Raw genomic sequence first — 85183 nt, forward strand, 5'->3', positions numbered from 1 at the left:
GTGCTGCGACGCAGCACCGGCCCCCACTTGTTTCACGCGCCACCATTGGCACGCACATACGACAAAGCACGCCGAACCGAATGCGCCTGTCGGCGCGAAGGCCGCTCGTAGCGGCAGAGTTTGGAGCCCGGGGCATACCGGTCCGGCGTGCCCCTAAACTTTACGGCCGCACCCGCGGGGCCGCATCCCGTGGCGGCGTGCATCAACCCACACAGGGCATCCGCCACAGCGCGCATCCCGTCGCCGTCGCCGAGGCCGTGGCTGGCCCATGCGGTGCCGTGCCCCCGCCCCGCACGCGCGAGAGCCGACCCGCGCGGGCGGCCCCTGCCTCGTCGGGCGCGCACATGTGGGACCATGGGAGCGTGATGACTTCGACCCCGCCCACGCGATCCCGAACCCGCCCGAACCGCGGGCGTCGCCGCGAGACCCTGGCGACCCGGCACGTGCCCAACGGAATCGGTACCCTCACCGTCACCCTGCTGGCCGTGGCGACCATCGTCGCCTGGTGGCTGCCCGGATCGCGTTGGAGCGTCGGTCCCGTCGCCGCCATCGCTTCGTTCCTGCTGGCCCTCGGCTGGCCGACGCTCGCGCGCCTGCACATGCCGTGGCTCGCGCAGGCGGTCCTCGCCCTGGGTGGGGCGCTGACCCCGATGGCCGTCGCCTACTGGAAGAACCTCGACATCGCCGTACCCCTGACGGGCATCACCCTGGTCGCCCTGGTCGCCGCCACGATCCTGGACGCGCCCGCGCCCCGCGACCACTCCGTGGGCCACACGAGCGAGCACTGGGGCTCCACCTCGCTGACTGCCGCCCTCGCCTCGTCGGTGACCGGCCTCCTCATCGTCACCTCCGGGTCCATGTGGGTCTCCCTCACCGTCCACGAGCGCTGGTCCGTCATCGTCCCCATGGCCGCCCTCATCGCGATTATCGCGGCGGCGTCGGCGCGCTCGGGACGCAGCGCGAAGGCGGGCGTCGTCTACGCGATGCTCACCGGCATCGTCGCTGGCCTCGTCGCCGCGTCAATCGCGTGGATCCTCGGACAGACGTCGGACCTGCTGCCCGTCGTCTTCCCCTTCATCGCCAAGCGTTTCGGCGAATTCGTCGCTTTCCTGACCCTCGGCGGCGTCACCGGCTTCGGCGTCGGCTTCGCCGTCTCCGTCGTCGACGCGCTGCTGGGCGAGCGCGCCGCCTCCGCGCAGCTCGCCAACGTTTTGGGCCGAGGCGCCGCGAAGTTCCTCGTCGCAGCCCTGCCCGTCTACGCGATGATCCGCATCGGCGGAATCTGAGCAGCTGCATCCGATGACCCGCGGCGTCCGCGGTCGCACCCGGGTCAGGTTCTCGCGCGGTCAGGCCCCGGCCTCGTCCGTGTTCGCTCCAAGCTGGGTGCGGCCCGGCTCGCGCGCCCACGCCCACCCGAGGCGTTAGGCTGGAGCCATGATGGTGATACCTGCTGACCTGCCCGCACTCGTCGCTCCCGTCGCGTGGATGCTCGGAACCTGGGAGGGCTGGGGCATGCACGCACAGCCCGCCGCCCCCGGCCAGGACGCTTCCGCCGAGGCCCCCGCGGATTCGCCCGTCATCGAGGAGATCCGCGGCGACGTCGTCGGCGCGCAGATGCGCCTGGTCACGCGCGTGTACGCGGGCGAAGCCTCGGCTCCGATCGACCCCACGTGGGACGCCGCGCAGGGCTTGGCCGCCATCCAGAAGGGCGACCTGATCAGCGAAGAGACCCTGTACGTGTCCGTCGCCCCCTCCGACGCGCCGCTGCCGCCTCCCGGTCAGTACAACCCGCGCGAGTTCACGGCGACCTCCGCCTCCACCGAGGGCCACAGCGCCGTGTGGGACGGCGTGAGCGTCGGCCCGCGCGTGCAGATGGTCTCCGACGCGATCGCGCTCGGCGCGGACGCCACCCGCGTCACGCACCTGGGCCGCATGTTCGGCCTGGTCGCGGGCGAGCTCATGTGGACGCAGGAGCGCACGCTCGACGGCGAGGATGAGGCCGACGTCGAGATCTCCGGTCGCCTGCACCGCACCGAGCAGGCCTCGACCGAGTCCGGCGAGGTCATCGAAGGCATCGACGACTCCCAGGACGGCTTCCTTGTCTGAGCCTGCGCTAGATTCAGAGTTCGTCGACGAGGCCGTGGCCTCCTTCGGCGCGACCCCGCACTTCGGGGACCCGTCGGGGGAGCAGTGGGCCCTCGAGGGTGGTCGCGCGCTGGTGCGTCGCCCGGACCTGGCGGTCATCTCTGTGTCGGGGACCGATCGGCTCACCTGGCTGACGTCGCTCGCCTCCCAGATCGTCACCGACCTCGTCCCCGGCGTGAGCCGCGAGCTGCTGATCCTCTCGCCCGAGGGACGCGTCGAGCACTGGGCGGGCGCGAGCGACGACGGGGAGACGCTGCACCTGATCGTGGAGCGCGCTGATCTTTCGGGGTTTGTGGCGTTCCTTGATTCGATGCGTTTCGCGCTGCGCGTCGCTGTTTCTGAGAGCGACGTCGTCGTGTTCTCCTCGGTCCGCGCGGGCGCGAACATGCCCGACGCCGTGGCCGACCTGCCCGGACTCCTGTGGACCTGGGAGGACCCGTGGCCCGGCGTCGTGGAGGGCGGGGCCGCCTATTTCCAGGGCGAGCGCCACCCGGGCGCGCGCACGCCCATGATGTTTCACGCTGTTTCACGCGAGGCCGCGGACGAGTTCGAGGCCGCGTGGCTGGCTGCTTCGCCGGAGGCTGGCTCTCGTCGCCGCGGCGGATACCTGGCGTGGGAGGCCATGCGCATCGCCGCGTGGAAGCCGCGCCTTGGCCGCGAGACCGACGCCCGCGCGATCCCGCCCGAGGTGGACTGGCTGCGCACCGCCGTCCACACGTCGAAGGGCTGCTACCGCGGCCAGGAAACCATCGCGCGCGTCCTCAACCTCGGCCGCCCCCCGCGCCGCCTGACGTACCTGCAGCTGGACGGCTCGCGCGGCGACCTGCCCGCGCCCGGCACGCCCATCGAGGTGGGAGGCCGCCAGGTTGGCGTCATCACCTCCTCGGCGCGTCACGCGGACGAGGGCCCGATCGCCCTCGCGCTGATCGCCCGCGCCGTGCCTGTGACGACGGTCTTCGACATCGACGGCGTCGCCGCCGCCCAGGAGGAAATCGTGCCCGTCCACGGCAAGTCCTCCGTGTCCCCGGAAACCCGCCCGGGCGCCGACCTCTCCCGCGAGGCCGGCCAGCGCGGCGGTTCCACGGGCTTCGGTGGCCTCGGCTCGGCCCTGGGGTCGCGCTGATGCGCGCCGTCATCCAGCGCGCCACCTCCGGCGAGGTGCGTGTCGGCGGCGAGGTCGTCGGCCGCCTTGCTCTTTCTGGTGGTTCTGCCGGTTCTGCTGGCTCTGCTGGCTCTGCTGGTGACGAGGCGGGGGAGGGTGCCGGCGGAGCGCGCCAGGGCCTCGTCGTCCTCCTGGGCGTCCAGCGTGGTGACGGCCTTGAGCAGGTTGCCACGGTCGCCCGCAAGATCGCCGAGCTGCGCATCCTTGACGACGAACGTTCCGCCCTCGACGCGGGTGCTCCGATCCTTGTGATCTCGCAGTTCACCCTGTACGGGGACACGCGCAAGGGGCGCCGACCCTCGTGGGCGCATGCCGCGCCCGGGGATGAGGCTGAGCCCCTCGTCGACGCGGTCGTTGCGGATCTGCGCGGCCGGGGCCTGCACGTCGAGACTGGCCAGTTCGGGGCGATGATGGAGGTCTCGCTGGTCAACGACGGCCCGTTCACGGTCCTCGTCGAGGCGTAGTTCCCCCACAATGTCGCACGTAATTTCCCTATCAACTTTTCATGTTTTGAAATGCTGTCGTTGCAATTGCAACGTTTGTGGGGCCTGTTGAAAACTGACCGAGGGAAATTACGTGCGACTTTTGGGTGAGGCTCCCAGAGGTACCTGCCGATAGTTCGTGCCCCGGCCTCGGCCTCGTCAGTGCCTCGTCAGTGCTGGCGCGCCTGCCGCGCCTCAAGCTAAGGGGCGTGCGCGGATCCGCACTCACACTTATTCCCGATGAGGTGTTACACCTGATCGGTAAGGTTCAACCCCTTCTGATCGGGTTGAATCTTCCCGATAGGGTTGAATCCTTTCGACAGCTCCGCGTTTGTGCTTGTTGCGATGGGGCCGTGCACCCGATCAGTAGGCATTACACCCGTTCTGATCGGGTGTAGCGCCGCGTAACGGGTGCAGTGCCCCTCAACGGGTGTAGTGCCCCTCAACGGGTGTAGTGCTCCCTAACTGGTGCATTGCTGCGCGCAGTCGCATGCAGCGTTTCTTGTGGGGCTAGTCGTTTCTTGTGGGGCTAGCTGCTTGGATTGTGGGTGTGGCCCCATCGCGTAGTTTCCCCACAACGTCGCACGTAATTTCCCTATCAACTTTTCATGTCTTGAAGTGCTGTCGTTGCAATTGCAACGTTTGTGGGGTCTGTCAAAAACTGACCGAGGGAAATTACGTGCGACTTTTGGGTGAAGCTCCCAGAGATACCTGCCGATAGTTCGTGCCCTGGCCTCGGCCTCGCGCCCGGATGCGTGCCCCGGCCCAGCGCCGCACCGTGATCCCCTCCGTTCCCCGGCCCGGCGCCGCTCTGTGGCCCGCCCCGGCCTCGGCCCTGCGCCGAGGGCGAAAGCGCGCGCACGTCGCCCGCGCTTTTCGTAGTCTGTAACCAGTCAACTGGGACGGGTGTACGCCGAGCTCGGCGAAGTGCCCGTCCTGCACAATGAGGAGAGGCATGTTCGAACGCTTTACCGACCGCGCTCGCCGGGTCGTCGTGCTCGCGCAGGACGAGGCTCGCGGTCTCAAGCACAACTACATCGGCACGGAGCACCTGCTGCTCGGCCTGATCTCCGAGGGTGAGGGCGTCGCCGCCAAGGCCCTGGAGACGATGGGCATCAAGGGCGAGGCCGTTCGCGCCTCGGTCATTGAGATCATCGGCGAGGGCGAGAAGCCGGTCGAGGGCCACATTCCCTTCACCCCGCGCGCCAAGCGCGTCTTCGAGCTGAGCCTGCGTGAGGCCCTGCAGCTGGGCCACAACTACATCGGCACGGAGCACCTGCTGCTCGGCCTCCTCAAGGAGGGCGAGGGTGTGGCCGCCCAGGTGCTGACCAAGCAGGGCGCGGACCTGGCGCAGGTGCGCCAGACTGTCATCCAGATGCTCAGCGGCTACCAGCGCGGCGACGACGAGGGCCGCGAGTCCGTGGGTGCGGGCGTGGGCGGATCGGGTGGTCCGGAGCGCTCCAACTCCGCGATCCTCGAGCAGTTCGGCCGCAACCTGACGCAGGCCGCGCGCGAGAACAAGCTGGACCCCGTCATCGGCCGCCGCGTCGAGATGGAGCGCGTCATGCAGGTCCTGTCGCGCCGCACGAAGAACAACCCGGTCCTGATCGGTGAGCCCGGCGTCGGTAAGACGGCGGTCGTCGAGGGCCTGGCCCAGGCGATCGTGCACGGCGACGTGCCCGAGACCATCAAGGACAAGCAGATTTACAGCCTCGACATGGGTTCGCTGGTCGCTGGCTCGCGCTACCGCGGCGACTTCGAGGAGCGCCTGAAGAAGGTCCTCAAGGAGATCCGCACGCGCGGCGACATCATCCTGTTCATCGACGAGATCCACACCCTCGTGGGTGCGGGCGCCGCCGAGGGCTCGATCGACGCCGCTCAGATGCTCAAGCCCATGCTGGCGCGCGGCGAGCTCCAGACGATCGGCGCCACCACGAACGACGAGTACCGCAAGTACATCGAGAAGGATGCGGCCCTCGAGCGCCGCTTCCAGCCGGTGAAGGTCGAGGAACCCAGCGTCGACGAGACGGTGGAGATCCTCAAGGGCCTGCGCGACCGCTACGAGGCGCACCACCGTGTCATCATCACGGATGCCGCGATTCAGGCGGCCGCCGAGTTGGCGGACCGCTACATCTCGGATCGTTTCCTCCCCGATAAGGCCATCGACCTGGTCGACGAGGCCGGTGCGCGCCTGCGCATCCGCCGCATGACCGCGCCGCCCGAGCTGCGCGAGCTGGACGAGAAGATCGCCGAGGTGCGCCGCAACAAGGAGGCGGCCATCGACGATCAGGACTTCGAGAAGGCCGCGTCGCTGCGCGACGAGGAGTCGAAGCTGGCCGAGGAGCGCAAGGCGAAGGAAGAGGCGTGGAAGGGCGGCGAGTCCGACGAGATCGCCGAGGTCGGGGATCAGGAGATCGCCGAGGTCCTGGCCATGTCGACCGGTATCCCGGTCGTGCGCCTCACTCAGACGGAGACCGCGAAGCTGCTCAAGATGGAAGACGAGCTGCATAAGCGCGTCATCGGCCAGGACGAGGCCGTCAAGGCTCTCGCCCAGTCGATCCGTCGTACGCGCTCGGGTCTGAAGGATCCGAACCGTCCCGGTGGCTCGTTCATCTTCGCCGGCCCGACCGGTGTGGGTAAGACCGAGCTGGCGAAGGCCCTCGCCGAGTTCCTCTTCGGCGACGAGGATGCTCTCATTCAGCTGGATATGTCCGAGTTCTCCGAGAAGCACACGGCCTCGCGCCTCTTCGGTGCTCCTCCCGGCTACGTCGGCTACGACGAGGGCGGCCAGCTCACGGAGAAGGTGCGCCGCAAGCCGTTCTCGGTCGTCCTCTTCGACGAGGTCGAGAAGGCTCACCCGGACATCTTCAACTCGCTGCTCCAGATTCTGGAGGAGGGCCGCCTGACGGACTCTCAGGGTCGCAAGGTGGACTTCAAGAACACCGTCATCATCATGACGACGAACCTGGGTACTCGCGACATCAACAAGGGTGTCCTCACGGGCTTCCAGACCGCGGACAACTCGACGCACGACTACGGTCGCATGAAGTCGAAGGTCGCGGAGGAGCTCAAGCAGCACTTCCGTCCCGAGTTCCTCAACCGTGTTGATGACACGATCGTGTTCCCGCCGCTGACCAAGCCGGAGATTGCGCGCATCGTCGACCTGATGATCGCGAAGCTGGCTAAGCGCATGGAGGCTCAGGATATGCGCCTGCAGCTGACGGATGAGGCTCGCGAGCTGCTCGCGGACGTGGGCTTCGATCCGGTTCTCGGTGCGCGTCCGCTGCGTCGTGCGATCCAGCGTGAGATCGAGGACGCGCTGTCTGAGCGCATCCTGTTCGGAGAACTGCAATCCGGTCAGGTTGTTACCGTTGGCGTCTCTGGGGAAGGTAAGGACCGTAAGTTCACCTTCAATGGAGAGTGATTTACTCGCCAATTGTTCGCGGCTGACAAACCGGACACTTGAGAGGGCGGCCCGTCGTACTGCGACGGGCCGCCCTCTAGTTGTCAAGTAAGTGCTCATCTGATAGATTCTCGTTAACTATTAGCGTGCGGTGTAGTCGTGCCACACTATTGAGTGGAGACTGCTCAGCAATCGGGAGAGGGTCAATGAGCGCGCAATTGCGACGAAAAGTAACCAGTACAAGGCGACGCCTACCGGCGTTTGTCCTGGTGCTGGTCGTTGCTGCGCTGTGCATCGCAGGCGTTATCTACAAGGGTGCTGAAGTCACGCAGGTCAACGTCAACGACGGTGGCATCTGGGTGACGAACAAGTCCAAGCAGATGGTCGGCCACCTCGACTACGAGGCCCGCATCCTCGACGGCGCCCTGCGCACTGAGGCCACCAACTTCGACGTCGGCCAGGCTGGCGAGACCGTCACCGTCTCCGACCTCACCTCGCTGACCGTCGCTCCCGTCAATGTCACCCAGGTGTCCCTCGGCTCCCCGACGGCTCTGCCCTCCGGCTCGAGCGCCATGCAGGGCGGCGACGTCCTCGGCGTCCTCAACCCCACCGACGGTACCCTGTGGACCACCTCGGCCACCGCGCCCAGCCCCGCGAACCTTTCCGAAGGCGCGGCCCTGTCCTCGAACATGGGCACGAGCGCGTTCGTGACCGGACTCGACGGCTCCGTGTACTCCCTGGCCGCCTCGGGCACGCTGACGACCGTCAAGCGCCAGGGGACCGTCGACCAGGCCGCGACCAGCCGGATCGAAGGCATCCCAGAGGACGCCCAGCTGAGCATCACTGTCGTCGGCGACCAGGTCGTCGCCCTCGACTCGCAATCCAACACCCTCTTCCTCCCGGGCGGCAAGAAGCTCGACCTGGGCGCCGCCGGAGTCGAGGAGGGCGGCATCCTGCAGCTGGCCGGACCGAAGGCGGATTCCGTCCTCCTCGCCACGCCCTCGGCCCTCGTGTCGATTCCGCTGGCGGGTGGCACCCCGACGATCACGCGCGCCACCGAGAGCGGCGCCAGCGGCAATCCCGCGGCCCCCGTTCGCCACGAAGGCTGCGCGTACGGCGCGTGGAGCGTGTCGGGCGCCTACATGCGTGCGTGCGACGACCCCTCCGCGAACAAGCAGATGGTCGTCGATACGCTCACGACCGCTCGCGACATCGTCTTCCGCACGAACCGCAAGGCCATCGTCCTCAACGACGTCGCGCAGGGCAGCGTGTGGCTGCCCGACTCGAACATGGTCCTCATGGACAACTGGGACGAGGTCGAGAACCAGCTCGAGGAAACCGAGGAAGAGCAGGATAGCCCCGAGCTCACGAACGAGGTCGCCGATCCTCAGCAGCGCGAGCAGAACACCCCGCCCGAGGCCGTGGATGACGAGTTCGGCATCCGCCCGGGACGCTCGACCGTCCTGCCCGTCCTCGACAACGACTCCGACCTCGACGGAGACGTGCTGACCGCGGCCCCGACGAGCGCGCCCGAGTGGGGGACCATTTCCATCGCGCGCGGCGGTCGTGCCCTGCAGATCTCCGGCGTCGATGCAAACCAGACCGGCTCGACGTCCTTCTCCTACGAGGCCTCCGACGGGCAGGCCTCGGCGTCCGCCCGCGTGCAGGTGACGATTCACCCCTACAGCCAGAACGCGGCGCCGAACCAGCTGCGCGCATCGACCGTGAAGATCGGCGCGAATGCGCAGATTCAGTACCAGGCGCTGAGCGACTGGCGAGACCCCGATGGCGACCCGATCTACCTCAAGAATGCGGAGGCGCCCGAGGGCCTGAGTGTGTCCTTCAGCGAGGATGGTTCCCTGACGATCACCGATGAGGGCAGCGCGCCCGGCCCGAAGTCCATCGTCCTGACGGTCGCGGACGACCAGGGGGCCGAGACGCGTGGCGAGCTCATCGCGACGGTTCAGGAGGCCGGAAACCTGCCTCCGTCGGCGAACGGCGACCTGTTCCAGGCGCACCCGGGTGAGACGGTCACCCTCGACCCGCTCAAGAACGACACTGATCCCAACGGCGACCCGCTGAGCCTCGCCGCTGTCTCGGGTGCACCCGCGGGCGCGACCATCTCGCCGGACCTGGACCGCGGCACGATCGACTTCCGCGCCACCGCGCCAGGCTCCTACTCCTTTGCCTACACGGTGTCTGACGGCATCGCGACGACGCTGGGCATTATCCGCGTCGAGGTCGTCGAGGCCACCGCTCTGCCGCCGGTTGCCGAGAACGACACGGCGGTCCTCCCGCTGGGCGGATCCGTGCTGGTCGCGCCCCTCAACAACGACTACGACCCGTCGGGCGGCCTGCTGTCTATCACCTCGGTCGACGCCTCGAACGTTCCCGGCCTCGAGGTGGCTCTCATCGACCGCCACCTGCTGCGCGTGACCGCGCCATCGGGCCTGACCCAGACCGCGAGCTTCTCGTACACGGTCTCGAACGGCCAGGGCGAGGCCACCGCGGACGTCATGGTGATTCCCGGCGCGGCTGACCGCTCCGACCTGCCGCCCGTCCTCAAGCCCGACCGCGCCAAGGTGCGCGTCGGCGACGTGGGTACCGTGTCGGTCCTGTCGAACGACCGCTCCCCGGCGGGCCTGAACCTGCAGGTCGAGTCGACGCTCGCCTACGACCCGACGAACGCGCTGGGAACCCCCTTCGTGACCGGTAACCAGGTGCGTCTCGAGGCCGGTGCCAACCCCGGCATCATGGACGTCACCTACTCGGTCATCGACTCCGCGGGCAACCGCGCGTCGAGCACGGTCACCTTCGAGGTCGTCGGCGCGTCCGACCAGAACCAGCCTCCGCGCCCCCGCGACATCAGCGCGTGGGCGGCCGCGGGGCAGACGACGCGCATCCCCGTGACCCTCGATGGCATCGACCCGGACGGCGACTCCGTGAGCCTGACGGGCCTCGACTCCTCGCCGCAGCAGGGCAGCGCCACCGCGCAGTCGACGTGGATCGACTACACGCCGAACCAGAACGCTTCGGGCACGGATTCCTTCACCTACACGGTTACCGACCGTCAGGGCGCACGGGCCTCCGCTCGCGTGCGCGTCGCGATCTCCGCGGCTCCCTCGCTCAACCAGAACCCGGTGGCCGTGCCCGACACGGTGCTCACGCGCCCGGACCGCATGGTGACCGTCAACGTCCTCTCGAATGACGTTGACCCCGACGGCGACCCCCTCACGCTGGAGGAAGACGGCCTCGAGACGGCGACGCCCGAGCTCGATCCGCAGGTCCGCTCCTCCTCGACCCTGCAGGTCCACACGCCTTCGCAGGTCGGCACCTACCTGGTGTCCTACACGGTCAGCGACGGTCGCGGCGGCTCCGCGCGTGGCACCGTGACGGTGTACGTGCAGGACGACGCGCCCCTCAAGGCGCCGATCGCCCGCGATGACTACGTGTCCTACGAGGACCTGCCCACCGATGGTTCCGCCGTGCGCGTGAAGGTCCTCGAAAACGACGAGGACCCCGACGGCAGCATCGATGAGCTGACCGTGACGAGCGCCGAATCCGGCGTTACGGTTGACGGAACCGACCTGCTGATCCCGGTCACCGACACCCTGCGCCTGGTCGTCTACACGATCACGGACCGCGATGGCCTGACGAACTCCGCCGTCGTGACCGTGCCCGGACGCGACTCCACCGCGCCCTTCCTGAACGCCGCGGCCCTGCCCATCGAGATGGACGCGGGAACATCGCGCACGATCAACCTGTCGGATTACGTCGTGACCCGCTCGGGCCGCAGCCCCCGCCTCGTCGATGGGACCTCCCCGGTGCCCCAGACCGGCCTGGACTCCGTGGTGGCGGACTCCTCGACGCAGCTGACGCTGACGGCGACCGCGACCTTCGGCGGTAACTCCGCCTTCCTCATCCAGGTCGCGGACGGCGGCGCCGACGACGCTGGCGCGCTGAGCGCGTCGCTGTCGCTGCCCGTGCGCATCAAGGCGACCACGAACCAGCCGCCCACCTTCGCCCCGACCGCGATCCGCGTCGAGGCCGGGGGTGCTGCCGTCACGCAGAACCTCGCGCTCGCCGTGCGCGACCCCGAGGGGACGGACGCCTCAACCTTCACCTACGCGATGGGCTCCGCGCCCAGCGCCGTGTCGGCCTCGCTGTCCGGCACCGTCCTGACGGTCTCCGCCCCCGAGGGCGCGACCCCCGGATCCGCCGGCTCCATCCCCGTCAGCGTCACCGACGAGCAGGGCAACACCGTCAACGCTTCGATCCCCGTCGAGATCGTGTCGACGACGAAGCCGCGCATCCAGGTGCCCCCGTACACCGTGAACGCGAAGGTCGGGGATACGGTGATCGTTGACGTTGCCTCGCGCGCCACCAACCCCTTCCCCGACACGCCGATTTCCCTCGTCGGAACCGCGGTGTCCCTGGGTAACGCGGACATCGCCTCCTCCGGCACGTCGGTCATGGTCACGCCCCGCGCCACGGGCACGATCTCGGTGGGCTTCCAGGTCAACGACAAGCTGGGTGACCCCTCGCGCGTCGTGCAGGGCACCATCACGGTGACCGTCACCGACAAGCCCGGCGCGCCCACGAACGTGGTCGCCGAGGCCGTGGGTGCCACCGGCGCGAAGGTGACCTTCGACGCCCCCGCGTCGAACGGCTCGCCCATCACCGGCTACCGTCTCTACGACTCCAACGGCGCGAAGATCGCCGACTGCCCGAACACCGTGTGCGAAGTGAACGGCCTGCGAACGGGACAGAGCTACCGCTTCTCGGTGAGTGCGGTGAACGAGCAGGGCGAATCCGCTCGCACCGCATCCAACGAGATCACGCCCACCGGCGTCCCGGATCGCCCGGGCGGACCGAGTGTTACCCCCGGCGATGGCGAACTGACGATGACATGGGACGCCCCCAACAACAACGGGTCCCCCATCACGGGCTACACCGTGTATGCGACCGCTGCTTCCGGTTCGCGCACCTGCACGACGAACGGGGAGCGCACGTGCACGATCAGCGGCCTCGTGAATGACCAGAACTATACCGTCACGGTCGTCGCGACGAACGCGAACGGTAACTCCCAGGCCTCCCCGGGCGTGAGTGGCACCCCGAAGGCGACGCGACGCGGCCCCGATCAGCCGGTCATCACGAGCGGCTCCGCGGTCCAGCAGCGCGACGGAAACGGCGCTCTGGCGACCATCACCTGGTCCCTGGGTAGCTCCGGCACCGCTCGATGGGGTCAGACGATTGTGTCGGTCAACGGCATCACCAAGACCGTCTCGGGCGGAACCACCAGCACCCAGATGACGGTTCCCTACGGCGTGGCCCTCACCGTGTACGTGACCGTCAGTAACACGAACGGTGACACGGCGACCTCTCCTGGCTACGTCATTCCGGCGGTCGTCCACGAGGATCCCACTCCTCCCAAGACGACGCCGCTGGCCCCCGACGCGCCGCGCCTGGGTCCGCCCTCGGATAACGCCCTCGGCAAGCTTCGCGTCGCCGACGCCCGCCTGAAGGAAGGCAACGGCTACAAGGCCGCCGACCTCGAGCTCTTCTACGCGGACAGCGCGGCGGGGTGTACGGCACCCGGCAACCCCCTTCGTCTCAACAACGGCGATCGCGGCGACTTTAATATCGGTCCGCTCACCCCGGGTGCGACGATGACCTTCTACTTCTGCCAGCGCGGCAAGAAGGACGACGGGTCGTACGTCTGGAGTCCGGTGACGGCGGCTACCGGTACGGTCGGTAACGGCCAGCGCGACGGTGGTGGCGGTGACGATGACGAACAGATCCCGCCCTTCGAGGTTCACGCGACCGCCGGTGCAGACTCGGCGAGCGCAAGCTGGACCATCCCCAGCGGGGTGACGATCACCGAGACCAAGGTGTGGATCGAGGGCATGGAAGCGTCGACCGGGCAGACCATCAGGGGTCCGCTCACCCAGTGGTGGGCTGATGACCTGCAGCCCGTCCACGAGTACACGATCATCGTCCAGCTCACCGGCAGCGGCGGCCAGCACCGAGAGGTGAGGACCACCGTGAGGACCGGGGAACTGACCGATAATATTGCTGTGACTTTAGACGGGAAGATGAGCTGTCCGAACGGAGAGGAGTGCGGCTCGATGACGCTGCGCGCCGTCAACGCCCAGAAGTTCCAGTCCGGCCTCACCCTCGTGTGCAGCGTCAAGACGGGACGTCCCGCGTCGATCACCGAGTTCCGCTTCTCGCGGGATACCCCCCAAATTACGGGTATCCTGACCGAGGTCACGATGGCAAAAGAGTTCCTCGCGAAGCCTCCCGTCACCTCCTGTCACGTCGAATAGACCACTCCGCCACACAACAAAAGGTAGAAACATGACCCTATCCATTGAGGATGCAACCAGGTTCGCCCAGGTCTTCAAGGGCCTCGTCGACGGCGTGTCCGTGGCGGTTCTGGACAAGCGCCAGGCCGTGCGACTCGCTCTGACGACGATGTTTGCGGGCGGCCACCTCCTGCTCGAGGACGCCCCCGGTACCGGCAAGACCGCCCTGGCTCGCGCGATCAGCGCCGTCATCGACGGTACGCACTCGCGTATCCAGTTCACCCCCGACCTGCTGCCCTCCGACATCACCGGCGTGAACATGTTCAACCAGAAGACGGGCGAGTGGGTCTTCCACGCCGGCCCCGTCTTCGCGGAGATCGTCCTCGCCGACGAGATCAACCGTGCGTCGCCCAAGACGCAGTCCGCCCTCCTCGAGGTCATGGAAGAAGCCCAGGTGACGGTCGACGGCGTGCGCCGCCCCGCCCCCCAGCCCTTCATGGTCATCGCGACCCAGAACCCCGTCGAGCAGGCCGGCACCTACCCGCTGCCCGAGGCCCAGCTCGACCGCTTCCTCATGAAGACCTCGATCGGCTACCCCTCGCGTAGCGCCATGATCGACGTCCTCGACGGCTCGGCCTCCCCGGACCGCTCGAAGAACCTGCGTCCCCTCGTGACCGGTCAGGACATCGTCGCCTGGGCCGCCCTGGCCTCGGCGAACCACACGGACCGCGCAGTCCTCGACTACGTGGCCGCGCTGGCGGAAGCCACCCGCGAGGACGAGTCCTCGCTGCTGGGCGTGTCGACCCGTGGCGCCATCGGCATGGTGCGCTGCGCCCGCGTGTGGGCCGCCGCGCAGGGCCGTAACTTCGTCCTGCCCGACGACATCAAGGCCCTCGCCGTGCCCGTGTGGGCACACCGCGTCATCGTCGACCCCGACGCCGCATTCTCCGGCGCGACCGCCGAAGGCGTCATTCAGCGTGCCCTGACCTCCGTGCCCGCCCCCGCGGTCGGCGCGTAAGGAACCGACCGGACACGATGATGCAAGGGAAGCGCACGGACACCCCCACGATGGTCTCGCCCCGCAGGGCGAAGGCCGGTCCTTCGCAACCCCTGAAAGCCCTCGCCTCGGCGGTCACGCCGATCGGCTGGGCGGTCATCATCTTCATCATTGCGGGCCTGGCAATCGCGGTCACGCTCGAATGGGTCGAGGCCCTCGCCTGCGCGCTCGCGGGCGCCGTCGCGCTGTTGATCGCGGCTCTGCGCGTCGCCTGGCGGCCCCCGCACCTCGTGTCGATCCGCGTGCCAAACGAGCGCATCGTCGCCGGTCAGACGGCCGTCGGCGAGATCTCGGTGCGTAACGAGCGCTCTCGGTCCGTGCGTTCGGGCATCATCGAACTGCCGATTGGCTCGGGCACCGGCGAATTCGTCGTGCCCCCGCTGGGCGCCCACGAGACCTGGGACGAGATGTTCCTGATCTCCTCGCGTCACCGCGGCCTCATCAGCATCGGCCCCGCCCGCGCTGTGCGTTCGGACGCGCTGGGCCTGCTGCGCCGCGTGCGCATGTGGGACGAGCCGGTCGTCCTGCACGTGCACCCTCGCACCGTGCGCGTGCCCTTCGACGCGACCGGCTTCCAGCTGGACGTCGAGGGTGTGTCCACCGGTAAGCTCTCGAGCTCCGACGTGTCTTTCCACGCCCTGCGCGATTACGAGCCGGGCGACGACCGGCGCGCCGTGCACTGGCAGTCGACCGCGCGCATGGGCAAGCTCATCGTGCGCCAGTACGAGGAGACGCACCGCTCCCACCACGTCATCGTCCTGGACACGTCGCGCGACGCGTGGGACTACGAGTCCTTCGAGACCGCGGTGTCGGTCGCGGGCTCGCTGGGCCTGGCGAACCTGCGCGAGTCACGTCCCGTCTCGCTGACGACGACGGAGACCTGGCTGCCGTCCGGGCACGCCATGCGGATGCTGGACGCGCTGTCCGAGGTGTCGGCGCGCTCCTTCGGGGATTTCCCCCTGCGCGTGCGCGAGGCCGTGGCCCAGCGCCCCGGCGTCTCCGCGCTGACGCTCATCGTCGGCCCGCAGGTGAGCGATAGCGACGCGGCGCACCTGGCCCGCCTGGCGCCCATCGACGTGCCCGTCTCCATCATCCGTATCGGTGCCGAGAACGAGCGCGCCCGCCGCGACCTCGGCCGAGGTGTCCTGCTGGATTGCTCCACGCTGGATGATCTGCCGCGCATCATCGTTGCCGGAGGCCTGGCATGAGCAGCAACGTCAACACCAAGCCGCGCGCTCAGCGCATCGAGTCGCAGGCCCAGCCCGAGGCAAACGAGACGCACGTTCGTGCGGTGGGAGAGATCCCTGATGCGACAGAGAGGCGCGACCGTGGCGCGGGCGAGCAGTCATCGGATGCCCCCAAGCCCAAGACGACGCGTAACCGCCTGCTGACGATCACGCAGCGTTTCGCGACCTACCGCACGCGCCTGCCGATCTGGTCGCTCCTGATCCTCGGTTTCCTGTTCGTCGGCCCCGTCGCCGCCTTCGAGCCCGTCTTCGGCGGGGGAGTAGGCGCAATCGCCGCGGGCGCGGGCGTCATCTGCGGCCTCGCACTGTCCGCCGCCTCGACGCGCTGGCGCTGGGACGGCGTCACGAGCGTGCTCAGCGTCGTGGTCACCTACTTCCTGCTCGGAAGCGCGGCCGCGTTGCGCTCCGAGGCCCTCTTCGGTGTCCTGCCGACCGGCAAGACGCTGCAGGTCATGGTCCTGGGCTCCTTCCGCGCGTGGAAGGACCTCCTGACGCTGACCGCCCCCGTGTCGGTCTACTCCGGCCCCGCCCTCGTGCCGTGGATGAGCGGCCTGGTCCTGGCATTCCTCGCCGGTATCATCACCGCGCGCTTTGGCCGTGCGGTCCTGGGCTCCATCCCCCTCGTCCTGATGGGCGTCATCTCCGTTTTCTTCGGACTGTCGCACCACACGCTGCCCCTGTGGGCGGTGCTGACCTGGTGGGCGCTCCTGGCAGCCTGGTGGGCGGCAACCGCGCAATATCAGCGCATCACGCTGGGACAGGACGTCCTCGTGGGTCGCTCGAGCGCACCCGGCGCGGACAACACCCTCGGGCGCCAGTCCCGCTCGACCGTCTACGTGTGGACCCGAGTCATGGGTGCGCTTGCGGTGCTCGCGGTGTCCGTGGGTATCGCGCTGCCCGCAGCGTCCTACTTGGGGTCCTCGGGGACGCGCATCGTCGGCCGTGACCTCGTCCAGCCGCCCCTGGACATTCAGGCCTATCCCTCGCCGATGGCCTCGTTCCGCCACTACACGACGGACCTGAAGGACCAGACCCTCCTGACCGTGTCCGATCTGCCCGAGAACCAGCGCGTGCGCATCGCCGCCATGGACGTCTACGACGGCACGACCTTCGGTATGACGAACAAGCGCGACGACGAGCACACCGGCTACATTCCGGTCGAGACGACGATCCCAGGGCGCCCCGAGGGCACCTCCATCGCGACGGTGGAGACCACCGGCATGTCCGGTCCGTGGGTGCCCGTCCTGGGTGAGCCCTCGCAGATCACCTTCTCGGGCGCGTCCGCGACCGCCCAGAAGGAGGGTCTGTTCGTCGACACGTGGTCGAATGCCGCGCTGACGACTGGCCCCGCGGGGACGATGAGCTACTCCGTGACGACCACCTTCACGGCTCCCGTGCGCGACGAGGACGTGGCAACCCTGGCGGTCGCGCCCTTCACGATGGCGGATACCAACGTTCCCGAGGCCGTCGCGACGAAGGCAGCCGAAATCACGCAGAACGCGTCCACCGCGCTGGCGGCCGCGCGCGCGATTGAGCACTACCTGTCGACGAACGGCTTCTATCTCAACGAGAACACGCAGTTCTCGCGCCCCGGCGTGCGCGCAGACCGCCTCGAGCGCATGCTCTCCGACGACAACAACCTCATCGGTGACGACCAGCAGTACACCGCGCTGATGGCGCTGATGCTGCACCAGCTGGGCATTAACGCGCGCGTGGTCATGGGTGCCTACCCGGAGGGCGGCTCCCAGGGAGGTGCTGCGACGCTGCGTGGTTCCGACATTCGCGCGTGGGTCGAGGTCGAGTTCGCGGGTGGTCACTGGGTCGTCTTCGATCCGACGCCGCCGCGTGACCACACGCCGCAGACGCAGGTTCCCAAGCCTCGGTCCGTGCCGCGCCCGCAGGTCCTGCAGCCGCCGGAGCCCCCGGAGGCTCCCGCCGAGCTGCCGCCGACGACGCGCGACCAGAACGCTGATCCGATGGCTCCTCCGGCCGACCCGTTCCCGTGGGGTGTCGTCGCCGGCATCGCGGGTGGCTTCCTGCTCGTGTTGCTCCCGCCGCTGCTCGTCCTGCTCTACAAGGCGGGCCGCCGGAGGCGTCGCCGCCGCGCTGCGGCCGCCCAGGCGCTCGTTGGCTCGTGGGATGAGGTCGTCGACCTCGCCGCGGACTCGGGCCTGCGTATCGACGTGGGACGCACCAGGCAGGAGACCGCATGGTCGCTGGCCTCGCAGTGGGACCTCGGCGAGGATCCGGGCGACCCCTTCACCCTGGTGACGGGCGAGGTGCGCCACGGTGACGACGGGTCGACGGACTCCGTGGAAATCGACGAGGCCGAGGCCGGCAAGGGCCGCTACGTGATCGACGGCTGGAGCCGCTTCGGTGACGACGTGCCTGCCCCCGTCGTGATCGCGCGCTACGCGGACGTCGCGAACTTCGCATCCAACGGCGCCTCCCGTGACCGCGCGCGCGACGCGTGGGAGCAGGTGGGTGCCCTGCGCGCCCAGGTGAGCAAGCGCGCCGGATTCTTCGCGCGTATTCGCCGCGCGCTGTCACTGCGCAGCCTGCGCATGCGCCGTAAGCTGCGCCTGAGCGCGTCCATCGCGCGCACGATGAACGAGGAGGAGGATCGTTGACGCCCCCGGTTGCGGGCCTGAAGGGCCCTGATATTCCCGGCTTCCGATGGGTGCGCCCACTGGGTCAGGGCGGCTTCGCCGACGTCTTCCTCTACCGTCAAGAGCTGCCGAGCCGTGACGTGGCCATCAAGGTCGTGCGCACGCTGGGCGATGAGCGCGGCACGAAGGAACTACACCGCGAGGCCGACGCGATGACGCTGCTCGCCGGGCACCCCTCGGTCGTGGAGCTGCACGGCGTGGGGACGACGAGCGACGGTCGCGCGTACCTGATCATGGAGTATTGCCCGGTGGCGGACCTGCTCACGCAGGTGCGTGCGCGCCCGATGCCGCTCGATAAGGCCCTCGAGACCATGATCAAGATCAGTGGCGGCGTGGAGATGTTCCACCGCCAGGGCTACGTGCATCGTGACATTAAGCCGTCGAACATCATGCTGGACTCCTACGGGAAGCCGGTGCTTGCGGACTTCGGCGTGGCCTCGAAGGTGGGACAGCTGGAGGTTGGCGCCTTCGACGGCTTCTCGGTGCTGTGGGCGCCCCCGGAGCAGCAGGACGTGAATTCCCCGGCCTCGCCCCTGCAGGACGTGTGGGCGCTGGCTGCGACGACGTGGACCTTCGTGACGGGGCGCAGCCCCTTCGAGGATCCGATCGGCGACAACTCGGCGGCGTCGATCGCGAACCGCGTGCAGCGCGGACGCATGCGTGGCCTCGGGCGTGCGGATGCTCCGGCGGAGCTGGAGCGCGTGCTGCGTGCCGCGATGACGATCGACCCGGCCGAGCGCACGCCTTCGGCGATGGAATTCGGCCAGGGCCTGCAACGCGTCCAGAAGGAACTGGGTCTGCCGCGCACCGAGATGGAGATCAAGGAGAAGCGTTCCAAGGCATCGGCTACCGCCGCGGGCGACCAGAAGACGCGCCTGCGCGGCGCTCCCGTCATCGATCCGGATAAGACGCGCCTGCGTTCGAACTCGTACTCCTTCGAGGGTGGGGCCGGCTCGGGTGGCGTCGAGGCGGTTGCGGACTCGTGGAAGATCGAACGATCTGCGGATGCGGACGAGGTGTCGGCCCGTCGCGTCGTCGAGGATCCCTCGGCGGCCAAAAAGGGGATGTCCCCGGTCGCTGGCGTGCTCCTCGCGCTGCTGGCTGCGGTGATCGCGGCCGGCCTCATCGTGGGAATGTTGCGCGGCCAGGGTTCTTTTACGCGCATTTCTCCCGCACCCGAGACGACGAGCGCTTCCTCGGCTCCCGGTGACGCGCTGGGCGCGGCTCCCCCGCAGGTGTCGGGCTTGGTCGGGCAGTACTCCGACGGAATGGTGACCTGGACGTGGACCGCCCCCGACGGCCCCGCACCGCAGGACATCCTGTACGCCTACGAGGGTTCGGGAGCTGCCGGCACGTCGCGCGGTCGCGTGGAGTCGACGAGCGTGACGGTCGATGGTGCGAGCGGGCAGAATTGCATCGAGATCACGACCGTGTCGCGCTCGTCCGGTCGCATGTCCGACCCGGTGCAGGCCTGCGTGGAGGCCCCGTGACGCACAACGATCAATCGGTTTGCTTTTTTCGTCCGCTCTCTGCTCTTGTCGGACGAGACCCTGGTCACGCCGGGTGTAAAATGGTCAGTATCGCGCGCAGTCCCTCGCGCTCAACGCAGCTAAAGGATGAAGGCTCATGTCTCTAGAGGAACACGCGGAACGGCCCGCAGTTCGATGGGGCGCCTCGACCGATATTGGTCCGGTCCGCTCCGAGAACGAGGACTCCTGGCTGGCGGTTCCCCCGGTCTTCGCCGTCGCCGATGGGATGGGTGGCCACCTGGGTGGTGCCCAGGCCTCGTCGAAGGCCGTTATTACCCTGCAGGAGTTTCTGAGCTCGGACCGCCTCGGGAATCGCCCCGTTGACCTGGTGGATCTGTCCGTCGCGATCGACGCGGCAGCCAACGCGGTTGCGTCGCTGGCGCCCGCCGACAATCCGATGAGCGCTCCCGGCACCACGCTGTCGGGGCTCATGGTGCTGCGCACCGCCGAGGGGCCCTACTGGCTCTCCTTTAACGTGGGTGACTCGCGCGCCTATGTCGTGGGCGGCGGGGGCATCCGACAGCTCACGCACGATCACTCGGCGCTGCAGGAGGCGCGCGACCTCGCGGCCACCTCCGGGGCGCCCCGTGTGATCCCTCCCGCGAATGTTGTGACGAAGGCCCTGGGCGCCGGACAGACCGGAAGTGTGAAAGCCGACTACACAATCATGCCGCTGGAAGAAGGCGATCGGGCTGTCATCTGTACAGATGGGGTGCACGGCGTCCTGAGCGATTCGCAGATTCATGCGGTTGTTGCAGCTGGCGACGGTCCGCAGGGGACGGCCGACAGACTCGTGCGCGCCTCGCTGGAGACGGGAACACGGGACAATACGACCGCCGTTGTAGTTTACGCAGGAACCAAATCACGAGTAACATTGACATCGAATGTCATGAATCGGATGATTCAACCAGTACGTCCGGCGTCGATTGAGACCGCTCGCCGGGTCCCTCGTAGAGAAGGCAGTAACTGATGCTTCAGATTGGACGCTTCCTGTGCCGCGGGCAGGGCGCGATGCTCGTCACGGGTCCCCTCGGCGCGGCGCTGGTTCCGCTCGACTTCGCGGACTCCGCGGCCGACGTGGTGTGGGGACGCGCCGACACCCAGGCGTGGCTGTCCCACGTCCAGGCTGAGAAGGGCGACGCCCTCCTGCTGGACTGCGCGGGCGAGCAGCCCTACCTGACGGTCCTCGGCAACATTCAGCTGCGCATGCGCGCCGCCGGCCAGATCACCGAGCAGGTCTGGACCGACCCGATCTGGGCGTGGCCCTTCAACCCCGGCGAGTGGCAGACCTTCGAGGCCACCATCATTGACGGCGACGAGGTCACGTGGATGGTGCCCGCCGCCGACCGCGTCGAGGCTGGCGAGATCCGCATCGGTCGCGCGCTCGACGAGGTCGAGGCCCTCGCCTCGATGCCCGTCGACACGATGGGCTTCCTCATCAACCCCGACATTCCGGACCACGAGCGCCGCGCGCGTCGCGACGCCCGCGAGGAGCTGCCGGAACCCTCCACACGTACGTCGTCCGTGGACCTGGCCGCCGTCGAGGCCCAGTTCCTCGCCGCGACCAGCAACGGCCCGGTCTCGCTGAGCTCGGCCTCGCGCACCCCCGACGCCGAGGAGGTTCCCGAGGCCACCGCCGAGCACGTCGAGGAGCCCCCCGAGGAGGCGCCCGCGAAGGAAGCCGAGCAGCCCTCCGGTGAGCTCTACGTCGTCGCCGACGCCGAGGAGCCGCCGGTCGATACGGCCGAGTCCGCCGAGCGCCAGGGCGGTTTCGGCGAGTCCGGAACCCCGGCCTCGTCCGAGGTTGTTGCCGAGCCTCCCGTCGCTGAGCCTCCCGCCATCCCCGAGGCCATGAGCGCCGAGGGCCTGGCTGGCCTGGGCGCCGAGACCGACACCGAGGCGACCATCCTGCGCCTCGCCCCCGCGAACTCCGGCCCCGCTGCCCCCGTCGCCTTCCTGATTCACGGCGGCACCGTGCCCGTCGAGGTCTCCCGCGACGTCGTCATCGGTCGCGACCCCGATGCTCGCGCGCTGACCGGCCGCCCCGTGGCCACGGTCCTGCGCGTGCCCAGCCCCGAGACCGAGATTTCCCGTTCGCACTGCGCCGTCATGATGACGACGCCCGGCTCCTGGGCCCTCATGGACCTGGGCAGCGCCAACGGCACCGTCCTGCGTCACGCCGACGGCTCGTTCCAGGACGTCACCCCCATGGTGACGATCGCTCTGAACGACGGCGACCTCATCGATGTGGGTGAGGGAACCACGATCGAGTTCCGCGTGCGCTGACATCGCTTATCGATGCTGGTGGGGTGGGCCTGGCGGCCTGCCCCACCAGTATTTTTCTGTGTTTTCTGCGGGGGAGTGGGGAGCGAGTGGCTGCCCCGGCCTCGTCTGTGTTGCGCATATGTCAGAACAATCATACGCCGGGGTGTCTCGAAGTGACCTAGGTCCCTTGAAGCGTGTATCCTTACCCCTGGTAGCGGCCCATCGATGGGCCGGACATCGCAAACACGGAAGTTGAGGACCACGATGGTCAAGTATGTATACGACTTCTCCGAGGGCGACAAGTCCATGAAGGACCTGCTCGGAGGAAAGGGAGCCAACCTTGCCGAAATGACGAAGCTCGGCCTGCCCGTTCCCCCCGGCTTCACGATCACCACCGAGGCATGCCGTGCATACCTCAAGGACTCCACGGTTCCCGAGTCGTTGGCCACCGAGGTTACCCGCGCTCTGCGCGGCGTCGAAGACAAGATGGGCCGCCGCCTGGGCGATCCCTCCGACCCGCTCCTCGTCTCCGTGCGAAGCGGCGCCAAGTTCTCCATGCCCGGCATGATGGAAACCGTCCTGAACATCGGCCTGAACGATGAGTCGGTCCTCGGCCTCGCGGCCGTTAGCGGTAACGAGCGCTTCGCGTGGGACTCCTACCGCCGCCTCATCCAGATGTTCGGCAAGACCGTCCTCGACATCGACGGCGACCTCTTCTCCGACGCCCTCGACGCCCTCAAGGCCGAGCGTGGCGTGAAGGGCGACACCGAGCTGAACGCCGAGGACCTCAAGGGCCTCGTCGAAACCTTCAAGGGTATCGTCAAGGAACAGACCGGCAACGACTTCCCGCAGGACCCCCGCACCCAGATGGACATGGGCATCGAAGCCGTGTTCCGTTCCTGGAACACCGAGCGTGCCCGCATCTACCGCCGCCGCGAGCGCATCCCCCACGACCTGGGCACCGCCGTCAACATCTGCACCATGGTATTCGGCAACATGGGTGAAAACTCCGGCACCGGCGTGTGCTTCACCCGCGACCCCTCCTCCGGCCACTCCGGCGTCTACGGCGACTACCTGGAGAACGCGCAGGGCGAGGACGTCGTCGCCGGCATCCGTAACACGCTGGCCCTGTCCGACCTCGAGCGCATCAACAAGCCCGTCTACGACGAACTGCGCGCCATCATGCGCAAGCTCGAGACCCACTACCGCGACATGTGTGACATCGAGTTCACGATCGAGCGCGGCAAGCTGTGGATGCTCCAGACCCGCGTCGGCAAGCGCACCGCCGCCGCCGCGTTCCGTATCGCCACCCAGCTCCTCGGCGAAAAGCTCATCACCCGCGACGAGGCCCTGGGCCGCGTCACCGGCGACCAGCTCACCCAGCTGATGTTCCCGCAGTTCGACGCGAAGGCCGACAAGGATCTCATCGCTCGCGGCATGGCCGCCTCCCCGGGCGCCGCCGTCGGCAAGATCGCCTTCAACAACGCTCAGGCCATCGAAGCCGCCGAAAAGGGCGTCAAGACCGTCCTCGTGCGCCGCGAGACCAACCCCGACGACCTGCCCGGCATGGTCGCCGCCGAAGGTGTCCTCACCGCGCGCGGCGGTAAGACCTCGCACGCCGCCGTCGTCGCCCGCGGCATGGGCAAGACCTGCGTGTGTGGCGCCGAGTCCCTCGTCATCGACGAGGCTGCCGGCACCGTCACCATCGGTGACCTCGTCCTGACTGCCGACGACACCATCGCCATCGACGGCCAGACCGGTGAAATCTTCCGCGGCGAGGTCCCCGTGACCGACTCGCCCGTCACCACCTACCTCGCCGAAGGCCTCGAGGCCGGCCTCGCAGCCGCCGGCGAAGACGAGGGCACCCGCGAGCTCGTCGAAGCCGTCGACAAGCTCCTGTCCCACGCCGACAAGGTCCGCCGCCTGCGCGTGCGCGCCAACGCCGACACCCCCCTCGACTCCAAGCGCGCCATCGAGTTCGGTGCCGAGGGCATCGGCCTGTGCCGCACCGAGCACATGTTCCTGGGTGAGCGCCGCCCGCTCGTCGAGCGCGCCATCCTCTCCGCCCCCGAGTCCGAGGAGCGCCAGGCCGCCTTCAACGAGCTCGAGAAGCTGCAGAAGCAGGACTTCCTCGAGATGCTCGAGGTCATGGACGGCAAGTCGATGACCGTGCGCCTCATCGACCCGCCGCTCCACGAGTTCATGCCCGCCCTCATCGAGCTGGAGACCAAGGTCGCCGTCGGCAAGGCCACCGGCACCCTCGACCCCGCCGACGAGGCCATGCTCGTCGAGGTTCGCCGCATGCACGAGCAGAACCCCATGCTCGGCCTGCGCGGCGTGCGCCTGGGCATCTACCTGCCCGGCCTGTTCGCCCTGCAGATGCGCGCCCTGTGCGAGGCAGCCGCCGAACTCGTGGGCCGCGGCCTCGACCCGCGCCCCGAGATCATGGTTCCGCTCGTCGGCTCCGTGCGTGAGCTCCAGCTCGTGCGCGAAGAGGCCGAAGGCATCATCGCCTCCGTCGCCTCCTCCCGCGGCGTCGACCTGTCCGGCGTCTCCATCGGCGCCATGATCGAGCTGCCCCGCGCCGCCATGACGGCCGAGGACCTCGCCGAGGAAGCCGACTTCTTCTCCTTCGGCACCAACGACCTGACGCAGACCGTGTGGGGCTTCTCGCGCGACGACGTCGAAGGCGTGTTCTTCCCGCAGTACATCGAGGCCGGCATCTTCGGCGTCTCCCCCTTCGAGTCCATCGACGTCCACGGCGTGGGCACCCTGGTCTCCGAAGGCGTGCGCCGCGCCCGCTCCACCAAGCCGAACATCAAGCTCGGCGTGTGTGGCGAGCACGGTGGCGACCCGCAGTCGATCCACTTCTTCCACAACGTGGGCCTGGACTACGTGTCCTGCTCCCCGTTCCGCGTCCCCGTCGCCCGCCTTGAGGCTGGCCGCGCCGCGGTCGAGGACCACGTGGACATGACCGCCTGATCGCTGGCGCTATTCCGCGCGGTGCCGTCTTTCTGAGCGGCGCTGACTGAGTGGCGAGGCCGTGGCCGGGAAACCGGTCGCGGCCTCGCTACGTTGTTGGTGCCGGTGGTGTTGTGGCCCCACGGGTGTTCCGGGCGCCCTGCCGGGCTGGGTTGCCCTGTGTGTCCTGCCGGGCCGGGTTGCCCTGTGTGCCCTGCCGGGCCGGGCTGCTTGATGTGCCCGTGGGCGGCGGCCCGTCCGCACAGTAATTCCGCATGCAATTCCCCGGAGTGTATTTCAAGTATTGAAATCTAATCGTTGATATTCTGCGGTTTTTGAGCGTGCATCGATTGGTGTCCTGGGGGAATTGCATGCGAAATTTGTCTGGCGGTGGTGTTGCCGTCACCTGCGGGTGCCGCGGCCAGGCCTGTGTCTCGCAGCTTCCGCGTTTGTTCTTGTGACTGGGTGTGCTGCACCCGATCCGTAGGCAGTGCACCCCTTCTGATCGGGTGTCGTGCCCCGTAACGGGTGCAGTGGCCCTTAACGGGTGTAGCGGCCCACGCCATAGCAATTTCGCACGTAATTCCCCAGCAGCTTGTTCAAACATTGAATGTGCGTCGTTGGGATTGCAACGTTTTCGGGTGGTCTCGAAAAGTGACCGTGGGAAATTATGTGCGACTTTTGCTGAGGTGGTTATCGCCGTCACTCTCGACCCTCTACTGGCGACCCTCTACCGGTCGCGGGCGCTGTGGTCATGCCCCGCCGCGACGGAGCAATTTCGCATGCAATTCCCCTGAGTGTATTTCAAATGTTGAAATCTGATCGTTGATATTCTGCGGCTTTTGAGCGTGCATCGATTCGTGTCGTGGGGGAATTGCATGCGAAATTTGTCTGGCGGTGGCCCCGCCAACCCGTGCTGGCCCTACCAACCGGCCGAAGCCCGCACCGTGGCCTGGCCCTCCGTGCCACCGGCGTTCTCCGGACCGGGGCCGGTGGGGGTTTTCGCTACACGAAGCCTTCTTGCGGCGTGTCGCCGGCGTGTCGAACCCTCGTGTAGTGCAATTCCCCCCGATTGGCGGCGGGGCGGCCATATCCGGCGTGCGTACAGCAGCGCCCCGCCCGAGGCCGGGCGGGGCGCTACCGCAACCATCAATCAGACGTTCTGCAAAGCTCCCTGCATGGCGAACATGAGGATCACCATGATCGAGTTGTTCAGTGCGTGGAACAGCCATGAGTAGGCCACGTTCTTCCCGGACTTCACGTACACGAGCGTCAGGACGATCGAGAGCGGCAGGTATGAGAAGAAGTCCTGCCACTGGTGAGAGTGCATGTACGCAAACAGCGCCGCTGAGATCGACGCGACGAGCCATGTGGGCGCGTAGGCACTGAGCTTGCCGATGAGAATGTGGCGGTAGAAGATTTCCTCCACCACCGGCACGCCAACGGTCACGAAGAAGGAGAACGCCAGGCCAAGGGCCCCGTCATGCAGGGCGTTGATAACCTGCTGCTGGTTTTCGGCAACTTGCGGGTTGCCTCCGTAGAGCGCGAAACGGACGGAGGCCTGAACGATGACGACCAGGAACCATAGGCCGAAGAGGAGCGCGATCTTGCGCACGGGGCGCGTGCGCAGGTAGGTGAAAGCGGGGAAGAACTCGCGCCCGAAGAATGCGAGCGCCATGATCAGCAAGATGGTGTCGAGCCCGATGTTGATGGCGGTCAGGCTCCACGATGCGGGGAAGATCCATGTCGGCACTCCCACCAGGAAGAACACAGCGTAGGGGATCCCGAAGATCGCGATGCGCACCCACTCGGCGCGGGTCGGGCGCTTCGGGGACGAGGCCGGGGCCGCCTCGCTCTCCACGGCTGCGTCGGGCAGGGGGAGGGGAGTGGTGGCCGCGGGGCCCTGCGGGCTTGCGTCGACCACGGGGGATGCTGGCGTCGCGCTCGCGGGGGTGGCCTGTGGGTCGGTTGTCATGGGTGGCTTCCTCTTCCTGTTGAAAATTAGACCGCCCAAATATTTTGCCAGATCTTGACCTGTAGGGGTGCGTGTCTGGTTGAACTGTGAGACATGAGTAATCCCAGGTATTGCGCCATTTTTATGGCATCGCGTCAGTAAGCGACAATCTTGGGCCCTTAGTCCCCCGATGGGGATAACTCCCCGCGCTAGGCATCATCACGGCATGGTCACAATTTAGGACGACCTAAACGGACTACTTTTCACCTGGGCGAGATGTGGCTACGCTCAACGCTTAGGAATTCCATCATCCCGGCGTTATCTAATCGCCGGATCGTCAGGAGGCAAGTGGTGGCAGTGCTTCGCGCTCACGCACTCAGTATTCGCGCTCACGCACTCAGTGTTGGTCAGCGACTCAGTCGCGTTCTGATTGTCGCCGTGATGGCGGCTCTGGCCGTGGCGATGTTCGCCTCGCCCTCGCGCGCCGCTGATCAGACGTGGAGCGATGTGTCGACCACGATCAATGGCCTGATCGACGAAGGCGTGTCCACGTTCAAGGCGGGCGACGCTAAGGGCGGCAAGGACAAGATCAACGACGCCTACTACAAGCACTACGAGATCACCGGCATGGAGAAGCAGGTCATGGCCCGCATCTCCGGCTCGCGCGTCTCGCAGGTGGAGATGGAGTTTTCGCTCCTCAAGAAGGCCATGAGTGACGCCGACAGTGCGGGCGTTGACAGCCACGCCACGACTCTCAAGCAGTACATGGTTGAGGACGGCGCCTCCCTGGACGGCGTGGCCCCCGGATCGGCAGCCCAGGCCTCGTCGGATGATTACAGCCCCGGCGCGTGGGGTGAGGTCGCCAAGACGATCAACGGCATCCTCGAGGATGGCGCCAACGCCTACAAGGGCGGCGATGCCAAGGCCGGTAAGGACAAGGTCAACGAGGCCTACTACAAGCACTACGAGATCACCGGCATGGAGAAGCAGGTCATGAGCCGCATCTCCGGCTCGCGCGTCTCCCAGGTGGAGATGGAGTTCTCGCTCCTGAAGAAGGCAATGACCGACGACGATTCGGCCGCGGTCGACCAGCACCTCTCGACGCTGACGAACTACATCCGCGAGGACGCCAATACCCTTGACGGCTACACCGGCAAGGCTGCCGACAAGACCGCCGACAGCTCGGGCGCCTCCCCGTGGATCGCCCAGTTCCTGCCCTCCCTCCTCGTGATCCTGCGTGAGGGCATGGAGGCGATCCTCGTCGTCGCCGCGGTCCTCGCCTACCTGGCCAAGGCCGGCCACAAGAACAAGGCCCCGATCGTGTGGGGCGGCGTGGCACTCGCCTTCGGCCTGTCCATCGGCCTGGCCTTCCTCTTCAGCTACGTCACCTCCCTGGCGGGCGCGAACCAGGAGCTCCTGGAGGGCTTCGCGGCGCTCTTCGCGGTCGTCATGCTGATCTGGGTCTCCAACTGGATGATCAACAAGTCCTCCAACAAGGCCTGGGACGAGTACATCAAGAAGCAGACGGACGCCTCGCTGAGCAGCGGCTCCCTGCTGGGCCTGGCCTTCATCTCCTTCCTCGCGGTCCTGCGCGAGGGCGCCGAGACGATCCTCTTCTACGTCCCGATCGTCGCCGCCGCGGGCGACAAGGTCCACTACGTGTGGATCGGCCTGGCGGTCGGCCTCGTGGCCCTCGTTGTCATCTACCTGCTCATCCAGTTCGCGGCGGTGCGCATCCCGCTGCGCCCGTTCTTCACCATTACCTCGCTGCTGATGGCCTTCATGGCCTTCACGTTCACGGGTTCTGGTATCGGGGAACTCCAGGAGGCGGACGTCGTGTCCCTGACGCCCATCTCCGGCTTCCCCACCATTGACCTCTTGGGGATCTACCCCCGAGTGGAGAACCTGGCCGCGCAAGCCATCGTTCTCGCCATCATCGTCGGTCTCTACTTCTTCGGAAAAGCTCGCCTCGCCCGCGAGGCCGCCGCCCAGTCGCGGGCCGAGGAATGACATCAGTCGAGCGACACCGACTTTTCACCCAACCAACACGCACAGGAGATCATCACATGAAGCGTTCTCTGTTCCGCGTCGGCGCGGCCCTGGCCACGCTGGCCCTCGCAGGCACTCTGGCGGCCTGCTCCAACAACTCCTCCTCGTCCTCCAGCGAGAAGCCCGCGGCCTCGTCCTCGGCTTCGGCTGACTCCTCGAACGCCCCCGCTCCCGGCGAGGACGCTGGCTTCGAAGAGCAGCCCCTCGGTGACGACGTTCACGTCGGCCCGCTCGTCGTGGGTGGCGTCTACTTCCAGCCCGTCGAGATGGAGCCCGCCGTGGGCACCCCGGCCGCCGAGTCCTCGATGCACATTGAGGCCGACATCTCCGCCGCCGCCGACAACAAGCTCGGCTTCGGTGCTGGCGACTTCATCCCCGGCCTGACCGTCGACTACACGATCAAGGACAAGTCCGGCACGACCGTCCAGGAGGGCACGCTCATGCCGATGAACGCCTCCGACGGCCCGCACTACGGCCTGAACCTGCCCAAGCTCGACGCTGGCACCTACGACGTGACCTTCTCGATCAAGCCTCCCACGGGCTGGCTGCTGCACACCGACAAGACCACGGGTGTTGAGGGCCGCTTCTGGACCGAGCCGCTCGTCGCCGAGTTCCCGGATTGGCAGTGGGATCCCACGGCCGTTTCCTGGTGATCGATGCTCACGCTTCGCGGGGCCGAGGCAGTGGTCCCTTTCTGGGACTGCTGGCCTCGGCCCTCGCCCCGTGAGGGGACTAGACTCGACACCGTAGCTACGACTTCGGTGAACCTTTATTTCGGGAGGAAAGCCAATGCTTCAGCAGATGAGCGAAGCAACCCTAACGTTGCTGTTGACGATGCTTGCTGTCGGTGCCGTCATCCGCTTTATGCCGGCCGCCGGGCACGGCCGTCGCGGTAAGAAAGCGCGGTCGGCGGCGGTGTGGGCCGGTATCGGCCTGGGCATGATCTCCTCCCTGGTCCTGACGGTGATCAACGTCGAAGCCCCCAAGGCCGTGAACCGTCAGACTGTCGGCTTGTTCACGCTCCCCGCCACGGTTGTTCTCGCGCTGGTCTTCCTCGCGCTGGTCGCGCTGCGTTCGCGCCGCGTGCGCGCGCTCCTGCCCGGCGACGGTGACGACGAGGCCCGGGCGGCCTCGTCAATGGAGGCCGTGGTTGCCGGCGATACCCTCGTGCGCATCGTTGGTGCCCTCTACATTGCGGCCGTCCTGTTCCGCGCCGTTCCCACCGCCATGAACCAGGCCGTCATGATGCTCTCGGGCGGCGTTGAAATCTACTCCAGCCAGGTTGTCCTCGCGATCCTCGGATATACGCTGGCGTGGCTGCTCGTCAGCTTCGTCGCCTGGGTGTCCTACCGCCTGTGCGCGTGGAATAACCGCGTGTGGCCCGCGGCCTTCATCATGGTCGCCCTGCTGGCCAACCACTCCCTGATGATCGTGCGCATCCTCAAGGCCAAGCGCTGGATCTCGATCCCCAAGGGCGCGTGGAACACCATCTCCTGGTTCATTAACCACGAGGCCGTCTTCACGCTTGCCGCGGGCCTGGCCCTGTGCGCCGTCGTGGTGCTCACGTGGCTGGCCTCGCGCTCCATCCCGACCGTGGGAGCCAACCCGGCCGAGGGGCGCCTGGGCCGCGCACGCTCGCGCCTCTACAAGTCCATGGCGGGCACCGCCGCCCTCGGTTACCTGTGCGGCGCGCTGCTCATCACCGTCGGCGTCGCCTACGGCAGCCAGGAGGTCGAGCTGTCCGCGCCCGAGTCGTTCAGCGTCGTCGACGACCAGGTGAGCGTCAACCTCGCCGACATTTCCGACGGCCACCTGCACCGCTACGAGTACACGACCTCGGGCGGCGTGAAGGTGCGCTTCATCGTCATCCAGAAGTCCGGCTCCTCCTTCGGCGTGGGCCTGGACGCGTGCGATATCTGCGGCCCCACCGGCTACTACGAGAAGGACGGCAAGGTCATCTGCAAGCTGTGTGAAGTGGCGATGAACATCGCGACCATCGGCTTTAAGGGCGGCTGCAACCCGATCCCCATCGACTACAAGGTCTCCAACGGCACGCTGACCGTGCCGATCTCGGCCCTCGAGGCCTCGGCCTCCATCTTCGCGAAGTAAGGGGATCGCGTGTTCTTCCGAATGCTGCGCGGCGCCCTCACGAGGCGCGGTAACCGCCACCTGATGATCGCCCTGACCGTGGCGCTGGGTGCCTGCGTCGCCACGTCCATGCTCTCCGTCATGTTCAACGTGGGCGACAAGGTCAACCAGGAACTCAAGTCCTACGGCGCCAACATCGTCGTGCGCCCCCAGGGTGCAGCCGTCCTCGACGACCTGTACTCCACGGGCGAGACCACCGAGTCCCGTTCCTACCTGCGCGAGGACGAGCTCGGCAACATCAAGACGATCTTCTGGACCTACAACATCCTCGACTTCGCGCCTCTGCTGAGCGTGTCCGCCACGGACGCGAGCGGCGAGCACGTGCCCACGACCGGCACCTGGTTCAGCCACCACCTCGAGCTGGCCACCGGTGAGAGCGTCGAAACCGGCCTCGACAAGCTGCGCGGCTGGTGGGGCATCGAAGGCTCGTGGCCCGCGGACGACGACGAGAACGGCGCCCTCGTCGGCGCCACCTACGCGGCCGCCCACGGCCTCGGCGTCGGTGACACCTTCACGCTCACCCGCGAGGGGATCACGCGCGAGTTCATGGTGCGCGGCATCCTCACCAGCGGCGACGATGCCGACCGCGGCGTGTACATTCAGCTGGCGCAAGCCCAAGAGCTCCTCGAGCGCGAGAACGTCGTCGGCAGCGTCGAGGTCTCCGCCCTGACCACGCCCGACAACGACCTCGCGCGCAAGGCCGCGAAAAACCCGAACTCGCTGAGCGTGTCCGAGAAGGAAACCTGGTACTGCACCGCCTACGTCTCCTCGATCGCCTACCAGATCGAGGAAGTCATGACGGACTCCGTGGCACGCCCGGTCCGCCAGGTCGCCGAGTCCGAAGGCACGATCCTCGAGAAGACCCAGCTGCTCATGGTCCTCGTGACCGTCCTGGCGCTCATCGCCTCGGCCCTGGCCATCGCGAACCTGGTCACCGCGGGCGTCATGGAGCGCTCCAGCGAAATCGGCCTCATGAAGGCCGTGGGCGCGAAAGATAAACAGATCATCTCGCTGTTCCTGACGGAGACGATCATCGTCGGCCTGGCCGGCGGGGTCCTCGGCTACGGCGGAGGCATCGTGCTCGCCCAGGCGATCGGCTACATGGTGTTCCATTCCTCGATCGCGTTCGTGCCCGTCGTCGTCGGCCTCGTCGCCGTCCTCGTGATCCTCGTCGTCCTGGGAGCCTCCATCCCGGCGATCCGCTACCTGCTGCGCCTCAACGCGGCTGAAGTCCTGCACGGAAGGTGATGCCCATGTCCAGACGAGCAATGTTCTGGCGGATGGTTATCTCCTCCATCCTGCGCCGACGCTCCCGCGTCCTCATCGCGATCCTCGCCGTCGCCATCGGAGCGACCACGCTGTCCGGCCTCGTGACGATCGCGGTCGACGTGCCCGCGCAGATGGCCCGAGAGATCCGCTCCTACGGCGCCAACCTCGTCGTCACCCCCGCCGGGGACGTGCCCATGACCGACGAGGCCGTGGCCGCCGTGACCGCCCAGGTGCCCGCGAGCGCTCTGGTCGGATCCGCGTCCTTTGACTACGAGACGGTCACGATTAACGACCAGCCGTACGTCGCTGGCGGCGCGGACCTGAATGCGGTGCACGCCATGAACCCGTACTGGTACGTGGACGGGGAGTGGCCCGCTGCGACGGGGCAGATCCTCGTCGGTGAGCAGATCGCCTCGACGATCGACGTGAAGGCCGGTAACACGATCACGGTGAGCCAGCTGGACGCGAGCGCCTCGTCGAAGGCCGCCGCGCAGTCCGGGGCGCAGGCCTCGGCCCTCAAGGTCGATCCGCGTACCGTCACCCTGACCGTGTCCGGCATCCTCAAGACCGGCGGCAACGAAGACGGCTACGTGTACATGACCAGCCAGGACATGAGTGCCCTGACCGGGCAGTCCGACGCCGTGTCGCTCGCCGAGTACTCCATCGCCCTGGAAGGCGACCAACTCAGCGCCATCGCGGACGCGATGAACGCCGCGAACCCCGATATCCACGCCCAGACCGTGCGTCGCCTCGCCCAGTCCGACACGGGCGTGCTGGCGATGCTGCGCTCCCTGCTCATCGTCATCACCGTCATCGTGCTCGCGCTGACCATGATCGGCGTGTCCACCACGATGATCGCCGTCGTCACCGAGCGCCGCAACGAGATCGGCCTGCGCAAGGCCCTGGGCGCGACCGGGCGCTCCATCACCCGCGAGTTCATGGGTGAGGGCGTCATGCTCGGGTTCATCGGAGGCGTCCTGGGGGCCGGGGCTGGCTACGGCCTCGCCGTCCTCATCTCCACCTCCGTGTTCCACCGATCGATCTCGCTGCACCCCGTGATCCTCCTCGGCACGGTCGCCTGCTCGATCCTTATCGCCGTCCTCGCCTGTCTCCCGCCCGTGCGCCGCGCACTGGCCGTCGACCCCGCGCTCGTCCTGCGCGGAGAATGAGAGTCACCATGACCACCTCCACCGCCACCCAGGCCTCATCGGCCACCACGGACGCGCTGCTCACCCTCGACGGCGTTTCCAAGATCTACGGCGACCTGCACGCGCTCGACAACGTCTCCCTCGAGATCCCGCGCGGCCAGTGGGTCTCCATCGTCGGCCCTTCCGGTTCCGGCAAGACGACCCTCATGAACATCGTCGGCGCCATGGACACCGCGACCAAGGGCACCGTCATGCTCGATGGGCACGACATCTCCGATCTGACTGCCGACGAGCTCACCGAGGTGCGCTGCCGCACGATTGGCCTCGTGTTCCAGCAGTTCCACCTCATCGGCCACCTCACGGCCCTTGAGAACATCATGGTCGCGCAGTACTACCACTCGATGCCTGACGAGAAGGAAGCCCTCGAGGCCCTCGACCGCGTTGGCCTCGCCGACCGCGCCACGCACCTGCCGCGCCAGCTCTCCGGCGGCGAGCAGCAGCGCGTGTGCGTGGCCCGCGCCCTCATCAACTACCCCAAGCTGGTCCTCGCCGACGAGCCCACGGGCAACCTGGATGAAACCAACGAGGAAATCGTCCTCGACCTGTTCAACCAGCTCCACAAGGAGGGCACGACCCTCATGGTCGTCACCCACGACGCGCTCGTCGCCGAGCAGGGCCAGCGCGAGATCCGACTCGACCACGGCAAGGTCGTGAAGGAAACGTGGCACGACCACGACTTCGAAGAACGCTCCTCCGGGCTGTCCGTTCCGCGCGACGGCGATGCCCGCAGCGGAAAGGACAAGGTACGATGACCACGCCTATCACCCGATCTGGCTGGGTTGCCCCGGCCTCGTACGCGGTCCTCGGGGCCCTCGGCGCGACGATCCTGGCCGCGTGCGCGCCCTCCACCGGCCTCGACATGACCAAGCCCATGAGCGATGGCACGTGGACCGCCCAGTCCAACGCCGACGACCAGGGCTCCATCGGCACCATCACCATCACCGTCGAGGACGGGCGCATCACCTCCACGTCCTACGAGACGACGCTCGCCGACGGCACCGACAAGGGCGCCAACTACGGCAAGAACTCCGCCGGCGAAGTCTTCAACGAGGACTACTACAAGAAGGCCCAGGCCGCCGTCGCCTCCTACCAGGAGTACTCCGACAACCTCACCAAGGTCGGCGACCCCGCCAAGGTCGACGTCATCACCGGCGCCACCGTCGCTCACCAGCAGTTCGTCCAGGCCGCCATCCGAGCCATCGCTGCCGCGCAGGGCGTCTCTCCCGACGGTGCCGACGACATCAACATCCCCGGCCTGAACGACTCCACCAAGGACGGCGACGTCGACGGCTCCGACAGCTGAGCCCGTGGCCACGTGGCGTTCCTCGTTTCCCGCGATGGGCACCCGCGTCGACATCATCGGCTGGGGTGGGGACGGCATGGCGATCGTCAACGCCATCGTCGAGGTCGTGGTGCGCCACGAGGACCTGTGGAGCGTTTTCCGGGTTTCTTCCGAGGTGTCGCGGCTGAATGCTGTTGGTGTGTCGGCTGGGGGCGGCGACGGTGTTTCCCGCGACGTAGCTGATTCCGCGGAGGCCAGCCCCGGCCTCGTCGTGAGTGAGGACACCGACCGGCTGCTGCGTGATGCGCTGGCGCTCGCGGAGGCGACCGGGGGAGCGTTCAACCCAATGATCGGGCCGCTTGTTGCCGCATGGGACGTCAAGGCGATGCGGGCGGCGTACGTCGCGGGCAGGCCCTTGCCGCCTGCGCCGTCTGGTTGTGTTGTGGAGGCGGCGTTGCGCGCGTCGTCCTTGGGGCTGTTGTCGCGCGTCGGCGAGCGGCGCTGGGCGGTGGGTGTTCCCGCCGAGTCCGTCGGTGGTGCGGAGGTGCCCAGCCCGCGCCTCGACCTGGGTGGCATCGCGAAGGGATACACCGCTGATGCGTGCCGCGACCTGGCGGTGTCCATGGGAGCGCGCGGCGTATTGGTGTCAGTGGGGACGTCGTCGGTGTCGGTGAGTGGTACTCGCGCCGACGGTTCGCCGTGGCGCGCAGGCCTGCGTGACCCTCACGGCGCGCCCACGGCGATTGCCGGCGTCGTGGAGTTGCCTGCGGGCGGCATGGCGTCGCTGTCGACGTCAGGGGACAACCTGGGGCCGCTGGGTGGTGTGCGTGCGGTTTGTGCCGGGCGTGCGGCCGATCTGCCCACGCGTGAAACATCGCGTGAAACACCCGGTGAGGGTGCTGCATCTCCTCGCAACGAAGGCCATCCTGATAAGGCCGCTGGTGGTGGTGCATCTCTGAATTCCGGCCTTGTGGTGTCGAACGGACATGTGACTGGCATGGGGTACTCTCACGCTGATGCGCCTGGTCACGCCTATGTACCTGGTGATGCCCATGCGGCTGCCAACTCCGATGTTCCTAGCCAGGCCGCGCGCCTGCTGGACCACCACATCATCGACCCGCGTACGGGATACCCCGCGCGTTCGGGCGTGCGGCAGGTCAGCGTCGTGGCTTCGTCGGGTGTGCTGGCGGAGGCACTGTCCACCGCGCTGCTCGTCGATCCGTCCATCGATGTTTCGGACGTCGCGGCCCGCTGGGCCCGCGCAACGGGCGCCCCGGCCTCGGCGAAGGTTGTAGGCTTGGTGCGTGCAGGGTAGGGGTGAGGCCCAGGCGTGATGTGACGCTGCCGAGACTCGCAATTGAATGCTCGAACGGCGTGTTCGTTCCCTGTTGCTCCGTTGATGGCTGCCATGCGGTGGAAGCTATGAGCGCTGGTGTCAACCGTGTGTTGTCCGATGCCCCTGTGATCGTTCACCCGTCACGGAAGTACTGAGGCACCTGTGATGACCGTCAGCTGGGCGGTGTGAGGCGCGGGATCGTTGTTGAAGTCGGCCTCGAGAATTGCCGACGTGCTTCAGGAGTACCGCCGCGTTATCACCGTTGCGCGTGGACTGGTGTGCAGGGGATGAGCCACTGGCGCTGCACCCGTTATGTCGCGCTGCACCCGTTACGTCGCGCTGCACCTGAACAGAAGGGGTGTAATGCCTACGGTTCAGGTGCACTGCCCCTCATAACAAGTGAAAGTGTGGTCGGTGTGCGCAGAGGTGACTGCGTCGCACAGAGAGCTGGGCTGCCGCGCACAGAGGGTTGGACTACCTCGCACCCTATCCACAGCCCATTGTTCGTGTCGCTGGTTATCCACAGGGGTTGATTGTCTTGATGATCTCAACTCGTGGGGCTGCGAGAATCCACATATGAGCAGCCACCAATTGACGGTCATTCGTTCCTCGGCAGCGTGTCGCATGGCCCATGAGGAAAAAGAATCGGGCGCTTTCTTGCACGTGATGCGAGGGTGCTACGTTCGAGTCGAAGACACGCGTCTTCTTGACACTCCGTGGCGCACGTGGATAACAGTGGCGCGAGCTCGTCTCCTTGCCGTTCATGCGTTGGGGAGCGGGGATCGAGTATTCGTTGGTGCGAGTTCGCTTGCTTCTCGAGGTATTCCTCTGTGGGAGGCGAATCCGGACGTATACGTCTGGGCTCGTACTCGGCGTGGGAGTAAGCCTCTCCGCGCAGTTCGCGCAGCAGGGATCCTCGTACCCGGGGTTTCGGTGCGATGGTCTGTTGTTTCACCTCTTGACAGAGAGCTGCAGACTGTTGGTGGCGTCCTGGCTGAAGGTCTCATTGATGCGGCGGTGCGAATGGCTTGTTGGTCTGAGCCCTTGAGCGCATTTGTAGGGATCTGTATGGTGCTGAATAGGCAGTCGTCCTTTGACCTCTTTTCGCAGGAAGAGTGTCGTGATCGGGCACGTGAGATTCGGTCAGAGATGCTCGTCAGGCTCACGGAGTGGCGCGAACATAACGACAACATACCGGCGCGCCGAGCAGAAGCCCTCATTCGAGCCGCTGACCCGGGTTGCGAGAACCCTGCCGAGGCTGCATTGCTGTGGGTCCTCAAGTCGGTGAGTGCCTTCGAGGTCGTGACCCAGTTCGAAATCATCGTCAACGGGCGCCGCTACTTTGCGGACATCGCGATTCCGGGACTCATGATCATCTTCGAGTTCGATGGGATTGGAAAGCTTGGAAAGAACGAAGCTGACTTTGCTCGGGCGAAGCGTGAATGGATCCAGCGAGAAAATGATCTGCGTGGTGCTGGCTGGACCATCTATCGATTCTCGTGGCCAGATTATGAGGATCTGGCGCAACTGAGAGCCTGGGTGACTGAGTTGTTAGCGCCGTACCAAGCATCGATCCCCGCATTGGCACAGCGCTTGTGGGCGGTTCCAACGCAGGCCTGCGACGGCCCGAATCGGCGGTTTCACGTAGGTACATCCCGACGGTGGTCGTAAGGGTCATGAACATGATCGGAGGCGCTGCACCTGTTACGTGGCGCTACACCCGTTACGTGGCGCTGCACCCGAACAGAAGGGGTGTAATGCCTACGGATCGGGTGTAGCGCATGCTTTAACAAGTAGATTCGCGACCTGACCGCGCGCGTCGTCAAGATATGCATAGCCACGATCTGTCAGCGGTGGAGGGCCCTGCCGCGGTGCCGGTGGGCGGTGGCAGGGCCTGGCCGGGCTTCGAGCCGACGCGCCGAGCGAAGCTCGCGGCGCGGACGGCTCGCGGGCGGGCCGCCGCCCACGGGCACACGCAGCGGCCGGGCCCGGTGGTGCCCGGAACGCCAGTGGCACCACACAGCAATGCCAGAAACCATGCGGGGCCTGGTCGCGGCGCACGTTGGCGGCAGCGACACCTGTCTCAGACAAATCTCGCACGTAATTTAAGTCGGTCATTTTTTAAGTGCGTCTGAAAACGTTGCAATTCCAACGACCTATGTTCTCAGTTTGAAATACCCGCAAGGGAATTACGTGCGAAATTGCCGAGCACGACGCGCAAGGTACGACAGTGGCCGGAACAGGAGCAGCACCCGGAAAACCCGTGGAACGCCGCAGCACCGGCATTCAGTCAGCGCGTCCCGCCAGCAGCGTCGCCAGGTGGACGCCCCCGCGGCCCGCGAGCTGGGCGGCCTGGGTGCGGCACGAGAAGCCGTCCGCCAGATACACCGCGTCCGGCTGCGCCGACAGGGACGGCAGCAGGGAATGCGACGCGACCGCGACCGACAGGTCGTAGTGGCCAGCCTCCATGCCGAAATTACCGGCCAGGCCGCAGCAGCCCTCGAGCCTCGTCACGCGCGCGCCCAGCGACTCGAGCAGCGCCTGATCGGTGTCCCACCCCATGATGGAATAGTGGTGGCAGTGCGGCTGCGCGACGATCTCGACGCCCGCCAGGCTCGGCAGGCGGCGCTCGGCCGCGGGCACCGCCGACAGCACCTCGGCGAGGGTGCGCGTCGCACCCGACACGAGCATTGAGCGCGGATCCTCGGGCAACAGGTCCAGCAGGTCGTCGCGCAGCACCGCCGTACATGACGGCTCGACCCCGACGATCGGGATCCCCGACGCCGCGAAAGGCGCGAGCACGCCGAGCAGCGACGACAGGTGCTTCTTAGCCCCCGTCAGCTGACCCGTCGTAATCCACGTGAGGCCGCAGCACGCGTCCGGCGCGACGATCGGCGCAAACCCGTTCGCCTCCAGCACGTCGACGACCGCGCGCGCACCCGCATCGTCGAGGGTCTGGCTAAACGAGTCCGCCCACACGAGCGCGTACGGCCGCCCGCTGGGATCGCGCGGCCCGGAAAGGATTGGGGAGGCTGTCATCGACGAGGCCGGGGTTGACGAGGCGGGGACGCCGCCGCGCTCGCGGGTGGGGCCAGGCGAGGCCGGGGTTGACGAGGCGGGGACGCCGCCGCGCTCGCGGGCCTCAGAAACGGGATTGGAAGCGCCAGAAATGGGACCGGAAGCAACGGAAATGGAATCTGAAGCGCCAGAAACGGGATCCGATGAAGCAGAAGCAGGAACACCGCCCGCCAGCAGGGAGCGGCGGCGAGCCCACGCGGTGAAGGTGCCGGACTGGAGGGCGGGCATGCCTCGGCGAGGATCCAGGCCGATGACGCGGAAGGCCAGCGAGCGCAGGGGAGCGACCGACATGACGGCGTTTGCCACGCGTGCCAGGCCGGGCACGCGCGCGGTGACGCGGGTCAGGCGCGGCAGCCAGCCGAGCGTGTAGTGGCTGAGGGGGCGCAGCCGTCCCCGGTAGGTGCGGAACAGCGCTTCGGAGCGGTAGCGGGCCATGTCGACCCCGGCGGGACAGTCGGCTGAGCAGGCCTTGCAGGCCAGGCACAGGTCGAGGGCCCCGAGGACCTCGGGGGAGTCGATGGCCTTGACGAGCTGTGAGTTTGCGGCCTCCTGGAGGATGCGGGCGCGCCCTCGGGTCACGTCCTTTTCGTCGCGCGTGGCCAGGTAGGAGGGACACATGAAGGTGCCGGACACTCCCGCGCGGCACTTGCCGACGCCGGTGCAGCGGTGGACAGCGGCCGTGAAGTCACCGCCGTCGTGGGTGAAGGCGAAGCCTCCGTCGGCGGGCATAGGGCGCGCGGCGACGCGGCGCAGGTTGGCATCGAGGGGGTCGACGCCGGGCTGGAGCTCGAGCGTGCCATCGGTAGGGGCGAGGCCGGAACCGCTAGCAATGCCAGACGCGTCGGATGGCAGTGTGGAGGGGCGCGCGAGGTTTGCGGCGGCCGCATCGACATGATCGGCGAGGGCAGTGGTGGGTCCGCCGTTTGCCGCCAGCCCGTCAACAACCCCGCCGCGCGCCGCACGTGCCCGCGCCCGAGCGCGCGAGGCGGCCTCGGCCTCGTCCATGGGGGAGGCGAGCACCCCGGGATTGAGGAGGTTGTCCGGGTCGAAGACGTGCTTGACGCGCGCGAACAGGTCGAGCATCTCGGGGGAGTACATGAAGCGCAGGAGCTCGCCGCGGGCGCGCCCGTCGCCGTGCTCGCCGGAGACGGAGCCGCCGTGGGCGGCGCAGATGCGGGCCGCGGACTGCAGGAAGGCGCGCGAGTGGGCGACGCCCTCGGGGGTTTCGAGCGGCATGGCGAGGCGCACGTGCACGCAGCCGTCGCCGAAGTGCCCGTACAGGAGGCCGTCGATGTCGAACTCCTCCATGAGGGCGGTGAAGTCGCGCAGGTACGCGCCGAGGTTCTCGGGCGGGACGGCCGCGTCCTCGAAGCCGGGCCACGCCTGTTGGTCGCCGCCGCCCGCGCCGTCCGGAGGGGTGCGTCCGCCCAGGCCCGCACCGTCGGCGCGGATCCTCCACAGGGCCGAGGCCTGGGCCCCCGGCGGGTACACGACCGTGTCGATGGCGGCTGAGTCGGCGCACAGGGCGCGTGCGCGCTCCAGGGAGGCGGTGACGTCTTCGCCGGGGGCGCCGACTTCGACGAGGAGCCAGCCTTCGCCCTCGGGGAGGGCGGGGACGGCGCCCGGGCCCTTGTGGGCGCGCACGACGTCGACGAGGCGACGGTCCATGCCCTCCACCGCGAGGGGTGAGTGGGCGAGCAGTGCGGGCACGTCGTCGGCGGCCTCGATCATGGAGCGGTAGCCGAGGGCCGCGAGCACGGGCGCGTCGGGCAGCGGCACGAGGCGCACGGTGATGGACAGGATGAGGACGAGGGTGCCCTCCGTGCCCGCGAGCATGGCGGCGAGGTTACGCCCGCCCTCGGGGGTCAGGTGCTCGAGGGAGTAGCCGGAGACCTGTCGCTTGAAGCGCCCGAGCTGCGTGCGGATGGGCGCCAGGTGGGAGTCGATGAGGGAGGCGAGCCCCGGCATGTCGCGCAGCGCCGAGTCGTGGCTGGTTGTGGCCGTGAAGCGCCGCCCGCGCCCGTCCACGCAGTCGAGGGAGACGATGTTGTCGGAGGTGCGCCCCCAGGCGGTCGCGTGCGGCCCGCACGCGTTGTTGGCGACCATGCCGGCGATCGTCGCGCGGTTCTGGGAGGACGGGTCGGGGCCGAAGCGCAGGCCGTACTCGGCCGCCGCCGCCTGGAGGGTGGAGCCGACGCAGCCGGGTTCGACCGTGGCGGTGCGGGCCTCGGGGTCGATGGAGACGACGCGGTTCATGTGCCGCGAGAAATCGAGGACGAGGCCGGGGCCGATCGCGTTGGACGCGCACGAGGTGCCGCCGCCTCGGGCGGTGAGGGGGACGCCGTGGGCGCGGGCGAGGTCGAAGGCCGCGATCGCCTGCTCGGGAGTGCGCGGGAAGGCGACGGCCAGGGGCGGGATGCGCGTGAGGCCGGCATCGGAGGAGTAGCGCGCACGCGTACCGGTCGAGGAATCGACGTCAATGAGTGCGCGCAGGTCCGTCAGGAAGCTCTCGCTCATGGTGACAGTGTGTCACGCGGGCGCGCGTCGGGAGGCGGGTATCCGGTGTGCGGATGGTCGCGCGAGGCCGTGGCCGGTTGGGGCGGGCGTGGCGATTACGCGGGTTCCGGGTCGTCGCGGAACAGCTTGGGGAAAGGTGTCACGGGGACGGGCATGCGCTCGATGGGGGGCAAGTGTGGGCTGACCACCTGTTCAGACTGCGGGTACAGTCGGGGCGATGAGTCGGCGCGCAGGCGGTATGGAGAGAGTTCGCGGCGCGTTTCCTCGGACGCGGGAACCTGCGGCTCCGGCGCCGAGTATTCAACGATGCGCAGCTTATCTCTGCCCATTGAATGCCACCCTGTTCTGTCTCAAGTATTCTGCCGCGCAGTAGTCTAACCGGATGGAAGATGCCGTGCCATCCGGATTCTGAGCGACATGTGCCATCGTACACGACATTGGTCCCACGCTGGCGGGGTATGGCTCATAGTTGCTCGGCATGTGTCAGTGGGATGCGTTGGGTGCTGTATGTGCGTGGCGGCGCGCTCCGCGTAGTCGCCCGTGTCGTGGGCCTGTTAGAACGGCGAGACGTTGTCCATGGTTGTCCGAGCCTGGGTGAGGTGACGCAGTGGCGGGATGTGCGTGCCATCATTCGCGCAGAATTCGCGCGGACGCCGAAAAAGTTTCGAGGCCTGTCTCGCCGATGTTGGGGCTGAGCGTCGGTGTCCTGTCCCGGGGTTAAAAGAAGCTGTCCTTGCTCACTATTCTACCGATGTGAAGGACTGTGGGCGCGTGGTGGGTCGTACCCGAGGTCCCTTGTCGGCGGGCGATCAACAGGCAGATGCTTACGTGGTATCCATCCCATTGTCCCTGTGTCATCCTTGTTTCTTTTGGAACGTATGAAACAATGGCCCCGAGCGCCCCATACACGTGAAGGAAAGAGCGATGGCCCTGTTTGAGTTCGAGGATGGACACCTCGTCCCCGCTCAATTCGGATATCCGGTTGCGCAGGATCTGGGTCCCGAACTGGTTGACGCTATCTGCCAGCAGGTCCTGCAGATCGTGTCGCGCCCGCTGTTCCCCGTGACCTGGCGTGATATGACGGGTCAGGGCGACGAGGAGACGCCGCGCCTGACAGCTCTCGACGTCTCGGGCCAGATTGTGTCCGTCGAAATTCTGAAAGAACTCGACTCCGAGACCCTCATTACCTCCCTGTCGCGACTGGCTGAGGTCGCCTCGATCTCGTGGTCCGACTTGGCCGGCGAATACCCTTCGGGTCCCGAGGGTTTCCGGGCCGGTTGGGCGCAGTTCCGTGACTCGATGCCCCCGGCCGTGGGTCCGGGCCCGCGACTCATCATCGTCGCCGGCGAGATCGACCCCTCGGTGCGCCCCGCCCTGTCTATCCTGGCGACGTCGGGCGTCGAGGTGCACCTCATGAACCTGCGCCAGATGTCGAACGGCCGTCTGTTCCTCGACGTGAACGCGGTGGGTCCGCGCCTGTACGGCCATGCGCCGCAGCTCCTGGCCTCCGCATCGGCGGCTCCTGAGATCGTGGCGCCCGCGCAGGAGGACGTCGACGAGGCCGACACCGACCCCTCCGTCGAGTCTGACTCTGAGACCCCGACGACGCGCCCCACGCCGAAGGTCGCGCCCCACCTGCGCGACGTGTTCACCTACCCGATCGACGAGGAACCCCCGGCGCCCTGGCGTCCCGCCTCCGAGGAGGATGGACAGGACGAGGCCGAGTCTGCCGATGCGCTCGAGTCTGTCGACACTGCGGAGCAGGGTGAGGACCGCGAGCGTGATGACGTAGCCGAGGACCGCGAGCGTGATGACGTAGCCGAGGAAGGCGTGGACGCCCCCGCGGATGAATGGGCCCCGGTCGACGAGGCCCGCGCTCAGGACGAGCACGAGGCTACCGAGCCTGACGCTGGCGACGATCACATCGAGACCGACGAGCGCGTCGACGGCGATGCGGTTGCTGAGGATGGCAACGAGTACGCGCCCGAATCTGTCGAAGCGGACCGCGCTGAGGACGCGGATGATGCTGAGAATGCCGAGGCCGACGCTCAGGATGCCGACGAGCGCGACGCCGACGCGCACGCCGAGGACGTTCCCGAGTCCGACCTTCCCGAGTCCGCTGAGGCTGCCGCGACGCAGCACAGCGAGAACGAGGACACGGGCGAGCTCCCCGACCATGAGGAGCCCCGCGCGGAGGAAAGCGCTGAGTCCGACGAGGATCGGGCGGCCGACAACCACGCCGACGATCAGGCCGCCGAGCATGTCGGCGATCAACCTGCCGATCACGCGGAAACAGAAACGGAACCGGACGAGGAAGGCGACGACGTGCCAGAACACGCCGACGAGCAGGAAAACGCCGAGAGCGACGCGCCCCGCTGGGAGCCTCCCGCCCACATGAGCCGCCGCGCCACGCGCCGCGCCCGCGAGGAGTCGAGCGAACTCAACGATGGCGGAGCCACGGAGGCGGCCACGGCCTCGTCCGTCGACCGCGCCGACGAATCCCCCGAGGTCGTTCAAGCCCGCGCGGAGGGTCTGCCCGTCCTCGGCCGCGACGAGTCCGGCCTGCGTACCCTCGCCCAGATCCTCGGTGAGGACACGCCCCTGGTTGCCCGCGGTGAGCTCGGTCTGCCCGTTGACCTCGTGCTCGCGGCCAGCGGAGCGGTGTCCGGCGCCGGCCTGACCTACCCCTCGCTCGACACGCTCCTGACCGCGCGCGGCCTGGGCCACATCGACGTCTGGGGGCAGGTGCGCATCGGCGACCGGCTGGGCCCGACCCTGGCCGAAGCGCTCGACGAGGTCAACCGCGAGATCGTGCGCGAATACGCGCAGGCGCCGCGCGGCCACCGCTCCGCCAAGCACTAACGCGCGACGACGAAGCGCCCACACGGCGCGACGCGAGAAAGCGACGAGAGGCCCGGGATCACGCGATCCCGGGCCTCTTTACGGCAGGGCGGTCACCGCACGAAAGCGTCCAGCCACCCGCGCATCGTCGCGTACACGGCCTCGCGCACGGGCGCATCCGACAAGGCCAGATCGTGCTTGCCGGGGAAACGCGCGATCGTCACCAGGTCCGATAGGCCCAGGCTGCGCTGGGCGATGACGGTCGGATCCAGCACCGTGTCGGAGGTGAAAACGCGCTCGGACCACTCCTCGTCGAAATAGGAGGACGTCGACACCATCGACAGGACCGGACACTCCAGGTGCACGTCCTTCTCGATCGTTTCGTGCCCGGCCATGATCGCCTCCAGCCACGAGGCCGGGATCGGGTAGGACTCGGGGCGCTTCCACTCGTGGATGATCGGCCAGCCCGCGACCGACGGGTCGTCGGGGCTCAGGCCCTCGGGGATCGGCAACTCCGAGGAGGCGCGCCCCGCGAGTGAACGGCCGTAGTGTCCCGCACCTCCCGAGGGCACTTCCCACATGGGGTTACGCGACGCGATGCGTCCGATGACGGGGGTCATTGCCCCGCGCCAGGCAGCCATCGACTGCATCTCCAGCCACGCCGAATTGAGAATCAGGCCAGCGAGAACACCCTGGTGTCGGTGCGCCCAGAGCGTCGCGACGAGGCCGCCCGTCGAATGGCCCATGAGGACGATCGGCTCGTCCTCGCGCTCGGAGCGGATGATTTCGATGGCCTCGCCGATCTCCTCGTCGTAGACGGACAGGTCGTCCGTGTAGCCGATCGTCTGGTGGGGGCGCAGGGAACGGCCGTACTTGCGCATGTCCAGCGCGTAGAACGCCGCGCCCGCCTCGCTCAGGCGCTGGGCCATCTCGGTCTGGAAGAAGTAGTCGTTGCGCCCGTGCAGGTACAGGACCGTCATGCGGGCGCTCGCGGGCGGGCGTGCGCGCACGAGGGTCGCCACGCAAGGCCCCTCCGCGTCGTCGAGGAGCTCAATCGTGCGCGACTCGTAGCCCTCCCCCAGAATGTCGGAGCGCCACTGGGGTCCGGGAGGCCCGGCCTCGCCCCACGGGGCCATGACGTCGCGCTCGGGGATCGCCCCATCCGCCGAGGCCTCGGCCCCCACCCCGGACAGGTCGGGAAGCCCGCTCGTGTCCGGCATCTGCTCGCCGTCGGGCGTGGGATTGCTAGTAACGCTCATGGGGTCAGCATAACGCGCGAGGCCACCGGCGCCTCGTTGATGAGGAGGAGGTACCGGTGGCCTCGGCGAGAATCGAGCGTTATCAGGCGAAGGAGGACGCTCGCGAGGGGATGCGCTCGTTGAGGAACTCATCGAGGAGGGCCGTGAGTTGGTCGTGCTCGATGAGGAAGCCGTCGTGCCCGTGGTCGGAGTGGATCTCGCGGTAGAACGCGCCCGAGATGCCGGCCGCCATCTGCCAGACCTGCTCGGGGAAGAAGAGTCGATCTGAATCGACGGCGACGACCAGCGTGCGCGCGGTGACCGCCTTGAGGGCTTCGGTGACGCCGCCGCGGTCGCGGCCCACGTCGTGGGAGAGCATCGTGCGACACAGCGTCACGTAGGAACCCGCATCGAAGCGGCGCACGATCTTCTCGCCGTGGTAGTCCAGGTAGGACTCGACCGCCAGGCGTCCGCCGTGCAGCGGATCCTCGTCGTTCTGGGGAATGCGGCCGAAACGCTCGTCCAGCTCCGAGGGGGAGCGGTAGGTCGTGTGCGCGATCTGGCGGGCGAGCGCTAGCCCGGCGGTGGGGCCGGGGCCCGCGTAGTAGTCGCCGCCGCGCCACGCCGGATCCAGCTCGATCGCGCGGATCTGTGTGTGCGTCCACGCCGCCTGGTCGGCGGTCGTCTGCGCGCCCGAGGCCACGACTACGAGGCGGCGCACGCGCTCCGGGTAGCTGACCGCCCACTCGATCGCGCGCTGGCCACCCAGCGACGCGCCCACGACGATGCTCCACTCGTCAATGCCGAGCAGGTCGGCCAGGCGTGACTCCGCGTACACCTGGTCGCGCGTGGAAATCACGGGGAAACGCGAGCCCCACGGCGCGCCGTCCGGAGCGAGGGACGCCGGGCCCGTAGAGCCCTGACAGCCACCCAGCACGTTCGCGGCCACCACAAAATAGCGGTCCGTGTCGATGATGCGCCCCGGGCCCACGATCTGCTCCCACCAGCCGGGGGTCGGCTGGCCGGGCGCGGCCTCGCCGCACACGTGCGCGTCGCCGGTCAGTGCGTGCAGGATGAGGACCGCGTTCGACGAGGCCTCGTCCAGTTCACCCCACGTCTCGTACGCGAGCGTCACGGAGGGCAGGATCTCGCCGTTTTCCAGGCGCTGGGCGCCCAGATTCGCGAACTTGCGGAACGCGACCGGGTCGCCCTCGCGCCACGCGCCGGACGTGGGTGCGGGAGGCAGGTTGGAGCGGCTCATGGGGTCCTTCTTTCGCTGTGGCGGTTCGCTGTCACGCGAGACGGGGAGGGGCAGCGGCGGCCTCGGAGCCTCAGGAGTGTGTGTATCCCCGAGGCCGCCGACGGGTCTATCAGGCCGTGGCCGCGCGGGCCGCGTCGAAGCCGAGCTGCAGGTCGGCCAGGATGTCCTTGATGTTCTCCAGGCCGATCGACAGGCGCACCGTGCCGGGCGCTACGCCGGCCTTGGCCAGCTCCTCCTCGGTCAGCTGCGAGTGCGTCGTCGAGGCCGGGTGGATGACGAGGGACTTCGCGTCGCCGATGTTGGCGACCACCGGCAGGAGCTTCACGCCGTCCGCGAAAGCCCGGCCGGCCTCGTACCCGCCCTTAATGACGAAGGAGAGCAGGCCGCCCGTGCCCAGCGGCGCGTACTTCTTGCCCAGCTCGTAGTAGGGGGAGGACTCCAGGCCCGCGTAGTTGACCGACTCGACGTCCGGGTGGGCCTCCAGGAAGCGGGCGACGGCCAGCGCGTTGGAGACGTGACGCTCGATGCGCAGCGACAGGGTCTCGATGCCCTGCGAGATGAGGAACGCGTTGAAGGGGGAGGTGACGGCGCCGAGGTCGCGGTTGATGAGCGTCTGGATGCGCAGCAGGAACGCCAGGTTCGCGCCCAGCGCGCCGCCCACGCCCAGATCACGGGCGTAGACGAGGCCGTGGTAGGACTCGTCCGGCGTGTTGTAGAGGGGGAAGCGCTCGGGCTGGGAGGCGAAGTCGAAGTTGCCCGAGTCGACGATCGCGCCCGCGATCGACGTGCCGTGGCCGCCCAGGTACTTGGTGGCCGAGTGGACGACGATGTCGGCGCCCCACTCGATCGGGCGCACCAGGTAGGGGGTGGCGACCGTGTTGTCGACGATGAGGGGCACGCCAACCTCGTGGGCGACCTTGGCGATCGGCTCGATGTCGAGGATGTCGCCCTGCGGGTTGGGGATGGTCTCGCCGTAGAAGGCGACCGTCTTGTCGTCGGCGAGCGCACGCCAGGCCTCGGGATCGAGCGGGTTCGCGACGAAGCGCGCCTCGATGCCCAGGCGTCCCAGCGTGTTCTTCAGCAGGGTGACGCTGCCGCCGTACAGGGAGGGGGAGGCGACCACGTTGTTGCCGGCCACGGCCAGGGCGAGGATCGACAGGGCGGTCGCGGACTGGCCGGAGGAGACGAGGAGGCCGCCGACGCCGCCCTCGAGGGCAGCGATGCGGGCGGCGACACCGTCGGTCGTCGGGTTGGTCAGGCGCGTGTAGATGGGGCCGAGCTCCTGCAGCGCGAAGCGGCTCGCCGCCTGCGCGGTGTCCTCGAAGGCGTAGGAGGAGGTCTGGTAGATGGGCAGGGCGGTCGCGCCCGTGGCGGGGTCGAGGTTGTATCCGGCGTGAATCTGCTTGGTTTCGAAGGACCAGTCGTTGGCGGTCATTGTGCGGTTCCTTTGGTGAGGGGTGGGTCGTCTCTGATTCCCCTCCGGCGGGCCGCAGATGCGGTGAAGTGAACATGCGTCGAGGCGCGTCCCGCTGTCGGGGGACTGCGCGGCAGTCGCTGGTGCTGACGCGCAGTCAGCGGCACATTCGACGGTTCATGGCTCCTATTGTTTGTCATCGACGAGGCCGGGGCGCGATGGTCCCGGATGGTGGACTTTTGTGACGGGTGAGGCGCGAGGGCTGAGTGTGTGAGCAGGCTCGCACTGATGGTTGAAAGTGTGATAAAAACGCAGGTATTTGCGCGGTAATCATGATGCTGATGTTACGAATGTTGCGATTGTTGTATGTGTGAAAATTGAGTTTTGTGGTGTGTTTGTTGCCAAGCGTGACGAAAGTGGTTAGGCTTTTTCCCAGTACGCGCCCGCCGGCGCACGTAAACAGACGAGATGAGACAAACGATGAGACGACGCGGAACCATTCGCACGGGCCTGACGGCAATCGCCGCCTGCGCCCTCCTCGTGCTGCCCCAGATGGCGCAAGCCGCCCCCTCTGAGGAAGAGATCGCAGCCGCCCAGGCTGCCGAAGAGGCCGCGAAGATGAGCGTCGCCCAGATTGAGGTCAAGCTCGCCGAGGTCAGCGCCAGCGCCGCAACCGCGACGCAGAACGCCCAGATCGCAGGCGAAAACCTCAACGAGGCGAACATCGCGCTGGCCGAAGCGACCGCGACTGCCAACCAGGCCTCGGCCGAGGCCGACGCCGCCGAAGCTGCCTTCCAGGAAGGCAAGCAGCAGATCGCCTCCGTCGCCCAGGCCGCCTATCGCAACGGTGGCGGCACGCTCGATTCGCTCGCCCCCTACCTCGACTCCGACGGCCTGCGCAGCGTCGAAACCAAGCAGGCCGGCATCAACTCCTTCTCCTCCTCCGCCGAGGCGAAGATGCAGAATGTTGCCGCCCTCGAGCAGGTCGCCAAGGTGACCCGCGACGCAGCGAACACCGCGCTCGCGAGCCAGCAGGCCGCCACCAACGAGGTCCAGGCTCGCACCGACGCCGCCAACCAGGCCGCTGCCGCCGCCCAGAACGAGGCCGCGATCGTCGCCGCCCAGCGCAGCGCCTACGTGCAGGAGCTCGCCACCAAGCAGAACACGACCGTCGACCTCATCAACCAGCGCGAAGCCGCCCTCGAAGCCGAGCGCCAGGAAGCCGCGCGCATCGCCGCCGAGCAGGCCGCTGCCGCCGCGGAAGCCCAGCGTCAGGCCGACGCCGCAGCCGCCGCCGAACGCCAGGCCGCAGCCGACGCTGCCGCCGCGGCCCAGGCCTCGTCCTCTTCGTCGTCCTCCGACGATGAGGATGATGACGACGACTACTCGTACTCCGCGCCCTCCTACTCCTACGAGGAGCCCTCGTACTCGGCGCCCTCCTACTCGGGTGGCGGCGGTGCCTCCACCGCCATCGCAACCGCGCAGAGCTACCTGGGCGTGCCCTACGTGTGGGGCGGCGAATCCTACGGCGGCGTGGACTGCTCCGGCCTGACCATGCTCGCGTGGGGCAGCGCTGGCGTCGACCTGCCGCACCTCTCGCGCGCCCAGTACAGCTACGGCACGCACGTGCCGATCGGCTCCATGGAGGCCGGCGACCTGATCTTCTGGTCCTCCAATGGCACCCAGTCCGGCATCTACCACGTCGCCATCTACCTGGGCGGCGGCCAGATGATCGAGGCTCCCACCTTCGGCGTGCCCGTGCGCATCACCGGCGTGTACAGCTGGGGCTCGATCATGCCCTACGCCGTGAGGCTCTGAGCCGCATCGTTGCTTGATGGCCCGGGGGCCGCGCAGACTGTGTGTCTGCGCGGCCCCCGGCGTTTGTGTGCGTGCTTGTGTGGGGGTTTGCTAGGGGAGTTTTGTGCCGGTGTGTGTGCCCTGTGCGGCTGGTGAGTGGTGGTTTGCGGTAAAAAGTTCTCCCTGCTCGCGCCAAATGGTCTGAAATGGGCGTTTTTCGCCGTGCTGGGAGAGTTTTGTACCGGTGTGGCCTTGAGGTGGGGGTTGCCGGGAGAGTTTTGTACCGGTTTGGCCTTGCATGCCGTGTGCCCGGAGAGTTTTGTACCGGGGCGTGTGCGCTGCGTGGCTAGTGGGTGGTGGTCTGCGGGAAAAAGTTCTCCCTGCTTCGGTTGTTTGCGTCTGGACCGGGATAATTTTTTCCCTGCTCGCGCCAAATGGTCTGAAATGGGCGTTTTTCGCCGTGCTGGGAGAGTTTTGTACCGGTTTGGCCTTGAGGCGTGGGTTGCAGGGAGAGTTTTGTACCGGCGGGTGCCTGTGCGGGGGTGCCAGCGCTCCACTAGGTGGGTTTACGTGCGCAGGTTAACCCTTTCGTGCGCAGGTTAACCCTTGAGGTGGCAGTGTGGGCGGCTTGCCCATGCCACCACCTATAGGGTTTACGTGCGCATTGAAGGGCCGAGGTGGCCACCAGGTGGGCTACCGATGCCGCTAAACAGTGGGTAGGTGCGCGTCGACCCCTTGACGCGCACCTAAACCCGTCGTTGCGCAGGTTAACCCTTTCGTGCGCAGGTTAACCCGTGAGGTGGCAGTGTGGGCAGCCCGCCCATGCCACCATCTGTAGGGTTTACGTGCGCATTGAAGGGTCGAGGTGGCCACCTGAGGGGCTGCGATGGCTACTCGGTGGGCCGCGAGTCTTACCTGGTGCTGCCGCCATGAGGCCACAAGTGCCGGATGGCGCGGCCGGTGTCGAAGAGCGCCCCGACGGGGAACCCGCGAGCGCGCTTGTGGAGTCATGTGGCTAGCATGAACGGCATGAGTGCCCCTACCGCCGATACGAACACTCACCAGATCGGTGCCACCTCCACGGTCCCGCAGGTCGTCAAGCCGTGGCCTGCGTACGCGCGCACCCTGTTCCTCTTGTTCTGCGTGGCGTTTCCGGCGTGGTCCCTCATTGGGATTCTGACGGGGGATCACTGGACGCAGTGGGCATTCCACTTGAGCCAGGCGCGAGTGATCATCGCGGCCATCGCCGTCCTCGCGTTCCTCCCCATCGTCCGGGCGGCGTTCGGTCGTTTCATCCTCGACCTGATCCGCAGGATCAAGCCGATGCGCAGCGGCAAGCACGCGACGGAGGCCCACCCCGGCACCGCGTTCCTGGGTGTTGTGGCTGCGCTCGTGGTGTTTGGAGTGGTCGGGATGACCGCGTGGGACCTCGGCGGGCAGGCTGCCCTCGACTGGCGGGATGGACCCGTGACCCGCGAGGGCGTCACGTGCACCGCCATGAATCCCGAAGAGCGCGACGACGGCCTCTTCGTGCACATCGAGCTGACTGACACCGAAGGGATCGTGCGCGCCTACGACTTGCGCCAATACGAGCTCGATCGCCACGCCGAGAAGGGGACGCCCCTCTACAACACGATCGTCGAGGCCTGCCAGACCCCCGGCACGCAGATCGGAATCTCCATCTACGAGCGCACGGGCATCATCGTCGACGCGTGGAAGAAATAGTGCGAATCGGCGTGAGGCCGGAACACGCGGAGATCGGCTAAGGACGAGGCCGACACGCTACTGACGGACCGAGGCCTCGGCGATGATGCCGGTCCTGGGGTAGATCGACGCGTCGAGGGTCATGGTCGGGATCCTGCAGGCCGTGAGGACTGTCGTGTAGGGGTGGCCCAGACGGGTGGAAACCGCCCGTAGGTCGGAGCGGGCGATCTTGAAAGACCACATGACGCCGTTGGAATCAACGAGCTCAAAGGTGCTGAAGACTCGGCGTCGACTCACGCTTTTCTCGTCCAGGTTCTGGCAGGTCAGGCCCTCGTAGTGCGTGGGCCCCTCCCACCAGTCTTGAAGTGCTGGGAGGTACCCCGCCCCGAGATCTGCGTAGGCGAATGCGAACGCCGAGGCGGAGAGTACGAAGGCGGCAGTGGCGACCCCGGGATGCGGAGCGCGCGCGTGGCGCCCACGGGCAGGCAACAGGAAACGGCGAAGGATGTCGCGGACCATCCAACGCAGGGACGCCCACACGATCGGCACCCACCCGATGCACAGCAGTGCGAACAGGGGAAGCGTCGCCAACTTGGCGCGCATTGTGAGCGGGCCGAGCAGCGGCTTGCCGACGAAAACCCAGCTGAAAACGCCGATAAGAATCAGGACGGTAACGACGATGAGGCGCGCGAGGCGTCGCTCCCAGGGTTTCAGTGCTGGCCCTCGTGCTCCTTCAGGCGCTCGTAGGAGCGGCGAATTTCGGCCTCGGCCTCTTCGCGGCCCACCCAGTGGGCGCCCTCGACGCTCTTGCCGGGCTCGAGGTCCTTGTAGACCTCGAAGAAGTGCTGGATTTCCAGGCGGTGGAACTCCGACACGTCGTCGATTTCGGTGCGCCACGAGGCACGCTGGTCGGAGGCGGGCACACACAGGACCTTGTCGTCGCCGCCCTTTTCGTCGCGCATGCGGAACATGCCGAGCGCGCGGCAGCGGATCACGCAGCCGGGGAACGTGGGCTCTTCGAGGAGGACGAGGGCGTCCAGCGGGTCACCGTCCTCGCCCAGGGTGTCGTCGATGAAACCGTAGTCGTCCGGGTAGCGGGTCGAGGTGAAGAGCATGCGGTCGAGGCGGATGCGACCCGTCTCGTGGTCAATCTCGTACTTGTTTCGGTTCCCCTTGGGGATCTCGATGGTCACGTCAAATTCCATGGCCGCGCCTTCCGCTTCAGCCCCGAAACTCGGGGGTCCAGTTGGTTGTGTGGGCACATGGACAGGTAGTGTAGTTACCGAAATAACCACGAAGGGACATCCATGCATCGCACGTCTATGGGGGCAATTGTAAGCGCTAGCGCCGCGCTCGTGGCGACGGCGGCGCTGGTGGGTTCCGGCTGCTCCCCGCAAGCGGCTACTCCGGCGGACGCTCCCACGGCCTCGACCCTTGAAGCGGCACCGGTTTCGGGCGACGCGAAGGGCGCGGGCAATCCGGTGAGCGCCGCAGACGTGGAGGCGCTGTGGGCGCCGGTGGCGGCCGCCGCGGCCCAGGGCGGCTACACGGCGTGGGGCACGGTCGTGGACGCGCAGACCGGCGAGGTGCTGCTGGACGCCGATGCGTCGACGGCTCACACGCCGGCCTCGACGACGAAGACGCTCACGGCTTTCACCGCGCTGGCGAACCTGGACCCGACGGCGACGCTGACGACGAGCGCGCTCCTCGGCGCCGACAACCAGACTCTCTACCTGGATTCCGAGGGCGACCTGCTCCTGGGCATCGGTACCTCCGACGAGGTCGAGGTGTCGGGGCGCGCAGGCCTGCAGACCCTCGCGAACGATGCGGCGGCTGCCCTGAAGCAGCGCGGCATCACCTCGGTGACCCTGAACTGGCGCGGCACGCTCTTCGACGGGGCCTCGCACCTGGCGTCCTGGGACGCGCAGGAGGTCGGCTCCTACGAGGGGCACGTCGGACCGATGGCGATCGACGCGGGGCGCACCTATGAGGGCGCTAACGCCTTCTACTCGGATGCTCCGGGTCGCGTCGCCGAGGTTTTCTCGCAGGCGCTGGGTGCCGCCGGCATCACGGCGACGCTCGGCGAGGCCGGGGACGGCCCGGCGGGTGCGGCCACTATCGCGTCGGTGAGCTCGGCGACGATGGGGGAGCAGCTGCGCTGGATGCTCGCCCACTCGGATAACACTCTCGCGGATCAGTACTGCCGTTTCGCCGCGCGCGCCGCCGGAGCCCCTTCCACCTACGAGGGCGCGACCGAGACGGTTCGCAAGGCCCTGACGCAGGCCGGTGTCCCCACGGACGGGCTGACCCTCGAGGATTGCTCGGGCCTGTCGAGCAACGACAAGATCAGCGCCAACACGCTGGTCGGCGTCCTCAAGGCCTCGTACGCGGGCAGCGGGACCGGCGCGGACACGATGCGTCTGCTGCCGTGGGCGGGCCTGGTGGGTACGCTCTCCCAGCGCATGACCGAGGCCCCGGCCGCGGGAAACGTGCAGGCCAAGACGGGTTCGCTCCAGGAGGTCACCTCCCTGTCGGGCTCTGTCCTGACCAAGAGTGGGCGCGTCCTCCTCGTCTCGATCGGGAATGACCACGTCACCGAGGGTGCCTACGCCACGCGCGGTTACCTGGACGCCTTCGAGGAGGGCCTGGCCGGGCTAGACTAGGGCCATGGATATGCCGTTTGGCCCGCGCGACGTCGCGGGAGTTCTCGCCTCGCTGTCGTATGCGGGTCCGTCGGCCTCCCGCGTGGGTGCCTCCGCCGTGGTGGCGCGCCTGCGTCGTTCGGTGGCCTGGTCGGACCGCAGGCTCGCCGAGCTGTCGACCCTGCCCGAGGCCTCCGCGCAGGTTGCCGCTTCCTCGACGATCGTCGTGGATCGGCGCGGGCTGATCCGCTCGGTGGGCTCGCTCTTGGAAGACTTCGAGGACACGCGCACGCCCCTCGTCTTGGCTGCCGAGGCCATCATCCTGCGTGCTCTCGCCAAGGGTGCGACGGGTATTTGGGACGTGCGCACGGGCCGTCGGATCCTCGTTGCCCCTAACGTGCTCGCGGACGCGCAGCGCTACGCCCTGGATCAGACGGACTGGTGCCGGTGGGTGTCCCTGTGTACGGGTCTGCGCGGCGTCCACCTGACGCACGCCCCCTACCTCGTCCCCTACATCGCTGACCTGATGCGCGCGCTGCCTGAGCGCAGCGACGAACTCGTGCGCATCGTCCTGCTTCTGGACGCGCTGCCCACGGCCGAGATGGAGGTCCTCACGCCCCGCGACCTGCCGTCGATCCAGTGGCTGCGCACCCACCGTGCGCACGCCGGCGGGGTGGCGCTGGTGCGTGCGTGCGCGGCGGCTGGCATGCCGCTGGCCGGCGTCGAGGCGCTGCAGGCGCAGACCGAGGGTTTCGCGCGCACCGTCGTGCGTGAGGGCGAGATCGCCCGCCTCCTGTCGGGCGTCGAGGCGCTGCCGACCGCGAGCGAGTACGCGGATCCCTCCGCGTGGCTGGCGCGTGTGCGCTGACGCCTCGAGCCGTGTGGGGGCGAACCCGCGCGGCCCCCTGCGCGCCTGCTCCCTCGCGGTGCGCTCGTCTCTGACCTCCTTCATCGACGAGGCCGGGGCCCCTCCCGCTCTCGTCGTCGGCCTGTCGGGTGGCGCGGATTCGTTGGCGTTGACGTTGACGACGATTGATGTGGCGGCGCGCGTGGGGATCCCGGTGATCACGGTGACGGTCGATCACGGGCTGCGCGAGGGCAGCGACGAGGAGGCTCGCCGCGTCGCGGATCTGGCGGCATCCTTGGGGGCGCGCGCCGTTGTCGAAACAGTGACGGTGGACGGCCCGGGAGGCCCCGAGGGTGCGGCCCGCGACGCGCGGCGCGCCGCTCTGCGTGCGGTTGGTGTGCGCGAGGGCGCCCCGATCCTCCTCGGCCACACGATGGACGACCAAGCCGAGACGGTCCTGCTGCGCCTGGCGCGCGGCTCGGGCCCCTCCTCACTACGGGCCATCGCCCCTCTCTCGCGCGAGGCGGACGGGGTGACGTGGCTGCGCCCGCTCCTGACGCTGCGGCGAAGCGACACCGAGGGGGCGTGCGCCCAGGCGGGCCTTGCCCCGGTGCACGACCCGACGAACGACGTCGATGGCCCATGGCGGGCCGCCGACGGGAGCCCGCTGCGGCGCTCGGCCCTGCGGCATGAGGCGATCCCGGCCCTGGCCTCGGCCCTGGGTGTCGATCCCGTTCCCGCGCTGGCGCGCACGGCCGCCCTGTGCGCCGAGGATGACGATGCCCTCAGTGACCGAGCGCGCGAACTCACCGCCGCCGCGAGAGTCGCTGCCGCGAGAGTCGCCGCCGCGCGCGTCGCCGACGACACAGACCCCGGCGACGGGGGAGGTCCCGTGGCGCTCGCGGTCGCGTCCCTGTGCGGCGCTCCCCGGGCGGTGCGTACGCGGGCTCTGCGTGAGGGGGCGCAAGCGGCGGGAATTCGCGCGCTGTCCAGCACGCACGTGGACGCCATCGACGACCTCGTGGTCGCGTGGCGGGGGCAGGGGCCCATCCACCTGCCCGGGGGCCTGGCCTTCCGCGTTGGACGCGGAGCCCACGCGCGCATCGCTTTCGTCGCGCGCGGGAGAGGCGACCCGACGGGACGAGACTGCCCGTAACGGGTGGATATGAGCCGCGAGAGACGCCCCCGAGAGTGGCCCGGCACCGACTGCGCGATCACAGGATGTTGCGCTGACAGTGAGAATCTCATCCTTCCTGGTACAGGCGAGCGTTTGTGTGGCACGCTTATAGTGGAATCGCTCGCGTAGCATCGATACGAAAAGAGGACACGGTGGACGCCACCGATATGGGTAACGACCTGAAGGAAATCCTGGTCACCGCCGAGGATATGGACCGTCGGCTCGCCGAAATGGCTGAGCAGATCGACCGCGACTACGCGGGTGAAGACCTGCTGCTCGTCGGCGTTCTGCGCGGCGCCGTCATGGTGATGGCGGATCTGTCGCGCAAGCTGCACACCCCCCTCGAGATGGACTGGATGGCCGTGTCCTCCTACGGGTCGGGCACCAAGACCTCGGGCGTCGTGCGTATCCTGAAGGACCTCGACCAGGACGTCGCTGGACGCCACGTGCTGATCGTCGAGGACATCATCGATTCGGGCCTGACCCTGTCGTGGCTGCAGGCCAACCTCCTCGGACGCGGCGCCGCCTCCGTCAAGATCGCGACCGCCCTGCGTAAGCCGGAGGCCGCCAAGGTCGACGTGGACATCGCCTACGTGGGCTTCGATATTCCTGACGAGTTCGTCGTCGGTTACGGCCTCGACTACGCCGAGAAGTACCGCAACATGCCCTTCGTCGGCACGCTGCAGCCGCACGTCTACACCAACTGAGAACGCCTACCTGTAAGGGATGCCCGTGAACGAGAAGATCAAGAACAAACGCCCCAGCCTGGGGTGGGTGCTGGTTCCGCTCATCGTGCTGCTGGTGGGCGGCTGGTTCCTCTGGCAGACGAATCAACCGCGCTCGGTGACGACGTCGGAGGGCCTGGCGCTCATCTCGGGTGACACGGTGGAGCAGGTCGTCCTCAACGAGGGCACCCAGCAGGTGAATCTGACGCTCACGGAGAACTACGTCCACCAGTCCACCGGCGGCGACGACAAGACCGTCGATCTGGGTAAGCGCGTGTACTTCACGTACTCCTACGTGCAGACCAAGGACATCCTGGATACGGTGGCTGCCAAGGCTCCCGCCAAGGGGTGGAATGCGGTGCGCCCGCAGTCCGGCGCCCTCGGCGCGATTATTCAGCTGCTGATTCCGCTGCTGATCCTCATGGGCGCGTTCTACTTCGTGATGCGTTCCATGTCGGGGTCGCGCATGATGGGCGGCTTTACTCAGTCGCGCGCCAAGGAATTCAACCAGGAGCGTCCGGACGTCACGTTCGCGGACGTGGCCGGTGAGGACGAGGCCGTGGAGGAGCTCGAGGAGATCCGCGAGTTCCTGGCGTCCCCGGACAAGTTCCACAAGGTGGGTGCGCGCATCCCGCGCGGCGTCCTGCTGTACGGTCCTCCCGGAACCGGTAAGACCCTCCTCGCCAAGGCCGTCGCCGGCGAGGCGAATGCTCCCTTCTTCTCGATCTCCGGTTCGGAGTTCATGGAGCTGTACGTGGGCGTGGGTGCCTCGCGCGTGCGTGAGCTTTTTGAGCGCGCGAAGAAGAACGCACCGGCCATCATCTTCGTCGACGAGATCGACGCCGTGGGTCGCCACCGCGGCAGCGGCATTGGCGGCGGTAACGACGAGCGCGAGCAGACGCTCAACCAGCTCCTCGTGGAGATGGACGGCTTCGATGAGCGCGCCAACATCATCCTGATCGCGGCGACCAACCGCCCCGACATCCTCGATCCGGCGCTGCTGCGCCCGGGGCGTTTCGACCGTCAGATCGCCGTCGAGGCCCCCGACCTGAAGGGCCGCGAGGCCATCTTGAAGGTCCACGCGCAGGGCAAGCCGCTCACCGCGCAGGTGGACCTGCGTCAGATCGCCAAGCGCACGCCCGGCTTCACGGGCGCGGACCTGGCGAACGTCCTCAACGAGGCCGCACTGCTCACCGCGCGCTCGAACATGCAGTTCATCGACGAGCGCGCCATCGACGAGGCCATCGACCGCGTGATCGCGGGCCCGCAGAAGCGCACCCGCGTCATGAACGACCACGACAAGGCCGTGACCGCGTACCACGAGGCGGGCCACGCCCTGGCCGCCGCCGCGCTGAACTACACGGATCCGGTGACGAAGGTGACGATCCTGCCGCGCGGCCGCGCGCTGGGCTACACGATGGTCATGCCCACCGAGGACCGCTTCAACAAGACCCGCAACCAGCTCCTCGACGACCTGGTCTACGGCATGGGTGGTCGCGTCGCCGAAGAGATCGTGTTCCGCGATCCGTCGACCGGCCCCGCGAATGACATTCAGCAGGCCACGAAGACGGCCCGCGCGATGGTCACCGACTACGGCATGAGCGACCGCATCGGCATGGTCAAGCTCGGCGACGCCGACACCGAGGCCTTTGGCCACGGGTCCGGCGAGGCTCCGCGTTCCTTCTCCGACGAGACCGCCGCAATCATCGACGAGGAGGTGCGTCGCCTCCTCGACAACGCGATGCGCGAGGCGTGGCGCATCCTGTCGGAAAACCGTGGTGTTCTCGACACGCTGGCTTCCCGCCTGCTCGAGGAGGAGACCCTCGACGAGGCGCAGCTGCGCGAGATTTTCAAGGACGTCATCAAGGCCCCCGAGCGTCCCGTGTGGAACTACCAGTCCGACGCGGCCGTTCCGGGCGTGGTCTTGGGCCACCCGGTCGGTATCAAGGCCGAGGACGAGTGGACGTCCGTTCCCGTGCAGGGTATCGACGTGTCGCCGATTGACGTCATCGGCGCCTCGGGCGTGGAAGAGGAGCAGGAGTGACCTACGATCCCGCTGGCGTCGAGAAGGCGTCGCGCGACCTGCTCGTCGCGATCGGTGAGGACCCCGAGCGCGAGGGCCTGGTCGGCACGCCCGACCGCATGGCGCGCGCGTGGCGCGAGATGTGCAAGGGTCTGACCGAGGACCCGCGCGAGCACCTGCGCACCCAGTTCCACGCGGGCACCGACGAGCTGGTCCTGGTCCGCGACATCACCTTCTTCTCGGTGTGCGAGCACCACCTGCTGCCCTTCTACGGCCGCGCCCACGTGGGCTACATCCCGCGCGGCGGCGTCGTGACGGGCCTGTCCAAGCTGGCGCGCGTCGTCGAGGGCTACGCGCGCCGCCCCCAGGTCCAGGAGCGCTTGACCGCCCAGGTGGCCGACGCGATCGACGAGATCCTGGACCCTCAGGGCGTCATCGTCGTCATCGAGGCCGAGCACATGTGCATGTCGATGCGCGGTATCTCCAAGCCGGGCTCGTCGACCGTGACCAGCGCGTTGCGCGGCATCATGAGCGACGGGGCGACCCGCGCCGAAATGATGGCCCTCGTCCTGTCTGGGAGCCGATGACATGAGTGCCCTGCCCCTGCCCGCCGCCCCGGCCTCGTTCCCGGTCCCGTCCCTGGCACTGCCGGGCGGGCTGGCCCTGCCCGGCGGGCGCACGGCGGTCATGGGCATCCTCAACGTCACCCCCGATTCCTTCTCGGATGGGGGACGCTACGCGGACGTGGCCGCGGCGCTGCGCCATGCGCGCGAGATGGTGGCCGCGGGCGCGGACCTGATCGACGTCGGCGGGGAGTCGACGCGGCCGAATTCGACGCGTATCGGAGCGGACGAGGAGTGGGCGCGCATCGGCGCGGTCGTCGAGGCCTTGGCTGCCGAGGGCGTCGTCGTGTCCGTGGATACGTTGCACGCGGCGACTGCCCGCGAGGCCGCGCGCGCCGGTGCGGCGATTATCAACGATGTGAGCGGCGGGCGCTGGGATCCCGAGATGAATGCGGCGGTCGCCGCCTCGGGCTGCGCGTACGTCGTTCAGCACTATCGCGCGCTGCCGGGTATGCCGGGGGAACACTTCGACTACGGGGAGGACCTCGTGGGCACGCTCATCGAGCGCGTGGGGTCCCAGGTTCAAGACGCTATTGATGCTGGTGTGACAGCTGATAAAATTGTCATCGACCCGGGCCTCGGCTTCTCGCTGACGGGCGACCAGTGCTGGCAGATCCTGCGCGAACTGCCGCGCTTCCTGGAGGGCGGTTATCCCGTCCTCGTCGGCGCTTCTCGCAAGCGTTTCGTCAAGGCCCTCGGGGGCGACGTGGACGCCGACAGCGCGGCCATCGCCGCCTACTGCGCGGCATCAGGCGCGTGGGCCGTGCGGGTCCACGACGTAGCCGCCACCGTGGCAGCCATCGCCCGAAAGGAGAACGACGTTGACTAACCGACGCGTCATCATCGCCCTCAAAGGACTGGGGGCGATGGCCAATCACGGCGTCTACGACTTCGAGCGCGCCCGCGACCAGCGCTTCAGCGCAGACATCGTCATGTGGGTCGAGACCGCGGGTGCCACCGATGACATCGCCGCCACCGTCTCCTACGCGGATATCGCCGACGAGGCCATGGCGGTTCTCACCGGCACCGCCGTTGACCTGATTGAAACCCTCGCTGAGACCATCGCCGCGCGCGTCATGAGCCACGAGGGCGTCGTCGGCACTGAGGTGACCGTCCACAAGCCCGACGCCCCCATCGACCACCCCTTCGCGGACGTGTCGGTGACCGTGCGCGCGGGTGAGACTGACGCGATGCCGCTGTCGCTGTCCCTCAAGGGCATCTACGAGGCCGAGGATGGCTCGGTCCTCACCGGCGAGATCGAGGCCTATGGCCGCGCTCAGGCGCCCAGCCCCGCGCAGCAGGAGCACCGCGAGGCGCTCCCGTCGCGCCGCGCCGTGCACGCCGCCGAGGCAGCGCGCGAGGAGGACACCTCCCGACCGGCGCACCTGCGCTCGCGTCGCGTGGTCCTGGCGATCGGCGGCAACCTCGGGGACGTGCCCGTCACGCTCATGCACACGGTCGAGGCCCTGTCCTACATGGAGGGCTTCCAGATCGAGGACGTCTCGCCGATCATGCGCACGAAGCCGGTGCTCGCGCCCGGTCAGGCCCCCCAGCCGGACTATTGGAACGCCGTCGTCATCGGCTCCGCGATCGCGAGCCCCGACGAGCTCTTCGCTCAGACCAGCCGCATCGAGCGCGAGCTGGGGCGCGAACGCCACGAGCGCTGGGGCGCGCGCACCGTCGACATCGACATCATTCAGATCGAGGGTCTGGCCTCCGCCGACCCGGTCCTCACCCTGCCGCACCCGCGCGCCAAGGAACGCGCCTTCGTCCTGGCGCCCTGGCTCCTGTGCGACCCCGACGCGATTCTCGAGGGCGTGGGCCGCGTGTCCGACCTGCTGGCCCACACCCCCGACCGCGAGGGCATCATCGACGCCGTCGACGACTGGCTCGAAGATCCGGCGGCCGTCATGGCCGACTCGGACCAGCTCCTGGCCCAGCGCGCCGAGCAGGCCAGCGCCGACATGCGCGAGCTCATCGAGGCCCTGACCGGCGAAATCAGCCAGGTCGACAACCTCGTGACCCGCCCGGGTGTGCCCGCGGCCGATGCCCCCTTCTCCGGCGCGATCGAGGCCTCGGTCCCGCCCGCGCCGACGCCTGCGCCCGCTCCTCACACTGTGTCGGCTCCCGCAGGTGCGCCGTCGCCCGAGGCCGCGGCCCCGCACGCGGCGTGGGCCCCCGAGGCTGTGCCTGCGCCCGAGGTTGTGCCTGCGCCCGAGGCAACGCCAGCTCCGGAGGAAACGAGCAGCGAGGAAGCGGTTGCGCTCGACGCTGCGCCGATCCCACAGCCGCAGACCCCCGCCCAGCTTGCGGCCGAGCAGGCGGCAGACCCCGCCCGGTCCGCCGCCAGCACATCGCGCTTCGCCCCCGCCGAGGAGGAGGCAGCGGCCGCGCAGACACCCGTCGCGCCCTCACAGGAAAACGAGCCCTCACAGGAAAACGCACCCGCCCAGGAAGCGTCCCCCCAGGAGGCTCCGCCCCAGCGCGAACGCCGTCACCGCGCAGATCGCGCCTCGTCGCGACCCTCCTGGCATCCGGTCTCCTCCGTGCCCGCGGATTCTGCGGCCGGGCGCATGACCCGCAAGATCGGCACGGGCACCTACAAGCCGAGCGGCACCGAAAAACCCCGCTGGGTCCCCGTCTTTGAGCCCAAGCGGGAGGAAACGCGTTCGGCGATCGCCCTGCCGGACTGGAACTTCTCCGTCAGCTCCGCACACGACGTGCGCGTCGTTGACGACCGCTCCGGCCTCGGCCACGACGACGAGCCCCCCAAGGCCACCGTCCACGCTGATGGGCGCTCGACGATCCTCGCCCCCGGGCTGCCCGACAACACTCCCGTCGGCCCGATCCCCGAGGACGAGGCTACACAGACCGGCATCCTGCGTCGCGTTGTCGTGCGGCCCACGATGACCGGAGCGATCCCGATCGTCAAGAGGCGCTAATGAAACCCGTGTCGATCCTGTGGGTGGTGGCGGTGGGCCTCGTGGCCGCCGGCCTGAGCTTCCTCGGCTTCCTCGCGCACATGCGCCAGGGCGGCACCCCGATGATCGTCACCCCTGGACCCGCGGTCATCTTTGCGATTGCCACGGCCTGCCTCATCTGGTCCGGCCTGGCGGTGCGTCGCCTGCGCGCGGGCAAGGACACGTGGATCGACGCGATCGGGGCGATGCGCGTCGCAGTCTTCGCGCGCACGAGCGCGCTCGTCGGCTCCGGCCTGACCGGAATTCTCATCGGCGTCATGGCGGTGTCTCTCATGCAGCTCGAAGCGCCCGTGATGCTGGCCAACGCGATCGGGTCGGGCCTGTCCGGCCTCGTCGGCCTCGTCTGGACGATCATCGCGGTCGTTATCGAACGCTGGTGCGTCATCAACCCCGATGACGAGGGATCGACGTCCTCCAAGCGCAGCGCGGCCGCCTGATCGCCCGCGGCGCAGTGCGTTGCGGCGGCCGCCTCGTGTGAAAGTCGCCCCCGTCCCGAGCGTTAGCCGCTGCCTGCGCCCCGCGCCCGGTATCGTGGATGCGTGGCTGACCAGCGTAAGAATTCCCCCAGGCGACCCACCTCCAGGCGTAGCGCGCCGGGAGGCACTTCCGGTCGCGCCGGCGATCGCGCGTCCCGCGCCGCAGCTGGCAGCCGCGTTTCCGCTGCTCGTCCGGCCGCCTCGAAGGCCTCCGCATCCACGAAAAAGGGGAGCGCTGGCTCGGCGCAGCGCTCCGCTAGCGCGAAGGCACCCCGTCAGAAGAAGTCGTCGGGCGGTGGCCGTCCGCCCGTCAACCTGTGGCCGCGGCGCATCATCACGGGCCTCGGGCTGATCCTCATCCTCGCCCTCATTGTGTGGGGCATCGTCGCTGGGGTCCGCGCGATCGTCGGAGCCGTCAGCGCCGATCCCGCGCCGCAGTCCAGCCCCCAATCCGCCGTTCAATCCGGCGCGGTGGACGCGTCCGGCTACACCCTCAAGGGCGGCCAGGAGGCCACGGCCGACGGCCTGCTCACCGACGGGACGACAATCGATATTCCCACCTGCCTGGATCGCGACATCACGGCCACCGCGAAAGCGTCGGCGACCTCGTCGGGGTCGGCGATGCCCGTGACCCTCACGCTCGAAAACCGGGGTTCCGTCGCCTGCTCGACGTCCCTGTCCCGCTTCGGGCTGCAGATTTCGACGGGCGACCTGCAGGTCTACAACTCGACGAAGTGCGGCGAGGACCAGCAGTCGTCGACGACCCTGCTGCTGCGCCCGGGCGCCACGTGGACCGGCGCCCTGCGCTGGGATGGCTACGTGTATACGAACGGTTGCACGACGCCCGCGGGTGGAGCGAGCGCCGCGTCCGCCGGTACCTACAAGGTCGCGGTCACAATGGGTACGCGCGAGGTCGGCTCGACCGTCGTCGACGTGACTCCCGCGCCCACGCCCGCCCCGCAATCGGGAGCTCAGCCCGGCCCGCAGTCGGGAACCCAGTCGGGCCGCTAGGGTCTACCAGCCGACGAGGCCGGAACTGACCGCCTGCGCCTGGTGCGCCAGGTTCTCGGTGATGAGCTTGGCACGGTAGGGGCCGATGCCCTCAATGGCTTCCAGCTCCTCGGTGGTGGCGGCGCGCAGTGCCGGCAGCGTCGTGATGTGCGCGGAGACCTCCTTGATGGCTCCCCACGACAGGTGCGGGACCAGGGAGAGGGCGCGCACGCCGCGCGGCGTGATCTCGCGGTCCAGGTCCGCGACCTCGTACACGTCCAGCCCGAGGATGTTCGCGATCGCGGTGAGGTCCACGATGCGCTCCGACCCGAGGGAGGACAGTTCGGCCTCGACGCGTGCGACGTCGTCGGGGTTGCGGATGTAGTCGCGCATGACGAGAGCCCGCTCGGACGCGGAGCCGCGCACGAGGTCCTCGACTTGCAGGGCCAGCAGGCGCCCCTCGGAGCCGAGCTCCTCCAGGTATTCCGTGATTTCGGAGGTGATGCGCCGGATCATCTCCATGCGCTGCATGACGGTGGCGACGTCGCGCACGGTCGCGCTGTCGCGCATCTCGAGGATGGTGAGGGTCTGCAGGACCTCGTCGAGGCGCTGACTGTAGCGGTCGAGCGTATCCACCGCGAGGTTGGCGCGCGAGAGCAGGGCCTCGGGCTCCTCCACCAGGCGATGCTCGGTGCCCACGTAGATGGAAATCATGCGCATCGACGCGGACAGGGACAGGACCGGCAGGTGGGTCTGACGGGCGGTGCGCTGCGCGGTGCGGTGGCGCATGCCGGACTCGTCGGTGGGAATCGTGGGGTCCGGGAAGAGCTGCACGTTGGCCTTGCGGATGCGCCACAGGTCGGGATCGATGATGACGGCACCGTCCATCTTGCACAGCTCACGCAGGCGCGCGGCCGTGAAAGCGACGTCGAGGTCGAAGCCGCCCGAGCAGATGGCCTGCACGTCGGGGGTGTATCCCAGGACGATGAGGGCGCCCGTGTGGGAGCGCTGGATTCGTTCCAGTCCTTCTCGCAATGGCGTACCGGGCGCGACTGCGCGCAGTGCCTCGCGAAGGATCGCTGCATCGGACGTCAATGTGATTCCCTCCCAGAAGAGTAGGTTTGGTACCTATTATTGCGAGTCTGCCGGGAAAGCGACACGAATAGCCGTCGCCAGATCCGACACAGTAAAGACGGTGATGCCGTCGACGCCTGCGAGATCCTCGCTGCCCTGAGCGGGAACGATCGCCGAGGAGAAGCCCAGGCGTGCGGCCTCAGCGAGGCGACGTTGAGTGCCCGTGCACGCCCGGACCTCGCCCGTCAGGGAGATCTCTCCGACCGCCACGAGGTCGGCGCGAGGGGGAACGCCCTTGAGCGAGGACACGATCGAGATGGCCATCGCGAGGTCGATCGCCGGCTCAACCGTGCGGGCACCGCCGACCGTGGAGACGTAGACGTCCGCCCCCGACGTGTCCGCGCCGATGCGGGCCTGCAGGACCGCCAGGATCATGGCGACGCGCGCGTGGTCGACGCCCGAGGTCGTGCGCCGCGGCGAGCCACCCGACGAGGGTGCGACGAGCGACTGGATCTCCGTGGGCAGTGGGCGGCGCCCTTCCAGGGAGACGGCCGCGCACGTGCCGGGCACGCCGCGCGTCGTGCGCGACAGGAAGAGCCCGGAGGGGTCAGCGAGGCCGTAGATCCCCGAGTCCGTCAGCTCGAAGCAGCCCACCTCGTCGGTGGGACCGTAACGGTTTTTCACCGCGCGCAGCAGACGCAGGCGCGAATGGCGGTCGCCCTCAAACTGGCAGACGACGTCCACGAGGTGCTCGAGCACGCGCGGGCCCGCGATGCCGCCGTCCTTCGTCACGTGGCCGACGAGCAGGGTGGGCAGGTCGGACTCCTTAGCGACACGGATGAGGGATGCCGCGACCGCGCGCACCTGCGCGACCCCGCCCGCCCCGCCCTCGACCTGGGAGGAGGAGATGGTCTGCACGGAGTCGACGATCAGCAGGGAGGGGGAGACCTCCTGGACGTGCCCGAGGACGACGCCGAGTTCCGTCTCATCCGCGATGAGGAGGTTCGGCTCGAGCGCGCCGATGCGTTCCGCGCGCCCGCGCACCTGGGCCGCCGATTCCTCGCCCGTCACGTAGAGGACGGGGCCGCGCCCGCCCGCCGCGGCCGTGCGCGCGGCCTTCGCGGCCACGTCCAGCAGCAGTGTCGACTTACCGACGCCGGGCTCACCGGCCAGGAGGATGACCGCGCCCGGAACGATGCCGCCGCCGAGGACCCGGTCCAGCTCGCCCACGCCCGTCGAGCGCGACGAGGCCCGCTCCCCGTCGACCTCGCCGATAGGCAGCGCGGGACGCCGCGGTGTGGTGGCGGTGGTGCGCGCGCCTCCCGTGACCTCGCCGGCCTGGTCGACCGTGCCCCACGCCCCGCACTCGCGGCACTGGCCCACCCACTTGGGGGAGGTCCAGCCGCAGTCGGAGCAGCGGTACGTGATCTTCTCTTTCGCCATGCACTCACCGTAACCCGACCCACCCTCATCTGCGGTTCGCGCGCGCGAAGAAGGCCGCAGGTGTGTGGGCCGAGAGGCGCAACGACGTGCGTCGAGCGCGTCGGGCCCGTGCGCGTAGGGCCCGTGGAGGGAAAGGGCCTGGCTCCGGCCTCGTCGAACGAGAATGAGTATCCAAATACGTCACTGTGGTCAGGTTCTCGCAGGCCTGGGAAGCGCGGGAACACCGCGCGAACGAGTCACCACGCACGTGCGCTTATTCAGTACCTGTTGTTGTCTCGGGCGTTTATCCATAGGGTTGGTCGATGTGTATCCTTGGAATGGCTCACCATGGCCACACGGATACAGATACCGCCCCACAACAGTGCGCACATGAAGACTGAGGAAGCGACATGAACAAGGCGCGTCAATCGCGAAACAGCTGGTCGAAGCGGATGCCCGCAATCGCCGTCCTGCTGGTGTCCGCGATGCTCTGCGTCCTCGCCGTGGTCTACCGCGGCGTCGAGGTCACCCAGGTCAGCGTCGATGACGGTGGCATTTGGGTGACGAACCAGGATCGTAAGCTCCTGGGCCACCTCAACTACGACGCGCTCATGCTCGACGGCACCGTTTCCGTCAAGTCCGCGTCCTTCGACATCGGTCAGGCCGGCGGCGACGTGACGCTGGGGGAGACGGTCACGCGCACGGTGTCGCCCGTGAAACCCACCTCCTTCTCGATCGGCCAGGCCGTCACCCTGCCCGAGGGCGCCACCCAGGTGCAGGGCGGCTCCGTCCTCGCGGTCCTCGATCCGGCCGCCGGTCTCCTGTGGGTCGGTAACGCGGGAGAGCCCGCCACCATGTCGTTTGCCAACGAGGACGCGGTCGCCAAGGACCTGAGCGACGGCATCGTCACGGTGTCGCCGTCGGGCACGGTGTTCGCCTACTCTCCCGGTTCTTCGTCTCTGGTCACGGTCGTGAAGGAAGGCCAGACGTGGCGCGCGAAGAGCACGACACTCAAGGGATTCCAGCCCTCCGGCGCCCTGTCGATCACGGCGGTCGGCGACAAGCCGGTCATCTACGACCAGGCCGGCAACACCCTCGTCATGCCCGACGGGAAGGTCCGCGACCTCGCCGAGGAGCATGTGACCGGTGCTGTCCTACAGGCCCCCGGCGACGACGCGGCCTCGGTGCTCCTCGCGACGGATTCCGAGCTCGTGGCCGTCTCCCTGAACGGCAAGTCGGTGGACCGCCAGCCCGCCTCGGACGCGGGCACGAAGGGCAACCCGGCTGCCCCCGTTTTCCATAACGGCTGCTCCTACGGCGCGTGGGCGGGCTCGGGCGCATTTGTGCGCACGTGCACGGATAAGTCGCGCAATCAGGCGCAGACGGTTCCCACGCTCGCCGAGGCCTCCTCCGCGGTCTTCCGCACGAACCGCACGCGTATCGTCCTCAACGACGTGTCGACGGGCACGCTGTGGTTGCCGGATAAGAACATGGTCCTCGTCAACAACTGGGATCAGATCCCCACCGAGGAGCAGGAGGAAGAGGACACCCCGACCCCGGACCAGCGCGAGCAGGTCTCGGAGCCGGAGCACAACGACAAGAACACGCCGCCCGAGGCCGTGGATGACGACTTCGGCATCCGCCCGGGTCGTTCGACGCTGCTGCCGGTCCTCGACAATGACTCGGATGATGACGGCGACGTGCTGACGGCGCGCGCCGTGACGAACCCGGAGTTCGGCACGGTCGTGCGCACGAGGGGTGGGCGCGCCCTGCAGATCACGGACGTTCCGGAGAATCTGACGAGCGGGTCGACGTCCTTCACGTACGAGGCCTCGGATGGCCTCGCGGGCGCCACCGCGACCGTGCACGTGACGATCCACCCGTGGACGCAGAACGAGGGGCCGCGCCAGATGAAGCGCCCGGTCATCAAGGTCGGCGCGAATGCGCAGGTGGAGTACAACCTGCTGTCGGACTGGATTGATCCGGATGGTGACCAGTTCTTCCTGAAGTCCGTGGAGGCTCCCGATGGCATCGCCGTGCAGTTCACGGAGGATGGAACGGTGCAGATCCACGACCTCGGCTCAGGAGCGGGGGTCAAGGTGCTGAGCGTGACCCTCTCGGACGGGCACGCGGAGACGACGGGCGAGCTGCAGGTGAGCGTCCAGGAGGCGGGTAACGTCCCACCGGTGGCGCGCGCTGACTTCTACGTGGCACGCGTGGGCGAGGCCCTCGCCCTCGACCCGATTGCGAACGACACGGATCCGAACGGCGACGCGCTGACCCTGGTCGCGTCGGGTACGGCCCCGGCGGGTACGTCCGTGTCCGCGGATCTGTCGCGAGGCATCTTGACGTTCACGGGGTCGGTGCCGGGCTCGTTCCAGTTCACGTACACGGTGTCGGATGGGCCCTCCACGACGGTGGGCGTCATCCGCGTTGACGTGGTCGCGGACGACACGAACGCGGTCCCGATTGCCGAGGACGACCTGGCGGTGCTGCCCAGCGGCGGTGCGACGCTGATCGCCCCGTTGGCTAACGACACGGATCCGTCGGGCGGCGTGCTGGTCGTCCAGTCGATCGACGTGCCCGCGAGCTCGGGCCTCGAGGTGACTCTCATTGAGCGCCACCTGCTGCGCATTACTGCGCCCGCGGGTCTGTCCGACGTGACGTCCTTTACGTACACGGTGTCCAACGGCGCGGGGTCGGCGACCGCTCAGGTGAGCGTCATCCCGACGGACGCGCAGAGCGAGGAGACGCCGCCCGAGGCCACGCCGGACACCGCGAAGGTGCGTGCTGACGACATCGGTTCGGTGAACGTGCTGGCGAACGATCGTTCGCCGATTGGCCTGTCGCTGAGCCTGGACCCCGACGTCACTGTCCTGTCGGGTGCGGAGCTGGGCACGGTGTTCGTCACCGGCAACCAGGTGCGCCTCTCGGCCGGCTCGGAGGCCGGCGTCGTGCGCGTGGCGTACACGGTCGTCGATTCTGTGGGTAACCGTGCGACGTCGACCGTGACGTTCGAGGTCGTGGCGGCCTCCGCCGCGAACAGTGCCCCCGTTCCCAAGGCACTGAGCGCGTGGGCCGTGCAGGGCCAGATGACGCGTATTCCCGTGCCGCTGACGGGCATCGACCCGGACGGCGACTCGGTGGCCCTCGTCGGTATCGATCAGCCGCCCGCCAAGGGCAGCGTCGTGCTGGGCACGGAGTGGCTGGAGTACACGCCTTCCGATGACGCGACCGGGACGGATACGTTCTCCTACATCGTCGAGGATCGCCTCGGCGTGCAGGGCCGTGCGCGCGTGCGCGTCGGCATCGCGCCTCCCGGCGCGCAGAACCACAACCCGACGGCCGTCCCGGATTCGGTGACGGTGCGGCCGGGCCGCGAGGTCAGCGTCAACGTCCTGAGCAACGACCTGGATGCGGACGGCGATGCTCTCTCCGTCGATACGGATCCGGCGACCGTGTCGGTCTCGGATGCCTCGGCGACCGTGTCGGTGGCCGAGGATGCGGTCACCGTCAAGGCCCCCCAGACGAACGGCGTGTTCGTCGTCGCCTACCAGATTCAAGATGGGCGAGGAGGTCGTGCCCAGGGGCAGTTGACCGTGACGGTCGATGCCGATGCGCCGCTGCGCGCACCGATTGCCCGCGACGACGTCGTGTCCGTGGCCGATCTGCCCGCCGACTCGAAGCCTGTGAGCGTCCCCGTTCTCGCGAACGACGAGGACCCGGATGGCACGACGGCTGCACTGACGGTCTCGGCGGAGGGCTCGGGCGTGAGCGTGTCCGGCCAGAACCTGTCGATCAGCCCCGAGGCCCGCCGACGCCTCGTCGTCTACACGGTGACGGACCCCGACGGGCTCAAGGCGAGCGCCGTCGTGACGGTCCCGGGTACGGACCTGCTGGCCCCGCGCCTCGATATGACGCGCATCCCGGTGGCGATGCGCGCGGGGTCCTCACTGACCCTCGACATCAACGACTACGTCCTCGTGCGCGATCACTCGCGTTCCCCGATCATCACCGACGCGGCGACCGTGAAGTCCAGCGGCGGCATCGACTCGGTGGCGCTGCAGGATTCCTCGCACATCGTGTTGACGGCCCCTGACACGGCCTCGGGCCGCGCGTCGGTGTCGTTCACGGTGCGTGACGGCGCGGCGGACGACGCCTCGGCCCTGTCCTCGACGCTGACGATCCCGATCACGATTCAGCCCGCGAGGAACATGCCCCCGCGCCTGACCCCGACCCCGATTCTCGTGGGCCAGGGCGAGAACGTGACCGTGGACCTCACGCAGATGGTCGACGACCCGGACGACCAGGCGAAGAGCTCCTTCGACTACCGCGTGGCGAAGGTCCCCGGTGGCATCGACGTGTCCCTGGACGGCTACACGCTGACCGTTGCGGGCAAGAAGGACCAGCCCAAGGGGCCGGTCGGCGCGATCACGGTGAGCGTGGACGACGGCTCGGGCGCGGTCACCGCGGATATTCCGGTGACGATCGTGAAGTCCTCGAAGCCCCTCGTGACGACGACGGACGCGCGCATCAAGGTCAACGCCGGTCAGACGGCGACCGTGAACCTGTCGGAGTACACGACGAATCCGTTCCCGGATCCGCTCGTGGTCCTGGACGCGTCCGTGCACGTGGGTCAGGGCAGCGCGGCCGGCGACCGTAACGTGCTGACGGTGACCCCCAAGGCGGGCTTCCACGGCGACATGATCGTCGTCTACCGCGTCATGGACGCGACGAACGACCCGGATCGCATCGTGCAGGGCCGCGTCATCGTCAAGGTCCTGGACCGCCCCGATCCCCCACAGAACGTGACCGCGACCGCGACGGGCCCGGGCAGTGCGTTCGTGTCCTTCCAGGAGCCCGCTGCCAACGGTGGGACCATTTCGGGCTACACGATCATCGACTCGGTGGACGGGCATTCGCAAAATACGCGTAACCCCGGCATGGAAGTGACGGGCCTGCAAAACGGCGTCGAACACTCCTTTACGGTCATCGCCCACAACGAGGCCGGAGATTCGGATCCGTCGTCGGCGTCCGCGCCGGTGCTGGTGGACGCTGTGCCCGAGCAGATGGCGGCGCCCACGGTCCAGGGCACGGACGGCGGCCTGATCGTCTCGTGGACGCCTGCGGTCACCAGGGGATCGGCGGTTCACACCTACACGGTGTTCGTCGCGCCGCTGGCGGGCGGTCAGCCGATCGCGCAGTCGGTGTCCGGTTCGGAGACCTCGACGACTGTTCGCGGCCTGCGTAACGGCGCCAGCTACTTGGTGTCCATCCAGGCGCAGAACAACGCGAAGACCCCCTCGCCGGTATCCAGTTCGACGCAGGCCAGCCCGCACGGCCCGCCGGACACGCCGGGTGACGTCTCCGCCTACCCGTCGGGTATCGGCGCCGACGCGTCGCGTGCGAACGTGATGGTGTCCTGGTCGCTCGGTAGCCCGAATGGAAGCGGCTGGGGCCGCACGGAGGTCACGGTGGGTGGCGTGCCAGCCACCGCGAACCCGGGTGCGACCAGCGTTGAGGTTCCCAACGTGCCGACGGGTCCCAACTTGCCCGTGACGGTGGTGGCGTTCAACGCCGAGGGTGACCAGTCGGCCGCTGCGACCACGACGCTGAACGTCGCGACGGTTCCCGCGCCGATCGCGGCCCCGACGCTGTCCGGTATCGGCGAGGCGGGCAAGGTGCGCGTCGACAGTCTGGCGCCCGTTCCGGGCCGAGGCTTTGACGCGTCGAACCTGACGCTGCGCTACGCCGAATCGCCGGGTGCGTGTGCCAGCGGGCCGCAGGTCTCTAACGGTGACATTCTGCTGGTCAGTGGCTGGCAGCCGACCACGTTCTACTTCTGCCAGACGGGCACGGGCTTGAACAATCGTCCCGTAGCCTCCGACGCGGTGGCCGCGGTCGGCCAGGCGACGGGTGCCCCGTCGCAGGTGAACGTGGTGTTCACGAGCGTGACCTCCTCGAGCGTGACTGTGCACTGGGACCCGGTGGGCGCTAACCCCGCCGTCAGCGAGATTCGCGTGTCCGTGGGCGGTCAGACGCAGACCGTGGGCGCTGGAACCACCGAAGCGACCTTCACGGGTCTGGCTCAGGGCGCTCGCTACGACGCGTCGGTCGTGGCTGTCAACGCCATGGGTTCGACGCCGATGAATGCGCGCCCGATTACGACGACGAAGCTCGACGTGAGTGCGCAGTGGGTGGAGACCTGTAGCGGTAACGAGCGCGGGTACTTTGTGGGGCCCTGCCACACGTTTACGCTCAGCGCCCCGGGCTGGGATGGCGGCGCGTCGATCCCGCACATCTGTACGGTGCGTTCGGATCGTGATAACAGCACGGCCACGGTGCGCGTGGACGGGGCTGGCCCGATTCCGTCGCGCGTGGTGACGCTCGCGGATTCCGCGGACGTGTTCAACCGAGGCCAGTACATCCTCGGCGAGTGTAAGCCGGAGAGGTAGGCACGTGAAGAAACTCCGTCGAATCCTCAAGGCTGCGTGGCGCAACGCCCGCACTCGCCTGGAGGCGGTTCCCGCCGTCGTGTGGCTGGCGCGCTGGCTCGGCGCGCTCACGCCGGTCGGTTGGTCGGTGAGCGTCGCGCTCATCGCGGGTGCGATCGCCGCGGGTGCCTTCGGTTGGATCGAGGGCTTCGTGGTGGCCGTCATGGGCCTGGTGGCCCTGGTGGTGGCGATCGCCTCGGTGGCCTCGCCGTCGCCGCTGTCGGTGTCGCTGCGCATGAAGAATGACCGCATCGTCGCCGGCCAGGTGGCGGTGGGCCGGGTGCGCGTCGTCAACGAGTCGGCTCGCCGGTCGGGTTCGACCCTCGTGGAGGTGACGATCGGACGAGGCAGTGGCGAGTTCCTGGTTCCTCCGATTAGCGGGAACGGGACGTGGAACGAGGCATTCTCGGTGATGACGAAGCGCCGCGGCGTCATCAACGTGGGCCCTGCGCGCACGGTGCGTATGGATGGCCTGGGCCTGCTGCGCCGCGTGCGTTCGTGGGATGAGCCGATCCTCGTGCACGTGCATCCGCCGACGGTGCGTTTTTCTTTCGACGCGACGGGTATGCAGATGGATGTCGAGGGTGTGGCCAGCGAGAAGCTGACGAGCTCCGACGTGTCCTTCCACGCCTTGCGTGATTACGAGCCGGGCGACGACCGGCGTGCGGTCCACTGGCCGTCGACGGCCCGTTTTGGGCGCCTGATCGTGCGCCAGTTCGAGGAGACGCACCGCTCGCACCACATGGTGCTGCTGGATACCCGGATTGACGCGTGGGGACGCCGCGCCTTTGAGACGGGTGTGTCCGTCGCGGCGTCGCTGGCGATCGCCGGTTCTGGCGAGGCGCGCACGGTGTCGATGCACACGGCGGACGCGTGGATTCCCACGGGCTCGCCGACGGCGATGCTGGATGCCCTGTCGGAGATGGAGACGTCGACGCGCTCGGATTTCGCGGGCGTCGTGCGGCGCTGCGTCATGGAGCGCGGCGGGATTTCTGTCCTGTCGATCGTGGTCAGTGAGTCCGTGGATGACGAGGAGGCTGCTCGCCTGGCGAATATTGCGCCGGTCGACGTGGTCGTGTCCGTTATTCGCGTGGTTCCGGGGCGTGCGAGGCGTCGCCGGAAGATCAGCCGAGGCGTCATCATCGATTGCCCGTCGCTGGAAGATTTGCCGATGCTGGTGTCGAGGGGGGTGAAGGCGTGAGCGCTCCCGTTCGTCCCGTTGCCCATCAGGCCCCGCCGCGTCGTTCGCGTCGTTCGGATACGTCCGAGACGACGATGGGCGCTTCGATGCGTCGCGCGGCGATGCCCGCGTGGTCGCTACTGGTCCTCGGTGTCCTTTTCGTGGGCCCGGTCGTCATGTTCGAGTCCGTCTTCGGTGGGGGACAGGGCGCGATCGCTGCGGGCGTCGGCGTCCTCGTCGGCTTGCTCGTGTCGTGGGCGGCGTCGAAGTGGCGCTGGGACCTGCTCTCGATTGTGGCCTCCGTCGTCGCGGCTCACTTCCTGTTTGGCGGCGCCGCTGCCCTGCGCGAGACGACCCGGTGGGGCGTGGTGCCCACGTCTCGTACCCTCCAGACCCTCGTCATCGGCGCGGTCGAGGCCTGGAAGGATCTGTTGACGCTGACCCCGCCCGCGGCCTCGTACGTGGGGCCGGCGATGGTGCCGTGGATGGCGTGCCTCGTGTGCTCGGTCGCGGCGGGCGTCGTGACGGTGCGTTACGGGCGCCCGATGTGGGGCTCGGTGGCCCTCATCCTGTGCGGCGTCATCGCGATCGTGTGGGGGCCGACGGGCCACACCCCCAACCTCGCGCTCGTCATTGTCTGGTGGGTGGCCCTCATCGCCTGGTGGTCGTGGGCCTCGGCGATTGGCCGGGCTCGCTCGGGAACGGACATCGTTATCGGCATGTCGTCGTCCACGACTTCGGCGTCGACGACGATGGGCGGGTCCTCGCGCCAGGTCGTGCACGTGTGGTGGCGCGTGGGCATGGGTGCGCTGATGGTGGGCGTGATGGTCGCCGCGGCGATCCCCGCTGCGTCCCTGCTGGGTCCCACGGCCTCGGACCGTATCGTGGGCCGCGACGTCGTGGAACCGCCCGTGGATGCGCGCGAGTACCCCTCGCCGCTGTCGAGCTACCGCCACTACAACAAGGACCTTGAGGACTCCTCCCTGATCCATGTGTCCAATCTGCCCAAGGAGGCGCGTGTGCGCCTGGGCGCGATGGACGTGTACGACGGGACAACCTTCGGCATGAGCGTGGCCAACACGGATGGGACGGCGGGCTACCGCCGCGTCGGCTCGACGATCCCGGGCCGTAGCGCGGACGATGCCGAGCTTGAGACGAATGTGTCGACCTCGCAGCTGCTGGGTCCGTGGGTGCCCACGATCGGCCAGGTGCACGTTCTGCGTTTCGATGAGGGTGATCCGAATGCGGCGGCGCAGCAGAAGGGCCTGAACTACGACCTGTGGGCGGAGACGGCGCTGACGACTGGTCCGGCGGGGGAGATGGGCTACACGATGAGCCTGTCGATGCCGCGCGAGCATGCGGATTCGGAGTACGCGAGCGTCGAGGCAACCCGCTACGCCGGGGGCGACACGAATGTCCCCAAGGACGTCGATACTCTGGCCGCGGAGCATACGACAACCGCGCGTTCGGACCTGGAGAAGGCCCGCGCGATTGAGAACTTCTTGCACACGGACGGCTACTACTCGAACGACGACACGATCAACTCGCGTCCGGGTTCCTCCCAGGATCGTATTCAGCGCATGATCGGCGCGGACATGCTGGTGGGTGACGACGAGCAGTACGCGACCCTGATGGCGCTCATGCTGCACTCGCAGGGGATTAACGCGCGCGTCGTCATGGGTGCATACCGCGAGGGGACGTCGGGCAACGTGGACCTCACGGGCGCAGACATGCACGCGTGGGTCGAGGTCGAGTTCCCCGGTGTCGGTTGGGCGACGTTCGACCCGACGCCGCCGCGCGACCAGCAGCCCACGACGCAGGTGAATAAGCCGAAGTCGGTGCCCAAGCCGCAGGTTTTGCAGCCGCCGGAGCCCCCGGAGCAGCCGGTTGAGTTGCCTCCGGCCACCCGCGACCAGGCGACCGACCCGCACGACCCGAACGGCTTGCACATCCCGTGGATGGCGATCGGCACGGTGTCCCTGTCGCTGCTTATCCTGCTGGGTCCGATTGTGTTGGTGCTCCTGGCAAAGTCTCGCCGACGTAAGAGTCGCCGCAAGGCGGCCGCCGCGGAGGCTGTGCGCGGCTCGTGGGATGAGCTCGTGGATACGGCGATCGACTCCGGCCTCGTGGTGGAGCCGCACCTGACGCGCCAGGAGGTCGCGTGGGCGTTGGCCTCGCAGTGGGCGCCCGAGACTCCTGAGGGTGGCGAGGCCCCCTCGCGCAAGTCCCGCAAGTCCGGTAAACGGTCGGCGGCTGACGTGCGTGTGCCCGGCTGGTCTCTGTTCTCCGGCGCGGTGCCTCGCGTTGTCACGGTTGCGCGCCGCGCGGACGTCGCGGACTTCGCGCTCACCGGTGCGCGTTCGCAGGACGCCGAGCAGGCGTGGGAGGACGTGGATGAGCTGCGCCGCGAGTGGGCGTCGTCGGTGTCGGTGTTCGCGCGCGTGCGCCACGCCCTGTCGCTGAAGTCATTGCGCTGGCGTCGACGCGCGAGCCGCCAGGCGGCCGCCGCATCCGGGGCGAAGCGTCGCTCGCTGATGGGGCGTATGGGTCGTAGGAAAGGGAAACGTTGATGGATAGCGACGCTCGCGTCGGGATGGTCCCGGTGCTGCCGGGATACCAGTGGATCCGGCCTCTGGGGTCGGGTGGTTTCGCGGACGTGTTCCTGTGCCGCCAGGAGCTGCCCAGCCGAGAGGTGGCCGTGAAGGTTGCCCGTCGAGATCGCGGGGCGGACGGCGAGGCCGGGATCGCCCGCGAGGCGGACGTGATGGCTCTCGTGTCGGGTCACCCGGCTGTCGCCCAGCTCTACGGGGCGGGCCGCACGCCGGATGGTCGCCCGTACCTGGTGATGGAGTATTGCCCCGTTGCGAACATCCTCGATCAGGTGCGCGCGAACCCGATGGCGACGGACCGGGCGCTGTCCATGATCATCCGCATGTGCGGTGGCGCGGAGATGCTGCACCGCGCGGGCTACGTCCATCGCGACATTAAGCCCAGCAACATCATGATCAATGCCTACGGGTCGCCGGTGCTGACGGACTTTGGTGTTTCGGAGCCGGTGGGGACGGATCCGCGCGCGGGCCGCGACGGCTTCTCGGTCATGTGGGCGCCCCCGGAGCAGATCGCGGGCACGGCTCGCGCTCACCCGACGCAGGATGTGTGGGCGTTGGGCGCGACCCTGTGGACGCTGCTGATGGGCCGTTCGCCCTTCGAGGTCGTCGACGGGGATAACTCTGCCAAGACGGTCGCCCAGCGTGTGGCTCGCGGCCGCGTGTCGCGCATTGACCGCCCGGGCGTACCCGACGCGGTGACGGCGATTGTTCGCCGCGCGATGAGCCTGGATCCTGAGCAGCGTTTCGGGTCGGCGGCGGCGCTCGGTTACGCGTTGCAGACGATCGAGCGCGAGATGCACCGCCCTGTCACGGAGATGAAGCTGAGCGTGGTCGCCTCCTCGAGCGCGCCCTCCTCGGCCCTGTCGTCCCCTTCCCCGGCCGCCCTGGACGCGGAGCGTACGCGCACCCGCCGCGGGAGTTTCGCGGATGGTGCCAACGCCTCGTTGAACGAGGCATGGGCCGGGAATTCGACGACGAACCGTACCGGGTTGGTCGAGGGTGAATCGAAGCGCCCCGCGTGGGTGCTCCCGGTGCTCGCGCTCGTGATGGTGCTGGCGACGGCCGGCCTGGTCGTCGCGATGCTGACCGGCGGCGGACACAGCATTCACGTGGGCGGCTCCTCCGATCCGACTGCGGGGCCGACGGCGAGCGAGTCGCCGGACGGCGGCAGCGTGAACGACGCGGGTGGTGCCCCGCCCGCCCCCGTCGCCGAGGTCAGAGCGACCCCGAAGGGCACGGAGATTCTGTGGAACTGGGACATTCCCCAGCAGGGACAGAACAAGGCCGACCAGTTCGTCTTCAAGTACGTGCTGGAACGCCCGGGTGAGGCCGTGGTCGCTGAGACCATGCGCCGTAACTCCCTGACGACGACGGCCGTGAGCGGCGAGAACTGCCTGACGGTGAGCGTCGTCGCCGAGGCGAGCGGCCGTGAGTCTGCACCCGTCACCCAGTGCGTGACGATGCCGTAGCACGCGGACAGATAGTCGAAAGGACACAGAGTTGGGACACACGAGGGCACGCTTGTGGCGTCGTTGCGCAGGTGCAGGAGTAGCGGCGGCGCTCGCGGTGGGAGCGTTGGTGCTTCCCGCGGCGCCGGCCTCGGCGGATACAACGATTACCGCCGGGGACCAGCCCTTCTACTCCCACTACAACCTGGCGTCGATCCGATCGGCGGGGTACACGGGCGATGGCGTCACGATCGCGCTGATTGACGGACCCGTGAACTCGGGGATTCCGGAGCTTCAGGGTGCGCACATCGAGTCCTATGCCCCGTGTTCGGTGGGATCGCAGGATAAGTATTGGGACCATGGGACGGTGATCGCGCAGATCCTGGTGTCCCCGCAGTTCGGCATGGCTCCCGGCGCGCGATTAAGAGCGTATACGTTGTCCTTCATGGGCGATACGACCGGGTCGGATTGCGCGCTGGGGAACTGGGACCGCGGGTATTCTGACCTGTCGCTCCTCATCGAGACAGCGCTCAACGATGGTGTCGACGTGATCACGACCTCGTCGAGTTACCCGGGGTACACCGAGGACATGCGGTGGGCTCTCGCCCGGGCGATCACGCAGCAGGTCCCGGTCGTGGCCTGCGCGGGGAACGATTCGGTTCAGAATTCGACGGAGTGGCTGCCTGCGTGGAGCGGCGTCGTGGGTGTGGCCGCGATCGAGACGAACGGGCACGCCTCCGATTACACGAATTGGGGGGATCCGATTTCGACTGCTGCCCTGGGGCGTCCGATTGCTCGCTCCGGTGTGTCATTGCAGCGCGGCGAATGGTGGGGGACCTCGTTTGCGACCCCGGTCGTCGCGGGCGCTCTGGCGTTGTCGATGGAGCGGTGGCCGCGTGCGACGGGCAATCAGATCATGCAGGGCCTGGCGCGCACGGGTGTGGGCGGTAATGGCGGGCAGTGGAACCCGTACACGGGTTTCGGGGCGCTGGATACGTATGCGCTACTGACGACGAATCCGAAGGACTTCCCGGATGAGAACCCCTTCATGGACAAGGGGGAGGACTCGGTTCCGAGCCGCCGGGACGTCGCCGACTACGCCGATGGCGTCGTGGACCCGAGGAAGCTCCACAACGATCACTCGTACTCCTACCGGGGAGTGGACGAGCGCTTGGCGTTCAGCGACCAGCATGATTCTCCCGTGAACCTGGGGACGAGCCCGCGCTATCACAAGAGGACGAACGGCAAGAAAAAGTAGCCTGCCGACGACGAGCCCCTGCAGCCCACGGTCGTGTGGGTGCAGGGGCTCTCGTGTGTCCGATTCCGGGCGCTCGCGCATCAGGCTGAACGAGGCCGGGGCTCGGGCGTGGGGGTGTGGCTACTTCCGGTGGTATGCGGGGCTGGTGCCCAGGTGCGGTGTCTGGGCCAGGAAATCCGCGTGGATGTAGATGTCGTCCGTTCCTCGGTACACGTACGTGTCATCGTATTTGCCCAGCGGAGCGTCAGCACGCCCGTCCCCGTAGTCGCGAATCATCTCAGCGGTGGGGTATGCGTCGTCGGCCTTTTGGCTCACGGGATTCTCATCAGGATACTGAGAGGGGTCCGTATTGATGAGTGCACCGGGGTTGACGGCTCCGTAGCCCGTGCGGTTGTTCCACGCATGTTGGGGGTTTGAACCGGTGTGTATGAGCAGCTGCAGGAGCTGATTCGATGTTGCGTCCGGCCATTTTTGACGTGCCAGCGCAAGAGATGCTGCGACGATGGGTGTTGCAATAGAGGTGCCGCTTGTATCTCTGATCTGTCCCGTATCATAGTCACGGGCTTTGATAGGACCTCCGAACGCGGCAGTGGTGACGCTGTCGCCGAAGGAGGAATAGTCTAATGCGAATGACCCATCCAGATTGATGGCGGAGACACCCACCGTGCCGTTGCGGCTGGCGTAGCTCGCGCCATCGTTATCAGTCGACGTATTGCCCATGCCGGTCACAACGATAATGCCCTGGTTGATAGCGCGGCTGAGCGCTGCATTCAATATTGGTTCGAATTTAGCGTCAATCTGTCCCGCCGCGATGGAGATCGTGATGATCTGTGCTCCGTCGTTAATTGCAAAGTTGATCAGCGCCCCCAACTCATCGAGTGCAGTGCCAGTCTCGGGGTTACAGTCTGCGGAGCGCTGCTGATCTCGGAAAGTGGTTTGGTAGGAGTACAACGTTGCGTCAGGTAGGAATCCGTAATTTTTGGAAACCAGCAGGGAGGCGATTGCCGTCCCGTGTGTCTTCGATTTGTTGTCGCTATTTACCGTGCAGCGGCTCTTGTCGGTGATGTTGGCGCCAGCCAGTTCGGGTGCGCTGGTGTCTACCGGCCCATCGATCATCGCGATGGTCACGCCCTTACCCGTATAGCCCTTGGCACGCGCCTGATCGAGCTTGTAATACGAGAAATAGTCCTGGGTCGTAATCGTGTCATCGGCATGTGCGGGGGCCGGTGCCGCGAGCAGTGCTCCCACGCATAGGGCGAGGGCGCTAGCAGCGGTCGTTAGGGCGCGCGCGGCGCGCCCCGCTCTCCCCACGAAAGCGAGAGGAGAACGGGGCGTGGCTGGCGTGCGTGTCATGGGGTTACTTCCGGTGGTATGCGGGGCTGGTGCCCAGGTGTACCGGTGATTTGATGAGGGGGTTTGAGATGGGGCCCTCAGCCGTGCCACGGTACGTGTAGGCATCGCCCATGCGGCTGGTGCTGGGGTCGATGAGGCCGTCGCCGTACTGTTGTACTTCCTCAACGGTGGGTGAGGACCCTCCCTGCTTTTGTGCGATGGGGTTCTCGTTGGGGTACTGCGAGGGATCGGTGTTCACCAGATCGCCGAGGCTGATCGCCCCGTAACCGGTCTTATCGTTCCACTGCTTATCGGGGTTCAGAGCCGTCTTGACCATAAGCTGGAGCAGCTGGTTGGCGGTGGCGTCAGGCCACTTCTGGCGTGCCAATGCCATCAATCCGGATGCGATTGCCGTCGAGACAGAGGTGCCCTTGGTCGTGTCGACCTTGCCGGTGTCAAATGCGCGAACGTTGACCGGGCCGCCCACTGCTGTGACTGTGACGCCTCGGCCCCACGAGGAGTAGTCGGAGGCGTAGCCGCCTTCGTTGTTTATTGCGGCGACGCCCACGACACCCGACCACCAGCTCAGGTGCGAGTCGTTTTCATCTTGCCCCGTGTTGCCAGTGGAGGCCATGATGATGACGCCTTCGCTCATGGCGCGGGCGATCGCCCACTTCAGTTCGTCGCTGTGGTCATAGGAGCTCTGGGAGATCGAAATGATTTGCGCGCCGTCATCAATGGCCTGGTTAATGAGGATCGCGAAAGAATCCTGGATTTTACCGCCATCAGCGCACGTACCCAGGTCGTCATCGTTGGAGGACGTCTGGTAGGTGTACAAGGTGGCGTCCGGGGCGACTCCATACTTTTGCGAGACGATGAGGGCAGCCATGTGGTTCGCATGGTACTTGCCTGCCTCGGACGACTTGATCGTGCAGCGGCTCTTGTCGGTGATGTTGGCGCCAGCCAGTTCAGGGTCGCTGAGCTCGACGGGACCGTCAATGAGGGCGATGGTCACGCCCTTACCCGTGTAGCCTTTTGCGTGCGCGGAGTCAAGATAGTAGTAGGAGACGTATTCCTGCGACGTGATCTCGTCGGCGTGCGCCGGGGCTGGCGCGAGGGCAAGGGCGCCGACGGCCAGGGCGAGGGCGCTTGCGGCTGTGGTGAGGGCGCGCGTGGCGCGCCCCGCCACGCCCGCGAACATGCGGGGGTGGCGGGGCGCAGGCTTGTGAGTGGTTACCACTGGCGTAGGTCCCATCCGTCGTCTTCCCGCTTGACGGGAGTAATCGTGCGGTCCGTCCCATAGGTCTGAGACAAGGGATTGACGTAACCGGCGGGCAGATCGTCCTCATCATCATCCACCGTGAAAGCCACGTACTTACGCTTGCGGCCCTTCTTATCATCCTTGCCCATGCCAGCACCCGCGCCAGCGCCGCCCATGAAGCCGCCACCAGCACCAGCACCACCACGACCGGCAGCACCCGCGGCACCAGCCGCGCCACCACCGCCTGCGCCGGTCGTGCCAGTCACACCAGAGGTGCCCGCACCGGCCGCGCCATTAGCACCGGCCACGGACGCGGGGGGAGTGTAGGAACCAAAACCCGAGCCTGAGTAGGTGCCTACGCGCAGGTTCGAAGCACCCATGGCGCCCGCCGAACCCGTCGTGCCGGTAATGCCGCGCAGACCGGCCGCACCCATGCCACCAGCAGAACCAGACGCTCCGCCAAAGCCCGAACCCATGCGGGCCGCGCCGCGCATACCCAGCGCGCCCGCGCCCAGCACGCCAGCGCCACCCAGGCGACCAGCAGCCGCCGCTTCAGAGGCTCCGCCGCCGTTGAGGCGCCACAGCGGATGCTGTGCGTCCGCGGGGGGTGCGGGGGTGTGTCCGCCCACGATGCCGTTGCGATACGTCGTACCGTTGACGCGCGTGTGGAGCAGGTCGGTGTCCATGAGGTCCTGCGGGTCAGTGATCGGGTTCGTGCGCGATCCCAGCTCGCCGTAGGGCAGCTCCTGCCGGGGGACGGCACCGGAAGCGATCACGCGGTTACGCGCCGCAGCCGCGTCGGCCTCGCTCCACCACGGCTTATCAAAGCCACCCGGATAACCCTCACCATTACGACCAGCTTCGCGACCAAAACCATTCTCCGGCGAGTAGCCACCGCCGCCTCCGTGACCACCGCCGCTACGGCCGCCGCCGCCACCGCCACCGGGACGCCAACCGCCGCCGCCACCGCCACCGCCACCGGTAGTGTCGGTTTTGCTGACTTCTTCGTCTACGCCCTTCGGGTCCATTGCGGACAGAGGATCATAATTCTCCATTACGTTCGAAACTTCGGACGTCCTGTCGTTTACGGTGGAGAGGATGCGGGCACAAGCTTCTTCACGTTGGATGTTCGCCTGGGCCTCGACAGCGTCAACGTAGGCGGAACCGGTGGTGACACGCACCGGACCAACGGAGAAACCGCCGCTGGGAACGCTGGCCGGGACGAAAACAACCGGGTTGTATCGCATCGCTGCCGTGGACGCATCAAGGAGCTCATCTTTGATCGATTGGCCTTCTGCGTACGCTTCAGCCATGGCGCTGCGCCCAGCCTCGTAGGCTTCATAGCCGCGAGTGTACTGGTCGCGGTAGCCGTTGATACGACGGATGGAACTATTTACCCAATTGTCCATTGCCTTTCCGGCTTTACCCGTGAAACCGTGGCTATCACGGTACTGCTTGAGGCGCTCGATGGCCTGTTCGAAGCCTTTTTCGACCTCTTCGTGGTCAGCCTTCCACGCTGACAGCTCTTCGTTAGCCTTCGCGTATTGCAAGAAAACCTTGAGTTTTTCGTAGTTTGGTGAGTCAACCATTGGCTTTATCTCCTTGGAGAGTGGAAGTTATAGACGTTATAGCTGGTGGGGATCAGGAAGGCTTCTGGGTCTGATTACCAGAGGGAGCTCCGTTGTTGTAGTCCTTGCTGTAGTCCCTGTCCGTTGCGCCAATGGCGGACTGATCCATCTCGGAAGAGATTTCCATTTGTGGAGTCGTCGCCTGACGCTGGTCAGTCTCGATCTTGTATTTGTCTTTCTGAAGCTCTTCGGTGAGTGCACGTGCCTCGTCTGAACGTGAAACAGACTTCAGGGCTGCGGCAACTTGCGCAAAGGAATATTCTGCATCCCACTCTGCCTGCTTAGCTGCTTCCATTGCGTGCTCGGTTTCCACGATGAAGCGTGCAATCAGGGCATTTTCTTTAGCGAGGACGTCAGCGACGCCTGTAAATAGCTTGACAGAGCTCGAGCGCACAGCTGCAGGGCCGCTTTCATCACCCCACACGTCGTGCTTCTGGGCATCACTGAGTGCACTGGTGTGCGTGCGGGACTGGTCGACGGCGTTCTGTCCATCGCGCACGTGAGGGATAGCCGCGCGCTGGGTTTCGTCGTTATACGCCTGATCTACCACAGTGTTCTCCTTGCGTTGATGGGTTGTTGTGAGGCGCTGGCTTGCGCCGGTTGCTTACTTGCCGACTCTGAAGCGGCGGACGAGGGGTTGGTCGGTGACTTCGGGGTTGTCGATCTTGA

General features: G+C 67.6%; 54 protein-coding genes. 40 read left to right on the top strand and 14 right to left on the bottom strand.

Features of this window, described 5'->3' with window-relative positions; all coding sequences use genetic code 11:
* The first annotated feature begins 365 nt into the window (after positions 1 to 365).
* From QP415_RS06295 to ppdK, 13 genes are all read left to right on the top strand, one after another.
* Positions 366 to 1286 carry a hypothetical protein gene (locus tag QP415_RS06295; protein ID WP_285099479.1) on the top strand — a complete coding sequence of 307 codons (921 nt, stop codon included), beginning with the start codon at positions 366 to 368 and terminating at the stop codon, positions 1284 to 1286.
* A gap of 148 nt (positions 1287 to 1434) precedes the next feature.
* Positions 1435 to 2106 (top strand): heme-binding beta-barrel domain-containing protein, encoded by a 672-nt coding sequence (locus QP415_RS06300; protein WP_285099438.1) that lies wholly within the window; start codon positions 1435 to 1437, stop codon positions 2104 to 2106.
* Positions 2099 to 3268 carry a CAF17-like 4Fe-4S cluster assembly/insertion protein YgfZ gene (ygfZ, locus tag QP415_RS06305; protein WP_285099440.1) on the top strand — a complete coding sequence of 390 codons (1170 nt, stop codon included), beginning with the start codon at positions 2099 to 2101 and terminating at the stop codon, positions 3266 to 3268. The genes QP415_RS06300 and ygfZ overlap by 8 nt, the downstream gene beginning before the upstream one ends.
* Positions 3268 to 3771 carry a D-aminoacyl-tRNA deacylase gene (gene dtd / locus QP415_RS06310; RefSeq protein WP_285099441.1) on the top strand — a complete coding sequence of 168 codons (504 nt, stop codon included), beginning with the start codon at positions 3268 to 3270 and terminating at the stop codon, positions 3769 to 3771. Before ygfZ ends, dtd begins: the two co-directional genes overlap by 1 nt.
* A gap of 973 nt (positions 3772 to 4744) precedes the next feature.
* Positions 4745 to 7213: an ATP-dependent Clp protease ATP-binding subunit gene (locus QP415_RS06315; protein ID WP_285099442.1), complete on the top strand. Its 2469-nt coding sequence runs from the start codon at positions 4745 to 4747 to the stop codon at positions 7211 to 7213.
* Positions 7214 to 7398: 185 nt separating this feature from the next.
* Positions 7399 to 13521 (top strand): Ig-like domain-containing protein, encoded by a 6123-nt coding sequence (locus QP415_RS06320; RefSeq protein ID WP_285099443.1) that lies wholly within the window; start codon positions 7399 to 7401, stop codon positions 13519 to 13521.
* Positions 13522 to 13552: 31 nt separating this feature from the next.
* Entirely contained in the window at positions 13553 to 14518 is a 966-nt protein-coding gene (locus QP415_RS06325; RefSeq protein ID WP_016460919.1) for an AAA family ATPase, read from the top strand.
* A 20-nt stretch (positions 14519 to 14538) separates the two neighbouring features.
* Complete coding sequence (locus QP415_RS06330; protein ID WP_285099480.1) at positions 14539 to 15765, top strand: DUF58 domain-containing protein; 1227 nt, start codon at positions 14539 to 14541, stop codon at positions 15763 to 15765.
* Complete coding sequence (locus tag QP415_RS06335) at positions 15762 to 18434, top strand: transglutaminase-like domain-containing protein (RefSeq protein ID WP_285099446.1); 2673 nt, start codon at positions 15762 to 15764, stop codon at positions 18432 to 18434. Before QP415_RS06330 ends, QP415_RS06335 begins: the two co-directional genes overlap by 4 nt.
* Positions 18431 to 19963, top strand: a complete 1533-nt coding sequence (locus QP415_RS06340; protein ID WP_285099448.1) for a serine/threonine-protein kinase — start codon at positions 18431 to 18433, stop codon at positions 19961 to 19963. The genes QP415_RS06335 and QP415_RS06340 overlap by 4 nt, the downstream gene beginning before the upstream one ends.
* 136 nt (positions 19964 to 20099) lie before the next feature.
* Positions 20100 to 20972 carry a PP2C family protein-serine/threonine phosphatase gene (locus QP415_RS06345; RefSeq protein WP_016460923.1) on the top strand — a complete coding sequence of 291 codons (873 nt, stop codon included), beginning with the start codon at positions 20100 to 20102 and terminating at the stop codon, positions 20970 to 20972.
* The gene (locus QP415_RS06350; protein ID WP_016460924.1) at positions 20972 to 22288 is read left to right on the top strand and encodes an FHA domain-containing protein; all 1317 of its coding nucleotides are present in this window, start codon (positions 20972 to 20974) and stop codon (positions 22286 to 22288) included. Before QP415_RS06345 ends, QP415_RS06350 begins: the two co-directional genes overlap by 1 nt.
* Positions 22289 to 22531: 243 nt before the next feature.
* A complete protein-coding gene (gene ppdK / locus QP415_RS06355; RefSeq protein ID WP_285099449.1) occupies positions 22532 to 25249 on the top strand; it encodes a pyruvate, phosphate dikinase in 2718 nt (905 codons plus the stop codon).
* Between the two features lie 1132 nt (positions 25250 to 26381).
* On the opposite strand, the gene QP415_RS06360 is transcribed toward ppdK, so the two are convergent.
* The gene (locus QP415_RS06360; protein WP_285099450.1) at positions 26382 to 27203 is read right to left on the bottom strand and encodes a CPBP family glutamic-type intramembrane protease; all 822 of its coding nucleotides are present in this window, start codon (positions 27201 to 27203) and stop codon (positions 26382 to 26384) included.
* 330 nt (positions 27204 to 27533) lie between these two features.
* Here QP415_RS06360 and QP415_RS06365 point away from each other — a divergent pair, with 330 nt between their 5' ends.
* From QP415_RS06365 to QP415_RS06405, 9 genes are all read left to right on the top strand, one after another.
* Complete coding sequence (locus tag QP415_RS06365) at positions 27534 to 29192, top strand: FTR1 family iron permease (protein WP_442953469.1); 1659 nt, start codon at positions 27534 to 27536, stop codon at positions 29190 to 29192.
* Positions 29193 to 29248: 56 nt separating this feature from the next.
* A complete protein-coding gene (locus tag QP415_RS06370; RefSeq protein ID WP_285099451.1) occupies positions 29249 to 29884 on the top strand; it encodes an iron transporter in 636 nt (211 codons plus the stop codon).
* 136 nt (positions 29885 to 30020) lie between these two features.
* Positions 30021 to 31340 (top strand): DUF2318 domain-containing protein, encoded by a 1320-nt coding sequence (locus tag QP415_RS06375; protein ID WP_285099452.1) that lies wholly within the window; start codon positions 30021 to 30023, stop codon positions 31338 to 31340.
* Between the two features lie 21 nt (positions 31341 to 31361).
* A complete protein-coding gene (locus QP415_RS06380) occupies positions 31362 to 32627 on the top strand; it encodes an ABC transporter permease (protein ID WP_306559572.1) in 1266 nt (421 codons plus the stop codon).
* A gap of 5 nt (positions 32628 to 32632) precedes the next feature.
* Positions 32633 to 33817, top strand: a complete 1185-nt coding sequence (locus tag QP415_RS06385) for an ABC transporter permease (RefSeq protein WP_285099454.1) — start codon at positions 32633 to 32635, stop codon at positions 33815 to 33817.
* 8 nt (positions 33818 to 33825) lie between these two features.
* The gene (locus QP415_RS06390; protein WP_016460932.1) at positions 33826 to 34608 is read left to right on the top strand and encodes an ABC transporter ATP-binding protein; all 783 of its coding nucleotides are present in this window, start codon (positions 33826 to 33828) and stop codon (positions 34606 to 34608) included.
* The gene (locus tag QP415_RS06395; RefSeq protein WP_285099455.1) at positions 34605 to 35159 is read left to right on the top strand and encodes an FMN-binding protein; all 555 of its coding nucleotides are present in this window, start codon (positions 34605 to 34607) and stop codon (positions 35157 to 35159) included. The genes QP415_RS06390 and QP415_RS06395 overlap by 4 nt, the downstream gene beginning before the upstream one ends.
* A gap of 34 nt (positions 35160 to 35193) precedes the next feature.
* Positions 35194 to 36453: an FAD:protein FMN transferase gene (locus QP415_RS06400; RefSeq protein ID WP_306559573.1), complete on the top strand. Its 1260-nt coding sequence runs from the start codon at positions 35194 to 35196 to the stop codon at positions 36451 to 36453.
* Between the two features lie 1089 nt (positions 36454 to 37542).
* Entirely contained in the window at positions 37543 to 38145 is a 603-nt protein-coding gene (locus tag QP415_RS06405; RefSeq protein ID WP_285099457.1) for a hypothetical protein, read from the top strand.
* 615 nt (positions 38146 to 38760) lie between these two features.
* Here the strand turns inward: QP415_RS06405 and QP415_RS06410 are convergent.
* Together QP415_RS06410 and QP415_RS06415 are read right to left on the bottom strand one after the other, a co-directional pair.
* The gene (locus QP415_RS06410; protein ID WP_285099458.1) at positions 38761 to 42069 is read right to left on the bottom strand and encodes an FAD-binding and (Fe-S)-binding domain-containing protein; all 3309 of its coding nucleotides are present in this window, start codon (positions 42067 to 42069) and stop codon (positions 38761 to 38763) included.
* Between the two features lie 95 nt (positions 42070 to 42164).
* Entirely contained in the window at positions 42165 to 42398 is a 234-nt protein-coding gene (locus tag QP415_RS06415; protein WP_048675406.1) for a hypothetical protein, read from the bottom strand.
* A gap of 595 nt (positions 42399 to 42993) precedes the next feature.
* Here QP415_RS06415 and QP415_RS06420 point away from each other — a divergent pair.
* Entirely contained in the window at positions 42994 to 44931 is a 1938-nt protein-coding gene (locus QP415_RS06420; RefSeq protein WP_285099459.1) for a hypothetical protein, read from the top strand.
* Between the two features lie 92 nt (positions 44932 to 45023).
* On the opposite strand, the gene QP415_RS06425 is transcribed toward QP415_RS06420, so the two are convergent.
* The 3 genes from QP415_RS06425 to QP415_RS06435 form a co-directional block, all read right to left on the bottom strand.
* Positions 45024 to 46169: an alpha/beta fold hydrolase gene (locus QP415_RS06425; protein ID WP_285099460.1), complete on the bottom strand. Its 1146-nt coding sequence runs from the start codon at positions 46167 to 46169 to the stop codon at positions 45024 to 45026.
* An 82-nt stretch (positions 46170 to 46251) separates the two neighbouring features.
* Entirely contained in the window at positions 46252 to 47409 is a 1158-nt protein-coding gene (gene metX / locus QP415_RS06430) for a homoserine O-acetyltransferase MetX (protein WP_016460940.1), read from the bottom strand.
* Positions 47410 to 47518: 109 nt separating this feature from the next.
* Positions 47519 to 48844 carry an O-acetylhomoserine aminocarboxypropyltransferase/cysteine synthase family protein gene (locus QP415_RS06435; RefSeq protein ID WP_048675416.1) on the bottom strand — a complete coding sequence of 442 codons (1326 nt, stop codon included), beginning with the start codon at positions 48842 to 48844 and terminating at the stop codon, positions 47519 to 47521.
* 459 nt (positions 48845 to 49303) lie between these two features.
* On the opposite strand from QP415_RS06435, the gene QP415_RS06440 reads away from it, so the two are divergent.
* Together QP415_RS06440 and QP415_RS06445 are read left to right on the top strand one after the other, a co-directional pair.
* A complete protein-coding gene (locus QP415_RS06440) occupies positions 49304 to 50641 on the top strand; it encodes a C40 family peptidase (protein WP_285099461.1) in 1338 nt (445 codons plus the stop codon).
* A 1008-nt stretch (positions 50642 to 51649) separates the two neighbouring features.
* The gene (locus tag QP415_RS06445; RefSeq protein WP_285099462.1) at positions 51650 to 52345 is read left to right on the top strand and encodes a hypothetical protein; all 696 of its coding nucleotides are present in this window, start codon (positions 51650 to 51652) and stop codon (positions 52343 to 52345) included.
* Between the two features lie 57 nt (positions 52346 to 52402).
* Here QP415_RS06445 and QP415_RS06450 read toward each other — a convergent pair whose 3' ends face one another.
* Positions 52403 to 52915: a hypothetical protein gene (locus QP415_RS06450; RefSeq protein ID WP_148332955.1), complete on the bottom strand. Its 513-nt coding sequence runs from the start codon at positions 52913 to 52915 to the stop codon at positions 52403 to 52405.
* Between the two features lie 119 nt (positions 52916 to 53034).
* The gene (locus QP415_RS06455; protein ID WP_016460945.1) at positions 53035 to 53529 is read right to left on the bottom strand and encodes an inorganic diphosphatase; all 495 of its coding nucleotides are present in this window, start codon (positions 53527 to 53529) and stop codon (positions 53035 to 53037) included.
* Positions 53530 to 53631: 102 nt separating this feature from the next.
* Between QP415_RS06455 and dacB the strand changes: the two genes are divergently transcribed.
* The 10 genes from dacB to QP415_RS06505 all read left to right on the top strand — a co-directional run bounded on the left by dacB (position 53632) and on the right by QP415_RS06505 (position 64829).
* Complete coding sequence (gene dacB / locus QP415_RS06460; protein ID WP_285099463.1) at positions 53632 to 54987, top strand: D-alanyl-D-alanine carboxypeptidase/D-alanyl-D-alanine endopeptidase; 1356 nt, start codon at positions 53632 to 53634, stop codon at positions 54985 to 54987.
* 4 nt (positions 54988 to 54991) lie between these two features.
* Positions 54992 to 55834 carry a hypothetical protein gene (locus QP415_RS06465; RefSeq protein WP_285099464.1) on the top strand — a complete coding sequence of 281 codons (843 nt, stop codon included), beginning with the start codon at positions 54992 to 54994 and terminating at the stop codon, positions 55832 to 55834.
* A gap of 13 nt (positions 55835 to 55847) precedes the next feature.
* On the top strand, positions 55848 to 56969 hold the full coding sequence (gene tilS / locus QP415_RS06470; RefSeq protein ID WP_285099465.1) for a tRNA lysidine(34) synthetase TilS: 1122 nt from the start codon (positions 55848 to 55850) through the stop codon (positions 56967 to 56969).
* Positions 56970 to 57142: 173 nt separating this feature from the next.
* On the top strand, positions 57143 to 57697 hold the full coding sequence (gene hpt, locus QP415_RS06475) for a hypoxanthine phosphoribosyltransferase (RefSeq protein ID WP_285099466.1): 555 nt from the start codon (positions 57143 to 57145) through the stop codon (positions 57695 to 57697).
* Between the two features lie 25 nt (positions 57698 to 57722).
* Complete coding sequence (ftsH, locus tag QP415_RS06480) at positions 57723 to 59759, top strand: ATP-dependent zinc metalloprotease FtsH (protein WP_285099467.1); 2037 nt, start codon at positions 57723 to 57725, stop codon at positions 59757 to 59759.
* Complete coding sequence (gene folE, locus QP415_RS06485; RefSeq protein ID WP_016460951.1) at positions 59756 to 60325, top strand: GTP cyclohydrolase I FolE; 570 nt, start codon at positions 59756 to 59758, stop codon at positions 60323 to 60325. Before ftsH ends, folE begins: the two co-directional genes overlap by 4 nt.
* 1 nt (position 60326) lies before the next feature.
* Positions 60327 to 61190, top strand: a complete 864-nt coding sequence (gene folP / locus QP415_RS06490) for a dihydropteroate synthase (protein ID WP_016460952.1) — start codon at positions 60327 to 60329, stop codon at positions 61188 to 61190.
* Positions 61183 to 63303 (top strand): 2-amino-4-hydroxy-6-hydroxymethyldihydropteridine diphosphokinase, encoded by a 2121-nt coding sequence (gene folK, locus QP415_RS06495; RefSeq protein WP_285099468.1) that lies wholly within the window; start codon positions 61183 to 61185, stop codon positions 63301 to 63303. Before folP ends, folK begins: the two co-directional genes overlap by 8 nt.
* Entirely contained in the window at positions 63303 to 63779 is a 477-nt protein-coding gene (locus QP415_RS06500) for a DUF3180 family protein (RefSeq protein WP_285099469.1), read from the top strand. Before folK ends, QP415_RS06500 begins: the two co-directional genes overlap by 1 nt.
* A 102-nt stretch (positions 63780 to 63881) precedes the next feature.
* Entirely contained in the window at positions 63882 to 64829 is a 948-nt protein-coding gene (locus QP415_RS06505; RefSeq protein WP_285099470.1) for a hypothetical protein, read from the top strand.
* Between the two features lie 3 nt (positions 64830 to 64832).
* On the opposite strand, the gene disA is transcribed toward QP415_RS06505, so the two are convergent.
* Positions 64833 to 65903: a DNA integrity scanning diadenylate cyclase DisA gene (gene disA / locus QP415_RS06510; RefSeq protein WP_285099471.1), complete on the bottom strand. Its 1071-nt coding sequence runs from the start codon at positions 65901 to 65903 to the stop codon at positions 64833 to 64835.
* A gap of 36 nt (positions 65904 to 65939) precedes the next feature.
* A complete protein-coding gene (gene radA, locus QP415_RS06515; RefSeq protein WP_048675449.1) occupies positions 65940 to 67325 on the bottom strand; it encodes a DNA repair protein RadA in 1386 nt (461 codons plus the stop codon).
* 389 nt (positions 67326 to 67714) lie between these two features.
* On the opposite strand from radA, the gene QP415_RS06520 reads away from it, so the two are divergent.
* The 5 genes from QP415_RS06520 to QP415_RS06540 all read left to right on the top strand — a co-directional run bounded on the left by QP415_RS06520 (position 67715) and on the right by QP415_RS06540 (position 80293).
* Positions 67715 to 73759, top strand: a complete 6045-nt coding sequence (locus QP415_RS06520) for an Ig-like domain-containing protein (protein WP_285099472.1) — start codon at positions 67715 to 67717, stop codon at positions 73757 to 73759.
* Positions 73760 to 73763: 4 nt separating this feature from the next.
* Positions 73764 to 74999, top strand: a complete 1236-nt coding sequence (locus QP415_RS06525; protein ID WP_285099473.1) for a DUF58 domain-containing protein — start codon at positions 73764 to 73766, stop codon at positions 74997 to 74999.
* Between the two features lie 74 nt (positions 75000 to 75073).
* On the top strand, positions 75074 to 77548 hold the full coding sequence (locus QP415_RS06530) for a transglutaminase-like domain-containing protein (RefSeq protein ID WP_306559579.1): 2475 nt from the start codon (positions 75074 to 75076) through the stop codon (positions 77546 to 77548).
* On the top strand, positions 77548 to 79056 hold the full coding sequence (locus tag QP415_RS06535; RefSeq protein ID WP_285099475.1) for a serine/threonine-protein kinase: 1509 nt from the start codon (positions 77548 to 77550) through the stop codon (positions 79054 to 79056). The genes QP415_RS06530 and QP415_RS06535 overlap by 1 nt, the downstream gene beginning before the upstream one ends.
* 109 nt (positions 79057 to 79165) lie before the next feature.
* Complete coding sequence (locus tag QP415_RS06540) at positions 79166 to 80293, top strand: S8 family peptidase (protein WP_285099476.1); 1128 nt, start codon at positions 79166 to 79168, stop codon at positions 80291 to 80293.
* Positions 80294 to 80413: 120 nt separating this feature from the next.
* Here QP415_RS06540 and QP415_RS06545 read toward each other — a convergent pair whose 3' ends face one another.
* From QP415_RS06545 to QP415_RS06560, 4 genes are read right to left on the bottom strand one after another with little or no spacing between them, the layout of a single operon-like run.
* Positions 80414 to 81646 (bottom strand): S8 family peptidase, encoded by a 1233-nt coding sequence (locus QP415_RS06545; protein WP_048675477.1) that lies wholly within the window; start codon positions 81644 to 81646, stop codon positions 80414 to 80416.
* 4 nt (positions 81647 to 81650) lie between these two features.
* Positions 81651 to 82880, bottom strand: coding sequence for a S8 family serine peptidase (locus tag QP415_RS06550; RefSeq protein WP_285099477.1), 1230 nt, complete (start codon positions 82878 to 82880; stop codon positions 81651 to 81653).
* Complete coding sequence (locus QP415_RS06555; RefSeq protein ID WP_285099478.1) at positions 82859 to 84475, bottom strand: hypothetical protein; 1617 nt, start codon at positions 84473 to 84475, stop codon at positions 82859 to 82861. The genes QP415_RS06550 and QP415_RS06555 overlap by 22 nt, the downstream gene beginning before the upstream one ends.
* 52 nt (positions 84476 to 84527) lie before the next feature.
* Positions 84528 to 85064 (bottom strand): hypothetical protein, encoded by a 537-nt coding sequence (locus QP415_RS06560; RefSeq protein ID WP_048677072.1) that lies wholly within the window; start codon positions 85062 to 85064, stop codon positions 84528 to 84530.
* Positions 85065 to 85183 lie beyond the last annotated feature (119 nt).

This window comes from Pauljensenia sp. UMB3104, from assembly GCF_030217285.1.
In the GTDB taxonomy this organism is placed as follows: domain Bacteria; phylum Actinomycetota; class Actinomycetes; order Actinomycetales; family Actinomycetaceae; genus Pauljensenia.

What these genes read in the sequence shown, in the direction of transcription:
- QP415_RS06375 (WP_285099452.1), top strand. Translation starts at nt 30,021, where the DNA reads ATGCTTCAGCAGATGAGCGAAGCAACCCTAACGTTGCTGTTGACGATG.
- QP415_RS06545 (WP_048675477.1), bottom strand. Translation starts at nt 81,646, where the DNA reads ATGACACGCACGCCAGCCACGCCCCGTTCTCCTCTCGCTTTCGTGGGG.
- QP415_RS06390 (WP_016460932.1), top strand. Translation starts at nt 33,826, where the DNA reads ATGACCACCTCCACCGCCACCCAGGCCTCATCGGCCACCACGGACGCG.
- QP415_RS06425 (WP_285099460.1), bottom strand. Translation starts at nt 46,169, where the DNA reads ATGAGCGTTACTAGCAATCCCACGCCCGACGGCGAGCAGATGCCGGAC.
- QP415_RS06445 (WP_285099462.1), top strand. Translation starts at nt 51,650, where the DNA reads ATGAGTGCCCCTACCGCCGATACGAACACTCACCAGATCGGTGCCACC.
- QP415_RS06380 (WP_306559572.1), top strand. Translation starts at nt 31,362, where the DNA reads ATGCTGCGCGGCGCCCTCACGAGGCGCGGTAACCGCCACCTGATGATC.
- folP (WP_016460952.1), top strand. Translation starts at nt 60,327, where the DNA reads ATGAGTGCCCTGCCCCTGCCCGCCGCCCCGGCCTCGTTCCCGGTCCCG.
- QP415_RS06405 (WP_285099457.1), top strand. Translation starts at nt 37,543, where the DNA reads ATGGTGCTGAATAGGCAGTCGTCCTTTGACCTCTTTTCGCAGGAAGAG.
- QP415_RS06295 (WP_285099479.1), top strand. Translation starts at nt 366, where the DNA reads ATGACTTCGACCCCGCCCACGCGATCCCGAACCCGCCCGAACCGCGGG.
- QP415_RS06395 (WP_285099455.1), top strand. Translation starts at nt 34,605, where the DNA reads ATGACCACGCCTATCACCCGATCTGGCTGGGTTGCCCCGGCCTCGTAC.
- QP415_RS06465 (WP_285099464.1), top strand. Translation starts at nt 54,992, where the DNA reads ATGGATATGCCGTTTGGCCCGCGCGACGTCGCGGGAGTTCTCGCCTCG.
- QP415_RS06400 (WP_306559573.1), top strand. Translation starts at nt 35,194, where the DNA reads ATGGGCACCCGCGTCGACATCATCGGCTGGGGTGGGGACGGCATGGCG.
- QP415_RS06320 (WP_285099443.1), top strand. Translation starts at nt 7,399, where the DNA reads ATGAGCGCGCAATTGCGACGAAAAGTAACCAGTACAAGGCGACGCCTA.
- QP415_RS06325 (WP_016460919.1), top strand. Translation starts at nt 13,553, where the DNA reads ATGACCCTATCCATTGAGGATGCAACCAGGTTCGCCCAGGTCTTCAAG.
- radA (WP_048675449.1), bottom strand. Translation starts at nt 67,325, where the DNA reads ATGGCGAAAGAGAAGATCACGTACCGCTGCTCCGACTGCGGCTGGACC.
- QP415_RS06300 (WP_285099438.1), top strand. Translation starts at nt 1,435, where the DNA reads ATGATGGTGATACCTGCTGACCTGCCCGCACTCGTCGCTCCCGTCGCG.
- QP415_RS06350 (WP_016460924.1), top strand. Translation starts at nt 20,972, where the DNA reads ATGCTTCAGATTGGACGCTTCCTGTGCCGCGGGCAGGGCGCGATGCTC.
- metX (WP_016460940.1), bottom strand. Translation starts at nt 47,409, where the DNA reads ATGAGCCGCTCCAACCTGCCTCCCGCACCCACGTCCGGCGCGTGGCGC.
- QP415_RS06385 (WP_285099454.1), top strand. Translation starts at nt 32,633, where the DNA reads ATGTCCAGACGAGCAATGTTCTGGCGGATGGTTATCTCCTCCATCCTG.
- QP415_RS06415 (WP_048675406.1), bottom strand. Translation starts at nt 42,398, where the DNA reads ATGGGCAGAGATAAGCTGCGCATCGTTGAATACTCGGCGCCGGAGCCG.
- QP415_RS06520 (WP_285099472.1), top strand. Translation starts at nt 67,715, where the DNA reads ATGAACAAGGCGCGTCAATCGCGAAACAGCTGGTCGAAGCGGATGCCC.
- QP415_RS06360 (WP_285099450.1), bottom strand. Translation starts at nt 27,203, where the DNA reads ATGACAACCGACCCACAGGCCACCCCCGCGAGCGCGACGCCAGCATCC.
- dacB (WP_285099463.1), top strand. Translation starts at nt 53,632, where the DNA reads ATGCATCGCACGTCTATGGGGGCAATTGTAAGCGCTAGCGCCGCGCTC.
- QP415_RS06555 (WP_285099478.1), bottom strand. Translation starts at nt 84,475, where the DNA reads ATGGTTGACTCACCAAACTACGAAAAACTCAAGGTTTTCTTGCAATAC.
- QP415_RS06370 (WP_285099451.1), top strand. Translation starts at nt 29,249, where the DNA reads ATGAAGCGTTCTCTGTTCCGCGTCGGCGCGGCCCTGGCCACGCTGGCC.
- QP415_RS06330 (WP_285099480.1), top strand. Translation starts at nt 14,539, where the DNA reads ATGCAAGGGAAGCGCACGGACACCCCCACGATGGTCTCGCCCCGCAGG.
- QP415_RS06335 (WP_285099446.1), top strand. Translation starts at nt 15,762, where the DNA reads ATGAGCAGCAACGTCAACACCAAGCCGCGCGCTCAGCGCATCGAGTCG.
- ppdK (WP_285099449.1), top strand. Translation starts at nt 22,532, where the DNA reads ATGGTCAAGTATGTATACGACTTCTCCGAGGGCGACAAGTCCATGAAG.
- QP415_RS06345 (WP_016460923.1), top strand. Translation starts at nt 20,100, where the DNA reads ATGTCTCTAGAGGAACACGCGGAACGGCCCGCAGTTCGATGGGGCGCC.
- QP415_RS06420 (WP_285099459.1), top strand. Translation starts at nt 42,994, where the DNA reads ATGGCCCTGTTTGAGTTCGAGGATGGACACCTCGTCCCCGCTCAATTC.
- dtd (WP_285099441.1), top strand. Translation starts at nt 3,268, where the DNA reads ATGCGCGCCGTCATCCAGCGCGCCACCTCCGGCGAGGTGCGTGTCGGC.
- QP415_RS06500 (WP_285099469.1), top strand. Translation starts at nt 63,303, where the DNA reads ATGAAACCCGTGTCGATCCTGTGGGTGGTGGCGGTGGGCCTCGTGGCC.
- QP415_RS06535 (WP_285099475.1), top strand. Translation starts at nt 77,548, where the DNA reads ATGGATAGCGACGCTCGCGTCGGGATGGTCCCGGTGCTGCCGGGATAC.
- QP415_RS06455 (WP_016460945.1), bottom strand. Translation starts at nt 53,529, where the DNA reads ATGGAATTTGACGTGACCATCGAGATCCCCAAGGGGAACCGAAACAAG.
- QP415_RS06435 (WP_048675416.1), bottom strand. Translation starts at nt 48,844, where the DNA reads ATGACCGCCAACGACTGGTCCTTCGAAACCAAGCAGATTCACGCCGGA.
- QP415_RS06410 (WP_285099458.1), bottom strand. Translation starts at nt 42,069, where the DNA reads ATGAGCGAGAGCTTCCTGACGGACCTGCGCGCACTCATTGACGTCGAT.
- QP415_RS06530 (WP_306559579.1), top strand. Translation starts at nt 75,074, where the DNA reads ATGGGCGCTTCGATGCGTCGCGCGGCGATGCCCGCGTGGTCGCTACTG.
- QP415_RS06550 (WP_285099477.1), bottom strand. Translation starts at nt 82,880, where the DNA reads ATGGGACCTACGCCAGTGGTAACCACTCACAAGCCTGCGCCCCGCCAC.
- QP415_RS06315 (WP_285099442.1), top strand. Translation starts at nt 4,745, where the DNA reads ATGTTCGAACGCTTTACCGACCGCGCTCGCCGGGTCGTCGTGCTCGCG.
- QP415_RS06440 (WP_285099461.1), top strand. Translation starts at nt 49,304, where the DNA reads ATGAGACGACGCGGAACCATTCGCACGGGCCTGACGGCAATCGCCGCC.